Annotated in this window: 80 protein-coding genes and 1 riboswitch (1 of these 81 running past the window's edge); of the genes, 33 read left to right on the top strand and 47 right to left on the bottom strand. The window is 65.6% G+C overall.

What is annotated here, in order from left to right; translation table 11 throughout:
• Positions 1 to 464 precede the first annotated feature (464 nt).
• Genes ACUYV6_RS06880 through lhpI form a run of 6 tightly spaced genes read left to right on the top strand, consistent with a single transcriptional unit; the run spans position 465 to position 7,118 of the window.
• Positions 465 to 1,709, top strand: a complete 1,245-nt coding sequence (locus ACUYV6_RS06880; RefSeq protein ID WP_449277911.1) for an NAD(P)/FAD-dependent oxidoreductase — start codon at positions 465 to 467, stop codon at positions 1,707 to 1,709.
• Between the two features lie 57 nt (positions 1,710 to 1,766).
• Positions 1,767 to 2,669: a dihydrodipicolinate synthase family protein gene (locus tag ACUYV6_RS06875; protein WP_449277910.1), complete on the top strand. Its 903-nt coding sequence runs from the start codon at positions 1,767 to 1,769 to the stop codon at positions 2,667 to 2,669.
• Positions 2,666 to 3,757: a proline racemase family protein gene (locus ACUYV6_RS06870; RefSeq protein WP_449277909.1), complete on the top strand. Its 1,092-nt coding sequence runs from the start codon at positions 2,666 to 2,668 to the stop codon at positions 3,755 to 3,757. The genes ACUYV6_RS06875 and ACUYV6_RS06870 overlap by 4 nt, the downstream gene beginning before the upstream one ends.
• Before the next feature lie 13 nt (positions 3,758 to 3,770).
• Complete coding sequence (locus ACUYV6_RS06865) at positions 3,771 to 4,532, top strand: SDR family NAD(P)-dependent oxidoreductase (RefSeq protein WP_449277908.1); 762 nt, start codon at positions 3,771 to 3,773, stop codon at positions 4,530 to 4,532.
• Positions 4,529 to 5,341 carry an SDR family NAD(P)-dependent oxidoreductase gene (locus ACUYV6_RS06860; protein ID WP_449277907.1) on the top strand — a complete coding sequence of 271 codons (813 nt, stop codon included), beginning with the start codon at positions 4,529 to 4,531 and terminating at the stop codon, positions 5,339 to 5,341. The genes ACUYV6_RS06865 and ACUYV6_RS06860 overlap by 4 nt, the downstream gene beginning before the upstream one ends.
• A gap of 19 nt (positions 5,342 to 5,360) precedes the next feature.
• Complete coding sequence (gene lhpI, locus ACUYV6_RS06855; RefSeq protein WP_449277906.1) at positions 5,361 to 7,118, top strand: cis-3-hydroxy-L-proline dehydratase; 1,758 nt, start codon at positions 5,361 to 5,363, stop codon at positions 7,116 to 7,118.
• 4 nt (positions 7,119 to 7,122) lie between these two features.
• Here lhpI and ACUYV6_RS06850 read toward each other — a convergent pair whose 3' ends face one another.
• The gene (locus ACUYV6_RS06850; protein ID WP_449277905.1) at positions 7,123 to 7,599 is read right to left on the bottom strand and encodes an Lrp/AsnC family transcriptional regulator; all 477 of its coding nucleotides are present in this window, start codon (positions 7,597 to 7,599) and stop codon (positions 7,123 to 7,125) included.
• Positions 7,600 to 7,827: 228 nt separating this feature from the next.
• Between ACUYV6_RS06850 and ald the strand changes: the two genes are divergently transcribed.
• Together ald and ACUYV6_RS06840 are read left to right on the top strand one after the other, a co-directional pair.
• Positions 7,828 to 8,955: an alanine dehydrogenase gene (gene ald, locus ACUYV6_RS06845; protein WP_449277904.1), complete on the top strand. Its 1,128-nt coding sequence runs from the start codon at positions 7,828 to 7,830 to the stop codon at positions 8,953 to 8,955.
• Between the two features lie 87 nt (positions 8,956 to 9,042).
• The gene (locus tag ACUYV6_RS06840; RefSeq protein ID WP_449277903.1) at positions 9,043 to 10,098 is read left to right on the top strand and encodes an Ldh family oxidoreductase; all 1,056 of its coding nucleotides are present in this window, start codon (positions 9,043 to 9,045) and stop codon (positions 10,096 to 10,098) included.
• A 16-nt stretch (positions 10,099 to 10,114) separates the two neighbouring features.
• Here ACUYV6_RS06840 and ACUYV6_RS06835 read toward each other — a convergent pair whose 3' ends face one another.
• The 4 genes from ACUYV6_RS06835 to ACUYV6_RS06820 form a co-directional block, all read right to left on the bottom strand.
• Positions 10,115 to 11,236 (bottom strand): pyridoxal phosphate-dependent aminotransferase, encoded by a 1,122-nt coding sequence (locus ACUYV6_RS06835; protein WP_449277923.1) that lies wholly within the window; start codon positions 11,234 to 11,236, stop codon positions 10,115 to 10,117.
• A gap of 143 nt (positions 11,237 to 11,379) precedes the next feature.
• Positions 11,380 to 11,610, bottom strand: coding sequence for a tautomerase family protein (locus ACUYV6_RS06830; RefSeq protein ID WP_449277902.1), 231 nt, complete (start codon positions 11,608 to 11,610; stop codon positions 11,380 to 11,382).
• Between the two features lie 198 nt (positions 11,611 to 11,808).
• A complete protein-coding gene (locus tag ACUYV6_RS06825) occupies positions 11,809 to 15,480 on the bottom strand; it encodes a TM0106 family RecB-like putative nuclease (protein WP_449277901.1) in 3,672 nt (1,223 codons plus the stop codon).
• Between the two features lie 133 nt (positions 15,481 to 15,613).
• Positions 15,614 to 16,900, bottom strand: coding sequence for an ATP-binding protein (locus ACUYV6_RS06820; RefSeq protein ID WP_449277900.1), 1,287 nt, complete (start codon positions 16,898 to 16,900; stop codon positions 15,614 to 15,616).
• A gap of 305 nt (positions 16,901 to 17,205) precedes the next feature.
• Here ACUYV6_RS06820 and ACUYV6_RS06815 point away from each other — a divergent pair, with 305 nt between their 5' ends.
• On the top strand, positions 17,206 to 18,801 hold the full coding sequence (locus ACUYV6_RS06815; protein ID WP_449277899.1) for a DEAD/DEAH box helicase: 1,596 nt from the start codon (positions 17,206 to 17,208) through the stop codon (positions 18,799 to 18,801).
• A gap of 55 nt (positions 18,802 to 18,856) precedes the next feature.
• On the opposite strand, the gene ACUYV6_RS06810 is transcribed toward ACUYV6_RS06815, so the two are convergent.
• Positions 18,857 to 19,267, bottom strand: a complete 411-nt coding sequence (locus tag ACUYV6_RS06810) for a YchJ family protein (protein ID WP_449277898.1) — start codon at positions 19,265 to 19,267, stop codon at positions 18,857 to 18,859.
• Positions 19,268 to 19,272: 5 nt separating this feature from the next.
• Positions 19,273 to 20,775 (bottom strand): purine-cytosine permease family protein, encoded by a 1,503-nt coding sequence (locus ACUYV6_RS06805; protein ID WP_449277897.1) that lies wholly within the window; start codon positions 20,773 to 20,775, stop codon positions 19,273 to 19,275.
• A 71-nt stretch (positions 20,776 to 20,846) separates the two neighbouring features.
• On the opposite strand from ACUYV6_RS06805, the gene ACUYV6_RS06800 reads away from it, so the two are divergent.
• On the top strand, positions 20,847 to 21,080 hold the full coding sequence (locus ACUYV6_RS06800; RefSeq protein WP_449277896.1) for a hypothetical protein: 234 nt from the start codon (positions 20,847 to 20,849) through the stop codon (positions 21,078 to 21,080).
• Positions 21,081 to 21,212: 132 nt separating this feature from the next.
• On the opposite strand, the gene ACUYV6_RS06795 is transcribed toward ACUYV6_RS06800, so the two are convergent.
• From ACUYV6_RS06795 to pdxR, 9 genes are all read right to left on the bottom strand, one after another.
• Entirely contained in the window at positions 21,213 to 22,673 is a 1,461-nt protein-coding gene (locus tag ACUYV6_RS06795) for a DHA2 family efflux MFS transporter permease subunit (protein WP_449277895.1), read from the bottom strand.
• A gap of 114 nt (positions 22,674 to 22,787) precedes the next feature.
• Positions 22,788 to 23,408: a hypothetical protein gene (locus ACUYV6_RS06790; RefSeq protein ID WP_449277894.1), complete on the bottom strand. Its 621-nt coding sequence runs from the start codon at positions 23,406 to 23,408 to the stop codon at positions 22,788 to 22,790.
• The gene (locus ACUYV6_RS06785) at positions 23,405 to 24,739 is read right to left on the bottom strand and encodes an MFS transporter (RefSeq protein WP_449277893.1); all 1,335 of its coding nucleotides are present in this window, start codon (positions 24,737 to 24,739) and stop codon (positions 23,405 to 23,407) included. Before ACUYV6_RS06785 ends, ACUYV6_RS06790 begins: the two co-directional genes overlap by 4 nt.
• On the bottom strand, positions 24,732 to 25,373 hold the full coding sequence (locus tag ACUYV6_RS06780; protein WP_449277892.1) for an asparagine synthase: 642 nt from the start codon (positions 25,371 to 25,373) through the stop codon (positions 24,732 to 24,734). The genes ACUYV6_RS06785 and ACUYV6_RS06780 overlap by 8 nt, the downstream gene beginning before the upstream one ends.
• Before the next feature lie 212 nt (positions 25,374 to 25,585).
• Complete coding sequence (locus ACUYV6_RS06775; RefSeq protein ID WP_449277891.1) at positions 25,586 to 26,278, bottom strand: metal-dependent transcriptional regulator; 693 nt, start codon at positions 26,276 to 26,278, stop codon at positions 25,586 to 25,588.
• Between the two features lie 9 nt (positions 26,279 to 26,287).
• Positions 26,288 to 27,700, bottom strand: coding sequence for an L-lactate permease (locus tag ACUYV6_RS06770; RefSeq protein WP_449277890.1), 1,413 nt, complete (start codon positions 27,698 to 27,700; stop codon positions 26,288 to 26,290).
• A gap of 210 nt (positions 27,701 to 27,910) precedes the next feature.
• Entirely contained in the window at positions 27,911 to 28,540 is a 630-nt protein-coding gene (locus ACUYV6_RS06765; RefSeq protein ID WP_449277889.1) for an MBL fold metallo-hydrolase, read from the bottom strand.
• 5 nt (positions 28,541 to 28,545) lie between these two features.
• Positions 28,546 to 29,631 (bottom strand): S-(hydroxymethyl)mycothiol dehydrogenase, encoded by a 1,086-nt coding sequence (locus ACUYV6_RS06760; RefSeq protein WP_449277888.1) that lies wholly within the window; start codon positions 29,629 to 29,631, stop codon positions 28,546 to 28,548.
• A 153-nt stretch (positions 29,632 to 29,784) separates the two neighbouring features.
• Entirely contained in the window at positions 29,785 to 31,284 is a 1,500-nt protein-coding gene (pdxR, locus tag ACUYV6_RS06755; protein ID WP_449277887.1) for a MocR-like pyridoxine biosynthesis transcription factor PdxR, read from the bottom strand.
• A 97-nt stretch (positions 31,285 to 31,381) separates the two neighbouring features.
• On the opposite strand from pdxR, the gene pdxS reads away from it, so the two are divergent.
• Positions 31,382 to 32,260 carry a pyridoxal 5'-phosphate synthase lyase subunit PdxS gene (gene pdxS, locus ACUYV6_RS06750; RefSeq protein WP_449277886.1) on the top strand — a complete coding sequence of 293 codons (879 nt, stop codon included), beginning with the start codon at positions 31,382 to 31,384 and terminating at the stop codon, positions 32,258 to 32,260.
• A 13-nt stretch (positions 32,261 to 32,273) separates the two neighbouring features.
• Here the strand turns inward: pdxS and ACUYV6_RS06745 are convergent, their stop codons facing one another.
• The 4 genes from ACUYV6_RS06745 to ACUYV6_RS06730 all read right to left on the bottom strand — a co-directional run bounded on the left by ACUYV6_RS06745 (position 32,274) and on the right by ACUYV6_RS06730 (position 37,128).
• A complete protein-coding gene (locus tag ACUYV6_RS06745) occupies positions 32,274 to 33,218 on the bottom strand; it encodes a DNA-methyltransferase (protein ID WP_449277885.1) in 945 nt (314 codons plus the stop codon).
• Between the two features lie 28 nt (positions 33,219 to 33,246).
• Entirely contained in the window at positions 33,247 to 34,404 is a 1,158-nt protein-coding gene (locus ACUYV6_RS06740) for a peroxidase-related enzyme (RefSeq protein WP_449277884.1), read from the bottom strand.
• A 204-nt stretch (positions 34,405 to 34,608) separates the two neighbouring features.
• Complete coding sequence (locus ACUYV6_RS06735) at positions 34,609 to 35,739, bottom strand: enoyl-CoA hydratase/isomerase family protein (RefSeq protein ID WP_449277883.1); 1,131 nt, start codon at positions 35,737 to 35,739, stop codon at positions 34,609 to 34,611.
• Positions 35,740 to 35,802: 63 nt separating this feature from the next.
• Positions 35,803 to 37,128: an MFS transporter gene (locus ACUYV6_RS06730; protein WP_449277882.1), complete on the bottom strand. Its 1,326-nt coding sequence runs from the start codon at positions 37,126 to 37,128 to the stop codon at positions 35,803 to 35,805.
• A 100-nt stretch (positions 37,129 to 37,228) separates the two neighbouring features.
• Between ACUYV6_RS06730 and ACUYV6_RS06725 the strand changes: the two genes are divergently transcribed.
• The 4 genes from ACUYV6_RS06725 to ACUYV6_RS06710 all read left to right on the top strand — a co-directional run bounded on the left by ACUYV6_RS06725 (position 37,229) and on the right by ACUYV6_RS06710 (position 39,866).
• A complete protein-coding gene (locus ACUYV6_RS06725) occupies positions 37,229 to 38,005 on the top strand; it encodes a DUF3097 family protein (protein WP_449277881.1) in 777 nt (258 codons plus the stop codon).
• Between the two features lie 78 nt (positions 38,006 to 38,083).
• The gene (locus ACUYV6_RS06720) at positions 38,084 to 38,512 is read left to right on the top strand and encodes a hypothetical protein (RefSeq protein ID WP_449277880.1); all 429 of its coding nucleotides are present in this window, start codon (positions 38,084 to 38,086) and stop codon (positions 38,510 to 38,512) included.
• 71 nt (positions 38,513 to 38,583) lie between these two features.
• The gene (locus ACUYV6_RS06715) at positions 38,584 to 39,465 is read left to right on the top strand and encodes an arginase family protein (protein WP_449277879.1); all 882 of its coding nucleotides are present in this window, start codon (positions 38,584 to 38,586) and stop codon (positions 39,463 to 39,465) included.
• Positions 39,465 to 39,866 carry a Fe-S oxidoreductase gene (locus tag ACUYV6_RS06710; protein WP_449277878.1) on the top strand — a complete coding sequence of 134 codons (402 nt, stop codon included), beginning with the start codon at positions 39,465 to 39,467 and terminating at the stop codon, positions 39,864 to 39,866. Before ACUYV6_RS06715 ends, ACUYV6_RS06710 begins: the two co-directional genes overlap by 1 nt.
• On the opposite strand, the gene ACUYV6_RS06705 is transcribed toward ACUYV6_RS06710, so the two are convergent.
• On the bottom strand, positions 39,823 to 40,083 hold the full coding sequence (locus ACUYV6_RS06705) for a zf-HC2 domain-containing protein (RefSeq protein ID WP_449277877.1): 261 nt from the start codon (positions 40,081 to 40,083) through the stop codon (positions 39,823 to 39,825). The two genes, ACUYV6_RS06710 and ACUYV6_RS06705, sit on opposite strands and share 44 nt — an antisense overlap.
• A complete protein-coding gene (locus ACUYV6_RS06700; RefSeq protein WP_449277876.1) occupies positions 40,080 to 40,727 on the bottom strand; it encodes a sigma-70 family RNA polymerase sigma factor in 648 nt (215 codons plus the stop codon). Before ACUYV6_RS06700 ends, ACUYV6_RS06705 begins: the two co-directional genes overlap by 4 nt.
• Positions 40,728 to 40,799: 72 nt before the next feature.
• Here ACUYV6_RS06700 and aroA point away from each other — a divergent pair, with 72 nt between their 5' ends.
• The 3 genes from aroA (at position 40,800) to ACUYV6_RS06685 (ending at position 44,511) form a co-directional block, all read left to right on the top strand.
• Positions 40,800 to 42,251 carry a 3-phosphoshikimate 1-carboxyvinyltransferase gene (aroA, locus tag ACUYV6_RS06695; RefSeq protein ID WP_449277922.1) on the top strand — a complete coding sequence of 484 codons (1,452 nt, stop codon included), beginning with the start codon at positions 40,800 to 40,802 and terminating at the stop codon, positions 42,249 to 42,251.
• Positions 42,248 to 43,306, top strand: a complete 1,059-nt coding sequence (rsgA, locus tag ACUYV6_RS06690; RefSeq protein ID WP_449277875.1) for a ribosome small subunit-dependent GTPase A — start codon at positions 42,248 to 42,250, stop codon at positions 43,304 to 43,306. The genes aroA and rsgA overlap by 4 nt, the downstream gene beginning before the upstream one ends.
• A 224-nt stretch (positions 43,307 to 43,530) precedes the next feature.
• Entirely contained in the window at positions 43,531 to 44,511 is a 981-nt protein-coding gene (locus tag ACUYV6_RS06685; protein ID WP_449277874.1) for a hypothetical protein, read from the top strand.
• A gap of 151 nt (positions 44,512 to 44,662) precedes the next feature.
• Here the strand turns inward: ACUYV6_RS06685 and ACUYV6_RS06680 are convergent, their stop codons facing one another.
• From ACUYV6_RS06680 to aceB, 3 genes are all read right to left on the bottom strand, one after another.
• Positions 44,663 to 46,879: an NADP-dependent isocitrate dehydrogenase gene (locus ACUYV6_RS06680; RefSeq protein ID WP_449277873.1), complete on the bottom strand. Its 2,217-nt coding sequence runs from the start codon at positions 46,877 to 46,879 to the stop codon at positions 44,663 to 44,665.
• 194 nt (positions 46,880 to 47,073) lie between these two features.
• Entirely contained in the window at positions 47,074 to 48,669 is a 1,596-nt protein-coding gene (locus tag ACUYV6_RS06675) for an isocitrate lyase (protein ID WP_449277872.1), read from the bottom strand.
• Positions 48,670 to 48,810: 141 nt separating this feature from the next.
• On the bottom strand, positions 48,811 to 50,451 hold the full coding sequence (aceB, locus tag ACUYV6_RS06670) for a malate synthase A (protein ID WP_449277921.1): 1,641 nt from the start codon (positions 50,449 to 50,451) through the stop codon (positions 48,811 to 48,813).
• A 246-nt stretch (positions 50,452 to 50,697) separates the two neighbouring features.
• Between aceB and ACUYV6_RS06665 the strand changes: the two genes are divergently transcribed.
• Positions 50,698 to 52,182, top strand: a complete 1,485-nt coding sequence (locus ACUYV6_RS06665; RefSeq protein ID WP_449277871.1) for a helix-turn-helix domain-containing protein — start codon at positions 50,698 to 50,700, stop codon at positions 52,180 to 52,182.
• Between the two features lie 69 nt (positions 52,183 to 52,251).
• Positions 52,252 to 52,725: a thioredoxin-dependent thiol peroxidase gene (gene bcp / locus ACUYV6_RS06660; protein ID WP_449277870.1), complete on the top strand. Its 474-nt coding sequence runs from the start codon at positions 52,252 to 52,254 to the stop codon at positions 52,723 to 52,725.
• A gap of 38 nt (positions 52,726 to 52,763) precedes the next feature.
• On the opposite strand, the gene ACUYV6_RS06655 is transcribed toward bcp, so the two are convergent.
• A complete protein-coding gene (locus tag ACUYV6_RS06655; RefSeq protein WP_449277869.1) occupies positions 52,764 to 53,234 on the bottom strand; it encodes a hypothetical protein in 471 nt (156 codons plus the stop codon).
• Positions 53,235 to 53,451: 217 nt separating this feature from the next.
• On the opposite strand from ACUYV6_RS06655, the gene ACUYV6_RS06650 reads away from it, so the two are divergent.
• Positions 53,452 to 53,700, top strand: coding sequence for a WhiB family transcriptional regulator (locus tag ACUYV6_RS06650; RefSeq protein WP_208239240.1), 249 nt, complete (start codon positions 53,452 to 53,454; stop codon positions 53,698 to 53,700).
• 66 nt (positions 53,701 to 53,766) lie between these two features.
• Here ACUYV6_RS06650 and argG read toward each other — a convergent pair whose 3' ends face one another.
• From argG to ACUYV6_RS06635, 3 genes are all read right to left on the bottom strand, one after another.
• A complete protein-coding gene (argG, locus tag ACUYV6_RS06645; protein ID WP_449277868.1) occupies positions 53,767 to 55,188 on the bottom strand; it encodes an argininosuccinate synthase in 1,422 nt (473 codons plus the stop codon).
• A gap of 125 nt (positions 55,189 to 55,313) precedes the next feature.
• The gene (locus ACUYV6_RS06640) at positions 55,314 to 56,297 is read right to left on the bottom strand and encodes a malate dehydrogenase (RefSeq protein ID WP_449277867.1); all 984 of its coding nucleotides are present in this window, start codon (positions 56,295 to 56,297) and stop codon (positions 55,314 to 55,316) included.
• A gap of 49 nt (positions 56,298 to 56,346) precedes the next feature.
• Complete coding sequence (locus ACUYV6_RS06635) at positions 56,347 to 57,183, bottom strand: aldo/keto reductase (protein WP_449277866.1); 837 nt, start codon at positions 57,181 to 57,183, stop codon at positions 56,347 to 56,349.
• Positions 57,184 to 57,342: 159 nt separating this feature from the next.
• On the opposite strand from ACUYV6_RS06635, the gene ACUYV6_RS06630 reads away from it, so the two are divergent.
• From ACUYV6_RS06630 to ACUYV6_RS06620, 3 genes are all read left to right on the top strand, one after another.
• Positions 57,343 to 61,395 carry a DUF3418 domain-containing protein gene (locus ACUYV6_RS06630; RefSeq protein WP_449277865.1) on the top strand — a complete coding sequence of 1,351 codons (4,053 nt, stop codon included), beginning with the start codon at positions 57,343 to 57,345 and terminating at the stop codon, positions 61,393 to 61,395.
• A 104-nt stretch (positions 61,396 to 61,499) separates the two neighbouring features.
• The gene (locus ACUYV6_RS06625) at positions 61,500 to 62,708 is read left to right on the top strand and encodes an MFS transporter (RefSeq protein ID WP_449277864.1); all 1,209 of its coding nucleotides are present in this window, start codon (positions 61,500 to 61,502) and stop codon (positions 62,706 to 62,708) included.
• Between the two features lie 260 nt (positions 62,709 to 62,968).
• Positions 62,969 to 64,327 carry an NAD-dependent succinate-semialdehyde dehydrogenase gene (locus ACUYV6_RS06620; RefSeq protein ID WP_449277863.1) on the top strand — a complete coding sequence of 453 codons (1,359 nt, stop codon included), beginning with the start codon at positions 62,969 to 62,971 and terminating at the stop codon, positions 64,325 to 64,327.
• A 109-nt stretch (positions 64,328 to 64,436) separates the two neighbouring features.
• Here the strand turns inward: ACUYV6_RS06620 and ACUYV6_RS06615 are convergent, their stop codons facing one another.
• Positions 64,437 to 66,779, bottom strand: a complete 2,343-nt coding sequence (locus ACUYV6_RS06615) for a DEAD/DEAH box helicase (RefSeq protein ID WP_449277862.1) — start codon at positions 66,777 to 66,779, stop codon at positions 64,437 to 64,439.
• A gap of 175 nt (positions 66,780 to 66,954) precedes the next feature.
• Between ACUYV6_RS06615 and ACUYV6_RS06610 the strand changes: the two genes are divergently transcribed.
• Positions 66,955 to 67,905, top strand: a complete 951-nt coding sequence (locus tag ACUYV6_RS06610; protein WP_449277861.1) for an agmatinase family protein — start codon at positions 66,955 to 66,957, stop codon at positions 67,903 to 67,905.
• Between the two features lie 35 nt (positions 67,906 to 67,940).
• Here ACUYV6_RS06610 and ACUYV6_RS06605 read toward each other — a convergent pair whose 3' ends face one another.
• A complete protein-coding gene (locus ACUYV6_RS06605) occupies positions 67,941 to 68,636 on the bottom strand; it encodes a uracil-DNA glycosylase (RefSeq protein WP_449277860.1) in 696 nt (231 codons plus the stop codon).
• 127 nt (positions 68,637 to 68,763) lie between these two features.
• Here ACUYV6_RS06605 and ACUYV6_RS06600 point away from each other — a divergent pair, with 127 nt between their 5' ends.
• The 3 genes from ACUYV6_RS06600 (at position 68,764) to ACUYV6_RS06590 (ending at position 72,181) form a co-directional block, all read left to right on the top strand.
• Positions 68,764 to 70,086 carry a bifunctional o-acetylhomoserine/o-acetylserine sulfhydrylase gene (locus ACUYV6_RS06600; protein WP_449277859.1) on the top strand — a complete coding sequence of 441 codons (1,323 nt, stop codon included), beginning with the start codon at positions 68,764 to 68,766 and terminating at the stop codon, positions 70,084 to 70,086.
• Between the two features lie 82 nt (positions 70,087 to 70,168).
• Positions 70,169 to 71,374 (top strand): homoserine O-acetyltransferase MetX, encoded by a 1,206-nt coding sequence (gene metX / locus ACUYV6_RS06595; RefSeq protein ID WP_449277858.1) that lies wholly within the window; start codon positions 70,169 to 70,171, stop codon positions 71,372 to 71,374.
• A 156-nt stretch (positions 71,375 to 71,530) separates the two neighbouring features.
• Positions 71,531 to 72,181: a hypothetical protein gene (locus tag ACUYV6_RS06590; RefSeq protein ID WP_449277857.1), complete on the top strand. Its 651-nt coding sequence runs from the start codon at positions 71,531 to 71,533 to the stop codon at positions 72,179 to 72,181.
• Positions 72,182 to 72,287: 106 nt separating this feature from the next.
• On the opposite strand, the gene ACUYV6_RS06585 is transcribed toward ACUYV6_RS06590, so the two are convergent.
• A complete protein-coding gene (locus tag ACUYV6_RS06585) occupies positions 72,288 to 73,334 on the bottom strand; it encodes a hemolysin family protein (RefSeq protein WP_449277856.1) in 1,047 nt (348 codons plus the stop codon).
• The gene (locus tag ACUYV6_RS06580; protein ID WP_449277855.1) at positions 73,331 to 74,659 is read right to left on the bottom strand and encodes a hemolysin family protein; all 1,329 of its coding nucleotides are present in this window, start codon (positions 74,657 to 74,659) and stop codon (positions 73,331 to 73,333) included. The genes ACUYV6_RS06585 and ACUYV6_RS06580 overlap by 4 nt, the downstream gene beginning before the upstream one ends.
• Positions 74,660 to 74,946: 287 nt before the next feature.
• Here ACUYV6_RS06580 and ACUYV6_RS06575 point away from each other — a divergent pair, with 287 nt between their 5' ends.
• Both ACUYV6_RS06575 and ACUYV6_RS06570 read left to right on the top strand, forming a co-directional pair.
• Positions 74,947 to 78,729, top strand: a complete 3,783-nt coding sequence (locus tag ACUYV6_RS06575; protein WP_449277854.1) for a multifunctional oxoglutarate decarboxylase/oxoglutarate dehydrogenase thiamine pyrophosphate-binding subunit/dihydrolipoyllysine-residue succinyltransferase subunit — start codon at positions 74,947 to 74,949, stop codon at positions 78,727 to 78,729.
• Between the two features lie 302 nt (positions 78,730 to 79,031).
• A complete protein-coding gene (locus tag ACUYV6_RS06570) occupies positions 79,032 to 80,558 on the top strand; it encodes an aldehyde dehydrogenase (NADP(+)) (RefSeq protein WP_449277853.1) in 1,527 nt (508 codons plus the stop codon).
• Positions 80,559 to 80,688: 130 nt separating this feature from the next.
• Here the strand turns inward: ACUYV6_RS06570 and ACUYV6_RS06565 are convergent, their stop codons facing one another.
• On the bottom strand, positions 80,689 to 81,039 hold the full coding sequence (locus ACUYV6_RS06565; protein ID WP_449277852.1) for a hypothetical protein: 351 nt from the start codon (positions 81,037 to 81,039) through the stop codon (positions 80,689 to 80,691).
• Between the two features lie 67 nt (positions 81,040 to 81,106).
• Entirely contained in the window at positions 81,107 to 82,465 is a 1,359-nt protein-coding gene (locus tag ACUYV6_RS06560) for a DUF418 domain-containing protein (RefSeq protein WP_449277851.1), read from the bottom strand.
• Positions 82,466 to 82,512: 47 nt separating this feature from the next.
• Here ACUYV6_RS06560 and ACUYV6_RS06555 point away from each other — a divergent pair, with 47 nt between their 5' ends.
• Positions 82,513 to 82,974 carry a tRNA (cytidine(34)-2'-O)-methyltransferase gene (locus ACUYV6_RS06555; protein ID WP_449277850.1) on the top strand — a complete coding sequence of 154 codons (462 nt, stop codon included), beginning with the start codon at positions 82,513 to 82,515 and terminating at the stop codon, positions 82,972 to 82,974.
• A 34-nt stretch (positions 82,975 to 83,008) separates the two neighbouring features.
• Here the strand turns inward: ACUYV6_RS06555 and purH are convergent, their stop codons facing one another.
• The 8 genes from purH to ACUYV6_RS06515 all read right to left on the bottom strand — a co-directional run bounded on the left by purH (position 83,009) and on the right by ACUYV6_RS06515 (position 92,760).
• Positions 83,009 to 84,688 carry a bifunctional phosphoribosylaminoimidazolecarboxamide formyltransferase/IMP cyclohydrolase gene (gene purH / locus ACUYV6_RS06550; RefSeq protein ID WP_449277849.1) on the bottom strand — a complete coding sequence of 560 codons (1,680 nt, stop codon included), beginning with the start codon at positions 84,686 to 84,688 and terminating at the stop codon, positions 83,009 to 83,011.
• 98 nt (positions 84,689 to 84,786) lie between these two features.
• The gene (gene purN / locus ACUYV6_RS06545; protein ID WP_449277848.1) at positions 84,787 to 85,404 is read right to left on the bottom strand and encodes a phosphoribosylglycinamide formyltransferase; all 618 of its coding nucleotides are present in this window, start codon (positions 85,402 to 85,404) and stop codon (positions 84,787 to 84,789) included.
• Positions 85,405 to 85,413: 9 nt separating this feature from the next.
• Entirely contained in the window at positions 85,414 to 86,031 is a 618-nt protein-coding gene (locus ACUYV6_RS06540; RefSeq protein WP_449277847.1) for an AAA family ATPase, read from the bottom strand.
• Positions 86,028 to 86,852, bottom strand: coding sequence for an ABC transporter ATP-binding protein (locus tag ACUYV6_RS06535; protein ID WP_449277846.1), 825 nt, complete (start codon positions 86,850 to 86,852; stop codon positions 86,028 to 86,030). The genes ACUYV6_RS06540 and ACUYV6_RS06535 overlap by 4 nt, the downstream gene beginning before the upstream one ends.
• A gap of 43 nt (positions 86,853 to 86,895) precedes the next feature.
• Positions 86,896 to 88,599 (bottom strand): ABC transporter permease, encoded by a 1,704-nt coding sequence (locus ACUYV6_RS06530; RefSeq protein ID WP_449277845.1) that lies wholly within the window; start codon positions 88,597 to 88,599, stop codon positions 86,896 to 86,898.
• Positions 88,599 to 89,657 carry a thiamine ABC transporter substrate-binding protein gene (locus tag ACUYV6_RS06525; protein WP_449277844.1) on the bottom strand — a complete coding sequence of 353 codons (1,059 nt, stop codon included), beginning with the start codon at positions 89,655 to 89,657 and terminating at the stop codon, positions 88,599 to 88,601. The genes ACUYV6_RS06530 and ACUYV6_RS06525 overlap by 1 nt, the downstream gene beginning before the upstream one ends.
• Positions 89,652 to 89,762: riboswitch (TPP riboswitch) on the bottom strand. It overlaps the preceding gene by 6 nt.
• A 112-nt stretch (positions 89,763 to 89,874) precedes the next feature.
• Positions 89,875 to 91,593 carry a cell division protein PerM gene (locus ACUYV6_RS06520; protein WP_449277843.1) on the bottom strand — a complete coding sequence of 573 codons (1,719 nt, stop codon included), beginning with the start codon at positions 91,591 to 91,593 and terminating at the stop codon, positions 89,875 to 89,877.
• Positions 91,594 to 91,647: 54 nt separating this feature from the next.
• A complete protein-coding gene (locus tag ACUYV6_RS06515) occupies positions 91,648 to 92,760 on the bottom strand; it encodes an EamA family transporter (protein ID WP_449277842.1) in 1,113 nt (370 codons plus the stop codon).
• A gap of 202 nt (positions 92,761 to 92,962) precedes the next feature.
• On the opposite strand from ACUYV6_RS06515, the gene ACUYV6_RS06510 reads away from it, so the two are divergent.
• Entirely contained in the window at positions 92,963 to 93,427 is a 465-nt protein-coding gene (locus tag ACUYV6_RS06510; RefSeq protein WP_449277841.1) for a helix-turn-helix transcriptional regulator, read from the top strand.
• A gap of 10 nt (positions 93,428 to 93,437) precedes the next feature.
• Entirely contained in the window at positions 93,438 to 93,845 is a 408-nt protein-coding gene (locus ACUYV6_RS06505) for a VOC family protein (protein ID WP_449277840.1), read from the top strand.
• Positions 93,846 to 93,982: 137 nt separating this feature from the next.
• Here ACUYV6_RS06505 and sucD read toward each other — a convergent pair whose 3' ends face one another.
• The 4 genes from sucD to ACUYV6_RS06485 all read right to left on the bottom strand — a co-directional run.
• Positions 93,983 to 94,885 carry a succinate--CoA ligase subunit alpha gene (sucD, locus tag ACUYV6_RS06500; RefSeq protein ID WP_449277839.1) on the bottom strand — a complete coding sequence of 301 codons (903 nt, stop codon included), beginning with the start codon at positions 94,883 to 94,885 and terminating at the stop codon, positions 93,983 to 93,985.
• Between the two features lie 24 nt (positions 94,886 to 94,909).
• Complete coding sequence (sucC, locus tag ACUYV6_RS06495) at positions 94,910 to 96,076, bottom strand: ADP-forming succinate--CoA ligase subunit beta (RefSeq protein ID WP_449277838.1); 1,167 nt, start codon at positions 96,074 to 96,076, stop codon at positions 94,910 to 94,912.
• Positions 96,077 to 96,210: 134 nt separating this feature from the next.
• Positions 96,211 to 97,785 carry a CoF synthetase gene (locus tag ACUYV6_RS06490; protein WP_449277837.1) on the bottom strand — a complete coding sequence of 525 codons (1,575 nt, stop codon included), beginning with the start codon at positions 97,783 to 97,785 and terminating at the stop codon, positions 96,211 to 96,213.
• A protein-coding gene (locus tag ACUYV6_RS06485) for a hypothetical protein (protein ID WP_449277836.1) crosses the window boundary here: on the bottom strand, positions 97,782 to 97,865 show its 3' end. Its footprint extends 987 nt past the window's final position; 84 of the gene's 1,071 nt are visible here — the last part of the coding sequence; the start codon falls outside the window, past its right edge; the stop codon is at positions 97,782 to 97,784. The genes ACUYV6_RS06490 and ACUYV6_RS06485 overlap by 4 nt, the downstream gene beginning before the upstream one ends.

The following is a 97,865-nucleotide window of genomic DNA, read 5'->3' as shown; positions in this document are numbered from 1 at the left end:
AAGCCGCGGATCGTCTCGTGTTCTTCCACGAGGGCGAGATCGCGGTCAACGCGACTCCTGACGAAGCGTTCAACCGGTCGGAGAACCCGCACCTGAAGAAATTCGTCGACGCCGTCCGCTTCTAGACTGCAACAACGACAAAGGGGCTGGTTCTGCACGCGCTACGCGTGGAGAACCAGCCCCTTTGTCGTTGTCCAGAAGCACCACCTTCGGCCTTTCGGAAACAGCCGAAGGATCTCCCCGTGCGGGGACTTGCGAGAATCTCAATACACAAAGTAGTGTCTGATTGTAAGACACATCGGGTGTTTCGGAGCAGTGCGGCGACGAGGCCACAAGCAGTTCCCAAGTGCACAGCTTTCACCAAGCTGAGAAATGCCCGAGAGGCTTACTGTTGGAATCAACGACACAGATCCTCCCCAGGCGGCAGGGCATCGCCCCTCCCCTTCTCTTCGAAAGGCACTGCTTTGCACACAGTTGTGATCGGCGGCGGCGTTATCGGTCTGACGAGCGCCTACCATCTCGCCCGGGCCGGCGAGACCGTCACCCTCGTCGATGCGCGCGCCACGGGCCTCGGCGCTAGCGATGTCAATGCCGGCTGGGTAGTTCCGGCTGAATCCGCCCCCGTTCCCGGCCCCGGCGCGGTGCTCTCCGCTCTGAAGTGGATGACTCAACCCGATAGCCCGCTCTACATCAAACCCTCGCTCAAGCCTGACTTCGTGTCGTACATGATCGGCATGTTCCGTGCCTCGAACGCGAAGGCGCAGCGCACGGGCTTCGCAGCGATGCTGGCGCTCGCCGAGAACTCGGTACACATGTTTGACGAGTACGTCGCCGACGGCATCGACTACGAACTGCACCACGAAGGCCTGCTCATGGCATTCAAGGACAAGGAGCTGATGCAGCACCACCTCGGCTACGTCGACCTGGTGAAGCGCTACGGCCTCGAGCCGACAGCGCTCATCGGCGATGAGGTCCGCAACCACGAGCCTCTGCTGAACGACTCGGTCGAGGGCGGCCTGTACTTCCCGAAGGAGCTGCATCTTGATCCCGGCGCATTCGTCGGCGCGCTGCACCGCAAGCTCGTCGATATGGGTGTCGAGGTGATCGAGAACGCACCGATCGACTCGGCCCAGCTGAACGGCGGGCGTATCGAAAGCGTCTCCTCGAAAGGCCGTGTTTTCCAAGGCGATCGCTTCCTGTTGGCCGCTGGCGCATGGAGCGGTCAGCTGTCGAAGCTCTTCGGCGCGAACCTGCCTCTCCGGCCCGGCAAGGGATACTGCATCGAAATGGCCCCCTTCGGGCTGCGCAGCGCCACCAATCTGCACGACGCGAAGGTGGCGGTGACGCCTTTCAACAACCGCCTGCGGCTCGCCGGCACGATGGAGTTCGGTGGCCTTGACGAGAACGTCAATCAGGTACGCGTCGAAGCGATCCTGCGCGCGCCCGGCCAGTACTTCCGCGACTGGGAGCCGCCGAAGCGCTCAGAGATCCAGCCACGCGCCGGTATGCGCCCGATGTCACCCGATGGGCTCCCGATCATGGGCCGCCTGCCTCGACTGAGCAACGGGTTCGTCTCGACAGGTCACGCGATGATGGGCGTCGGCTTCTCGCCGGCCTCCGCGACCGTGCTCGTCGATCTCATCCGCAGCGGTAAAGAATCACCGCTGCTCGCCCCCTTCTCCCCCGCACGCTTCCGCGGCGGGCGCTGACCCACAGCTCCCCCGCGAAGACACACACCAGCCAGCCCATCTGAGAGGACCACAACTATGGCACGCCCCGACGCGAACCTCACTGGCATCTTTGCCGCAATCCCCACTCCCTTCACCGCCGACGGATCGGCACTCGACGAGGCCGCGCTGCGCGACCAGATCGAGCGCATGGTCGAGAGCGGAATCTCCGGCGTGGTGCCGACCGGCACAACCGGCGAGTTCTTCAGCCTGAGCGACGCCGAGTACCGCGAGGCCCTCCGCCTGAACGTCGAAGCCGCAGCAGGCCGCATCAAGGTGATCGCCGGAGTCGGCAGCACCTCGACCGCTGGCGCCGTCGAGTATGTGAAGTACTCCGAAGAGATCGGCGCCGACGCCGTCATGGTCGTGCCGCCGTTCTACGATCCGCTCTCCTTCGATGCACTGAAGACCTTCCTGCAGCGCATCTCCGAGGCAACGTCGCTGAACATCATGTACTACAACGTTCCCGGCGCAACCGGCATACACCTGAACGCCGCGCAGCTCGCTGAGATCGGCGCAATCGATGGCGTCAACTACTTCAAGGACACCTCGGGCGATGCCCCGACCTTCACCGAAGTGCTCGTGAACCACTCCGAGAGCATCACCGCGTTCAACGGGTGGGACACGCTCACCTTCTTGGGCCTCGCGCTCGGCGCCAAGGGATCGGTGTGGGGCGTCGCCTCGATCGCTCCGAAGCACGCGGCCGAGCTGTGGCAGGCACTCGCTGTTGAGAAGGATCTGGATCGCGGCCGCGAGCTCTGGGCACCGCTGTGGAAGCTCAGCGCCGTACTCGAGTCGATCAACTACCCCGCCGGCATCAAGGCTGCGATCGAGCTGACCGGCCACCCGGTCGGCCCCGTACGTGAGCCCCTGCTGCCCCTCAGCGATGAGGAGCGCGCACTCGTCGCGGATGCGCTCGATGGCCTGGGACTCCTCGCATGACGACTGAGAAGTTCACCTCTGAGAAACTCACGACCGAGAAGTTCTCAGTCGAGACGATCGAGGTCCACGCCGAAGGCGAGCCCGGTCGCGTCATCCCGAATGCGGAGCGCTTCGTCAAGGGTGACACGATGGCCGAGCGCTTCGACTACTGCACGCAGCACCTCGAGGGGTTGCGCAAGCTTCTGCTGCGCGAGCCCCGCGGATATCCCGCGACGTGCGGCGCATTCCTGCTGCCACCGGTGAACGAGGGCTCGCACCTCGGCATCGTGATCCTGGAGCAGGCGAACTTCACGCCGATGTCTGGTAGCAATACGATCTGCGCGGTGACCGCGGCGATCGAGACCGGCATCGTCCCCGCGGTCGAACCGGTGACGGAGGTCGTCATCGACACCGCGATCGGCACCGTCACCGCCACCGCACAGGTCGAGAACGGCAAGGTGCGCTCGGTCACCCTCGCGAACGTCCCCTCCTTCGCGGTCGCGATCGACCGGCCGCTCATGGTGCCCGGCTTCGGTGAGGTGAAGGTCGACGTCGTGTTCGGCGGTCAGTTCTTCGTACAGCTCGATGTCGCGCAACTCGGGATCGAGCTCACCAGCTCGAACGGCAAGCGGCTCACGCAAGCTGGGGCAGCTGTGAAGGTCGCTGCGCTCCAGCAGATCGAGGTGCAGCACCCGACGAACCCGTCGATCAACGCCGTGAACCTGATCATGCTGCATAACGGTGAGCTCGCTCCGGGCAAGCAGGCCAAGAATGCGACGATCCTCACGAACGGCGATCTTGATCCCGCCCGCCCCGAGACCTGGAACGGTACGCTCGATCGTTCGCCATGCGGCACCGGAACGAGCGCTCGACTCGCAGCTCTGCACGCTCGCGGCGAACTGAAAGCCGGCGAGGAGTTCGCTCACCACAGCATCATCGACAGCATGTTCATCGGCCGTATCGCCGGTGAGACCGAGTTCGAGGGCATCCCCTCGATCCTGCCGACTATCACCGGACGTGGTTGGGTGACCGGCCGCGCGACCTGGGAACTCGACCCGACCGACCCGTATCGCGAGGGATTCACCGTCGGCGATATCTGGGCCGAGTAGGAAGGGCAGAAACATGACCAGCAAGCGATTCCAGGGCAAGGTCGCGCTCGTCACCGGCGGCGGGGGCGGCATCGGCTCGGCCGCGTGCGAGCGCCTCGCCTCCGAGGGTGCAACCGTCATCGTCGCCGACGCCGTCGAGGCCACCGCGAACGCCACGGTTGCGACGCTCCGCGAGGCCGGCGCCACTGCGCGCGCAATCGTCTTCGACCTCACTTCGGGCGAAGCCTGCCGCGAGGCGGTCGCAGAGGTGGTGGCCGAGTTCGGCCGTATCGATGTGCTCGTGAACAACGCGGGTGCGATGCGCCGCGGCGCGCTGCTCGACACCAGCGAGGCCGACTGGAACCTCAGCATGGCGGTGAACGTGAACGCACTGTTCCACATGTGCCAGGCGGTGCTCCCCACCATGATCGAGCAGGGCGGTGGATCCATCGTGAACACGGCATCGCAGTGGGGTCTCACCCCGGCGCCCGGACATATCGCGTACAACGTCTCGAAGGCCGCCGTCGTGTCGTTCACGAAGAGTCTCGCCCGCGACTACGCACCCGACAAGGTACGGGTCAACGCGGTGTGCCCCGGTGAGATCCACACGCCCATGCTCGAACGCGGCATCGCTGAGAAGGGCAAGACCGTCGCCGATCTCGATGCTCTGGTACCGTTCGGCCGCATCGGCAAGCCCCAGGAAGTGGCAGCACTCATCGCGTTCCTCGCCTCTGACGAAGCCGAGTTCGTGTGCGGTGCGTGCGTCGAGATCACAGGAGCACAGGCTGTCGCATGAGCATCACAGCGAACAAGAGCGGCCTGCTGGCCGATGAGCTTGCGGGTACGACGGTGCTCGTCACGGGGAGTTCGCGTGGGATCGGCCGCGCGACTGCCGAGCTCCTCCACGCACGTGGAGCGAACATCATCGTCCATGCCCGCTCCACGACGCCGGCGACTGAGGAGCTGCTGACCCGACTCGGTGGCCGGTCGGCGCTCGTGCTCGGTGATCTCGCATCCCCGGGTGGGGCAAACGAGGTGTGGCAGCGCTCAGTCGATGCCTTCGGTGGAGTTGACGTGCTCGTCAACAATGCAGGCGCTTGGATTGCGTCCGAGCTTTCCCCGGGCGATGCCTGGCGGGAGGGGTGGGACGCGAATCTGCAGCTCAATCTCACCGCCCCGGCAGACCTCTGCCGTTCCGCGCTCCTGCACTTCGGCGAACGCGCCAGGCTCGCATCCGGTGAAGGCGCAGCTCCGGGAACCACCAGGGGGATCATCATCAACCTTGCGTCACGTTCCTCGCACCGTGGCGACGATGCCGAGCATCTCGCTTATGGCGCGGCAAAGGGTGGCCTGCTCGCACTCACTCGAGGAATCGCTCGTGGGTACGCGCAGGCCGGCGTGCTCGCCTATGCCGTTGCACCGGGCTGGGTCGCGACGGACCTCGCGGATGGAGCGATCGAGGACTCGGTGCTTGCCGCGCTGCCGCTCGGAGAAGTCACTCCACCGCAGGACGTCGCCGAGACGATCGCGTGGCTCGCGACCGGTCGGGCCAGGCACGCGACAGGCACGACTATCGACATCACCGGCGCCGACTACGTGCGGTAAGCAAACCAGAGGAGCAGCCATGCGCGAGAGCTCGGCCGTGACAGAAATTCCGTCTGCGACGACGATCATCCCCGGCCGAGCCTCGGGCAGGGTACTCTACACCGACACTCCCATCAGCATGATGGGAGGCGTCGACCCGCTCACCGGCTGCGTGATCGACACGCACCATCCCCTGCTCGGGCAGTCGGTGTCTGGCAAGATCTTGGTGATCCCGAATGGGAGAGGCTCCTGCGCGGGCAGCGGTGCTCTGTTCGAGATGCTGCTCGCGGGTACCGCACCGGCCGCACTGGTCTTCTGTCGAGAAGAGACGATCCTACCGCTCGGGGCGATCATCGCCGAGGAGTTCTTCGGACGTTCGCTGCCGATCGTGCGCGTCTCTCCGGACGAGCATCGCAGGCTCGCCGACGTCGAGTCGCTCACTGTCGGTGAGGCAGTTGCTGACGGGAGCGACTTACTCCGCGATGCTGCACTCGAAACCATCGCACTGAGCGCTGAGGATCGCCGCATGCTCGACGGCGACCGCGGCCCTGCTGCTCGAGCCGCCATGCGTGTCGTGCTTCGCGCCGCCGCACTCGAAGGTGCCACCGAGCTCATCGACGTGGAACTCGCACATATCGATGGCAACTTCTATCAGGGGCCCGCAAGCCTGGCGTTTGCCGAGCGTCTGGTCGAACTGGGTGGGCGAGTCTGCATTCCCTCCACGATGAACTCGGTGAAGGTCGACCTCGAGCAATGGCGCGCACAGGGCGTCGATCCCGCTCTCGGGGAACCCTCCGAAGTCCTCGCTCAGGCGTACATCGACCTGGGCGTCGAGCCCACCTACACCTGTGCTCCGTACTGGCTGGGCGACAAGCCGGCGTTCGGGCAGCAGATCGTGTGGGCGGAATCGAACGCCGTCGTCTTCGCGAACTCGGTGCTCGGCGCGCGCACACTGAAGTATCCGGACTACCTGGACATCCTCGTCGCGATCACCGGCCGTGCCCCGGCCGCCGGAACTCACCTGCCGCTCCCCCGCCGTGCGACGATCCGTTTCGACGTGCCCGCACACGAGTTCGGAGCAGGCTTCGACGACTCCCTCTTCCCGATGCTCGGTTACTTCGCCGGGCAGATCACGGGCAGCGAGGTGCCCGTGATCACCGGGCTCGAGCGCTCCGGCGCGAACCACGATGACCTGCGCGCCCTAGGCGCTGCCCTTGCGACGACCTCGGCAGCACCGATGTTCCACATGGTCGGAGTGACGCCGGAGGCCGGCACCCTCGCCGAGGCGTGCGGCCTGGACATCGAAGCCGCCGGAGACGCCGAGAAGCTCCACACCGTCTCGGTGACGCGGGAAGATCTGCTCGCCATCCGGTCAGAACTCACCTCGGCGACGACTCCCGAGGTCGGACTCGTGGCCTTCGGCAACCCTCACTTCTCGCTCACCGAGATCGAACGGCTCGCCGGTCTCTGCGATGGTGTCGACGGACTCGCTCCGGGCACCTCGCTGATGGTCACCTGCGGTCGGGCCGTGCACCGGCAGGCCGTCAAGCGGGGCTTCGCCCAGCGCATTGAGCGGATCGGCGGAACTTTCATCACCGACACCTGCTGGTGCCTGATCCAGGAGCCGGTGATCCCGCATAACGCCCCCACTGTGATGACCAACTCAGCGAAGTACGCCCATTACGGCCCCGCACAGGTTGAACGCGGAATGCACTTCGGCAGCTTCGAAGAGTGCCTCCGGGCGGCTGTCACCGGCCGAGCGCCGGATGCACCGCCCGCCTGGTTGCGCGCGAGCTGAAACGTCAGGCCTGACGTACCGGATTCTGGTGATGGCTGAATACGATGTGGGTCTGCGTCGAAGCGACTGCGGGGTGCGCCGACAAGTGTTCGATGACGAAGTCACGCACATGGTCTGCGTCTCGAACGGCGAGGTGAATGATGAAATCCTCGGCACCACCCAGGAAGAAGAGCTGCAGTACCTCGGGAAGCTCGCTGAGCTCGTCACTGAGCGCCATGATGTGCTGACGAGCTCCGGCTCGCACCGTCACGCTGACGAGTACCTGTAGGCCCAGCCCCATCGCTCTCGGGTCGACGCTCGCGGTGAAGCCCGTGATGATGCGGCGAGAGACCAGGCTGCGGACGCGCGCGATACAGGTTGATGCGGCGACACCGACCCGCTCCGCAAGCTCGGCGTTCGTGATGCGGCCGTTGCTCTGCAGCTCATCGATAATCTTGCGGTCGATCTGATCGAGCTCCGCTTCCTGCTGCAGATTCTTCATCGCTTCAGCCACAATGTCCCCGCTTCCATCCACCGTCAACCAAAATACTGCAGATCAGCCGAATATTCATCACAAATATATCTTGAATATCGAACATACTGCATAATTGGTAGGAAACAACCGAAGTCGTTGATCTGCACACCGTGAGGCATCGAAACCCTCTGAGCTGAGCAGTCTGCGCCACTGAAACCATTCCATCACACACGACCGAATTCAACGGAGCATCCCATGCGCGTCGGCATCCCCACCGAGATCAAGAACAACGAGAACCGCGTCGCGATCACTCAGGCAGGGGTCCACGAACTCGCGAAGCGCGGTCACGAGGTACTCGTACAGGCAGGCGCCGGCCTCGGATCCTCCATCACCGATGACGAATACATCGCCGCGGGTGCCACGATCGTGGGCGATGCTGAAGGGGTCTGGGAAGCATCCGACATGATCTTGAAGGTCAAGGAGCCGATCGAGGCCGAGTACGGCCTCATGCGAAACGGGCAGGTGCTCTTCACGTATCTGCACCTGGCCGCTTCGCGTCCCTGCACTGACGCCGTCATCGCCTCCGGCACGACCGCGATCGCCTACGAGACCGTGCAGCTGCCGAACCGGGCGCTGCCGCTCCTCGCCCCGATGTCCGAAGTCGCCGGCCGCCTCTCGGCGCAGGTCGGCGCCCACTCGCTCATGAAAGCGAACGGCGGACGAGGCATCCTGCTCGGCGGCGTCACCGCGACTCGCCGCGGCAAAGTCGTCGTCATCGGCGGCGGCGCGGCAGGAGAACAGGCTGCGCGCATCGCATTCGGCATGGGGGCCGAGGTCACGATCATCGACATCTCGATTCCCCGCCTCAAGCAGCTCGAAGACGAGTTCGACGGCCGCATCCAGACCCGCACCTCCAACTCCCACAACATTGCGGAAGCGCTCAAGGACGCCGACCTCGTCATCGGCTCCGTACTGATCCCGGGAGAGAAGGCCCCCAAGCTCGTGACCGACGAAATGGTCGCGCAGATGAAGCCCGGCTCGGTACTCGTAGACATCGCGATCGATCAGGGCGGCTGCTTCGAGAACTCCCGCCCGACCACGCACGACGATCCCACCTTCCAGGTACACGACACGATCTACTACTGCGTGGCGAACATGCCGGGCGCAGTACCGGAGACCTCGACTGCCGCGCTCACCAACGCGACACTCCCCTACGTGGTCGCCCTCGCTGACAAGGGGTGGGCAGAAGCGCTCCGGGCCGATCCTTCCCTTGCACTCGGCCTCAACGCCCACGCCGGAGTCATCACCAACCACGGTGTGGCGCAGGCATTCCCTGACCTCGCCAGCGCGACGGTTGAGGAGACGCTCGCCGCAGCGCAGTAGGCGGCGGAGCCGCCTCGAGCATTAGGATGTGATCGCATCATGTAGTGAGGCAGGATCCTGTCGCACCGCGAGTTCGAAGGAGCACCTGTGACCGCAGCCAGTAACGTCGGGATCTCCGCGCAGAAGCAGAGCAAGGAGCTGAACTCGGAGAAACTGAACTCGGAGAAACTGAACTCGGAGCAGCTGAGTTGGTCGCAGATCGAGCGGTTGTGCTCAGACGCACTGCGCGCCGCCGGTGCCGATGAGGCATCGTCGGCCTCGCTTGCGAGAGCCACTGTCGAGGCCGAGCGCCGAGGCCGCCCCGCCGTCGGTGTTGCGCACCTCTTCGACTACATCGATTCGCTGCGTGCCGGTCGCATCAACGGTACGCCATCCCCCCAGGTGCAGTCCCGCCGATCCTCGGTCGTCACCGTTGACGGTGATCGAGGTGTCGCGCAGCTGCCCTTCGACCTCGTACGTGATGAGTTCATCGACGCCGTCGGCACGACCGGAATCGGCTTGCTCGGAATCGGGCGGACCTTCCCCGTCGGCGAGCTCGGCTTCTACACCGCAGAACTCGCCGAAGCCGGCTTCATCGCGTTAGCGGGCACGAACTCGCCCGTGCTGATGTCCGTGTTCAACGCACCCATCCCGGTTACCGGAACCAATCCGTTCTCGTTCGCCGTGCCGAGCGCAGATGGCATCCGCCTCATCGACCAGGCTTCGAGCGAGGTCGCCTGGGTGAGCATCCGCGATGCGGCGCTCCGCGGCGAGAGCATCCCCGCCGGCTGGGCCATCGATTCCGACGGCAACCCGACGACCGACGCCGCTGCCGCAATCGAGGGTGCCCTGCTGCCCTTCGGCGGACACAAGGGCGCGAATATCACGGTCATGATCGAGCTGCTGGCGGCACTCGCCGGTGGTCGCTTCTCGCTCGATGCCGCGAGCTTCACCGAGGGCGAAGACTGCCCTGAGGTCGGACTGTGGATCATCGCTATCGACCCAGAAGCATTCGACCCCGGGTTCGTCGCCCGCGCCGACGCTCACTTCGCGCGGCTCAGCGAGTTCATCGGACACGAGTTCGGGCGCCGCCGCGAACCGCTCGCCGAGCCGAGCATTCCAAACGAGCTCCTCACCCGACTGACCGAGGCAGCAGGAGACTGAGCCGCAGCCGGGCGGGTCACGCGTGCTGGAAGCGAATGATCCGTTCGAGAGCCTCCGCGACGGCCGCCTCGCCGGCAGCGTATGAGAGACGCACTGCACGATGCCCGGCAACCCGGTCGAAGTCTCCACCCGGCACGACCGCGACATCAGCGCCTTCGAGCAGGGCGCTCGCGTAGGCTGATGAGTCCTCGAAGCGTTCGAGCTGCGGTCCGAGTTCCGAGTAGTAGTAGAACGCCCCATCCGATGGAGCGGCGACCCCCCAGTCAAGCTGGGGCGCCGCATCAAGAATGAGTGACCTGGCGCTCCCGAAGCCCGCAACAATGGCGTCTCGTTCGGCGTACGTTTCTTCAGTGAATGCCGTGAGCGCGAGCTCCTGCGCGGGGGCTGGAGGCGAGAGTGCGAAATTGGAGGCGAGCGCTTCCACCGGGGCGACGAGATCCTCAGGGAGGATTGCCCACCCGAGCCGCCAACCGGTCATTCCCCAGTACTTGGAGAAGGAGTTGATCACGACCGATTCCGGATCGAGCTCCGCTGCGGTCGTGCCGCGGCGATCGGCGGCGGTCTCATCTTCCGAGAATGTGATGCCGTGGTAGATCTCGTCACTGATCAGTCGCACGGAGCGTGCCTGGCACCATTTGACGAGTGCACCCAGGTCGGCGCGGGAGAGCATCGTTCCCGTGGGATTCGCGGGCGACGCGATGATCAGGCCGGCTAATGGGCCGCGTTCGGCATCGGCGTCATCGAGCAGTTCGGGAGTCGGCTGGTAGCGCGTGGCGGGACCCGTCGCGATCTCGACGACCTCGACTCCGAGCGCCGTGAGGATGTTCCGGTAGGCGGGGTACCCGGGGCTCGCGAGCGCGACCTTGTCCCCCGGGTTGAACGCTGCAAGGAAGACGAGCTGGAAGGCGCCCGAGGAACCGGTCGTCACGGCGATACGCGCAGGATCAACCTCGACGCCGTACCAGCCCCGGTAGTGTCCGGCGATCGCCTCTCGCAGCGGCGCGGTGCCGAGCGGACCGGTGTACCCGGCAGCCCGCAGTGTGCCGGGTACGGGTCGGGCGCTCGGCTCGCCGGCGCAGAGGGAGACCACGTCGTGCCCGCGTGCCCGCCGCTTCGCGATCTCGTCGGTGATGCGCATCACCTCGAAGGCCGGGATCCGCGACCGCTCTGAGGCGGCGTACCCTCCACTCCTGCCAGGGACGGGCAGGCCGGTCGGCGGGGTCTTGAACGACTGTCCCGGTATCACGTGCTCTCCTCTGCGCCGGTCAACGAACTCAGGTGCTAGGCCTGACCGCCGATGAACTTCGACGGAATAACAAGCTGCTCCTGTTCCGTGAAGCGGCCCTCGACGGCAGCCGAGTACTCTTCAGGGGCCGAGTCGATGATCGAAACCGATACCTCGTTCTCGCCGAATCCGAAGGTCTCGCGGTAGAAGGTCTCAATCTTCTGAGCGATATCGCGCTTCGTCTCTTCGTCGCGACCCTGGTACATGGTGAGTGCAATATGCGGCATATCCGCCCTTTCTCTCAAGCGCAGCGTTGCTGCGCTCACCACGCTAGCGACTTTCACACCGTTCGGCACATTATCGATGCGTGCGCAGCAGTATTCAATGCGTGCCCGGCAGTATTCAATGCGTGCCCGGCAGTATTCAATGCGTGCCCGGCAGTATTCAATGCGTGCCGGCAGCATTCGATGGGTGCCCGGCAGATCTCATGACACACTCGACTGCTCATCTGCGATGCCGACGCTCCGTTCGGTCAGACGCAGATAGCCGCTGAGCGCGGCGAGCCCTTCGGCAGAGCCTGGCAGCCCGGTTCCGAGGTGCTTCGACGACACGAGATGGGCGGACCATTGCGCCCGGCTGATCGCGACGTTCAATCGGTTGCGCATGAGCAAGAAGTCGAGACCACGCGGCACGTCTTCCGGACTCGAGGCAGCAAGCGTGACGATCGCAATGACGGCCTCCTGCCCTTGGAACTTGTCGACGGTTCCGACGCGTACAGCGCCAAGACCGACGGCGCGCAAGGCCTCAGCGACGCACTCGACCTGGGCGTTGTAAGCGGCGACCACGATGAGATCGTCCGGTGTGAGACGCCGGTGCGTGCTGTGCTCGCTGTGCTTGCTGTGTTCGAGCAGGCTTCCCGCAAGCACCCGCTGTGCGATGCGCACGACTTCTGCAGCTTCCTCGATCGAATGCGTCGAGTTGCCGGTGTGGTCAACCGGATGCCAGACCAGCCCGGCTGGCCCGGCGTCCGACACCACACGGGCTCCGGCGCTCTCATGCGCCTGCAGGCGCCCCTCGTACGAGAGCTCTGACACGACGTCGGCGAGCTCCGTGCGCATCCGCCTGGTTTCCGAAAGGAAGTAGCCGAGTTCGGGCGGCATCGTCTCGAGATCACCGAGCAGCCAGCCGAGGGCCGAGGTGTCGACGGGTTCCGGGTGGTTGCCCTGCGATACCTGCGGCAGCTGCTGCGGGTCGCCGAGCAGCAGTAATCGCTGCGCGGAGACCGAGGCCGCGATCGTCGGTGCGAGCGAGAACTGCCCGGCCTCGTCCACGACAAGCAAATCGAGGGCTTCGCGCTCGACCCTCGTGACGTTACTGAAGTCCCACGCGGTTCCCCCGATCACACAACCGCGCCCGGCCTGCCGATGCTCATCGAGAAATCGGGAGTGGCCGTTCTTCGGCAGCACCGCATAAGGAGGAGCGGGTTCTCCTTCAGGGAGGGTACCGCCCTGCGGCACCTTTCCGACGAGCGCGCTCGACACCCCTGCCTCCACGACACCTGCGAGCACGTTCTCGACGACACGATGGGACTGCGCGACGACACCGATTCGCCACCCGTGCTGTTCGACCAGTCGCTTGATGACATGAGCTGCAAGATACGTCTTTCCGGTACCGGGCGGCCCCTGCACCGCGAGGTAGCTGCGGTCCAAACGCAGCAGGCTGGCCGCCACTGCATCGATGACATCGTGCCCCTGCTGAAGCTCTGCAGATTCGGGGCCGACCAGCCGCGGGGGTCGGCGGCGGATGAGATCGACTACGGGGTCGCTCGGAAATGACCCTGCTTCGAGCGCGGTGAGCAACCGGGCACCCCACTCCTCGATCGCGCCTTTCTGCGCGCCGGGCGGAGGCGGGGGCCCCGGGACCAGCGCGACCGGCAGCACCGCGTACTCATCGGCATCGCCGAGTAGCTCTTGCACGAGGACGCCATCGTCGAGTCGTTCGAGGAGGCGCGCCCTCCGCACACCCCGTGAGCCGGGTGCGCCTCCGTGCTGCGGAAACGGCGCCGGATGATCGTAGAGCACGAACACATCGCCGCCAGGGCGGAGCGAGCTTCCAGGTGCGAGTTCACCGCGCAACAGGAGGTGCCGTCTCCTGGCGCGGGCCCGGGGAGGCAGATGCCAGTCTTCGGAGACCGGGCTGCTCGTCGGGTCAACGACGAGCACATCTCGAGTATCGGCCCAATCCTCGATGGGATCGACGAGCCTCGCGAAGTGCGCCCACCAAAATGATTTCTGCTCGCGCTGGTGATAGTCGATCGCGCTCGCCGCGAGCGCAGCGGCTGCTCGATCCCCCGGTGGCGCTGAGTCGGCCTGCGCGAGCAGCGCGGTAGCGATCGGGCTGAGCTCGATCTCATGGCTGTCGTCGTCCGCCGATGTCTGCGGAACAATCGGGGCAATGCCCTGCTCGGCGGCGATGCCGAGCAGCCAATCGCGCAACCGCAGAGTGGAGACGCAGTCGTAGCGGTTGTAATCGGCGATGGCTTCGAGACGCTGCCGCCCCTCCCGTTGCTGCTCGGGATCCTCCGCGGCGAGCTGCGCACACGCCTCCGCGTACTCGGTGACGGACTGCGCGCCGCTCGTCACTCCATCATCATCACGCAGTTCGTCACCCATGTAGAGCGGTTCGAGCTTCTTGATCGAATACGAGCGCGAGCCGATGCGCAGCGCACGGCGGACGAGCGGATACAGGTCGACCAGCACGTGATCGCGCAACAGCCCATCGACTTCGGCTTCGCCGACGCCGTGCCGCGCAGCGATGCTCAGCAGGTGTGTGCGCTCGTACGGTGCGTAATGGTAGACGTGCATATCGGGGAATCGATCTCGTCGGTCAGCGACGAGCCTGAGGAAATCGAGCAGCGCACGTTTCTCTGCTTCGAGGTCGTGCGCCCAGATCGGTGTGAACTGCTCGGAGACGTCGACCATGCCGAACAGGTAATCGAGGCCCCAGCGCGTGCTCCCCTGGTTGCCGGAGCCGTCGTCCGGCTCTCGGTACATCGGGTCACCCTCGAAATCGAAGAAGAGATCGCCCGGGCTCGGCTCCGGAATCGCGGCGAGTGCGCCGGGATCGATGACCCTCACCGCAGGCATGTGCTGCCCCTCCGACGCGATCTGCACCGCGGCCTGTGCGGCAAGTCGTCTGCGCACGGCGTCGGGAAGTCCGGGAACGGCGGATTCATCGCTGAGCCGGGCTACCGCATCGATCGTGGTCACGCCAGCAGCAAGGAGCGCGTCGCGTTGCGTGCGTCGGAGGCCCGCGATGAGCAACGGGTCCCGATGCTGCAGTACCTCGGGCTCGCACACCTCGCAGCGCCCGCAGGCGACGATGCCGGGAGCGCCCCATTGGATCGGCTCGGCACTGTCACGGGACCCGTCGGAGCCCGTCGCGCGTACCCGATCCAGCAGTATGCGGTGCAGGCGCGCACGACGGGCTCGGAACACCGGAGCAATATCCGAGATGCGATGGCGCGACCGTGCACCGTCGCCGAGGATCAGCACGGCCTCCGGAGCGACCGGAACTTTGATCCGCTCCAACTGCTCGGCATATGCCGCGAGCTGCATAAGTGCCGTGACCTTCGCGCGACGTGCGAGCTTCGAGTCCTGCACTTCGAACGCCCCGTCGGGCTGCCGTTCGAGAAAGTCTGCGAATCCGACGAAGCCGATCTCGAGGTCGCCCGTTGCAGGATCTGCCGGTCGCTGCGCAGGCTCGAAGAAGGTCGCTTGGAACACCACCGCAGCGCCTCCGTTCAGGGCCGCACGCGTCTGCTCGGCGACGATCTCGAGTGCACTGGGCCTCATCGACTCGGGGCGAGGGATCTCGATAACGCCCCCCGACTCGCTGATGGCCCCGCCTGGTTCACCGACGATGCCAACCCCGTACTGGTCTCGCAATGCTGCAAGCACCCGTTCCTCGTGGGCATCGCCGAGCCGGGCGGCGCGTGCGAGCATCGGATCATTATCAGGAGGCACCTCAACACTGCGACCCAGCTTCGCGTCGACCCGTCGCAAGAAGGCGAACTCGCAGGCGCTCGCAGCGGTCAGATCGCTCGCGCTCGTGACGATGCGCTGGCCGACTCCATCGTCGAGGTGCTGCATGAACATGGGCGTCGTCCTTCGCTCGGAACCGCTACGCCGACGACGTTACCGCCTGCCTCCGACATACAGGGTGCGGCCGGTGCACGGTGTCTATCGACACGGCCTTCTCCCGAGGCTGTGTCGAGGTTCGCGGTGCCTGCTACAGGCGGGCGAGACGGTCGATATCTTCGAGGAACGCCGACTGCTCGGCGTCCGACACAGTGGCCCGCGTGACCGAGAGCGCAGCGAGGTAGTCGTCCGTTGCGAGCTCTGCCGGCGCCTCGCTGTCGATTTCTTCTGCGCCGCGCAACACACGCGCGAGAGCCTCCTGGGAGGCGCGTCGAGCCGCGTACTCGATATCGGCTGGCGTGAGGCCTTCGCTTCGCTCAACCAGCGCCGCGAAGTCAACTTCGACCGAGATCTCTTCGGGTACGTACCGCCGCCAAATCGCCTCGCGCGCTTCAGCGTCTGGCAAACCGATCGGCAGCACGTAGTCGAAGCGTCCGTGTCTCAGGAATGCGGAATCCAGCCCGCGCACAAAGTTCGTGGCGCACACGAGCAGAAGCCCCTCACGACTGCGGAAGTCGGCAACGATCTTGAGGAGTTCGTTCGTCACTCCCTGCGTGGGCGTCGGCGGGTCGCTGCGTTGCGAGGCGATCTCCTCCACCTCGTCGATGAAGACGACGCCGTGCTCGAGCTCTCCGATGCGTTCGAAGACACCTCGGAGCGAAGCCGCCATCGAGTTCGTGCCGTCTCCGAGGCGAGACGGGAATACCTCGACGAAGGGCCAGTCGAGGCGTGACGCCACGGCCTTCGCGAATGTCGTCTTGCCGGTACCTGGAGGGCCGAAAAGCATGACGGCACGCGGCGGCACCACACCATACCGATCGGCCAGGTCGGGCTGCGCGAGCGGGGTGACGAGCCGCTCTTCGAGCAGCCGCTTCTCGTGCCGCATGCCCGCAACGTTGCCCCAGAGATGGCGGGGAAGAATCCTGCCCCCGACGTCCTTCAGCAGGTCGAGCTCACGCCGCTGCACCGGCATCTGCCGTTCCAGGTAGCGCAGGTTGTGACGCAGTTCGAAGCTGTTGGAGGTCAGCATGTCGAGACGGCTGCCCTCCGGCATCAACACGGAGAGCGCACCCAACCCGAGGGGCGTCATCTTGCGCTCCAGGGCATCGAGCAGCGCACCTGACACGTTCTCGCTGCGAGCCTCCTCGGAGATGCCGAAGAACACCACCCAGCCCTGCGCGTGCGCGGCGCGGGCGACCGCCGCAGCAACCACACGCTCCCCGAGCACGGCGACGACCGCGTGATCCTCGGTGCACGAAGCCGTGACCTCCGCGAGGGAGTACACGGGCAGCTCTTGCGAGTTGCTGGCCTCCCACCAGAGGCGCACGATGGCGTCGAGATCGTCGTCGTGGAAGTCGCGAATGTGAATGCGTGCCATGGAGGAATCATGCCAGAACACCGGAGCCGGAACCCGTATGTTACGGATGGATTCCTTCGGAACACGGCAAGAGCAGGTAGAGTAGTCCGCGGTGGGCACTGCGGAGTGCCCGACCAGCGTCGCAGGCCCAGAGCACACCCGCCCCCGGAATTCCGGCGGATCGCGCGGTGCCGCTGAAGCGCTCCGCGGCGAACGGATGCGCGATCCTGCGCACTCGCCGACCAGGCCCCGATGCGGCTGCACCTCGCACACACGCGATCCGGTGCGCAGCTCCTGCGGTGCCGCAGAACACACGAAAGGTCCATGTGACCCCCGATACTCCCGCCACGCCCTCGTTCCTCGAACTGGGAGTGCCCGCCCCCATCGCCGATGCGCTCGCCAAGAACGGCAAGTCGGCCCCGTTCCCGATTCAGCGCGACACGCTGCCGGACACGCTCGCAGGGCGCGACGTGCTCGGCCGTGGACGCACCGGCTCGGGCAAGACCATCGCCTTCGGCATCCCGCTCGTCGCGAATCTCGCGAACGATGTCGAATCGAAGCGCCGTCCAGGACGCCCCCGCGCAATCGTGCTCGCTCCCACTCGCGAGCTCGTCACCCAGATCGCCGAGACCATCAAGATGCTCGCCGACCCCCTCAAGGTACGGGTCACCACCATCTTCGGCGGCGTCTCGCAGCGCCGACAAGAGGAAGTGCTCGAGCGCGGAGTGGATATTGTCGTCGCAGCCCCCGGTCGCCTCGACGACCTCATGGGACAGGGACTCGTGGACCTCTCAGGCGTCGAGATCACCGTGCTCGACGAGGCCGACCACATGGCCGACATGGGCTTCCTCCCGGTCGTCACACGCATCCTGAACAAGACCCCGAAGGTGGGCCAGCGTCTGCTCTTCAGCGCCACCCTCGACAACGGGGTCGATCGGATCGTCGGCAAGTACCTGCACGACCCGATCCTGCACTCCGTGGACTCGGCTGAGAGCCCCGTGCCGCAACTCACACACCACGTCTTCGAGGTCGACGGCAAGGATCAGAAGGACGCGCTTATCGAGGCACTCGCCTCGGGCACCGCGCGTCGCATCTTCTTCACTCGAATGAAGCACCAGGCCAAACGTCTCGCGAAGACGCTGACCGCACGAGGCATCCCGGCGGTCGAATTGCAGGGCAACCTCTCGCAGAACGCACGCGACCGAAACCTCGCAGAGTTCGTCTCGGGCGACGCCAAGGTGCTCGTCGCGACCGATGTCGCCGCGCGCGGCGTGCACGTCGACGGCGTCGACCTCGTCGTGCACATCGATCCCCCGGTCGAGCACAAGGCATACCTGCACCGCTCCGGCCGCACAGCCCGTGCCGGCAACGAAGGCGACGTGGTCACCCTCGTCTTGCCCGAGCAGCGCGGCGAGATGAAGCAGATCATGCGCGCAGCCAAGATTCGCGTCACACCGAAGCGCGTCGATCCGATGTCCAAGAACGTCGACCCCGAGGTCCTCGCGCTCATCGGGGAGGTCGCGCCCCGCGTCGACCCGCGCGAGACCGAACGGCGCCGTGCCGAGGCACAGGCCGCACAGCAGCGCGCAGCGGGACAGGCTCCGGCTGGTCAGGGCGCCTCGCAGGGTGCGAACGCCAAGCGGAAGCGGTCTCGCCGCGGACGCGGCGGCGGCAGTGGCCAAGGAGGCCAGGGCGGTCAAGGTGGCCAGCGTAGCCAGGGAGGCCAGGGAGGCCAGGGAGGCCAGGGATCGGGCGCGCGCGCCGGTGGGCAGAGTCGTAACGGCCAGAGCCGCGGTGCGTCAGGGCAGGGCCGCGGTGACCAGAACCGCGGCGGCTCAGGTCAGAACCGCAATGCATCAGGGCCGAACCGCGGCGGGTCGAGCCGAGGTCCGCGTCGCGCGCAGCGGCCGAGCGGCGACTGAGGCTTCGAAGCGCCTGATCGCGCGCCGCAGCCCCTGAATGGTGAATCGCTCGAGGTCACCCCTCGAGCGATTCACCGTCGATGTAGTACCAGTGCCGGGCTGCGGTGTCGGCTCCGCTCTCGCGCACGAATCGGCTGCGCTCGCGCTGACGAATCCTCCCTGCGGGCGTCTGCCCCACCGCCGTGAACGTCACGTACCCCTGGCTGTCGAAGGGGCCGCCGCCTTCGACCTGCTCGACGGCCAACCGCAGCCAGCGAGTCTCGGGGTCCAGCAGCGTCTCTGCGGCCGAGGGGCGCGTCGATGGGTGCCACGAGGCTCGCAGGTACTCCTCGAGTCCCAGCGCGAATGCGCTGTATCGCGACCGCATGAGTCTCTCCGCGGTGGGTGCGGGAGCGCCGTCATGGATCGGCCCGCAACAGCGCTCGTATGCGTCGCCGCGTCCGCACGGGCAGGCGCTGCCGTTCACGTCCGTCAGCCCTCCTGTCGACGGATCTTCTCGGCGCGCGCGAACCAGGCCACGGCGAACGAGAGCACGAGCGAGAAGAAGACGCCGAGGTTCGCCCAGGCCCAGTCGCCTTCGCGCCCACCGATCAGGAACAGGAGGTACCCCTGCCAGTTGTTCCAGGGCGCGTCCGCGGCGAAGCCGTTCACGACGAATCCCCAGCCGATGATCGATGCGATGACCATCGTGCCGATGGAGATCCAATCCCAGGATCCGTACCGGCCGCTCGCATCGAAGAGCGCATGCTCGTCGTAATCCTTGCGTCGACGCAGAATGTCGGCGATCAGGATCCCGGCCCAGGATGCGAGCGGTACACCAAGCGTGATGAGGAAGCTCTGAAACGGACCCAAGAAGTCGGTCGCAAAGAAGACCACCCAAACCGTGCCTGCGGTCAGGATCAGTCCGTCGATCGCAGCCGCAGAGGGACGCGGGATCCGGATCCCGAGACTCAACAGCGTGAGTCCCGAGCTGTAGATGCCGAGCACAGCACCCGAGACGAGCGCGAGCACGGCGGTGAGCAGGAACGGGATCAGCACCCAGATGGGCAGCAGCGCAGCGAGCGCGCCGATCGGGTCAGCGGCGATCGCGTCAGCGAGAGCGGGATCTGACCCTCCGAGCAGCAGACCGAAAACGACAAGCAGAGCGGGTGCCACTGATCCACCGATGGTGTTCCAGAGCACGATCGCGCCGTCGGACGCGGTGCGCTTCTGGTACCTGGACCAGTCGGCAGCAATATTGATCCACCCGAGTCCGAATCCGGTCATCACCATAACGAGGGCGCCCACGACCTGCCCGATACTGCCGTTCTCTATCGCGAGGACCGCACCGAGGTCGATGTGCGGGATCGCGAGCACGATGTAGAGCACGGTCACCGCGCCCGTTACCCACGTCAATACCGATTGCAGCTTCATGATCGTGTGATAGCCGAGCACCGATGCGACCACGATCAGCGCGGCGACGATCACGGTCGCCGCGACCCGCAGCGCAACGCTGCTGCCGTCTCCCCCGAGCTGGGTGATGACCGTCGCGGTGGCGAGAACCGCCATGATCGCAAGAAAGGTCTCCCAACCGATCGACGTGAGCCAGGAGACGATGCCGGGCACCTTCTGTCCGTGCACGCCGAAGGCTGCGCGTGACAGCACCATAGTCGGTGCCGAACCGCGTTTGCCAGCGATCGCGATGAGCCCGCAGAGCAGGAACGAAACCACGACTCCGATGACCGACACGACGGTCGCCTGCCAGAAGGAGATCCCGAAGCCGAGCACGAATGATCCGTAGCTCATACCGAACACGGATACGTTGGCCGCAAACCACGGCCAGAAGAGGTCACGCGGCTTCGCCGTACGCGCCGCTTCCGCAACGATCTCGATGCCAGTCCTCTCGACGAGGGCGGGCGGCTGCACTGCTGCCTCAGACACGATGTCCTCCCAATGACGGGTGATGGCGGGTGACTTCCCGATCGGCTCAATCATGGCAGAATACTGGGAGTGCGCGGCGAATTTCTCAGCCGCACCCCACTCGACTATCACGAGGAGCCTCAACCGTGAAGATCCGCACCCGTATCACCACCGCCGTGACCGTTGCTCTCGCATCGATCTTCCTCGCGGCGCCGGCATTCGCCTCTGAAGAGGTCGAGAAGTACGACCCCTCCGACGCGTTCTCGGCTGCCGGCGAACCGGTTCAGGTCGTTCCGATCCTCATCGTCGGCCTCGTACTGCTGGCGATCGTGCTGTTGCTGTCGAGCCTGATCGGCCGACTCTTCGACCAGGCGAAGTAGGCGCGCGAAGCATTTTTGCGAAGGGCCGGGGTGTCACCGAGGTGATCCCCGGCCCTTCGCCGTGCCAGTACTGAAAACGCGTCAGTGCCGAGTACGACTCAGTGCTGAGAAGGTGTCAGTGCTGAGAACGTGTCAGTGCTGAGCAGGCTCGCCGACCTCGAAGCGCCGCCCTTCCTCCCGGATGAAGAACGCGATGACCGCAGTGGCCGTCGCAGCAGCACCGCCGATGAGGAACGACACACGGGTGCCCATTGCGAGTGCGTGCGGATCAACGGCCTCGGGCGATCCCGCAAGATTCGTCGAGACCAGCGTCATCACTGTCACGAACAGAGCCGTGCCGGCGGCGCCCGCGACCTGTTGCACCGTCGAGATCGTGGCACTTCCGTGCGAGGCAAGCAACGGCGGCAGGGAGCCGAGCGCGACCGAGAAGAGCGGCGTGAACGTACCCGCAAGCCCGAGGCTCAGCACCAGGTGAGTCGCGAGCACCTGCCAGATCGACGTCGTATCAGTGAAGAAGCCCATGCTCCACAGTCCGATTGCCGTGACCACGGTGCCTGGCACGAGCACGAAGCGTGCGCCCCGCGCATCGACCAGACGCCCCACCCACGGGCCCAGCAGCCCCATGAGCAGACCGCCAGGGAGCAGCAGCAAACCGGTTCGCAGGGTGTCGAAGCCGAGCACGTTCTGCACATAGATCGGCAGCAAGATCAGCGTTCCGAAGAGTGCCATCGAGCAGAAGGTAAACAGCACGACCGAAAGCGAGAACGGTCGCACCGTGAACGTACGCAGATCGAGCAAGGCGCGATCCTCCCGCTGCAGCCGCAACTGCCGCAGCACGAACAACAACAGCGCAATCGCACCCACTGCGAGCGGCAGCCACGGCGCGACGGCCGCCTCCCCGTGCGCCGCCTCGCCAAAGGCGCTGAGCCCGTAGACGATGCCACCAAATGCGACGACCGACAGCAGCACCGACAGCAGATCTACGCCGACCTTCCGCTGCACGCCGACGTTCGGCATCTTCATCGCACCGATGATGAGCGCCGCGGCCGCAATCGGCAGCATGACGATGAAGAGCCAGCGCCACACCAGCCATTGCAGAATCAGACCGGAGAGTGTCGGGCCGAGTGCCGGGGCCACCGACATGACGATCGCGATCCTGCCCATGACCTGCCCACGGCGTCGATCTGGCACCACAGTGACCACAGTGGTCATGAGCAACGGCATCATGATGGCGGTACCGCTCGCCTGCACCACTCGCCCGACCAGCAGCAGCGCGAAGCCGGGTGACACCGCAGCAATGAGCGTGCCGAGGGTGAACAAGCTCATGGCGATGATGAACAGTGTGCGGGTGCGCAGGCGCTGAATGAGCATGCCTGTGATCGGGATAACAATGCTCATCGTGAGCAGAAAGGCAGTCGTCAGCCACTGCCCCGCGGCCGCCGAAATGTCGAGCGCATCCATGAGCTGAGGCAGTGCAACACCCATGACCGTCTCGTTCAAGATCACGGTGAACGCAGATGCGAGTAACAGCCACACCGCGAGCTGCTCGCGGGGACCAAAGTTCTGCTCACGTAGATCCGCAGCGGTTGACATGGGACTCCTTCAGGATCCGAGGAGCGACAGACTCACGAGGTGCGCGCTCCGAGCACCGGCCCGGGTCGGGCGCAGCGGATGCTCGCATCACGCGGTGCAAAAGACTAGATCGTATCACTCAGACGGGGCGTTCGGCGACGGTTCGTCCGCTGATGAATCGTCCGCCGACGGTTCGTGCCCCGACGATCTCTCCGAATCCTCGGAACCGTGCTTCGCCCACTGCGCGCAGGCTTCGATGGCGTCATCAGGCAGCCCGAGCACTGAGCGCGCCGCAGCCCCGGCCTCGGGAGCGTCTCCTGGATCCCAGGCATAGCTCGCCGCCTCATCGGCCGGGAGCTTCTCGAACTCTTCAAGTTGTTCAGCGTCGGCCTGCAGCGCATCGCGCACATCCTCGACTTCGTCTTGTGTGCCGGTCGGCCACGTGTGCTCATCTTTTCCAAGCATCTTGATGGCTGAGGTCATCGCGCCCTGAAGATGCTCCACCGCATCGTCGAGCAGCGTGTCGAGCGACGCGGAATCCGTGTCTCCTCGACCCACGGCGATGCGCAGCTTATCGACCGCCAGATCCATCTCGCCCCACGCATCATTGACCGGGCACACGGCATCGAGATACGTGCCTCCGGCTTGCGTCGCGGTCAGCACCTCCGGTGTCGGCTCCGGTTCTGACGCGCACCCGACAAGCGTCAGTACTGCAACGGCACCGACAACCCCGGCCCGCATCTTCGACCGCGTCACGCAACCACCGGACTCGTCCGCAGCATACGGTTCGCGAGGGCGCCGCCGATCGCGGTCGCACCCCCGAACAGGGCGAAGAGCGCTGCAGGCCCGAAGGAGGACCCATCAGCCCACACGAGCGACGCCTGCGCCGCCAAGGGAAGAAATCCACCGACGACCGCTGCAAGGTTGTAGCCGAGGCTCACTCCTGAGTAGCGCAGTTCCGTGGGAAACAGCAGGGCGAGTGTCGGCCCGGCAACCGCAAACGCGAGAATCACCGCAGAGAGTCCGAGACTCACCGCAATCATTGCGGCTGCAGGTTCACGCGAATCGATCAGCCAGAAGACCGGGAACGCAACGACGACCGTCGCGAGACCGCCCCACATGGTCACGCGGCCAGGCCCGAATCGTTCGCCGAGGCGCCCCGCGAGCAGGGTCACCCCAGCTTGCACGACCGCGGCGACGAGCGTCGCGTTCACCATGAACCCTCGCTCGAAACCGCGCTCGCCGGAACCGAAATTCACGATGAAGGTATTCATGAAGTAGAACCCGCCCACACCGAGCATCGATACCAGAATCGCGACGCCCAGACGCTGCGGAACTCGTCGCACAAGCTCCCAGAGCGGGACTCTCGTACGATTCCCTCGCTCCAGAATTCGAGTGAATTCCGGCGACTCTTCGATACGGCGACGCAGCATGACCGCAACAAGCAGCATGGGAATCGCGGCGAGGAACGGGAGGCGCCATCCCCACGCATCGAATGTCTGCGGAGGCAGCAACAGCACAACGGCAAACGCACCGCTCGAGAGCAGCGTCGCAATCGGAGACGACAGCTGCACGAAGGCCGCCAGCCGGTTCCGATGCGTGGGCGGCGCGTGTTCCACCGCGATCGTCATCGCCCCGCTCCATTCACCGCCGACCGCGACGCCTTGGATCAGACGCAGCAGAACGAGCAGCATCGGAGCCGCGATGCCGATGGCGACGAAATCCGGGAGCATGCCGATGAGCGCCGTCGCCACCCCAATGAGCACGACGCTGAAGATGAGCGCTGGTCGACGCCCCCAGCGATCGCCAATCGTGCCGAACAGCATGGCACCGAGTGGGCGCGCGACGAAGCCGACGCCGAAGGTGGCGAACGCCGCAAGCGAGGCCGCACGCGGATCAAGCTCAGTGAAGAACAATCGATTGAACACGAGCGCCGCAGCGAGGCCGAAAAGGTAGTAGTCGTACCATTCCATCGCCGTTCCTACGAGCGCCGCCACCGCAACCTTGCGCGCCTGCCTCGCCGAGATGGTCGTCGTGGGTGCTGCGGAACTCCGTTGAGCTGAGGCTGCGGTACCCGCGTCAGTCATCGGCTTTCCTTCGGATCTTCTTCAGCAACGGCGTCTTCGGCCCGTGCTCCCGCACGAGATCGGTCAGATCCTTTTCGATCAGCTGCTGGATGCGCTCGTCTCGCGCCTCGCGGTACTCCTCGTTGTCCCCGCCCGCGTAGTAGGGGTGCGTCGCTCGATTCGCGAGGGAATCGCCGATCTCCGACCATGCTGCTTCGCGAGCCCGCTCGGCTGTGGAGGTGACATAGTTCTCGTCCGATGCATGCTCGCGCAGCTTCTCAGCGACCCCCTCGTACACCTGTTGGCGGTGCTTCAGCGTCCGATTGTCTCCGCCGCGGAAGGTTGCCTCGCTCCAGGCACTGTTGCCCTTCTCACTGATCTCGTCGCGCACCTGTTGGATGTGCGCGGCGTCGCGATCCCGCTCATCGGCGAGCTCAATGGTCGCCTCACGCACCATGTCGGCGATCTGCGCGGCATCGTAGTTCTCGCCACGCTTGAGCGCGTTCATGATGATCTCGTTCTTCACGTTCATGCGCACCGCGACATCTGCGACGAGCAGACCCTGCTCGACGATCTCTTCGACCGGCGCGAGCTCTCGACGCGGCAGGAACTCGGGCCCGCGCGGGCGTCTGCGCCGCTTCGACCACCAGCTCACGAGGCTCCTTTCGCCGCAATTGCCACCGGTATCAATTATCTCCTACGATCTCGGTTCCCGATCAACTCCGTGACGAAACGTGTTCAGCGCGCTGTGACCCACTCGCGGGCGCCTCGCTGATCCGGGGTGCTCTTCCTCGCCGACACCGTAGGCTGCGTCATCGGCTTGAAGTTCACCCTGCACCTGCCGCGCACCCAGCGCAGCAGGTGCGCTCAGACCGCCGAGGCCCAGATCGCACTCGCAGCGGCAGCCCCCAGGCTCACGATCTCGGCGTGCTCCTCGACATCGTCGCGGTCGCCGATCCGCACCGTCACCGTCTCGGCATAGGGTTCACCGGGCAGCACCTCGAGGAGCGCATCGACGACCAGGCCACGGCTTGCGAAATACTGCAGCATCTCGTTGTCAGAGTCCGAAATGCGTTCGATGCGCACGCGCGACCCCACAAGCGCGTCCAACAACACGACCGCGTCGGGGCGGTGCACACGACCATCGGAGCGCGGGATGGGGTCGCCGTGCGGGTCGCGCGTCGGGTACCCGAGCATCCGGTCGATACGGTCCATGAGCTCGTCAGAGACCGCATGCTCGAGACGGTCGGCCTCCTCGTGCACCTCGTCCCATTCGTACCCGAGCTGCTGTACGAGAAAAGTCTCGAGCAGGCGGTGCCGGCGGATCATGGCTACCGCATTCTCGCGCCCCGTTTCCGTCAGCGTCACGCTGCCGTAGCGGACGTGGTCGATGAGGCCTTGGCTGTGGAGCTTACGCAACGCATCCGACACCGTGGAGAGGCGCACACCTGCGGCCTCCGCGATCGCGGAGTTCGAGACGGGGTCGTCCGACCACTCCTGCAGGCCCCAGATCACCTTGAGGTAATTCTGGGTGCTCGGGGAGAGATCATCGACGCTCACCCTCCCAGGCTACCGGGTCGCGATGAGCGCATAGGTCGCGGCAAGCACGATGAGGATCGCGATATCGGTGAGCGCGATGTCGCGCTGTACGGTGCGCCGGGTCGCCCGCTTCGGCTCCCCTGCGAGACGCACGGCCAGCTCAACTCTCGCGGGCGACGCCATCATCGTCGCCGCTGCGGCCACGTTGTGCACCGCCATCGCGAGGGGCAGCGATGCGCCGAGTGCGAGTGCCGCCTCAGCCTGTGGAGCAGCGAGCATGGCGTTTGCCCCACTCGTCGAACCGGTCAAGAAGCCACCGATGCCGGCCACGAAGGGCAGCAGAGCCAGGTACGGTTCGCCGATGCCCGCCACGCCCGCTGCGAGTGTCGCGGACATGCCAGACACCGCCATGCACGCGCCGAGCACGATGAAGAGCCCTGTCGCCGGGGCAGACCCGAGCCAAATACCCCATGCACTGCGGAACGCCTCGACGGGAGCCCCGCCGGCGATGAGAGCTGCCACAGCGGTTGCGATGAGGAGCCAGAGCGCGGGCGATGCGACGTATCGAAGACCTGTCTCCTGCACCCCGAGCATCCGGACCACCGTCGCGGCTACCACAACGCCGAGCAGCAGCACCGCGTACCCGGTGAGGTGTCTCCGCAACGGTGCAAGATGCGGAGCGCGCCTGCCTCGCATCCGCGCGACGAGCAAATGCCCGAGCAGGGTCAGGAGACCGCCTACCGCGCCCGCGGGCGCCGTGCCGACGAGCATATTCGTAGCGAGGACTGCGCCCCAGAGCACGGCACCAGATGCTCCAGCGCCGAGCAGGCCACGCATCCGCTCGCCCCGCGGCGCGGTGAGCACCACGGCGGCGATCCCGACTCCGAGCAGCACGGGCAGGTTCATCACCGCGGTCAGCACCCCGAGCTCATCGAACCCGACATCGCTCAGCTCGGCAGCGATCAGCGTGCCCGGCCCCATCGATCCCCACGGCACTGCGCAGAGCCCGAGCAGTCCCACGCCGGCCGCCCGGCGACCGGAAAGCCCAAGCGCGACGAGCAGAGGAATGGCAAGCACCGTGCCGATCCCGAATCCCGTCAACGACTCCGCGAGAGGCGTCACCCCGTGCACGATCGCGAGCACGGGTGCGACCCCAGTGCCGAGCGCGCCACGGAGCCAATCAGAGACGGCCCGCTGCGACCCGCTGTGCTTCCCGACCTCGGCAAACGCGACACCGCCCGCAATGATCAGCAGCACCTCGAGCACGACCGGCGTCCAGATGCCGGCCATCCCGAGCAGCTCCCCGGGCGCAACCGGAAAATACAGGGGTATCAGCACTGCCACCGCAGCGACACCCAGGATCGCCGCTCGAATCGACGACTGTCCGAGCACGAGTGCGCCCAGCACGACGACCACCGGGATGGCTGCGATCAGGCTGAGCATATCGCCTCCCTATAGACATCCCTCGCCGGCCTCGAATGCGCAAAAGAATCGGCGCCCGTCTCGGAAACACTGAGGTGTGTTCCGAGACGCGCGCCGATCTCTGGGCTCCCCAGAGGAGTGCTTCCGGCCTAGTGGCCCACCCCTCGCTTCGCTCCGTAGGATCCCGCCGTGGGCGGCACGGGCCATGAGGCCGAAAGCTTCGCTTCCGGCCTAGTGGCCCCGGTCGATCCACTCCTGAAGGTGCGGCTTCTCGTCGCCGATCTTCGTCGTGTCGCCGTGACCGGTGTGCACGGTCGTCTCCTCGGGCAGCGTCAGCAGGCGCTCCCGGATCGACTCGACGATGGTCGGGAAGTCGCTGTACGAGCGACCGGTCGCACCCGGGCCGCCGTTGAACAGCGTGTCACCCGAGAACAGCGCGCCGAGAGAGGAGGCGTAGAAGCACGTCGACCCGGGCGAGTGGCCCGGCGTGTGCAGCGCGACGAGCTCAACACCGGCGACATTGAACGTGTCGCCATCCTTGATCTCGAAGTCCGGCGCGGTGTCGTGGACCATGTCCCACAGCACGCGGTCTTCGGGGTTCAGGTAGAGCTCGGCGTCGAGCAGCTTCGCCGTCTCGACTGCCGCACGCACGTGGTCGTCGTGCCCGTGCGTGAGGAGAATGCCGCTGACGTTGCGCTCGCCTACGGCTTCGGCAATGGCCTCCGGGTTGTGGGCGGGGTCGATGACAATGACCTCGGAATCGTCGCCGACGATCCAGACGTTGTTGTCGACCTCCCAGGTGCCCCCGTCGAGGGAGAACGTACCGGTCGTGATCAGGCGCTCGATCTTTGCTGCGCTCATGACGCTCAGAGCTCCACAACCGAGCGGAGCACGTTGCCGCCAGCCATCTTGCCGAACGCCTCTTCGACGTCGCCGAGACCGATGCGCTCGGTGACGAAGCCGTCGAGGTCGAGGCGACCCAGCTTGTACTGATCGATGAGCATCTGGAAGTCGCGGCTCGGCAGGCAATCGCCGTACCACGAAGACTTCAGCGATCCTCCACGACCGAAGACGTCGAGCAGCGGGAGCTCGAGCTGCATCTCCGGCGTCGGCACGCCGACGAGCACGACGCGGCCAGCGAGATCGCGGGCGTAGAACGCCTGCTTGTAGGTCTCAGGGCGGCCGACGGCGTCGATGACGACGTCTGCACCGTTGCCGCCGGTGAGCTCGCGGATCGCCTCGACCGCATCGTTCTCACGCGAGTTCACGGTGTGGGTCGCGCCGAACTGCTTGGCCTTCGCAAGCTTGTTGTCGTCGATGTCGACCGCGATGATCGTGGTCGCACCGGCGAGCTGTGCGCCCGCGATCGCTGCCATGCCGACACCACCGCAGCCGATGACGGCAGCGGACTCGCCGCGCTTGATCTCACCAGTGTTGATCGCCGCACCGATACCGGCCATGATGCCGCAGCCGAGCAGGCCGACAGCTGCCGCGTCGGAGTCCTCGTCGATCTTGGTGCACTGGCCCGCAGCGACCAGCGTCTTCTCCGCGAACGAACCAATGCCGAGCGCCGCCGAGAGCTCGGTGCCGTCTTGCAGCGTCATCTTCTGCTTGGCGTTGTGCGTGGCGAAGCAGTACTGAGCCTGCCCCTTCTGGCACGCGCGGCACTGACCGCAAACGGCGCGCCAGTTCAGGATCACACGGTCGCCGACAGCAACCTCGGTGACACCCTCACCCACGACTGCGACACGGGCGGTCGACTCGTGGCCGAGCAGGAAGGGGAACTCGTCGCTGATTCCGCCCTGCTGGTAGTGGTAGTCGGTGTGGCAGACACCGCACGAGATAACGTCGACGACGACCTCGCCCGGGCCCGGGTCGGGCACGACGATGGTCTCAATGGTTGCCGGTGCGCCCTTCTCGCGCACAACGACACCCTGCACTTCGTAGGGCATGGGGCTCCTCTCAAACGTGGTGAGACGGCCGCTCCAGATGACCGCGCCGTCCACGCACCAGACTATCGGCGCAGCGCGCCCGGCGCGAACTGATGTGATCACATATGTGCCTCGCGCGTGTCTGCGCGAGGCACGCGCGTGAGCTCAGGCAGCTCAGGTCTCGCTGAGGATCCCCCGAAGTCGCTCCACCGCACGCTCAAAGGCGTCTGCGTCGGGTCCCCCCATGCCGATCACAATGCCGGTACCGGCCGCCCCTGAACGCCGTCCCTGCCAGTAGCGGCCGAGCGGAGCGGCTCCCAGCCCCGCACGTTCGCACTGGGCGACGACGCATCGCTCCTGCACGGCGTCGTCGAGTTCGATGACGGCGTGGAGGCCTCCGCTCATCGGGCGCAGCCGCACGCCCGGCAGTCCGGCGAGCCGATCCGACAATCGGTCGCGTCTGGCCGTGTAGAGCCGACGCATTCGGGCGATATTGCGTCGCAGCTCGCCACTCGCGAGATACTCCCGAAGGGCGATCTGCACCACACCGGATACCGGCGAGCCGAGGTCGCGCCGCACCGGTTCGATCAGTGCGCGAAGCCCGGCAGGAGCAACCAGGAACCCTGCGGCGAGCGCCGGGGTCACGGTGCTGGAGAATGTCCCGAGCGTCACCACGACCCCGTGCTCCGGATCATCGAGCGCTGCCAGCGCGGGCAGTGGACTCCCCGCGTGGCGCAATTCGGAGTCGTAGTCGTCCTCGACGATCACGACCCCGGTGCCTCGCGCCCACTGCAGCAGCTCTCGTCTGCGCGAGAGCGGAAGCGATCCTCCGAGCGGATACTGGTGACTCGGTGTGACAATGACTGCGTCGAGCACACCGCGCGGAAGCAATTCCGTGCGCAGTCCGTCGAGGTCGACCGGAAGGGCCACGATACTTGCCCCGTGTCTTGCTGCGACGCCGCGGAGGGACGGATACCCGGGATCCTCCACACCGACGACGAGCTGCCTGCCGCGCGTCGATCCGAGAGCGGTCAAGAGAAGGCCGAGTCCCTCCCGGGCGCCGGCGGTCACGATGACATCGGCAGCAGACCGCCGTGCCCCGCGCATGCGTCGGAGATGATCGGCGATCTCATCGCGCAACCCCGGTTCCCCGAGGTAGGGCGCCCGGCTATCGGCACGGGTGGCCGCTGCACGCCAGGCCGCGCGCCAGCCCGACCGTTCGGATGCATCGGTCAGCGGCGCGCCCGGAGCGAGCGTGCCCCGATCCACCGGGGCGGAACGAGTCGGGGTCGCGCTGGTTTCACCGTGCTTCTCCCCTTCGGCCCCGCTCGCAGGTGTGAGCGCGGCCGTGGGCAGAGGTTCGGCGGGGCGCACAGTTTCTGCTGGCTGCACAGACACAGCCGAAAGCGCCGGGTTGACCGTGGTACCGCGCCCCTGCCCGGCACTCAGGTACCCCTCGGCTGCCAACTGTTCGTATGCCGCGACGACGACGCCGCGAGCGACACCCAGTCTTCGCGCCAATTCGCGCGTCGCAGGCACCCCTTCGCCTGGGCGGAGCGTATCCGCATCGATTGCCTCACGCAACGCCGCGGCCAGCTGTACCGGAAGCGGTGCATCGGCTGACCGGTCGAGATGCAATGGAATCTCTGCCGCACCGCGGTTGCCTGAACTCATACGTTCTAGTCTGGCATCAGATCACGATATTGGTCTATTGCAACACGTCAGAAGTGGAGCTTGTCGGAGACCATTGCGATTCGCCACAGTGGAGGCCATGTCGAATATCACTACTCCTACCGCGGATCCCGCCCTGAAGCTGCGAGGCGGCGTCATCATGGACGTCGTCACCCCTGAACAGGCGCGCATCGCCGAAGATGCCGGAGCCGTCGCGGTCATGGCGCTTGAACGCGTTCCCGCCGATATCCGAGCCCAGGGCGGAATCGCTCGAATGAGTGATCCTGATCTCATCGATGGCATCCGTGCCGCGGTATCCGTTCCCGTCATGGCGAAAGCCCGGATCGGCCACTTCGTCGAGGCGCAAGTGCTTGAAGCGCTCGGTATCGACTGGGTCGACGAGAGCGAGGTGCTCTCCCCCGCCGACTACGCGAACCATATCGACAAGCACCAGTTCTCAATCCCCTTCGTCTGTGGCGCGACCAACCTGGGCGAGGCCCTGCGCCGCATCGTCGAGGGTGCAGCCATGATCCGGTCGAAGGGCGAGGCCGGCACCGGCGATGTCTCGGAGGCCACGAAGCACATCCGCACGATCCGCGGTGAGATCGCACGCCTCACCGCGCTCGACGCGGATGAGCTGTACGTCGTAGCGAAGGAACTGCAGGCCCCATACGACCTCGTCCGGCAGGTTGCCGAAACCGGGACTCTCCCGGTCCCGTTGTTCACCGCCGGCGGCGTCGCGACACCCGCGGACGCCGCGCTCATGATGCGACTGGGCGCCCACGGTGTCTTCGTCGGATCCGGCATCTTCAAATCCGGCGACCCCGTCGCACGCGCAGCCGCCGTCGTACGTGCCACTGCGCAGTTCGAAGATCCGCTCGCAATCGCCGAGGCCTCACGTGGTCTTAGCGAGGCCATGGTCGGCATCACCGTCGCCGAGCTGCCGGCAGCCCATCGCCTCGCCGAACGCGGCTGGTGAGCATCGGCTCGTGTCACTCGATCCCGGTTGGCTCGATCCCCGCTGACTCAGCCTCCGCCGTCTCAACCTCCGCGAAAAGTGCCGCGGACCCAGCGAGCCGCCCCCGCATCACCTCGAGCGCGGCCGGATTATCATCGATGAGCAGGAACCTTCGCCCGAGCTCGGCGGCGGCGGCACCGGCCGTACCGCTGCCGGCGAAGGGGTCGAGCACCCAGTCCCCTGGGCGCGACGAGGCCTGCAGCATACGTCGCACGATGCCTACGGGCTTCTGCGTCGGGTAGTCGGTGCGTTCCCGGCCGGTCGGCGAGACGATCGTGTGCCACCAGGTGTCGGTCGGAAGCTTGCCGAGCTCGGCCTTCTCGGCCGTGACCAGGCCGGGTGCCATGTACGGCTCGCGATCCACCCCGTCTGCCTCGAAGAGATAGTGATCGGGATCCTTCGCGTACACCAGGATGTTCTGATGCTTCGCGGGCCACTTGCGCCGCGTTCGACCGCCGAAGTCGTAGGCCCAGATGATCTCGTTGATGAAGCATTCGGGGCCGAAGAGCGCGTCGAGCAGCACTTTGGCGTAGTGCACCTCGCGATAGTCGAGGTGCAGATACAGCGTTCCGTCGCGAGCGAGGAGTCGCCAGACCTCTTCGAGACGGGGCTCGAGAAACGCCCAATAGTCGCCGAAGCGATCATCGTAGGCAAGCGTCATCGTTCGCGTCACGGCGTAGCCGCGACCTCGAAACCCCAGACGATTGCCGCCCTCCGCGAGCGGAATACCGCGGACGCGCTCGGCCTGTCGGCTGCGACCCGTGTTGAACGGCGGATCCAGGTAGGCCACGCGAAAGGATTCCGCCGGAAGCCCGCGCAGGATCGGCAGATTGTCGCCACCGAGCACCGTGCTCGGTCCGTCCGTCCGCCACAGTACGCGTGACGGGCGGGCCTCGACCGGGGATCCTGCTGTGTCCACTCCTCGATGGTACGGGGACTTCGCCCGCTCAGCGCAACGGAGCGGTGCCGGGAATCGCCGCCTCGCCCAGGCTCAGCATGAGCCGGTTCGCCCACGAGAAGAAGGCAGTCGCGAGTGCCGCATCCGCGATCTCCTCGAGCCGCAATCCCTGCTCGACGAGCCGCTTGACGTCGAACTCATCGGCGGTCGGCACCAACTCGGAAAGGTGCGCCGCGAAACGAATCAGCGCCGTCCAACGGTCGTCCTGTCCGTCGGCGAGCCGTTCGACATCGCGGGCGACCCAGTCCGCATCGCGCTGCAGGGTCACGGCGAGCACGCGGTCGATATCGTCGGTGCGCTTCGTCTGGAACTCGGCCTTACTCGCATGCACCGAGGCGCAGTACACGCAGTCGTTCACCTTGCTCGTCACGGTCGCCGCGAGCTCGCGCTCGCCGCGCGGAAGCCCTCCGCGCCCTCGGAACACGGCGTCGTCGAGCGCTGAGCGGGCCTGGAGGATCGCTGGGACGCGTGCGAGCAGGCGCGAATACTCCGCGCTCGCCTTCGAGCCGAGGGTCTCACGCTGCTCGACCGTCAGCTCCTCCTCGCTCGGCACGGGCACCCAGGGCTCCCAGTCCAGTGGTTCACGCGAGAACCGCTCCGGATGCCGGCTGCCGCGCACCGTGCGTGCCTGGAGATCGCGCGCACGGCCGTGCGCGACGGTGCGCCGCACGAAGGGGTCGACCCGGCGCGGGGTACGCCCACCGATGAGCGCGAACGCGTGCTGCACACGTACCGCAGTGCTCGTGAACGCCACAACCTGGCTCGCGAGAACGATCTCGTCGGGCGTGACCCCCGCGACATCAAGCGCTGCTTGGTCCTCATGGGTCACCAGGGCCGGCGACAGAGTGATGAGGTCGACGTGCTGAAGGAGTGCGCGCAGCTTCGGATCGCTCGGCAGATCCTCGCCGATGAGGGACGCATCTGCGAGCGCGGAATGATGCTGCATGAGCGCGGCATTACGCTGATGGCGCGCAACGATTGCGGCGATCGCGTGGAGCACCGGAGTGGGCAGCACCTGCTCCGTGAGATACAGCGCCTGGTACGCCTCATCGAGGTGGGCAACGACCTCGGGGCGAGAGGAGCGGACACGTTCCGCATCTGCTGGCAACGCCAGGACTTCGGTCAGGTTGGCGGCTTCCGTCGACATGATGCACTCCTCCGCTGTAGCTGCTCAAGAAGCGGGCCGTCGCTGCCCCGCTTACTTCGAACGTATGGGAGAAAGCTCCGAAGCAACAGGGGGCGTGCCGGGAATATGAGACGAATGCGCTGATCGTGATCTTTCACGCCACGGTTTCGTGCGTCAGGCCGGCGTCAGGCCAGTTCTCGCGCGTCAGGCCACCGTCTCGCTTGCTTACCGAGCCAGCAGGGCCGCGACGTCCTCGGCCACCAGGTCCTCAACCCGCTGCGGCTGCCACACAGGCTTGCCATCCTTATCGATGACCTGCGCCCGGACGCCTTCGATGAAATCAGGCCTCGCCACCAGGCGCCCGACCACGCGGAGGTCGTCGTCGAGTACTGCAGCGAGGTCGAGCCCTTCCCGCCGCGTCCGATCGATCTGAGCCAGTGTCACAGCCACCGAGGTCGGGCAGACGGCGCGCAGCGTCGCGGCAACCTCGACGACGCGCGGGGACGCTCCAGGCTGACGGGACGCAGCTTCGACCGCGCCGACCAGACGCTGAGCCGCGCCGACCGGGTCTGCGTAAGCAGAGGGATGCGGATCCCCCAGCGCCCCTTCGGCAATCGCGTCGAACCATTCCCGGTCAGCGAGCAGCTCCGGCTCGGGAGGCGTTTCAGAGAGCTCCTCCGCAACCTCCTGCGCGGGGCGCCCTGCGGCGAGCGCTGCAGCAAGCTGCGGGAGCCGTTCCGACGGGATGAAGTGGTCTGCGAAACCGAGCGCGACTGCGTCGCCCGCCAGCATGCTGCCAGACGTGACAGCCAGGAGCTCACCCAAGCGGCCGGAGGCTCGGGCGAGCAGCAGGTGTCCGCCGACGTCGGGCACGATGCCGATGCGCGTTTCCGGCATCGCGAGGCGGCTGCGCTCAGTGACGACGCGAACCGACGCGTGCCCGGTGAGGCCGATCCCACCGCCCATCGTGATGCCGTCCATGATGCCGACAACCGGCACCGGCGCGGTGGCGACGCGGTAATCCGCAGCGTACTCCTGACGCAGAAACCCGACTGCGTCCTCGACCGATCCGGCGGCCATCGCCTTGATGTCGCCACCACCGCAGAAACCGCGCTCCCCAGCCCCGTCGAGCAGAATCGCCGAGCACTCTGCAGGGTCCACACCTGCGACGACCCGGTCGACGATCTCGGCCATCTCCCGGTTGAATGCGTTGATCGCCCGGGGCCGGTTCAGGGTGATGCGCAGTATCGAACCGTCGCGTCGCACCAGCACACTCGGCTCGGTACCGCCTGCGACGCTCTGCGCGCCGCTCCGCTCAGCGCCCTCCACGACGAGGCCCGGGGTCGGTTCGGTCACAGCTCCTCCTCGAATCAGTTCGCACAGCGTCCGCTGCTCTTGACGCATCTCACCCGCAACGACTCAGGGCTCCGGGTGCAGCGCATCGTAACGCTGGAATCCACGGTACACGCGCAGCATCATCAGCATGATCGCAACGATCAGCACTCCGCCGACGAGCGCGGGGGCCCAGATCGCGATCACGGTTGCCAGCGCACCGGCGACGAGATCGCCGATACGCGGTCCGCCCGCGACGACGACGTAGAAGATGCCCTGCATGCGCCCTCTCACGTCGTCAGGGGCTGCAGCCTGCAGAATCGTGGTGCGGAACACCGCGCTCACGTTGTCACTCGCTCCGCAGCCGGCGAGCGCGACGCAGGCGAGAAATAGAGCAGGCAACACGACCGTTCGGGGGGCCTCGCCCCCCTGCAGCACCTCGGTCATGAGGAGCACAACTCCAAAGCACACGGTGAAGGCTCCGAATGCCGCGATGGCGAAGGTGACTGCACGGCCTTGCCGCCGGACTGCGCCGAGCGGTCCGGAGAACAACCCGCTGAGCAGTGCTCCGATCGCGAAGGAGGAGGTGAGGACTCCAACCGTCGTCGCGCCGCCGCCGAGCACGAGCGCGCCGGCCGCAGGGTACACGACCCGCGGTGTGCCGAAGGTCATCGCGACGAGATCAAAGATGAATGTGGCGCGCACGTTCGGGGCACGGCGCAGGAAGCGCAAGCTGTCGACGAAGGAACCGAGAGGAGATGGGCGAGGAGCGTTCTCAGCGCGTTCGGGACGCATGGGCGGCAAGGAGAGTATCCCGAGAAACGCTCCGGAGAAGAGAACGGCGTCGAGCAGATACGTCCAGGCGAAGCCGGCGCTTGCGACCAGCACACCGGCGATTGCGGGCCCGACGGTCACTGCGATTCCCATCGTGATGCCGTTGAGGGCCGCTGCGGCCGGCAGCAGTCGCGGCGGCAACAAGCGCGGCACGATGGCTCCGCGTGCGGCGCCGATAATCGTCGCGGAGGCGGCGATCACCGCGGCGAGTGCGGAATAGGCCCAGGCCGTCTCGATGCCGAGCGCCGCGATCGCCGTCATCGTCACGATTCCCGCCCAAGAGACCGATGCAGTAATGAGCGCGACGACGCGTCGATCGAAGAGGTCGGCCAACGCGCCGCCGACGATGCCCGCGATGATCATCGGACCGAGTGCCCACAGCGCCACCAGCGCCACGGCGAACGTCGAGCGGGTGATCTCGTAGACGTGCAGCCCCACGGCGACCACCGTGACCTGAGCTCCGATCTGCGCGACGGATGTGCCGATCCACAACTTCGCGAACTCGGGACTCGCGCGCAGCGGGCTGATATCGAGAAATAACGAAGCGGCCCGTTTCCGTCTGCCCCGTGCTTCGCTCACTCGTGCACGCTATCATCGTCGATCCCCTAAGCTCTTCTCCGTGTTCGATGAGCGGTATGACTCCGACCCCGTTGCGCGTATGCGGCCCCGACGAGGGCCCATGCGACGGCGCACGCTCGTACTGCGACGCGGTCTGGTGCTCGAACACACCGAGACCGAATACTGCGGGGCCGTCGTCGGCGCCGGGCAGGGTGTCGTGAAGCTTGAAGACTTCGGCGGTCAGGTACGCGCCTTCCCGATGACCGATGGATTCCTCGATGAGGGCGAGCCCGTGGTGCTCGCGATGCCGAAGAAGGAAACCGCGGGCCGCCGACGCACGGCCTCGGGTTCCTTCGCCGTAGAGCAGCAGCGAGCACGCGTGGCCATGCCGAGTCGTATCTTCGTCGAGGGACGTCACGACGCTGAGCTCGTCGAGCAGGTCTGGGGAGCGGACCTGCGTGTGGAGGGCGTCGTCGTCGAACTGCTGGAAGGCGCCGATAATCTGGAAGAAGTACTCACGGAGTTTGCGCCCGGGCCCGGCCGACGCGCCGGAGTGCTGCTCGACCATCTGGTGCGGGGCAGCAAGGAGACGAGGATCGCCGAGCGGATCGCATCGGGCCCGCACCGCGACCATGTCTTGATCGTGGGGCACCCCTTCGTGGATATCTGGCAGGCGGTGAAGCCTGAGCGCGTCGGACTTTCCGCCTGGCCGGAGATTCCCCGCAGCATCGAGTGGAAGACGGGAATCTGTCGGGTGCTGGGGTGGCCTGCAGAAAGCCCAGCAGATATCGGAGAGGCCTGGTCACGGATTCGTGGCAGGGTACGCAGCTTCCGCGATCTTGAGCCAGAACTCGTTGGCAGGGTCGAGCATCTCATCGATTTCGTGACCGTCGATTGATTCCGCAAAGAATCCGCGAAGGATTTTCGTCCATCGCTCTTCTCTTGTAAGGCCAGCCTCAGCTAAACTGAAGTCATCATGACCATCTCATCCCGACGCCTTCGCCGCGCAGTTACGCGAGCTATTCCGGCGTACCTCGTCGTCGCGACGAGTCGGGATCTCGATGACGTGCGCCTGACCCTGCAGATGTTGCCGATTTGTGCGCACGGCCGCGTGTTCATCCTGGCGGCACCAGGCGACGACGTGCCGACCCTCGAACTGCCTCCGCGGCTCAGTGCAACGGTGCTCCGCACGCCACTCGGCGCGCACCCGCATGAGGCAGCCCAGGTGGCAGTCGAGGCGTGGGCGAGTGAGATGCTGTGCGAGTCAGACAGCTCCGTACCGACACCACAGGTCTGGTTCGCCGGCGATGCCGAGCAGTGGGGTCCGCTCACCGATCGCCTCACTCGTGTGCACGGCCTACCTGCTTCCGCACTGCGGTGCGGTTCCGGTCTCGGCGCACCGTAAGGTCAGATCCGCGTAAGATCGGAGCAGCCTAAGATCGGTGCCGCCAGAGGTCACCCGACGGGGAGGATGACGTGACTGATCTCGCATTCCTGTTCATGCCACTCTGGCAGGGCTCGCCCTCCTCACGAGCGATGCAGCTGGTCGAAGGCGCAGAGGTGCTGCGTGAAGATCTTCCCTCCGCCGCAACGCGATTCATCGAAGTCCCGCTCGAAGCCGGAGACACGCTCGGCACCCCGGTCGCGCGTCTGAGCAGCATCATCAGCGCGCGAGAGGCCGCTCGAGAAGTCATCGAAGGGCTGCCTGCGAACACCGCCCCGGTCACCGTCGGAGGTGACTGCTCATCAGCACTCGCGGGCCTCGAGGCCGCGCTGCACCGTCACGGCACGGAACAGGTCTCGGTGCTGTGGTTTGACGCTCACGCAGATATGGAGCATCCCAGCACCTCGCCGTCCGGAGCCGCCTCGGGCATGGTGCTCCGCCACGCACTCGGGGACGGGTGCGAAGACCTTCGATTCAGTTCCCCGCTTCCTCCTGAGCGAGTCTCCCTCATCGGGGCGCGGTCCCTCGGTGGAGAAGAGGCTTCCGAGACCGAACGCCTCCGAATGAGGATGCTCTCCGGATCCCTCGGCGCTCCGGAAACTCCCGCCGCTGAGGCTGCCCAGCTCGTCGACGAAGTCCGCGCGGCGCTGAACTCTGACGGCACCACGCATCTGTACGTGCATGTGGACCTGGATGTCTTGGATCCCGCGGAGTTCAGCGCGGTCGCAGCCCCGATGCCGTTCGGCCTCGGGCTTGCGGAACTTACCGGCGCAATCCGCGCGGCAACGGCCGAACTTCCGCTCGCCGGCGCGTCGATCAGCGGATTCCAGCCAGCGAACCGTGCCCACGCCACCGAGCACATCCCGACAGTGCTCCGGGTACTCGGAGCACTCTCCTCAGGACGGCGACGATGATGAGCGAGGCCGGACATCGGCGCCCCTGGCCTTTGGCGAATGCCGGCTATCTCTTCGCGACCGCGGTCGGTTTTGCCTGGGGCGGATTGCTCAGCACCGGACCGGTGAAACGGGTCGACGGCCTCTGGGTGTTCCGCGGACTCCCCCGTTGGGCATTCCGCCGCGGCGGGGTCTGCGTGGGCGGCTGCTATCTCACCCGCGACAATGCTGGGCCGCGCGTACTCCGGCACGAGCGAGTGCATCAGCAGCAGTGGCGCCGATACGGTTTCGCCATGCCGCTCCTCTATTTCCTCGCCGGCAATGACCCGTTGAAGAACCGCTTCGAAATCGAAGCTGGTCTCGCCGATGGTGGCTACGTCAAGAAGTCCGGGGCGCGTCCTCGCGCAGCGCGCTCAGAATAGCGTCCCTGAGCTCCTCGGGCGGGCAGTTGCCATCCCGTTCCTCGGCGCAGGCTCGACGCAGCACCTCCGTGAGGTTGATGCAGACGGCTTGCTCGTCTCGACAGTCCGGGCAGGCTTCCAGGTGTTCACGGATCGGCGCCGACTCCTCTGCGCACAACTCGCCCCGCAGCAACTCGTAGAGCTTCGCCTTCGCTGTGGTGCATCCGCAGTCGCTCACTGCCCCGATCCCTTCTGTTCCCGTTCGCTCGTATCATCGTCCGTACTGAGTCCAACGCCCTGCTCCCTGGCGTATTCCCCAAGCGTCTTCCGCAGTCGGCTGCGCCCGCGGTGGAGGCGACTCATCACCGTGCCCATCGGCACTCCGACGATCTCCGCGACTTCGCGGTAGCTGAAGCCTTCGACATCCGCGAGATAGACGGCAAGCCTGAAATCTTCGGGCAACGCGTTCAACGCCTCCGAGACGACTGAGGCCGGCGTCCGATCGATCGCCTCGGCCTCGGCCGAACGCGCGGAGGTGGCCGTAGTCGATTCGGCTCCGCCGAGTTGCCAATCCTCCAGCTCATCGACCGCCCCCAGGTAGGGCTCCCGCTGGCGCTTCCGGTAGCCGTTGATGTAGGTATTGGTCATGATGCGGTAGAGCCAGGCTCGAAGGTTCGTGCCCTCCTCGAAGCGGTCGAAAGCTGCATAAGCCTTGAGATATGTTTCTTGCACCAGATCCTGAGCATCCTGCGGATTCCGCGTCATCTTCATCGCAGCACCGTACAGCTGGTCGAGCAGCGGCAGCGCATCACGAGAGAAGCGCTCCTCTGCTCGAGAACCCGCTTCTCGCTCGACCGTATCCCTCGCATCCCTGACACTCACGTGGTCCACACTACTGGCACCGCCCGCGACTGCGGTGAGCGAAGTAGACTCGGAATCGTGTTTGAAGCGAAGATGAACTCCCGGAAGGACGACGACGGGGTACGCGGAGGCGAGGCCCTCGACGAGGCCGCAGCCCACTGGCCGGCCCCCGTTGCGCTGGAGTCGCTCGACGCGCGGGTGCACCTGCCTGGTTCGAAATCACTCACCGGCCGGGAGCTCGTACTCGCGGCTCTCGCAGATGGCCCCGGTGTGCTGCGGGCACCGCTGCATTCACGAGACTCCGCACTGATGATCGATGCTTTGCAAAACCTCGGAGTCGACATCGAGCGAATCCCCGGCGGCGATCCGGCAGTCCCCGACCTGCGCATCACCCCCGCTGAGGAACTGACCGGGTCCACCTCGATCGCCTGCGGTCTCGCGGGAACAGTCATGCGCTTTGTTCCTCCAGTCGCGGCCCTTGCACTCGGACCGGTCGCATTCGACGGCGATCCGCATGCGAGGAAGCGTCCGATGCGCCCCGTATTGGACGCATTGCGCTCGCTCGGCGCCGACATCGCCGATGAAGGCCGCGGAGCACTGCCGTTCACCGTGCACGGGCGTGGCTCGCTGCGCGGCGGACGAGTCGAAGTCGACGCGTCGCTCTCCAGCCAGTTCGTATCCGCACTGCTACTTTCGGCTCCGCGCTTCGACGAAGGCGCACATGTCGTGCATATCGGCGACCGTCTGCCGAGCGTGCCGCACATCGAGATGACGCTCGAGACGCTTCGCGCTCGCGGCGCCATCGCCGATTCACCGACCCCCGGCGAATGGCGCGTGCAGCCCGGTCCGATCCGAGCCCGCGATCTCGTGATCGAACCGGATCTTTCGAACGCAGCACCGTTCCTCGCCTCCGCACTCGTGGCCGGAGGGAGCGTGAGCGTGCCGAACTGGCCCGACACCACGACGCAGGTCGGCGACCGGCTCCGGCAGATACTGCCGGAGTTCGGCGCGGACGTCGCCCTCGACGATGGGGTCCTCACAGCGACCGGAAACGGAACCATCCGGGGGGTGCATCTGCACGTTCCCGAGGCAGGCGAACTTGCTCCGACCCTCGTCGGCCTCGCAGCCTTGGCCGACGAACCCAGCGAGATCACCGGCATCGGTCACATTCGCCACCATGAGACCGACCGCATTGCCGCCCTCGTGGCTGAGATTCGCGGACTCGGCGGCGATGTCGACGAGTTGGAGGACGGCATCGCGATTCGCCCCGCCCCCCTGCACGGAGGCGTCTGGCACAGCTATGCCGACCACCGCATGGCGACCACCGGCGCCCTGATCGGGCTGCGCGTCGACGGAGTCGAAGTCGAAGACATCGCCAGCACGTCGAAGACACTCCCCGACTTTCCAGAATTGTGGGCCCGAATGCTCGGACAGGACTCTGCAGCAGTATCTGGCCCGCAGCACGAGCTGAATGGCGGCGCTACATCTGCGGATCCGCTTCTCTTCGATCTGCCCGAACCCGAGGCAGGGCCGTACTGGGGATGAGTTGGCTGAGCCTCGACGATGATCCGGACGACCCCTATGCCGAGTACGCCGACCATGCGGTGCGAGAGCGTCCGAATCCGAAGGCGAACCGCCCTCGCACCAAGCGTCGCCCTGAACACTCGGACGCCGTCATCGGCATGGTGACCGGGGTCGACCGGGGCCGGTACACCGTGCTCGTGAGTGCTGGCGCCGATCAGTCGGATTCGCGCGAGCGCACGGTACTCGCGGCACGCGCACGGGAGCTGCGACGCACTCCGATCGTCATCGGCGACCGAGTCCAGCTCGTGGGCGACACGAGCGGTGACGAAGGATCCCTGTCGCGCGTGGTCGGGTTGGAGGACCGTCGCACGATGCTGCGTCGCAGCGCCGACGACAGTGACACTGTCGAGCGGGTCATGGTCGCGAACGTCGACCAGATGCTCATCGTCGTCGCCGCGACGAACCCCGAACCCCGTGTGCGCCTCGTCGACCGGTACCTGGTCGCCGCCTATGACGCCGGCATCGAGCCCATCCTCTGTATGACAAAGGTCGACCAGGCCGATCCGGCACCGTTCCTCGATCACTTCCACGCACTCGAAGTGCCGGTGCTGCAGTCGGCCCCCGGTCGGGAACCGGCCGCGAAGATCCGCGAGATGCTTGCCGGAAAGACCACGGTGTTCGTCGGTCACTCCGGAGTCGGCAAGTCGACACTCATCAACGTGCTCGTTCCTGAGGCGCAGCGAGCAACAGGGCATGTCAACGAGGTGACCGGACGCGGACGACACACCTCGTCGTCGTCGATCGCGTACCGTGCCAAGACTCCGGGCAGTCCCAACGGTGAGACCGGCTGGGTCATCGATACTCCGGGGGTACGCTCCTTCGGGCTCGGCCATGTCACCGGCGATGCCGTGCTGCGTGGGTTCACAGACCTCGCTGAGCTCATTGAACTCTGCCCGCGCGGGTGCACGCACCAGGAAGATGCTCCCGACTGCGAACTCGACGCCGCCATCACCGATGGGCGACTTGACGAGGCGGGCGCGCTGCGGGTCGACTCGCTCCGCCGACTTCTGAAGTAGGTCTTGCTCAGGCGGTCTTCACGCCGAGCAGTTGCTCGCCCGCGCCTGCCGCTTGCATTCTCCTCTACCGTGGGAGATGCGGCACGAATTTACGGCGGGAATGCGGCACGAATCGCTCCTTGACCCGCTCCACAAGCACCATTTGCGCCCCATTAGATTGCAGCGACCAGTTCACGCTGTGCACAGACACTCAGACTCCATCGCCGGGTCCCAGGGTGGATGCCATGCCCCGCTCATCACAGCCACTCCCTCAGCGTCTCGGAACCACATTCTCCGTCGCCGAAGCACGCGCCTCCGGTGTTTCTCAGGGCCGCCTCCGGAACCGCAACCTCGAGAAGCCCTTCCACGGCGTGCGCGCGAAACACTCGTCCTCCACACCCGGCACCAGTCATAGCGGGGACTGCTTTGCCCGTGCGAAGCATCTTGAGCTCGAACTCATCGACGCGTTGTCGAAGCGTCTGGTTCCAGGACAGTTTTTCAGTCACCGGAGCGCCGCGTTCCTCTGGCAGATCCCGCAGCCTCACCTGTGCACGCCAGAACTCCACCTGAGCACGCTCAGGCCCCAGAGCGCACCACGCATCCGCGCCGGCACAGTGCCAGTCTTCGGTCACGCACTGAACGCGTCGCGCACCCAAGTCACCGTCGTACACGGGTTCCCGGTCACCGACCCTGCGTCCACGTTTGCGATGCTGGGCAACCTGTGCCTCACGGATCTAGTCGCAGCTGGAGACGCGCTTGTCCGAAAGTACCGCGGAGGGCACGGCCGCCGACACGTGGGCAGAGCCCCGGTCGCAACAGTCGAAGAGCTGAAACAAGCTGTCAGCCTTGGGCAATGGAAAGGCATGACTCGTCTGCGTGAGGCACTGTCCCTGATACGTGAAGACTCCTGGTCGCCCAAGGAATCCAGTACCAGGGTCATCCTCGTCACTGCGGGACTCCCCGATCCAGAATTGAATGTCGACATCTACGACAGGGAGGGGTTCTTCATCGCCTGCGCTGACATGGTCTTTAAGAAGTATCGGGTCATCACCGAGTATCACGGCCTCATGCACGAGAGCAGCTACGCGCAGGACATCGAACGAGTGGAAGCTCTACGCAACGCCGGCTGGGAGGTCATCCAAGTCACACGTGCGCTGGAACGTTACCCGACCCGTTTAGTCGCTCGCGTCGCGGCTGCGCTGCGTCGAGGAGGCTGGGCCGGATGAAGCAACGCCCGCCGCATCACTTCAGACACAAAGTAATGCGGCACGAATTGCTGCTACCCATAGGTTAGGAGAGCAATTCGTGCCGCATTGCGGAATGCGTCGGTTCAGCTGGACCCCGACAGCTCGATCCCGGGAGCTGAACCGGCGTAAGTTAGATTCCGTCGATGATGCCGTTCAACGTCGACGACGGGCGCATCACCTGGGCCACACGCTCAGGGTCCGGACGGTAATAGCCGCCAATGTCCGCGAGCGATCCCTGCACCGCATTCAGCTCCGAGACGATCTGCGTTTCGTGCTCAGCAAGCTGTTCGGCCACCGGACCGAAGGCCGCTGCCAGCTCCGCATGATCCGACTGCTGAGCAAGCTCCTGCGCCCAATACAGGGCCAGATAGAAGTGGCTCCCCCGGTTATCGATCGTGCCGAGCTTGCGACCGGGCGAGCGATCCTGCTCAAGGAAGGTTCCTGTCGCCCGGTCGAGCGCCGCAGCCAGGACCCGAGCCCCGTCGTTCCCGGCGAAATCGGCGAAGTGCTCGAGCGAAGCCGCAAGGGCGAAGAACTCGCCGAGCGAATCCCAGCGCAGGTAGTCCTCCTCGAGCAGCTGCTGCACGTGCTTCGGGGCGGAACCACCGGCACCGGTCTCAAACAGGCCTCCGCCCGCGAGCAACGGGACGATCGACAGCATCTTCGCGCTCGTACCCACTTCGAGAATCGGAAAGAGGTCGGTGAGGTAGTCGCGCAGAACGTTGCCGGTCACCGAGATGGTGTCTTCCCCGCGGCGCAGACGGCTCAGCGTATAGCGAGTCGCCTCCTGCGGTGCGAGAATCGCGATCTGAGCGCCCGTCGCATCGAGCGTCGCGAGCGCCTGGTGCACCTTCGCAATGAGCTGCGCATCATGCGCCCGATTCACATCGAGCCAGAACACGGCCGGCACGCCGGTGATGCGTGCTCGGTTCACAGCGAGCTTGACCCAGTCGATCACCGCGATGTGCTTGGTCTGCGTCGCACGCCAGATGTCTCCCGCGCCGACCTCGTGCTCGATGACGACGTCGCCGTCGCCGTTGACAACCTGCACCGTGCCTGGAGCGGCGATCTCGAAGGTTTTGTCGTGGCTGCCGTATTCTTCGGCGGCCTGCGCCATGAGGCCGACATTCGGCACGGTGCCGATGGTTGCGGGATCGAGCGGACCGTGCTCGATAACGTCATCGATAACCGCCTGGTAGACACCCGCATACGAGGAATCCGGGATCACCGCGATCGTGTCGGCCTCATCGCCATCTGCGCCCCAGAGCTTGCCACCATTGCGGATGAGTGCGGGCATCGAGGCATCGACGATGACGTCGGACGGCACGTGCAGATTGGTGATGCCCTTATCGCTATTGACGTAAGACAGGCGCGGGCCCTGTTCGATCGCCGCTGCGAACTCAGCGGCGATCTCCTGGCCGCCGGCAATATCTGCCAGCCCTGCAAGGATGGATCCGAGACCGTCGTTCGGGGTCAGACCAGCTGCTTCGAGTGCCGCGCCATGCTGCTCGAAGACGCGCTGGAAGAAGACCTTGACGACATGGCCGAAGATGATGGGGTCGCTGACCTTCATCATGGTCGCCTTGAGGTGCACCGAGTAGAGCACGTCATCGGCCTGGGCAGCGGCGAGGGTCTCGCTCAAGAACTCGTCAAGCGCCTGGGCCGAGAGGAAAGTAGCGTCGACCACCTCACGAGGAAGCACCTTGAGATCGTCTTTGAGTACGGTCTGCGTGCCATCCTCAGCGATGTGCTGAATCGTCAACACGTCGTCATGCGCGGCAACCCACGACTTCTCATTCGCTTTGAAGTCGTCGTGCCCCATCGTGGCAACGCGCGTCTTGGATCCCTCGGCGAAGGGCTTGTTGACGTGCGGGTGATTGCGAGCGTAGTTCTTGACCGAGGCGGGAGCACGACGGTCGCTGTTGCCCTCGCGCAGCACCGGGTTCACGGCCGAGCCCTTGATGCGGTCGTAACGCGCACGGACGTCCTTCTGCTCGAGCGACTCGGGCTCATCGGGATAATCAGGGATGTCGAACCCCTGCGCCTGCAGCTCCCCGATCGCAGCCTTGAGCTGCGGAATCGAGGCAGAGATGTTCGGCAGCTTGATGATATTGGCCTCGGGCAGAGTCGCGAGTCCGCCGAGCTCGGCGAGGGCATCGCCCACCTGCTGTTCCGGGGTCAACCGCTCGGGGAAGGCCGCGAGGATTCGCCCCGACAGCGAGATGTCGCGGGTCTCGAAGGCGATGTCCGCAGAACGCGTGAATGCCTGGACGATCGGCAAGAAGGAGGCCGTAGCCAGCGCCGGTGCCTCATCGGTGTGGGTGTAAATGATGGCGGAGTCGGTCAAGTCTCGTAATCCTCCAGGTCTTTGCTGCGCGATTTTCCACCTCTAATGCTAGCGCACTCGGCCCAAAAATATCTTGACATCAAGAGACTTGGCCTCGGGAAAACACTCCCCGAGGCCACGCCGATTACTTCATCATTGTTGCGATGGTGTCGCGTCAGTGACACGACGCTGACCCGATGATCTTCGCCTCTCGATCACGCGAACTGATGCATCGTGTTTCCTGTACCACCGGCCTTGAGCGCCGCCTCCCCGGCGAAGTACTCCTTGTGGTTGTCGCCAATGTCGCTGCCAGCCATGTTCTGATGCTTCACGGTGGGGTTCCCCTGCCGGATCTCCTGCCGTTGCACGTCGCGAACGTAGGCGAGCATGCCCTCGGCCCCGAAGTACCCTTGCGCGAGGTTATCCGTCGAGAGTGCCGCGGTGTGGTAGGTCGGAAGGGTGATGAGGTGATGGAAGATTCCGGCACGAGCGGAACCATCGCTCTGGAATGTGCGGATCTTCTCATCGGCGATCCGGGCGAGTTCGGTTCCGTCGTAGTCCGCACTCATGAGATCGTCTCGATCGTAGGCGGAGAGATCCTGGCCCTGTTCCGAGAGCAGATCATACACCTGTTGACGGAAGTTGAGCGTCCAATTGAACGACGGGCTGTTGTTGTAGACGAGTTTCGCGTTCGGCTCCGCCTCACGAATACGGTCGACCATCCCTGCGATCTGCTCGACATGAGGCTTCTCGGTCTCGATCCAGAGCAGGTCCGCCCCATGACGCAGGGAGGTGATGCAGTCCAGCACCACACGATCCTCGCCAGTTCCAGGGCGGAACCGGAAGAGGTTGCTCACGAGTCGCTTCGGACGCAACAGCTTGCCATCTCGCTTGATGACCACGTCTCCGTTGCCGAGATGCTGCTCACTGATCTCTTCGACATCCAAGAAGGAGTTGTAGCGGTCACCGAGATCTCCCGGCTGCTGCGTGACCGCCAGCTTCTGGGTGAGTCCCGCCCCCAGCGAATCCGTGCGGGCGACGATGACACCGTTCTCGATACCGAGTTCGAGGAAGGCGTAGCGCACCGCATTGATCTTCGCGATGAAGTCCTCATGCGGAACGGTGACTTTCCCGTCTTGGTGGCCGCATTGCTTTTCGTCGGATACCTGGTTCTCGATCTGGATGGCGCACGCACCCGCCTCGATCATCTTCTTCGCGAGCAGATAGGTGGCCTCCGGGTTCCCGAAGCCCGCATCGATGTCGGCGATGATCGGCACGATATGGGTCTCGAAGTTCTCGATCTGAGTCTGAATGAACTCGGCCGAAGTGTCGTCACCGGCCGACCGGGCTTCATCGAGCTGCGAGAAGAGGAGGTCGAGTTCCCGCGCGTCGGCCTGCCGCAGGAACGTGAACAGCTCCTCGATGAGCGCGGGCACTGCGGTCTTCTCGTGCATCGACTGATCGGGCAGCGGACCGAACTCGGAACGAAGAGCTGCAACCATCCACCCGGAGAGATAGAGATAGCGCTTATTGGTGCTCTTGAGGTGCTTCTTGATCGAGATCAGCTTCTGCTGGCCGATGAACCCGTGCCACACACCGAGCGACTGCGTGTATACGGAAGAGTCGGCGTCATACTCCGCCATGTCCCGTCGCATGATGTCTGCCGTGTACTGCGCGATCTCCAGACCGGTGCGGAACCGGTTCTGAGCTCGCATGCGCGCGACGGACTCGGGGTCGATCGCATCCCACGGCGACCCGTGCTGCGCCTTCAGCGCCCGCACGGCGTCGATGTCGTCTTGGAACCTGCTCATGGTGCATGCCTTTCACCTGGTTGATGCTGTGATGTAGTTCCACTATTCGGAGCGACATCGCCCGATCGGACTACTTTTCTTTGCAAACTTTCGTGCTATTTCTACTGGGCGGAAGCCCAACGCCTCACCGGGCGGCGCGGATCAGCTGTCGAGGAGATACCGCTCGCATCCCGGAACCGTGAGGAACGGCGGGAAGTCGATTCCGAGCGCCACCTCCGCAAACAGCTCGGCTGCCGCATCGAAACGATCACCCGGGAATCGCTCGAGTTCGGCGAGGGTCTCGGTAACGATCCGGCGCACGCCGTCTCGCGTGATCAGCGAACCTTCCTCCGTTCGCTGATCCTGGTGGATCCACTGCCAGATCTGCGAGCGGCTGATCTCGGCGGTCGCCGCATCCTCCATCAGGTTGTCGATCGCCACAGCGCCCTGACCGCGCAACCAGGCCTCGATGTACCGGATCGCCACCGAAACGTTCGAACGCACCCCCGCGTCGGTAACGCCTCGCCCGATACGCACATCGAGCAGCTCCTTCGCCGTGACCTGAACGTCGTCGCGCTGCCGGTCGACCTGGTGCGGGCGGTCGCCCAGTACCGCATCGAACTCGGCTCGAGCCACCGGGATCAGATCGGGGTGAGCCACCCAGGTGCCGTCGAAACCATCACCGGCTTCCCGTCGCTTATCGGCCCGTACCTTCTCCTCGGCGAGCTTCGTCGCCTCCGGGTCGCGGCGGTTCGGAATGCAGGCGCTCATACCGCCGATGGCATGTGCCCCGCGCTTGTGGCACGTCTGCACGAGCAATTCAGTGTAGGCGCGCATGAACGGCACCGTCATAGTGACCTCGTTGCGATCGGGAAGCACGAACCTGGCGCCGCGTCCGCGATAGTTCTTGATGATCGAGAAGATGTAGTCCCATCGCCCGGCGTTGAGTCCCGCAATGTGGTCCCGCATCACATACAGGATCTCCTCCATCTCGAAGGCTGCTGGGAGCGTCTCGATGAGCACAGTGGCACGGATCGTGCCGTGCTCCAAGCCGAGCGCGTGCTCGGTGTAGGTGAAGACATCGTCCCAGAGTCGCGCCTCTTCACTCGATTCCAGCTTCGCGATGTAGAAGTAGGGTCCGCGCCCACGGGCGACGAGCTCTTGCGCGTTATGGAACGCGTACAGACCGAAGTCGACCAAACTGCCTGACGCGGCCTGGCTGCGTCCGAGCGCATCGACGAAACGAAGATGGTTCTCGGCGAGGTGCCACCCGCGCGGTCGCATGACGATCGTGGGCGTCTCGGTTGCGGTGACACGGTATTGCTTGCCCGGTGTCGACCCACTGCCGAGGCCCGTGTACTCGAGCTGTCCGCGAATGGCGTCGAAGAGCGACAATTGACCTCCGATGACGTTGCGCCAGGTGGGGCTCGTCGCGTCCTCCTGATCGGCGAGCCACACGTTCGCACCGGAGTTCAGCGCATTGATCGTCATCTTCGGATCCGTCGGTCCGGTGATCTCAACGCGGCGATCGACGAGTCCGGGGCCAGGGCCGGCGACACGCCAGCTCATGTCCTCGCGAATGTGACGGGTGTCCTCCCTGAACGCCGGGTCGGCGCCGATGCCGATCTCGTACCGGCGGCGCTGACGGCCGGCGAGACGATCGAGTCGGCGGTTCGCGAAACGCAGATGGAGTTCAGCAAGGAAGCCGAGCGCCTCAGGGGTGAGGATCTCGTCTCCTCGCTCAATGCTGGGACCGATGTTTTCGATCCGCGCACTCGGGACGGCCTGCTTCGCGGTTGCCATGAATTCCGGTGCTTCAGCGCCGGCCGGAGTCGTGCCGCTGGCCTGGGTCGTGGTGCTTGTCGGGCGCTCGATGGTCGCGATCGGTGTATTCAACGTTCACTCCTTTGTGTTCGCCTCTCCCGGAGACGAGAGCGGACTGTTTCGGTTGTTTCCATCCTGAGCGGCACTGAAGCGCTTCCGTCAGAAATATTGAAGAGAAATTCACGACTTTTTCCGTTCGACCGAAGTTCATGGCAGCATGGGGCCATGAACTCGCACCTCGCACCTCCTCGTGCTCCCCAAACAGCCAGCGGTGTCGCTGACGAGCAGCCGGGTGATGCACTCACGCTCGGACGCCGGATCCGCGAGCGGCGCATTCGGCTGGGGCTCACTCTCGAGCAACTCGCGGGAGAGGTCGATCGTTCACCGTCACAGCTCTCCGCGATCGAGAACGGCAAACGCGAACCACGACTCCCGGTGCTGCGTGCAATTGCCGTTGCCCTGGACGTCACTGTCGATGATCTGCTCGCCGAAGAGGCGCCGAGCGAGCGAGCCGCTCTCGAGATCGCGGTCGAGCGCGCGCAGCGCGGCCCTGTGTTCGCCTCCCTCGGGCTGCCACCGGTGCGTGTGTCGAAGACGACGAGCGACGAGACGCTGCGCACGATCCTCGGTCTGCACCAAGAGGTCGAGCGTCTGAATCGTGAACGCGCCGCCACACCCGAGGAGGCCCGACGCGCGAACACCGAGTTGCGCGCCGAGATGCGTGTAGCCGGCAACTACTTCGCGGATCTCGAACGCGCCGCAGCCGACTTGCTCGAGCGTGCGGGCCACACCACCGGTCCCGTCTCCCAGCAGACCGTTTCACGCATCGCCGAGCAGCTCGGCTTCAGCCTGCACTATGTGCCGGATCTGCCGCACTCGACGCGATCCGTCATCGACCGGCGCAATGGCCGCATCTACCTCGGTGGCAATCGTGTTCCGCGCGACCCGCGCACCCCGGTGCTGCGAGCCCTGGCGAGCCTCGTATGCGAGCATCATGAGCCCAGCAATTACGGCGAGTTCCTCCGCCAGCGGGTCGAAGCGAACTATCTCGCCGGCGCCGTGCTCCTGCCTGAGCGGTCTTCGGTCGAACTGCTCTCCGACGCGAAGAAGCGTAAGGAGATTTCGATGGAGGATCTGCGCGATGCGTTCGGCGTCTCCTACGAGATGGCGGCGCACCGTTTCACGAACCTTGCGACGAGGCACCTCGGCATGCCCGTGCACTTCATGAAGGCGCACGAGTCGGGCACCCTCATCAAGGCCTACGAGAACGACGGCGTGCAGTTCCCATCAGACGCCCTCGGCAACCTGGAAGGTGCGACCGTGTGCCGCAATTGGACCGCGCGAACAGTATTCGCCCAACCTGACCGCTTCAATCCCTGGTACCAGTACACCGATATGGCTTCGGGCGGAACGTACTGGTGCACGTCGCGCATCGAGAAGGCGCGCGAGGGCCTCTACTCGGTCAGTGTTGGCGTGCGATTCGCCGATGTGAAGTGGTTCCGCGGGCGGGAGACGACTTCGCGGACTCGGTCGTTCTGCCCTGACGAGCAGTGTTGCCGACGTGCGTCCGACCACCTCACCGAGAAGTGGGAGTCGTCGTCTTGGCCGGAGGTCGCTTCTCCGACCAGTCTGCTGGCCGCCCTGCCGACCGGCACGTTCCCCGGCGTCGATGCCCACGAGGTCTACGACTTTCTCGAAGCCAACGAGTGAGCCCAGCGTGTTCCTCTGCACGGAGCCGCTCGGCTGACTGAGGCCTTTCGGCTCCGCTACGCTGGTCGCATGAACGAACGCGTGATTCTCGAGCCCGGTCAGACCGCCCCCGAATTCTCGCTGAGCGATCAGCACGGCAACACGGTGTCACTCGCCGATCTGCGCGGAGAGCACGTCATCCTCTTCGTCTACCCTGCTGCGATGACGCCGGGCTGCACCAAGGAAGCCTGCGACTTCCGGGACTCCATCGAGCCGCTTCGCGCTGCCGGATACCGCGTGCTCGGAATCTCGCCGGACGAGACTGAGAAGCAGCTTCGCTTCGCCGAGCGCGATGGCCTCGACTACCCGTTGCTCAGCGACCCCTCACGCGCGACTCTCGTCGCTTACGGCGCATTCGGCGAGAAGAAGAACTACGGCAGGATCGTGCAGGGAGTCATCCGCTCGACCTTCGTGATCGACCCCGCGGGCAAGATCGAGCATGCGCTCTACAACGTACGCGCGACCGGACACGTCGAGCGGGTGCGGAAGCTGCTCGGCATCTGAACTTCTGTATGCCGGCTTCGGTATCTCAGCTTCGGCGCCTAACCTTCGGCCGAGTTCAGGCCGTTACCCCGCTCGCTGCCTCGCACGTCGGGCCTAGCCAGCACCGCGGCGAAGAAGCCGAGCAATGACAGCACGACCAGCACCCAACCGAGCAACGGGGTACCCACGATGCCCTGCAGCACACCGGTACCCGCCGCAAAGATGAGCACGTGGATCGTGATCGCAGAACCGCGCGCCCAACCGGCCCGACGCGCCGCAGCCCCATACAGCGTCGCCGCGATCCAGATGAACGCGAACACCGCAGCAAGCAGGATGCTCAGCCGCTGGGCGAAGGGATCCTCCGTTGCCGCGAACGAACTGCTGAGCACACTCCAGAGCAGCACCGCTCCCCCGATGACCTCGATGAGCAGCACCATCGAAAGTACCCGCCACGCACCGCGTGCACGCGTCGCCGCCCGCCGTTCTTCTTCGCTCACATCGACGTCGAAGCCCCGCTCTGGCACTCCCATGGAAACTCCTCCGCACTCAGGGATGACGGGCAAATGACCCGTCGGTAACAAATTGACTATTGATTTGCCACTACATACATGGAACTATATATTCCGTCGAGTTTCGCGCACACCGACGTGAGCAATCTCATTCACGTAACGGTACGGCGCGAGATCAGGCTGCATGCCTCTAGGTCCCGTGTGCGTACTACCGCACATTACTAGGAGGACACACACCATGGATTGGCGTGAACAGGCTGCTTGCCTCACCGTAGACCCCGAACTCTTCTTCCCGGTCGGGAACACCGGCCCGGCGGTCGACCAGATCGAGCGTGCGAAGTCGGTCTGCGCTCGCTGCACCGTCACCGAAATGTGCCTGCAGTATGCGATGGACACCGGCCAGGATTCCGGCGTCTGGGGCGGCCTCAGCGAAGACGAGCGTCGCGCCCTCAAGCGCCGCGCCGCACGCGCCCGCCGCGCATCCTAAGCCGCGAATGAGAAAGGCCCCGGGGAAACCCGGGGCCTTTCTCATTGCCTGAGAGCCGATTGCGACTCAGTCGGTGCCGGCGTCGAACGCGGCCGACAAGCCGAGCTCGTCCGCGTCTTCGTCGATGCCGGGCACAGCATCGGCGATCTGCTCCGCACCGCCTGCCTCGAGCTCGCCCACGACATCCGCAGTCGAGCTACCGACGAGGCCCATCGTTGCGTACTGCTCGAGGCGCGAACGCGAGTCGGCGATATCGAGATTGCGCATCGTGAGCTGACCGATGCGATCTTCGGGTCCGAACGCAGCTCCCACAGTGCGCTCCATCGAGAGCTTCTCCGGGTGGTAGCTGAGGTTCGGCCCCTCGGTGTTGAGGATCGTGTAGTCGTCGCCGCGACGCAGGCGCAGAGTGACCTCGCCCGTGATCGCGGTGCCGACCCAGCGCTGCAGCGACTCGCTCAGCATGAGCGCCTGCGGGTCGAACCAGCGGCCTTCGTACATCAGCCGGCCGAGCTTACGCCCCTCGGTGTGGTAGCTCGTGAGCGTATCTTCATTGTGGATAGCGTTCACGAGCCGCTCGTACGCGATGTGCAAGAGGGCCATGCCGGGCGCCTCGTAGATACCACGCGACTTCGCCTCGATGATGCGGTTCTCGATCTGGTCGGAGACGCCGAGACCGTGACGACCACCGATCGCGTTCGCCTCGTAGACCAGAGCCACCGGATCGTCGAACTCCACGCCGTTAATCGCGACGGGACGGCCTGCCTCGAAGCGCACCGACACCTCTTCTGTGGCGACCTCGACGTCCTCACGCCAAGCCGGGACCCCCATGATGGGCTCGACGATGTCGAGGCCCGTGTCGAGGAACTCAAGTCGCTTCGCCTCGTGGGTCGCCCCCCAGATGTTGGCGTCCGTCGAGTATGCCTTCTCCGCCGAGTCACGGTAGGGGTAGCCATGTGCGACGAGCCACTCGCTCATCTCCTGGCGACCGCCGAGTTCTTCCACGAACTGCTTGTCGAGCCACGGCTTGTAGATGCGCAGTGCCGGGTTCGCCATGAGGCCGTAGCGGTAGAAGCGCTCGATGTCGTTGCCCTTGTAGGTGGAGCCATCGCCCCAGATATCGACGCCGTCCTCCTTCATCGCCCGAACGAGCAGCGTGCCCGTGACCGCGCGACCGAGAGGAGTGGTGTTGAAGTACGTCTTCCCACCCGAGCGCACATTGAACGCGCCGGTCTGCAACGCGAGGAAGCCCTGCTCGACCAGCGGACGCTTCGCGTCGACGAACCGTGCGATCTCGGCACCGTACTCCTTCGCCCGACTGGCGACACCGTCGATGTCGGGCTCGTCGTACTGGCCGATATCGGCAGTGTAGGTGCAGGGAACAGCACCCTTGTCGCGCATCCACGCGACTGCGCACGAGGTATCGAGACCGCCGGAGAAGGCGATGCCGACGCGCTCGCCCACGGGAAGAGAAGAAAGAACCTTGGACATAGGTTCCATTCTAGGGTCTGCACGGCACTCGGAACGCCGCGCCCTGTTACTACGCCAGTCGATGGAACTGGGTGGCGCCGGCAGCGCTAGGTGCCGGCGCCGCACAGCGTCAACTCCACTGAGCGTCAGAGGAGGCCGAGTTCGGCTACCGCCTCGCGTTCCGCCACGAGCTCCTCGACGGAGGCGTCGATCCTGGCCTGCGAGAACTCATCGACCGTGAGTCCACCGACGATCTGCCAGGCTCCGCCCTCAGATACGACGGGGAACGACGAGACGAGCCCTTCGGGCACGCCGTACTCACCGTGCGAGACCACAGCGGCACTCGTACGACGTCCGCCTGTGCCGAGCACCCAGTCACGCACGTGAGCGATCGCAGCGTTCGCCGCAGACGCCACCGACGAGCCACCACGTACATCGATGATCTCGGCCCCCCGCTTGGCGACCCGATCGATGTAGGCGCCCCGAGCCCACCCGGCAGAGACCGCATCCAGCGCCGGTCGACCCGACACTGTCGCGTGACTGAGGTCCGGGTACTGCGTCGCGGAATGGTTGCCCCAGATCGCCACACCCTCGACCTCGCTCACGGGCACGGAAAGCTCCTCAGCCAGTAGCCCGACCGCGCGATTGTGATCGAGGCGGCTGAGCGCACTGAAACGATCGTCGCCCACATCGGGCGCATGCTGCCGAGCGATGTACGCATTGGTATTCGCGGGGTTGCCGACGACAGTGACCCGCACGTCGTCAGCCGCGTTGTCGTTGATCGCGCGCCCCTGCGGCCCGAAGATCGCCCCATTGGCCGAAAGCAGATCGCTGCGTTCCATCCCCGCGGTGCGGGGCCGGGACCCGATCAGCAGCGCGAGGTTCGCCCCGCTAAAGGCGACATTCGGGTCATCGGTGATCTCGACGTCGGCGAGCAAAGGAAACGCACAATCGACCAGCTCGAGCGCCGCACCCTCCGCACCGCGCATACCCTGAGGAATCTCGAGCAACCGCAGTCGCACCGGCTGATCTGCGCCGAGCATGTCGCCGGCCGCGATCCTGAACATCACGGCGTAGCCGATCTGTCCGCCGGCTCCGGTAAGGGTGATCGTCAGAGGAGTGTTCGTCATTGAACGCCTTTCGTTAGTACGCCGACAGTACGACGTCACGCCCGTAGAGTCAACGGGCGTCGAAGGTATCGGGATCCGGCCCGAAATTGGTACCGACCTCAAGACTGTCAATCGCACTCATCTGCGCGTCGCTCAAGGTGAAGTCGAACAGATCAGCATTCTCGATCATGCGCTCGCGATGCGTCGTCTTCGGAAACACGATGCGATCTTGCTGGAGGTGCCACCTGAGCACCACCTGAGCAGCAGTTTTGGCATGAGCCTGGGCGGCAGAGATGACCTCGGGTCGCTCCAGCAGATCGGACTTGCCCTGGGCGAGCGGCCCCCACGCCTCGATCGCGATGTCGCGCTCACGGCAGAACTCGACGAGTTCGCGCCTCTGGTGCATCGGGTGCAGCTCGATCTGGTTCACTGACGGAACGACTCCCGTCTCGCCGATCAGCTCGCGCAAGTGATCGATCTCGAAGTTCGAAACACCGATAGACGTCGCCTTGCCCGACCCCAAGATCTCGACGAGTCCGCGCCAAGCTCCGAGTGCTTCACCGAACATCGGCTGCGGCCAGTGGATGAGATACAGGTCGACATGATCGAGTCCCAGCCGCTCAAGACTGGCCTCGAAGGCGGCGTGAGGTTCGGCCTGGTCCGAGTTCCACAGCTTCGTGGTGACGAAGAGCTCGTCACGGTCAAGACCACTCGCCGCGATCGCACGGCCCACGGCCGCTTCGTTCTCGTAGATCATTGCGGTGTCAATGTGCCGGTACCCGACCTCGAGGGCGTCAGAAACGACTCGCTCGGTCTCGTCGGCCTCGACCTTGAACACGCCGAAACCGAGCTGTGGGATGCGGTTGCCGTCGTTCAGCGTCACCGCTGGAACCTGAATAGCGTCCATGTGCCTTCGAACCCCCGAATGCCGTGTCTCTTGGTCGGACATCCCAATGCTATGTCCGCAGATACACATTTCTCCATGTAGTCACCAGGCGCGCCGCATTCGGCAATCAAGCCAGATCGCCGCACGCGCGGCCACTCGAACCGCGATAATGGGACGGTCATGACGAACCTTCCGCCACGCATCTCCTTCCCTGAAGACCTGCCCGTCTCACAGATGCGAGATGAGATCGAGGCGGCCATCCGCGACCATCAAGTCGTGATCGTGGCCGGTGAGACCGGCTCGGGGAAGACGACCCAGCTCCCGAAGATCGCGCTTTCACTGGGGCGCGAACGCATCGCCCACACACAGCCTCGCCGCATCGCTGCCCGCACGATTGCCGAACGCATCGCTGACGAGTTGGGTTCTGATCTCGGCGATCTCGTCGGGTACCAGGTGCGCTTCACAGACCGAGTCTCGGAGCACACTCGGATTCGCCTGATGACCGACGGAATCCTCCTCAACGCGATCCACCGTGATCGCGATCTCACCGCGTACGACACGATCATCATCGATGAGGCGCACGAACGCAGCCTCAACATCGACTTTCTGCTCGGGTACCTGAAGACGCTGCTTCCCCGGCGCCCCGATCTCAAGGTCATCATCACCTCCGCGACGATCGACCCCGAGTCCTTCGCGAAGCACTTCGCGCTCCCTGATCCGGCCGACCCCCAGACTGAGATCCCAGCCCCGGTCATCGAAGTCTCCGGTCGCACGTATCCGGTGGAGCTGCGCTACCGACCGCTCGTGGCAGAAGAGCCCCAGAAGATCGAGCGAGACCTCTTCGACGCCATCGGCGACGCCGTCGAGGAGCTGGGACGCGAAGCCCCGGGCGACGTACTCGTGTTCCTCAGCGGTGAGGCCGAGATCCGCGACGCAGCCGACGCACTGCGCGGCCGGCTCGGAGCGAACCGTGCTCGACCGATCGAGATCCTTCCGCTCTACGGTCGTTTGAGCGCTGCCGAGCAGCACCGTGTCTTCGAACGACCGACAGGGGCGAACGCCGCGGCCCGCCGCATCGTACTCGCCACGAACGTGGCAGAGACGTCATTGACCGTCCCGGGCATCCGATACGTGGTCGACGCGGGAACCGCCCGGGTCTCACGCTATAGCGCCCGCAGCAAGGTCCAGCGTCTGCCGATCGAGGCGGTGTCGCAGGCGAGCGCCAACCAGCGATCGGGCCGCTCCGGCCGCACCAGTCCCGGCATTGCGATCCGGCTCTACAGTGAGGAAGATTTCGAGAGCCGCCCCGAGTTCACCGAGCCCGAGATTCGTCGCACCGGTCTCGGGAGCGTGATCCTGCAGATGCTTTCATTGGGGCTCGGCGACATCGCCAGGTTCCCCTTCCTCACTCCCCCAGATCAGCGCGGCATCTCCGACGGGCTCGGGCTCCTCACCGAACTCGGTGCGGTGGAAGCCCCCGCAGGTTCGGGATCGCGCGGTGCAGGATCGCGCGGCCATGGTTCGCAGTCGCGCAATTCGCGGCGCCGCGGCGCCAGCCACAAGAGCGCAGGTAGCCACCGGATCACGAAGATCGGCCGTGAACTCGCACGACTGCCGATCGAGCCGCGCTTCGCTCGCATGGTCATCGAAGCACGGCGCCATGACGCGGTTCCTGAAGTGCTCGCCATCGTCGCCGGCCTGACCATCCAAGACGTGAGGGAGCGCCCGCAAGCAGAGCGTGGCCGAGCCGACGAGCTCCACGCCCGCTTCGCGGATCCTCAAGGCGACCTCATGACCCTGCTGAACCTCTGGAATCACCTGCAGGAGCAGCAACGGGAGCTGTCATCGAGCGCATTCAGACGGCTCTGCAAGGCCGAGTATCTGAACTTCCTGCGCGTACGCGAATGGATGGACCTGTTCCGTCAGCTCTCGCGAATCGCGAAACCGGAGCGCCGGCAGACTCGCGAGGGAGGCCCGAGCGAGGCGATCCACCGCTCCATCCTCGCCGGTCTCCTGTCTCAGCTCGGCGTGCGCGATGATCGGCAGGATCGCAGCGTCCCGTCACGCGGGCGTTCCGCCGCAGGGGCCGTCAAGCGGCGGCCCGCCCAGGAGTACGTCGGATCGCGCGGCACCCGCTTCGTCCTCTACCCGGGCTCGGTGCTTGCGAAGAAGCCCCCGGAAGTGGTCATGAGCATCGAACTCGTGGAGACGAGTCGACTCTTCGCACGGTCGAATGCGGTCGTTGACCCTGCCTGGGCTGAAGAGCTCGCCGGCCCCCTCGCGAAGCGGCAGATCTCTGAGCCGCACTGGGAGAAGAAGCAGGGAGCAGCCGTCGCCTACGAACGAGTCACCCTCTTCGGCGTGCCGATCGTCGACCGGCGGCGGGTTCAGCTCTCCCGCTTCGACCTCCCTCAGGCGAGGGAGCTGTTCATCCGCCACGCACTGGTCGAGGGCGACTGGTACGGCGGCGAGCGCGACTCGCCGCACGCCTTCGACCGCGCAAATCGGCAGCTGCGTCGCGAGCTCGAACAGCTCGAGGAGCGCACCCGTCGCCGAGACATCGTCGGCGACGACGAGACGGTCTTCGAGTTCTACGACGACCGCATTCCCGCGGAAGTCGCTTCAACCCGGGACTTTGAGGGCTGGTGGCGAGGCAAACAGCAGACGCACCCTGACTTCCTGCGGCTGCGTCGCAGCGATCTGCTCGAGGACGATGCCGCGGAGGTCGATGAGAGCGAGTTCCCGCGGCAGTGGCGGCACGGCGATCAGACGCTGAAGCTCCGCTATCGCTTCGACCCGACCGCGGAAGACGACGGTGTCACGGTCACCGTACCGCTGCCCCTGCTCCCCAGGCTCGAAGGATCAGCGTTCGATCAGTTGGTGCCCGGCATGCACGAGGAACTCGTGACGGGGTTGATCAAGACGCTCCCGAAGTCGATCCGCAAGCATGTCGTTCCGGCGGCGGACTGGGCGCGCACGTTGCTCGAGGCTGTCGGACCAAGGCTTGCCGCGAACGCAGCGGGCGGATCCGAAGCTTCTGCGCTGACGAAGTTGCTCGCCGATGAGATTCGGCGCCGCACGAGCGTGATCGTCTCTCCCGATGATTTCGACCCGGCACGACTGCCCGCGCACCTGACCCCGACGTTCCGGGTGGTCGACGCGCGTGGGCGCACGCTGGGAACGGGCAAGGATCTCACGAGTCTGCAGCGCGCGCACAAGCGGCAGGCGACGGCCGGTGTCGCCCGGGTCGCCGCGGCCGCGCTGCCGAAGAGCGATCTGGAACGCAGCGGTGCCACGGATTGGTCGTTCGGTGATCTGCCCCGCCACGTCGACAGCGCATACGCACGTGGGCGTTCGGGCAGTGCCGGAGTCGTGCGCGCGTACCCCGCCCTCGTCGATCGGCGCACCAGTGTCGACCTCGTACTCGTCGCCGATGCTGCCGAGCAGGCGAGGCTTTCCCGGCGCGGCGTGCGCCGGCTCATCGCTTTGAGCTCCCCCTCACCGGCAAGCTATGTGCGCGACCACCTGTCCAATCATGAGAAGCTCCTGCTCGCGGCAGGCCCCTACCGCACAGTCGACCTGGCGATCGCCGATGTGTGCCTCGCAGTCGCTGATCGCGTCATCGCGAGACACGCTGCCGACGGACTCATCTGGCGCGAGGATGTCTTCCGTGCCGCAGCGGACGACTACGCGCGATCACTCATCGACGAGATCTACGGCGCCATCGACCTCACGGTGCGCACACTCGACGCGAACCGCACCGCCCGCAAAGCCATCGATGCTGCGAAGTCGATGCAAGTGCTCGGCCAGGTCGCCGACGCGTCACAACAGGTCGACGGGCTCGTGTGGGCAGGATCACGCGGAGCCGGGGCAGCGGGCGCTGGCACCGGCGCCGGTGCGAACGGCGGCGGCAGCTCCGACGGTTTCGTCTCTCGCACCGGTCTCGCCCGCCTCGAACGGGTTCCCGTCTACCTTGCAGCGGTGACCGCGAGGATGGCGGCGCTGTCGCAGAACTCCGGCCGCGACCGCGCCTGGCAGAACGAAGTGGATCGTGCCCGGGCGCTCTTCGCAGATGCGGGCGGGTCGATCCCACTGCCCCAGGATGCCCCCGAACCGCTCGTGCGCGCTCGGTGGTTGCTCGAGGAGCTTCGAGTCAGCCTCTTCGCGCAGCAGCTGCGCACCGCGGAGCCGGTGTCGCTGCAGCGCATTCAGAGAGTGCTGCGGGAGCTCTGATCCGCACGGAGCAGCTCGTCCGGTGACCCGGAATCTACCCACCGCGTATCAACCGAGCTGCATCGTGATCCGATCCACCGGCGCTCCGGCCGTATACTCCGGTGATGGGCATCTACCGCGATCTCGGACGCCACGAAGGGGTCCTTCGCGTTGTCGCCGGTCAGGTACTCGCCCGGCTGCCCTTCGGCATGCTGTCGATCATCATGTTGCTGCACATGTCCGCGGCGTACGGCGACTACACGTCCGCAGGAATCGTGCTTGCCGCGCAGAGCATCGGCCAGGCGGTCTCGGGCCCGCTCGCCGGACGCTTGATGGGGCACCTCGGCATGCGCCCCGTCCTCACCGCGACGTCGATCATCTGCTCGGGACTGCTGGTGCTGATCGCGGTGGTGCACCTCCCTCTGCTCGTGGTCGGAGTGATCGCCGCCTGCATCGGAATCACGACGCCGCCCATCTCGCCTGCCGTGCGTACGGCTTACCCCAGGCTCGTTCCGGGTAACCAGCTCTCGGCCCTGTTCTCGCTCGATGCCGCAGCGCAGGAGATCATCTGGGTGCTCGGCCCGGTCATCGCAGTATTCGTTTCGGCCCAGGCGAGCACGACAGCGGCACTCATCGTCGCAGCAGTCTTCATGCTGGGCGGAGGCATCTGGTTCGTGCTCACCCCGGCGATCGGACGGATCCGAGTTCCGAGACCACGACGCGGCTTCGGCGCGGTTCTGAAACGCCCGACCGTCGTTACCGGCACCGTCGCCAGCTTCCTCTTTGTCGCGTCCTTCGCCGCGATCGAGGCCGGCATCGTGGCCGCATTCGGCGAAGGCAGTCTCGTCTCGGGACTGGTGCTCGCGGTGTTTGCCGGCGGATCCCTCATCGGAGGGCTCTTGATCGGGACCCGACAGATGCGCCCGTGGTCGATGCTGCTGCGCGTGCTGGTCGTGCTCCTCGGCACTGCGCTCTGCCTCGTTTCGCTGAATCCCTGGTGGCTGTCGACCGTGCTGTTCATCGCCGGCTTGGGCACGGCACCGGTGTTCGCCGGCGTTTCCACGCTCGTCAGTGCGACCGTGAAGTTCTCCGAGACCGCGGAGGCATACGGGTGGATCGGTACTGGGCAGCTCGTCGGAGTCGCAGTCGGATCCGCGGTCGCCGGAATCACCATCGACCAGTTGGGTGCGCACGGCGCAGTGCTCGCCTCAACCGCATTCCTCGCAGTGACGGCGATCTATGTGGCGGCCTCGATCCCGCTGATGCCCGACCTCAAGGGCCGAGACATCGCACCTCCTCCCGACACGGAGCCGAATGCTCTCCCCCTCAACTGACACCGGTCAACCGACACCGGGTCAATACTCGCCGGACCCTCTGGCGTCAGGCGAATGGGCCCCGAGTGAACGGGCACTGAATCAGATTCCCAAAATTCAACTGATTCCGAAGGCACTCATTTACTATGGACTTGAAAACGAACTGAACCCTCGATCAGAACCACGATTTTCGCATGCGGACGCGCTGGAGTATCAATCGCCCGTATGCCAGACTGGCAGCACCGACCAACGACGACATCGGATCTAAGGAGTCATGCCTCATGGGTAACTACGCCGTCACCAACCCAGCCACCGGAGAGATCGTCAAGGAGTACCCGACCGCGACCGCCGCGGATGTCGAGCAGGCCCTCGCCTCGGCTCAGGCCGCCTACTCCGATTGGGCCCGCAATACGACACTCGCAGAGCGCGCCGCACTCGCGCAAAGGGCCGGCGAGCTCTTCATCGAGCGCAAGGACGAACTCGGCGCGATCATCAACCGCGAGATGGGAAAGCCTCTCGACCAGTCCATCGGAGAGGCCGAGTTCTCCGGGCAGATCACACAGGTCTTCGGGAAGAACGCCGAGACCTGGCTCGCTGACGAGATCCTCGACGTCGAAGACGGGCTGCGTACTTTCATCCGCAAGCAGGGCATCGGAGTGATCCTCGGCATCATGCCCTGGAACTACCCCTACTATCAGGTCGCCCGATTCGCGTCCCCCAACCTCGTGCTCGGCAACACTGTCGTGCTCAAGCACGCCGAGATCTGCCCCGAGTCCGCCCTCGCGATCGAGCAGATCTATCGCGACGCGGGCTTCCCCGAAGGCGCCTACGTCAACCTGTTCGCCACCCACGACCAGATCTCCGACATCATCGCCGACGATCGAATCAAAGGTGTATCCCTCACCGGCTCCGAACGTGCCGGCGCGATTGTCGCCGAGCAGGCCGGTCGCCACCTCAAGAAATGCGTGCTCGAACTCGGCGGATCCGACCCCTTCCTCGTGCTCGACACCGACGATCTCGACCACGCGGTCGAGCACGCCGTCGCCGGACGCATGGAGAATTCGGGGCAGGCCTGCAACGCGTCGAAGCGCATCATCGTCCTCGACAAGTACTTCGACGAGTTCGCGGAGAAGTTCAAGGCCGCGATCCAGGGCCAGTCGTATGAGCAGGGCGACTTCGGCCCGCTCTCCTCGGCCAGCGCGACGAAGGGGCTCACCGCGCAGGTGCAGTCCGCAGTCGATGCCGGCGCCGCACTCGTCGTCGGCGACGCCACCCCCGAGGGCAACGTCTTCACGCCCGGCGTGCTCACCGGCATCACCTCAGAGATGGACGTCTACAGCCAGGAGCTGTTCGGTCCAGTCGCGCAGTTGTACCGCGTCTCGAGCGATGAGGAGGCCATCGAGCTGGCCAACTCCTCGCCCTACGGGCTCGGATCGATCGTGATCTGCGACGACCTCGAGCGCGCTGAGCGCGTCGGTGATCGCCTCGATGTCGGCATGGTCTTCATCGGTGGCGCCGGCCTCGAGGGCGCCGATGTGCCGTTCGGCGGAGTGAAGCGGTCCGGTTACGGGCGCGAGCTCGGCAAGGGCGGCATGGAAGAGTTCGCGAACAAGAAGCTCTTCCGCTTCGCGGAGAAGTAAGCGGGTGCGCCCGACCGGTAGGGCGCCTCTCGAGAAGCAATGCGGCTCAATCTGTTGCTATTCGGCGCGAATAGCAACAGATTGAGCCGCATTGCTGGCTGTGCAGAAACTACCAGCGGGGCTTACGGCCGCCCTTGCCGCCGTGACCACGGTCGTCACGCCCACCACGGTCGTAGCCGCGGCCGCCACGATCGTCCCGGTCGTTGCGGGATCCGCGGTAGCCGCCGCGGTCATCGCGATCGTATCCGCGCCCGCCGTGCTGATCACGGTCGCCTCGGCGTCCGTCGTAGCCGCCACGATCGTATCCACCGCGATCATTCCGATCTCGGCTGTCACGGCCGCCACGGGCTCCTCGATCATCGCGGGAGTACCCGCCGCGATCCTCACGACCGTAGCCACCACGATCACCGCGGTCGCCGCGTGAGCCGCGATCGTCACGCCCACCGCGGTCGTACCCTCCACGGTCGCCACGCGAGCCGCGCTCATCGCGCGAGTATCCCCCGCGCTGCGGCCCGGAATCCGGTCGCAGCTCGATCAGCTTTCCGCTGATACGAGTCTGCGACAGCGCCTGGCGGGTGTCGTCCGACAGATCGGCAGGAAGCTCGACGAGCGAGAAGTCGTCGCGCAGGGTGATGCGGCCGAAGTCGTCTCGCGTGAGGTTGCCCTCGTTCGCGATCGCTCCGATGATGTGCCCCGGGTTGATCCGCTGACGGCGTCCGACCTCGATGCGGTAGGTCTGGAGATCGGAGCGTTCGCGCCGCTCTCCGCGTTCAGCACGGTCTCCGCGACCCGGCCGATCCCCCTTGCGCCCGTGATCGCCGCGTTCGCCGCGATCACGCTCTTCGAGGAAGCGCGCGGCCTGCGCCCGGTCGCGTTCGAATTTGCGGTCGTCGGCCTCGGTCAGCAGAAGCGGCGTATCTCCCTGCGCCACGACCGCAAGCGCTGCGGCGACGTCTCCCTCAGGCACATCGTGGTGTCGCACGTAGTGGTCGATGATGTCTCGGAAGGCTTCGATACGCTTGGTGTCATCGAGTGCTGCGGTGATGGCGTCGTCGAAGCGCGAGAGACGTGTCGCATTGACCTCGTCGACGCGCGGCAGCGGCATCTGAGTAAGGGGCTGCTTGGTGGCCTTCTCGATGGCGCCGAGGAGGCGGCGCTCCCTCGGAGTGACGAAGCTGATCGCATCGCCCGAGCGTCCGGCACGACCGGTGCGGCCGATGCGATGCACGTACGACTCGGTGTCGATCGGGAGGTCGTAGTTGATGACGTGGCTGATGCGCTCGACGTCGAGCCCGCGCGCGGCAACGTCGGTCGCCACGAGGATGTCCAGCTTCCCGTCCTTCAGAGACTGAACCGTCTTCTCTCGCACGTTCTGCGGAACGTCGCCGTTGATCGCGGCTGCCGAATGACCACGTGCCCGCAGCTTCTCGGCAACTTGCTCGGAGTCGCCGCGCGTACGCGTGAACACGATCATGCCGTCGAACTCTTCCACCTCGAGGATGCGAGTCAGTGCGTCGAGCTTCTGCGTGTACGACACAACGTTGTAACGCTGCGTGATGCTCGAGCTCGTCTGCGTCTTGCCCGCGATCTTGATCTCTTGGGGATCATTGAGGTACTGCTGCGAGATGCGTCGGATCTGTGCGGGCATCGTCGCCGAGAAGAGCGCGACCTGCTTCGTGGCCGGGGTATCGGCGAGGATCGTCTCGACGTCTTCAGCGAAGCCCATCTTCAGCATCTCATCGGCCTCATCGAGCACGAGGTACTCGATCTCGGTGAGATCGAGGCTGCCCTTGTTGAGGTGGTCCATGATGCGGCCCGGAGTGCCCACGACAATATCGACGCCACGGCGCAGAGCCGAGAGCTGCGGCCCATACCCCTGACCGCCATAGATCGGAAGCAGGTGCACCTCGGGGAGCTCCGAGGCGTAGCTCTCGAACGCTTCGCAGACCTGCAGTGCAAGCTCACGGGTCGGGGCGAGCACGAGCGCTTTGGGAGTGCGTCCGCCGGGCTGGAGGCGGGAGAGAATCGGCAGCGCGAAGGCCGCGGTCTTGCCGGTGCCGGTCTGCGCGAGACCGACGACGTCGCGACCTTCCAGAAGCACAGGAATGGTCGCGGCTTGGATCGCGGAGGGCTTCTCGTAGCCGACGCCCTTGATCGCGCGCAGCACGGCGGCATCGAGGCCGAGGTCATCGAAGGTGATGGTGGCGGGTTCCGAGCTTTCGGACGCGGTGGTTTTTGACGCTGTGGCTTCCGGCGCGGCGGCTTCGGACTCTGCGGTCTCGGAACCAGCGGCCTCCGACGAAGCGCTGTCAGATTCAGCGTCGTCAGACTGAGTATTAGGAGTGTTGCGTTCTGGGCTGTCGAGCTCCGGGGTGTCGAGCTCGGACTCAGGATCGCCGAGGTCGGTCGACTGGACCGTCTCCTCCGGCGCGGGTGTTTCAGAATTGGGCATCCTACTAGGATACACCGATTCTCGCGCAACACGCGCAAGACAGCTGACCGCTCGCAATCGATCACGCGCGTTTGCATCCGGCCCTCCAAACAGCAGAAATTCCGACGGGTTCCGCTCACCGCAGATTTCACCCAGACTCGAGAGAAACAGCAGAGCAACGCCCAAGGAGCGCACCATGAGCACGCAACCGTTCCACGATCCTTCCTGGCCTCGCACCGGTGGCTGGCCGACCCATTCTGACAATGCGCAGGTTGATATCGCGCTTATCGGCGTGCCCACCAGCCGCACTTCCCTCTCCCCCACGAACGCGCATGAGACCCCGGCCGCGATCCGGAAGGCTCTGCGGCTCTACTCGAGCCATGTCGTGTCCGCAGGAACACCCGGCGCCCGCGGCGTCGAACTCGAGAGGGTGCTCGACGAGACGCTCACCATCGTCGACGCGGGCGATGTCTCGGATCCCGACACCGAGGAGGGCGAGCGAACCGCCGCAACCCGGATCGCCGAGCTCGCGGCGGGCGCACGCCTCGTGATTGCGCTCGGTGGCGACAACGCACTGACTGTTCCCGCAACCCTCGGCGTGGCGCAGGGTTCGCTTGAGAGTGCTGGCCTCGTCACCCTCGACGCCCATCACGATCTGCGCGACGGACGCTCGAACGGCTCGCCCGTGCGCCGCCTCGTCGAAGCCGGCCTGAACCCGAAGCGTATTGTGCAGATCGGCATCGCCGACTTCGCGAATTCGCAGGCCTACCGGGCACGCGCGAGGGAGTGGGGCATCACGGTGATTCACCGCGACGAACTGCACGATCGGCCCCTGACCGAGATCGCCAGCGAAGCTCTCGATATCGCGGGCTCCGCCGGCGGGCCGGTGCACGTCGATCTCGACGTCGACGTCTGCGACCGCGCGGTCGCGCCAGGGTGCCCGGCCTCGATCCCCGGAGGCCTCTCCGCACACGAGTTACGGCGCATCACCCGCCTCCTGGCGACTGATCCACGCGTTGCCGGCTTCGATATCGCGGAGGTCGATTCGAGTGCCGATGCGGCTGATGGGCGCACCGTGCAGCTCGCAGCGCTGCTCGTACTCGAGGCCGCGGCGGGGCTCGCAGAGCGCGACTCGGACAGAAGCTGATCACGCTGCCATGACGCCTGCCGAGATCCGGGGCCTCAGTCGCCGGCGACTCGCCAATCGATTGCATCCGCACCCTGAGCCTGAAGCGCCTCGTTCGTCCGACTGAATGGCCGCGACCCGAAGAACCCTCGCGAGGCCGAGAGCGGTGAAGGATGCGCGCTCTCGATGACCGGCGTGCTTCCGAGCATGGGCTTCAACGAGCGGGCGGCATTGCCCCAGAGGATCGCAACCAATGGCTCATCCCTCGCGACGAGGGCCCGAATCGCGTGCTCCGTGAACGCCTCCCACCCCTTGCCCCGGTGGGAGGCGGGGGCGCCGGCACGCACCGTCAGCACTCGGTTGAGCAGCATCACTCCTGCGTCGGCCCATGCGCTGAGATCTCCGTGCTCGGCCGGCGGGATGCCGAGGTCGTCGTTCAGTTCCCGATAGATGTTCTGCAGGCTGCGCGGGAGCGGCCGCACATCCGGCGCCGTGGCGAAGGAGAGCCCGATGGGGTGTCCCGGCGTCGGGTAGGGATCCTGCCCGACGATGAGCACGCGCACGTCGGCGAGCGGCCGGGCGAACGCAGTGAGGATCCGACTGCCGGCCGGCAGCACTATCTGTCCAGCGTTCCGCTCTTCAGTGAGGAATCGTCCCATCTCGACGAGACGCTCCCCCATGGGAGCGAGCGCTTCAGCCCAGTCCGCAGAGATGTAACCGTGGTCCGCGAGCTCGGGGAGTGACATAGCCATATCCGACAGATTACCGATCGTGTCTTCTCAACATTGCGCAGACCGGTCCGCGTTACGTAGTCTCGGCTGCGGAGCCGCGGCCGCAGGTGCAGCGCCCAACACCTTCCGACTCATCGAGGAGCACTCAATGTCCGACCAGTCCGCCTGGGGTTTCGAGACCAAGCAGATCCATAGCGGCCAGCAGGCCGACCCGTCGACGGGTTCGCGCGCGCTGCCGATCCACCAGACGACCGCCTTCGTCTTCGACAGCACCGAACAGGCCGCGAACCGCTTCGCACTCGCGGAATTCGGTCCGATCTACACGCGCATCACGAACCCGACGCAGGCTGTCGCCGAGGAGCGCGTCGCGGCGCTCGAGGGCGGCACCGCCGCTCTGCTGCTCGCGAGCGGCCAAGCAGCCTCGACGTTCGCCGTGCTGAACATCGCGAATGCCGGCGATCACATCGTGTCGTCCGCATCGATCTACGGCGGCACCTACAACCTCTTCAAGTACTCGCTCGCGAAGCTCGGCATCGAGGTCACCTTCATCGAGGATCAGGACGATCCGGCGGAGTGGCAGCGCGCAGTGCGCCCGAACACGAAGCTCTTCTTCGCCGAGTCGATCGCGAACCCGCGCACGAAGGTCCTCGACATCCGCGCGATCGCCGATGTCGCACATGAGAACGGCCTGCCGCTGATCGTCGATAACACGGTCGCGAGCCCGTTCCTGATCCGTCCCTTCGAGCACGGCGCCGACGTCGTACTGCACTCCGCCACCAAATTCCTCGGTGGTCACGGCACCACCCTCGGCGGCGTGATCGTCGATGGCGGCACGTTCCCCTGGTCGGAGCACGCCGACAAGTTCCCGGGGCTGACCGAGCCGGATCCCTCGTACAACGGGGTCAGCTACACCGGCGCCGTCGGTGATGGCATCGCCTACGTCATCAAGGCGCGCGTGCAGCTGCTGCGCGACCTCGGCTCCGCGATCGCTCCGATCAGCGCCTGGCAACTGCTGCAGGGCATCGAGACCCTGTCGCTCCGCATGGAGCGCCACGTGCAGAACGCCCAGCACATCGCCGAGTGGCTCGATTCGCACGAAGATGTCGCCACCGTCTACTACTCGGGGCTGCCCACGGATCCGGGCTACGCGTCGGCCAACACCTACGCGCCGAAGGGCGTCGGCGCGGTGCTGTCGTTCGAGCTCAAGGGCGGCGTCGATGCGGGCAAGGCTTTTGTGGATGCCCTCGAGCTGTTCAGCCACGTGGCGAACATCGGCGACGTGCGCTCGCTGGTCATCCACCCTGCGTCGACGACGCATTCGCAGCTCACCCCGGAGCAGCAGCTGACGGGCGGCGTGACCCCCGGGCTCGTGCGCCTGTCTGTCGGGCTCGAGAGCCTCGACGACATCAAGGCCGACCTCGAGCAGGGCTTCGCTGCTGCTCGCGGGGTTCGCGCACAGGCGGACGCGTAGCGTTCGCTGCGGAAATCTGTGGTGGCCCCGCCCCGTGTAACACGGCGGCGGGGCTTCCGCATTCCGGGCACAATGGAGAACTATGGACTGGCAGACTCCCGAGGATTCGTTCCCGACGGATTTCATCACCGACGCTCAGCTGCGTGCTTTGTACGGGCGCCCCCCGGTTTCTGGCGGGTGGCGCGATGGCGATCCTGTGGGCGACCGCCGCTTCCTGTCGATCGGCGCAGTGCAGACCGAGGCCGGGGAGGAGATCCCGTCGGTCCGTTTCGCGTACGAGATGTTCGGCGAGTTGAACGAGAAGCGCGACAACGCGATCCTCGTCTTCCATGCGCTCACGGGCGATAGCCACCTGGTGGGCCCGGCGGGTGCCGGTCACCCGAACGACGGCTGGTGGGCCGAGGTTGTGGGCCCTGGGCGCGCGCTCGACACAGACCGGTTCTGCATCATCGCTCCCAATGTGCTCGGCGGGTGCCAGGGCACGACCGGTCCCGGATCCCTCGCCCCTGACAACCATGAGTGGGGCGGACGCTTTCCCTACCTGACGATCCGCGATCAGGTGCACGCGACCGCGAGATTCGCCGATGAGCTCGGCGTCGAGAGCTTCCGCGCGGTCATCGGGGGCTCAATGGGGGGCATGCACGCGCTCGAGTGGGCGTGCGCGTATCAGGATCGGCTCGACAGGCTCGCGGTGATCGCCGCACCGCCGGTAACCACTGCGGACCAGATCGGGCTCAACCTCGTACAGCTGGAGGCGATCCGATCCGACCCGTTCTACCGCGAGGGCAATTACTACGATGCTCCGGATGGCATCGGCCCGCATCACGGTCTGGCCACGGCGCGGCGTCTCGCACTGCTCAACTACCGCAGCAACACAGAACTCGACGACCGATTCGGCCGGGCGTGGCAGTCGGCCGTGAGTCCGCTCGGCAAGGGCGGGCGCTTCGCGGTCGAGTCGTACCTCGACTTTCACGGCAACAAGTTCACCCGCCGTTTCGACGCGAACAGCTATGTGACACTCGTGCAGTCGATGAACTCGCACGATGTGGGGCGCGGACGCGGTGGCGTGCGTGCGGCACTCTCGACCATTGAGACACCGACGTTGGTGCTCGGCATCCCGAGTGACCGTCTCTTCACCGTCGAGGGGCAGGACGAGATTGCCATGCATCTGCCGAACGCGCTCGACGGCCGTTCCGCCACACGCCTCGACTCTCCGTTCGGGCACGACTCCTTCCTCATCGAGTACGAGCGGGTCAGCGCGCAACTTGCCCGCCTGCTCGAGATCTGAGCGCGCGCTGCGAGACTGTGTCGGCTCTCATCCGACTCCCATGTTCTGAGACGTAGGGTCGGTGGGGAACGGCCGTCGAACGACGGCCCGTTCCGGTGTTTTCCGCAGCGGAACCGCGCTGCGGTTCGCCGGACCATGAGAGGAGCAGGCGTGCGCATGTCCCCCCGAATGCTCGGTCGGTCGCGCACCCTTCGCGCGGCATGCGCTGCCATCACAGCAGTGGCTGCCGTCGTCGCCTTTGCAGCATGCACCGGCGACCGCACGGTCGATGCTCCGGGCAGCATTGGGGAGCTGCGGGCTGCAACCGATGACGATGTGTTCGCGGAACCCGCGGAGCAGCACTATCGCATCGTGTCTGTCGACGTTGCCTCCCCCGATCTCGGTGTGCTCGGTGCTTCGGGTGCGATCCGACCCGAGGGTTCGCTCACGCTCAGCGATGGCGAGATCACCGAGGCCGACATGACCATCGCCTCCGGCTTGCACGGCAAGAGCGTTTCGTTCTCGCTCACGGAACCTCTCGTGCTGCGGCGCGACAATGAATCCGCCGAACCTGTGGACGCCGTCGGCACATTGCGGATCGGCGGAATCGAGCATCACCGCACCACGGTCGAAGTGATCCCGTCATTCGAAGGCGACGGAACGGCAACTCTCGACCTCGAGATTCCGGTTCCGGCGAGCCTCTCCGCCGCTCCCCTGTTCAGCGACGGCGCCATCGATTCCGTGCGCGCAACGGTTCGCCTCGCAGCCGATAGTCCCCCCTCTGGCGAGGATGGGCCCGCAGACCCCGACGAGAGCGCTGAAGAGTAACCACCGGAGTATCCACCGGGTCGAGGCGCTCGGCGCCCTGTCTGCACGGTCTCCGCTCGAAGCCGGCCCCACTCGAAGCGACGGGCCCTACTCGAAGCGACAGGTCCTATTCGAAGCGACGGCGTCGCGTGGCGTCGTGCACCTCTCCGACGAGTTCCTCGATGATGTCCTCGAGGAAGACCACGCCGAGCTCTCCCCCTTCACTGTCGACCACGCGCGCCAGGTGGATTCCACGTGCCTGCATGTTCGCGAGCACGTCTTCGATCTCCGCATTCGCATGCACGGAGATCATTTCGCGGATGCGCTTCGGCGGGATCGGTTCACCGATCCGGTCTTCGCCGAGACGCAGGAGGTCCTTGATGTGGACGTAACCGGCAAGATCACCGCGCTTGCTGCGCATCGGGTAGCGCGAGAACCCGTGCCGAGCGACGGCCGCCTCGACATCGACCGGACTCGCACCCGGGTCGAGCGTCACGAGTCGGTCAGAGGCCACGAGCAGGTCGGACGCGCGCTTCGCAGTGAACTCGAAGGCCGCAGTCAGTGCACCGCTACGGTCTTCGAGAACGCCCTCACGCGTCGAGTGCGTCACGATGTTCGCGACTTCCTCGAGCGTGAAGGTACTGGCCGACTCCGACTTCGGCTCGACCCGGCACAAGCGCAATACGCCGTTCGCGATGGCGTTCAGCGCTCCGATGACGTGACGGAGCAGCTTCGAGATCGCGACCAGCGGGGGTGCCAGCAGCAGAACCGCCTGATCCGGCATCGAGAACGCCGCGTTCTTCGGCACCATCTCGCCGAAGACCACGTGCAGGTACGAGACGCCGATGAGGGTCAGCACAAACGCCGTGATGCTCACCGCTTCGACGGGCAAGCCGGTCCAGGCAAGCGGCCCCTCAAGCAGGTGGTGGATGGCAGGCTCCGACACGTTCAGGATCACGAGCGAGCAGACGGTGATACCGAGCTGACAGGTCGCCAGCATGAGTGTCACATGCTCCATGGCGTAGAGCGCGGTTCGGGCACGCTTGGAGCCCGCCTCGGCGCGAGGCTCGATCTGCGAGCGACGTGCCGAGATCACGGCGAACTCCGCACCGACGAAGAAGGCGTTCGCCACGAGCAGCACGACGAGCCACACGATTCCAGCCCAGTCGCTCATGACTCCTCCTCGTTCGTCGCACCCGCGGGCAACGGCGCACCGGTGTATCGCACACGGGCGATGCGTCGGCCATCCATCCGTTCGACACGCAAGGTGCCGCCTTCCGGCAGGCCTACTTCGTCGCCGACCTCGGGGATGCGGCCGAGCTCGCGCAGGATGAAGCCCGCAACGGTGTCGTAGTCGTCGCTGTCGGGCACTTCGATGCCGGCCTGGTCGCGCACCTCATCGGGGCGGAGATCGGCGGGCAAGGTCATCTCTTCGGCGGTGCCGACGACTCCGGCGCTGGCACGATCGTGCTCGTCAGCGACCTCACCGACGAGTTCCTCGACCAGGTCCTCGAGGGTGACGATACCGGCCGTGCCACCGTATTCATCCACCACGATGGCCAGCTGGAACCCGGTGGTGCGGAGCTCCTCGAGCAGCAAGTCGAGGCGCATGGTGTCGGGCACCCTGACCACTTCTTCCGAGAGTGCTGCGACAGGTACGTCAGCGCGTTTGGCACGGGGTACCGCTACCGCCTGCTTGACATGCACGACGCCGACGACATCGTCGCGATCCTCGTCGATCACCGGGAAGCGGGAGAAACCTGTGCGTCCCGCGAGTTCCAACACGGCCTGGGCCGGTTCGAGTTTCTGCACGCTCTCGACGCGCAGACGCGGCGTCATGACGTCGCCCGCCGTGTGCTCGGAGAACCGCAGGGTGCGGTCGAGCAGCGTCGCGGTGTCTGCCTCGAGCATGCCCGCGTTCGCGGAGTGCCGCACGAGCGAGGAGAGTTCCTCGGCGGATCGCGCCCCCGACAGCTCCTCCTTCGGCTCGATGCCCATCGCTCTCAGGAGGCCGTTGGCGCTTCCGTTGAGCAGCGCAACCGCCGGCTTGAAGGTCGCCGTGAACGCGGCCTGGAGCGGCATGACGATGCGGGCGGTGCGCAGCGGCAACGAGAGTGCGAAGTTCTTCGGCACGAGTTCACCGATGATCATCGAGAGCACGGTGGCCACCGCGACCGCGACCGGTGCGCTGATCGCGCGACGCAGCTCCGCGGGCACGCCGAGCCACCCCAACGGCGCGTCAAGGAACCCGCTGATGGCCGGTTCGAGCGTGTACCCCGCGAGCAGAGTCGTGAGCGTGATACCGAGCTGCGCGCTCGACAAGTGGGTCGAGGTGCGCGTCAGGCCACGGATCACACGGTCGAGTCCGCGCTCACCTCGCTCTCGACGGCGTTCGAGCTCGTGCCGGTCGAGTGCCACGAGCGAGAACTCGGCCGCGACGAAGACTCCGGTGCCCACAGTGAGCACCATCCCGATGACGAAGAGGAGCCAGTCGCTCATGCGCGGGCCCGCGCATCAACGCCGACCGGACGCGACTCCGGCAGTGTGCTCGATTGCAGTGCTCTCGGATCTCGTGTCGCTCTCGATTGCCGCGCCTGGGCGCGGCAGGTACTCGGAGGTTCTGACGGTCTGTCGGAAGGTGCGTCCATGATTGCGCATAACTGTAGCAGCAGGAACTGTGGAATCCCACAGTTCAAGATGCGCGAACGAGAGGTTTTCGGCGTAGGCTTGTGGCGGCTGCGAGCTGATACGCCCAGCCGGTTCAAGACGAGCGAGAGGACATCGGATTGGCTGAGCCGACGAGTACACAGACGAATAGTGGCTCTGCAGGAGATTTTGGCGCCAATGAGTGGCTCGTGGACGAGCTCTCAAAGCAATACCTCGTCGACAAGAACTCGGTCGACCGATCGTGGTGGCCCGTGCTCGAGAAGTACGTGGCAGGCACCGCCTCCGAGCAGCCCTCCACCGCTGCTCCCTCGCAGAGCAACACTTCCGGCAGCACGACCGCGGCTGCTCCTCAGACTTCCCAGCAGGGTGCCTCGGCCTCGAAGCCCGAGCAGGCATCAACGTCGGGCTCCTCCGCGGCCTCGTCAACAGCAGCACCGGCAACGACGCCGATCACCACGCCTGCCCGCACGACGAACGCGGCCCCGCGCACCACCCCGATCCCGGCGGATGCTCCGCGGACTGCTCCGCAGGCCACCACCCCGGTCGAGGAGAACGCGGTCACGCCGTTGCGCGGCATGGCTCGGACGCTCTCGAAGAACATGGATCAGAGCCTCACGGTTCCGACCGCCACGAGCGTGCGCACGATCCCGGCAAAGCTGCTCATCGACCAGCGCATCGTGATCAACAGCCATCTGCGCCGCACCCGCGGCGGCAAGGTGTCGTTCACCCACCTCATCGGCTGGGCCCTGATCCAGTCGCTCAAGGAGTTCCCGAGCCAGAACGTGGCCTATGCGGAGGTCGACGGCAAGCCCTCGATCGTCGTGCCGCCGCACATCGGTCTCGGCATCGCCATCGATGTTCCGAAGCCCGACGGTTCCCGCTCGCTACTGGTCCCCGCCATCAAGCGCGCGGAGACGCTCGACTTCAACGAGTTCCTCGCCGCATATGAGGATCTGGTGAAGCGCGCGCGTACGAATAAGCTCGGCGCGGCAGACTTCCAGGGCACGACCATTTCGCTCACGAACCCCGGTGGTATCGGCACGGTTCACTCGGTTCCCCGCCTCATGCAGGGCCAGGGTTCGATTATCGGCGCGGGGGCGCTCGACTACCCCGCCGAGTTCCAGGGAGCATCGCAGGAGACCCTGACCAAGCTCGGCATCTCGAAGACGATCACGTTGACGAGCACCTACGATCACCGTGTCATCCAGGGTGCCGGCTCCGGCGAATTCCTCAAGCTCGTGCACGAGCGCCTCACTGGCGGGCACAACTTCTACGAAGAGATCTTCGCGGCGCTGCGCATCCCGTACAAGCCGATCCAGTGGGCCCCCGATATCCACATCGACATCTCCGGAGCCGTCGACAAGACCGCCCGCGTGCAAGAGCTCATCAACTCCTTCCGAGTGCGCGGGCACCTCATGGCCGATGTCGACCCGCTCGAGTACGTTCAGCGCACGCACCCCGACCTCGAGATCGAGAACCACGGCTTGACCTTCTGGGACCTCGATCGCGAATTCGTGACGGGTGGAATCGGCGGGCAGCGGACGATGAAGCTGCGCGACATCCTCGGTGTGCTCCGTGATTCGTACTGCCGGAAGATCGGCGTCGAATACATGCACATTCAGGATCCGGCTGAGCGCGCCTGGCTGCGCTCGCAGCTCGAGGTGCCGTACGCCAAGCCGAGTCGCGATGAGCAGATGCGCATCCTCGAGAAGCTCAACGAGGCCGAGGCCTTCGAGACCTTCCTGCAGACCAAGTACGTCGGCCAGAAGCGCTTCAGCCTCGAGGGCGGCGAGTCGGTGATTCCGCTGCTCGATGCGATGCTGATCGATGCAGCCGAAGACGGTGTCGACAGCGTCGACATCGGTATGGCGCACCGTGGCCGCCTCAATGTGCTCTCGAACATCGCGGGCAAGACCTACGGTCAGATCTTCCGCGAGTTCGAGGGCCAGCAGTCCGCGAGCTCGGGCTCCGGCGACGTCAAGTACCACCTCGGCACTTCGGGCGTCTTCACCGCCCCGAACGGCACCCAGGTACCGATCCACCTCGCTGCGAACCCGTCTCACCTTGAGACCGTCGACGGAGTGCTCGAGGGCATCGTGCGCGCCAAGCAGGATCTGAAGCCGATCGGCTCGTTCACGACCCTGCCCGTGCTCGTGCACGGAGATGCCGCCTTCGCCGGCCAGGGCGTCGTCTACGAGACGCTGCAGATGTCTCAGCTGCGCGGTTACCGCACCGGCGGTACGATCCACGTCGTCATCAACAACCAGGTCGGTTTCACGACTCTCCCCGAAGATTCGCGCTCGTCGGTCTACTCGACCGATGTCGGCAAGGTGATTCAGTCTCCGATCTTCCACGTGAACGGCGACGACCCCGAGTCCGTCGTCCGCGTCGCCCGCATCGCCTACGAGTTCCGCCAGCGCTTCCACAAAGACGTCATCATCGACCTCGTCTGCTACCGCCGGCGCGGCCACAACGAGGGCGATGATCCGTCGATGACCCAGCCGCTGATGACGGATCTCATCGAGGCCAAGCGTTCCACCCGTCGCCTCTACACGGGTGCGCTCGTCGGTCGTGGCGATCTCACCGAGGAGGAGTACGAGCGGGCCAAGCAGGACTTCCAGGACCGTCTCGAGCGGGCGTTCCAGGAGACGCACGCCGCGCAGACCGGTTCGGTCCCCGTGATCGAGCAGGGCGGCATCGGCAACAGCGCTCCTGAGGAACCGGCGCCGACGCCTCGCATCGCCACGGCAGTCGACCAGGCCGTGATCGAGCGCATCGGCGACGCGCACGCGAACAAGCCGGATGGATTCACAATCCACCAGAAGCTCCAGCAGCTCCTGAACAAGCGTCATACGATGAGCCGCGACGGCGACATCGACTGGGGCTTCGGAGAGCTGCTCGCACTCGGCTCGCTGCTCATGGAGGGCACCATGGTGCGCTTCGCGGGTCAGGATGCGCGTCGTGGCACGTTCGCCCAGCGTCACGCCGTTTTCCACGACCGCGCGAACGGGCAGCAGTGGCTGCCGCTGATGAACCTCTCCGACGATCAGGCCCGGTTCTACATCTACGACTCGCTGCTCTCCGAGTACGCGGCACTCGCATTCGAGTACGGCTACTCGTTGCAGCGCGAGGACGCACTCGTCGTGTGGGAGGCTCAGTTCGGCGATTTCGCGAACACCGCGCAGGCACTCGTCGACGAGTACGTGGCTGCGGCCGAGCAGAAGTGGGGCCAGCGCTCCTCCGTCGTGATGCTGCTCCCCCACGGCTACGAGGGTCAGGGCCCCGATCATTCGTCGGCCCGCATCGAGCGCTTCTTGCAGCTCTGCGCCGAGAACAACATGACGGTGGCTCGTCCCTCCACTCCGGCGAACTACTTCCACCTGCTGCGTCGGCAGGCATACGCCCGGCCGCGCCGACCGCTCGTCGTGTTCACGCCGAAGTCGATGCTGCGCCTGCGCGGGGCGACCTCGAGCGTCGAGGACTTCACCTCGGGCGAGTTCCAGCCGGTGATCGACGACCCGCAGGTCGAGGATCGCCAGCAGGTCAAGCGGGTCATTCTCACTGCCGGCAAGGTCTATTACGATCTGCGTAACGCTCTTGAGAAGGACCCTGACCCGCGCGTCGCGATCGTGCGCGTCGAGCAGTTCTACCCGGTGCCGTCTTCCGAGCTCGCGCGCACGCTCGTTCACTACAAGAACGCTGAGATGGTGTGGGTGCAAGACGAACCGGAGAACCAGGGTGCTTGGCCATTCATCGCCCTCACCCTGCCGAAGCATCTGGCGAACGGCAAGATCCGGGTCGTGTCGCGCGCCTCCTCGGCGGCGCCCTCGACGGGCTCGGCCAAGGTGCACGCGATCGAGCAGGAAGCGCTGATCGCGGAGGCGCTGCGCTTCTCCGAGTAATACTCGCCTCTGAGGCATTGTGTGGGGGCCGGATCCGCTTGCGGATCCGGCCCCCACACTTTCACCGCCGTGCCTCGGCAGACCAGTACCATTCCGAATAGCTGGCTCATCCATACACATGCGCCCGCTTGTGCGCCCGCCACCGCGTTCGCCCCTCCGACCGCTCCTCCACCCGTTCCCGTGCAAGAGATGAGTGCCACATGAGAATCCAGTGCCATGTCACATAATTCCTGTTTCTCATGAGAGAATGGTCGGGTGCCCCGGAGCGGGGCACCCGAGCACAACGAAGGAGTCCCTCTCGTATGGCCAATGACACTCTCACCCCCGAACTCGAGACCCTCGTCGCGAAGGCCGCTGCCGCGGCTCCGGTATACGCCGCAAAGAGCCCCGAGGATCGCGCCCGTGCGCTCGTCGCCGTCGCTGACGCTCTGAACGCCAACAAGGAGCGCCTCGTCGAGATCGCGATGCGCGAGACCGGCCTCACCGCTCCCCGTTTGAACGGCGAGCTCAACCGCACCGCGGTGCAGCTGCGCATGTTCGCCGATACCGTGGTCGACGGCTCCTACCTCGACGCCCGTCTCGACGCAGCGGATGGCGACTTCGCCCTCGGAGCCCCGCGCCCCGACGTCCGCCGCGTGCACATTCCTCTCGGGCCGATCATCAACTTCTCGGCTTCCAACTTCCCCTTCGCCTTCTCCGTGGCGGGCGGCGACTCGGCTGCGGCCCTCGCAGCAGGCTGCCCCGTGATCCTCAAGGCTCACTCCGGTCACCCGGGCCTCTCCGACGCCACCGGTGAAGTCGTCGCTGACGCACTCGCCAAGGCTGGTATGCCCGATGGCGTCTTCGCCGTCATCCACGGCCGCGACGCCGGCGTCGCCATTCTCAAGGACCCGCGCATCAAGGCAGGCTCCTTCACCGGTTCGATCGGCGTCGGTCGTCTGCTCGCCGACATCGCCGCTTCGCGCCCCGCGCCCATCCCCTTCTTCGGAGAGCTCGGCAGCGTCAACCCCGTGTTCATCACGGCCGACGCTCTCGCCGAGCGTCGCGATGACATCGCCTCGGGCTTCGTCACGAGCGTCTCGGGTTCGGCCGGTCAGCTCTGCACCAAGCCCGGCTTCGTCTTCGTTCCCGAGGGCCACGGCCTTGACGAGGGAATCGCGAGCGCGGCCGAAGGCGTGGCGGAGCACCGTCTGCTCGATCCGCGGATCGCGAAGAGCTTCCAGGAGCGCCGCGAAACCATCCTCGGCACCGCCGGCGTTCGTGTCATCACCGACGGCGGAGTACGCTTCGACGACGACAACCAGGGGTGGGCGAAGGCCACCGTGGTCGCCGTCTCACTCGCTGATTTCCGCGCCGGCCACGAAGCCCTGATCGAAGAGGCCTTCGGTCCGCTCTCGATCATCGTCGAGGTGCCTGAGGGTACCGACCTCGCTGCGCTCCTTCCGGAGTTCTTCGAGGGCAACCTCACCGGCACAGTGCACCTCAGCACGGACGAGGCCGCCGGCGAGACCGCGAACCGCGAAGAGCTCGCGGCGCTCGTCGCAGCGCTCAGCCAGCAGGTTGGTCGCGTTCTCTTCAACGGCTGGCCCACCGGCGTCGCAGTCACCCCTGCGATGCAGCACGGCGGCCCGTGGCCCGCGACCACCAACGACTCGAGCACCTCGGTTGGTTCGGCTGCGATCCAGCGCTTCCAGCGCCCCGTCGCCTACCAGAGCGCACCGGCTGCGTTCCTTCCGGAGTCGCTGCGTGACGACAACCCGCTCGACATCCCGCAGGCGATCGCACCCGCGGGCGAGTCGAAGCAGTGGGGTTCACGCTTCTCGGCATAACGCTGCAGGGGACTTCCCCTGACAGACTTCGGCCCCGGCCACCACTGAATGCGGTGACCGGGGCCGAAGTCTGCGGTCGGCTTCGCGCCGAAGGGTGCAGGGAGTCAGCTGCGAGCCGACTGCATCTGCGCTACCAGATGATCGCGAGTGCGACGTTCACTGCGGAAAGCCCCGCGATCGCGCCCAAGACACCGCCCGAGACCCGCTCCTTCTTCCGATTCACGATCACCAGCACGATGATGGCGAGCAGCACGAGAGTCTTCGCCCCGATCTTGGCGTTGTCCGGCGCCAGGTCACGCGCATACATCATGCCCACAAGTGCGAGACCTGTCACGAGCAGCAGCAGTGAACCGTGCAGGATTCCCTTGCTGATCTGCGCGGTGCCCTTCTTGACATTCGGCAGTTGCGCGAGCGTGCCGCCCAGAACAACTCCGAAGCCGACGATGTGCAGAATAACGAGAATATCCCTGACCAGATCCATGCTTCCCATGGTATGGCGGCCGGGCCAAGAATTCCGCCCAGGATAGCCTTACCTTGGCAGGCGTCGATCATCTCCCGGAGTCGCGCGCAATCGGTTCAGCGTTTGTCGCCGTCGGCCCAGTGCCTGTCGCCGTCGGATCGGATCCGGGCCCTGCCGATCCCGACGCCGGCGTGACTACCGGGGACGGTCGATCCAGGTTCCCATAGGTCAAGCGACGCAGGAGCACTTCCGCCGGGCCTCGCGCCCCGCGCTGCTCGAGCACACCGGCAATGATGAGTGATAGGACCCAGACACCGACAGCGATCGCGAAGGCCGCAGTGGTCCCGATCCACCCCCCGAGCCCGAAGCCCCAGGCCGAGAGCAGCGGCGCGAAGACCAGTGATTGCAGCAGGTAGAAGCTCAAGGAGCGCTTACCGACTGCGGCCACCGCGCCCCAGAGGCCCCTCGGCGGCACGGAGATGCGGCGCGCGAGCAGCGCGAAGAGCGCTGCATATCCCACTCCTCCGAACATGCCGGTGAACTGCGAGAAGACGAGCAGCGTCATATCCCAACTCGTATCAATCGTGAGGACGTCGAGATACTGCAACGCGGACGGCACTCCGCCGAGCGCTCCGATCAGGATCCCCCAGCCCGCGACCGATGCGAGACGTATCCGCGTGACAGCCCCCTCGAGCCACCCGTGCCGCCCTGCCAGCATGCCGAGGAGCATGCAGGCAGGCACGGTCAGAGCGATCACGGTACCCGGGGTGGCGAAGATCCACACCCCGACCCGCACGAGCATCGCGAGCCAGAAGTTCTCGACGCCCGCCATCATGTCGGCGGTGCCGAAGGATCCGAAGGGCGAACTTCCGAATGGATCATCTGCGGAGCCATCCATCCCCTCGAGTCCGATCGTGAGCCCATCGCTGAAGAGGAAGTTCAGCAGCAGGGAGACTCCGGCCATCGCGAGCACGCCGAGCGCGAGCAGCCCTCCGAGCACCCAGAGTACGATCCGTATCGCCCGGTCGGTGCTAGTGCCGAGAAGCAGCACGAGAAGGAGCCCGGCGAGCCCGTACGCACCCAGGATGTCGCCGGCAAAGAGCAGCAGAGCGTGCACGAACCCGAAGGCAACGAGCCACAGGTGCCGCCGCAGGAGCATCCGAGACACGGAGCGCGCAGGTACTCCGCGCGCCGCGCGAGATCTCATGAACTGCACGATCCCATACCCGAAGAGGAATGCGAACATCGGGTAGATGCGCGCATCGACAAGCACGATCGCAGCCGCCGAAAGTGCCCGATCAAGGGCCGTGCCGTCGGTCGGATGCACGGTCAGATCAGTGTCTCCGCGTCCCCAGAGATAGACGGAGACGTTTGCAACGGCGATCATGAGCAGCATGAAGCCACGGGCGATATCGGGTGCGAGCGCGCGCGTCGGTGCCTGAGTCATGCTTCGAGGCTAACGTCTCCCGGCTGCTGATCCGATAGGCTGCCGGGGTGCTGCGCATCCTCTTCTTCGAACCCCGCATCGCCGGCAACACCGGCAACACCATCCGCCTCGCCGCAGGCACGGGCGCGGAGCTGCACGTCGTGAACCCGCTGTTCGATTTCGAGGATTCCAAACTCCGACGCGCGGGCCTCGACTACCATGACCTCGCCGTCGTCCACCGCCATGACACCTTCGAAGCGGCGCTCGAGACGCTGCTTCCAACCCGCGTGTTCGCTTTCACCGCGCAGACCGATCGTCGCTACACCGATGTGGAGTACCGGGCGGACGATGTGCTGCTCTTCGGCCCGGAACCGACCGGTCTGCCGGAGGAGGTCTTGCACCACGCTGCGATCACTGATCACCTGCGCATTCCGATGCTGCCCTCCAGACGCTCGATGAATCTCGCGAACTGCGCCTCGATCGCTGTCTACGAGGCCTGGCGACAGCACGGCTTCCCCGGGGCGGTCTGAACGACGCAGAGTCGTCGCCGCTTATCTCCATCTCCTAATGGAAGAAGTGGCGCTCCCCGGTGAAGTACATGGTCACACCGGCTGCCTTGGCCGCAGCCACGACCTCCTCATCGCGAACCGATCCGCCGGGCTGCACCACGGCGCGCACGCCCGCATCGAGCAGCACCTGCAGGCCATCGGCGAAGGGGAAGAACGCGTCTGAGGCCGCGACCGAACCGGCAGCTCGATCCCCTGCACGCTCGACTGCGAGTCGGCAGGAATCCACGCGGTTGACCTGCCCCATGCCAACACCGACGGAAGCGCCGCCGGTCGTCAGGATGATCGCGTTCGACTTCACCGCACGGCACGAACGCCATGCGAACTCGAGCTCGACGAGCGTCGCTTCGTCTGCGGCCTCGCCACTTGCGAGCTGCCACTCAGATGCCGGCACAAACGAGCGATCGGCATCCTGCAGCAGGAAGCCGCCCGACACCTGACGCAGCTCGAGCGGGTTCGGTGTGAAGTCGACCGGCAGTACGAGCAGACGCACGTTCTTCTTCTGCGTGAGGATCGCGAGCGCTTCCGGCTCGAAGCTCGGGGCCACGATGACTTCGGTGAAGATCCCGGAGACCGTCTCCGCCATCTTCGCGGTCACCTCGCGGTTCGCGGCGATGACCCCGCCGAACGCCGAGACCGGATCGCAGGCGTGCGCCAGCTCGTGCGCTGCGGCGATCGGATCGTCGACACCTTCGGGAGCCACCGCGATGCCACAGGGGTTCGCATGCTTGATGATCGCCACGGCAGGACGCTCATGGTCGAACGCGGCGCGCAGTGCCGCATCGGCGTCGACATAGTTGTTGTACGACATCTCCTTGCCGTGCAACTGCGTTGCCTGAGCGATGCCCGTGCCGTCGGTCTCGGAGAAGAGCGCCCCGCGCTGGTGGCTGTTCTCGCCGTAGCGCAACACGGCGTCGCGCAGACCGAAGATCTCGAAGCCGAGGGTGCTCGCACTGAGTGACGCTCCCGCCTCTGGCGCCTCGAAGATCGCGTCGACGGAGGGCTCCGTGACTGTGCCGTCCTCGCGCGGAGCCTCCGACCAGTCTGCGTCTTCCTGCTCGAGGAACCAGTTTGCCACTGCGGCGTCATACTGCGCAGTGTGCACGAAAGCGTCAGTCGCGAGCGAACGGCGCAGGGCGAGCGTAGTGCCCCCGGCACGTACGGCCTCGACGACCTCGTCGTAGCGAGCCGGCGAGACGACGATCGCGGCATTCGGGTGGTTCTTCGCCGTCGCACGCACCATGGCAGGGCCGCCGATATCGACGTTCTCGATGACATCGGCGGCAGGCTTTCCCGCGGCGACCGTCTGCTCGAACGGGTAGAGGTTCACGACGACGAGCTCGAACGGTGCGAAGCCCAGCTGGTCGAGCTGCGCACGGTGATCGGCAAGCCGGAGGTCGGCGAGCAGCCCGGAGTGCACGGCGGGGTGCAGGGTCTTCACACGGCCATCCAGGGCCTCAGCGAACCCGGTCACCTCGGAGACATCGGTGACCGAGTACCCGGCCTCGCGAATGGTCGAAGCGGTCGAGCCCGTCGAGACGAGCTCGACTCCCTCGGTGGCGAGCGCCTCGGCCAGTTCGATCAGGCCGCTCTTATCGCTCACCGAGATCAGCGCTCGCCTGACGGGTACGAGATCACGATGCTCGTATTGGCTCGGGTCGTGGCTCTGGACTGCCATTGGGCTCCTTCTGATGTCTTCCTGCTCAGAGTCGCAGGATCTCGCTCGGGTCTGGGATGCTGCGACCGTCGTCACGGTTGCAGGGTGACGGACGGTGGTCAGGTCGGTACGGGAAGCTCGAGTTCTCCGGCGGCGATCTGCCGCACGGTTTCTACGAGCAGCGGGCGCTCGATCTGCTTGATGCGCTCGTGCAGTTCAGCTTCGCTCTCGATCCCGTGCTCCGTACGGCGGATCTCAATGCGCTCCTGCCGCAGCACGGGCCCGGTGTCGACCCCCTCGTCGATGACGTGCACGGTCACACCGGTCTCCGCGTCCCCCGCCGCGAGCGCGTCTCGCACAGCGTGGGCCCCGGGGTGGAGCGGTAGGAGCGCCGGGTGGGTGTTGATGAGACGGGGCGAAAATTCGCGTACGAAGCCCGGAGGGAGGATCCGCATGAGTCCCGCACTCACCACGAGGCCCGCGTCCGGCCCGGTCCCGACTCCGTGCTCTTGGATCGCGGCGGCGATCATCTGCCCCCACTCCTCGCGGGAGGCATAGTCACGAGGTCTGATGACGAAGGTGGGAACGCCGGCGGCTTCGGCATGAGCGAGCCCTGGCGCATCGGTATCGGATCCGACACAGACGATACGTGCGGGGAAATCGGGTTCCGCTACCGCCTCGAGCAGCGCCTTGAGATTGCTGCCGCTGCCGGAGATGAGAACCGCGATTCTGAGCACTGCACTAGTCTACCGCCCTTGAGAAGCGGCCCCACTCGCGCAGTCGAGTCGGAAGTGTGCGAGTTCCCAGGGCCGATGCCTGCCGAAGAACTCATCTTCCTGCGCTGCCCAGTCGTCCCAGTGCGGGGCGTAGGTGTCGCCGTCTCTGGCGAGCGCACGCTCTCGTCGGAGTTCCGTCGGGCAATCGAGCCAGACGCTGCAGGTCGCGTTGCGCGAGTCCACGCTCGGCCTGACGCTCCCGCCATATGCTGCCGCAGCTTCGAGACTGGCTGCGGTGATCGCGCCGCAACCTTCGATGACGAGCCGCACCCCGGAAAGACGCTCGCGATCCTCTAAGAAGCATCCTCTGTACCAGTCATAGCGACGGTACTCGCGAGTACGCAGCACCTCGGGGAGCTGTTCCGCCCCCGCGGCGAGACCGTTCCAACCCGGGTAGAGATCCTCGACCCGCAGCAGTTCGGCAGTCTCGCCGCCCGCGCGCAGATCGGCGACGAGCTGCTCGGCGAGTGCGGTCTTGCCGGATCCTGAACGACCATCGATGAGGATCACCGGAGCTTGCACTGCCTGCTCCTCAACCTGTCGCCCCAGAGCCAGCAACGAAGTGCGGCCACCATCCCCGTCACTCATGGGAGGAGTCGTCCGTTCGCCATGCGGAGCACCCGGTCGGCGACCGTCGCGGCCTCTCCCGGATCATGCGTGACGAGGATCGCGGTCGTACCGGTCTCCCGCAGCAAACGCCCGAGATCCACTGCGAGGCGCTCGCGCAACTCATGATCGAGCGCCGAGAGCGGTTCGTCGAGCAGCAGTAGCCTGGGCTCCGGGGCGAGCGATCTGGCCAGGGCCACGCGCTGACGCTGCCCACCGGAGAGCGAGGTCACCGGGCGCGATCCGATATCGGGCAGTCCAACCAGTTCGAGCAGTCGGGCGACACGGGTTTCCTGCTCCGCCCGGGGAATTCGCTGCGCCGCGAGGCCGTAGGCGACATTCTTCGCCACCGACAGGTGCGCGAAGAGCTGCCCATCTTGGAACATGAGACCGAAGCCACGTCGATGCGGCGGAGTGGTGGCGAGGTCGACGCCATCCCAGCTGATGGTTCCCGCTGCGAGTGGCTCGAGACCGGCGATCGCACGGAGCAACGTAGATTTGCCGCAGCCGCTCGGTCCTGTGAGCGCCACGATCTCACCGCGGTCCACGTCAAGGGTGAGATCTCGCACTGCCGCGGAATCGCCGGCCGACTCGCTCGCGGCCTCCTGCCGCACCGAGTTACTCACCCGCGCCGGCTTCCCGTATCGCGCTGACGTTCCGTACCGCACCGTGATGCCGCGCACGTCGAGACCAGGCTTTTCGAGATCAGGCTTGTCGAGACCACGCTTGTCGAAACCACGCTCGTCATGATCAAGCTCGTCGTCCGTATTCGGGCCCGACAGAGAAGCTTCCTGCGCGGTCATCTGTTCACCCCTCGAGTTCCTGTCGCTCATAAGACTTCCCCGCTCATATCTCTCCTGCGCTGCTCCCACGCCAACGCTCCGCGATCAGCATGACGGCTGCGGTGACGACGCCGAGCACGACTGCCGCGGCAAGCGCCATACCGTAATTGTCTGCCCCCTGTCTGCCGATGAGGTGCGCGAGCATGACCGGTAGAGTCTGCTCCCCCGGGCGCACGAGAAAGGCGGTCGCGCCGAACTCACCCAATGACGTCGCGAATGCGAAGCCGGTTGCGAGCCCGAGCGGCCGACCCAGCACGCGCAGGTCGACCGTGCGCAGCACGCGCGCCGGCGCAGCGCCGAGCATTGCCGCGGCTTCACGCTGTTTCGGGTCGATACCCCGCAGCACCGGGAGCAGCGCCCGCACCACCAGTGGCAGAGCGACGAGCGCCTGGGCGATCGGAATGAGCACGACCGAGGTCCGCAAGTCGAAGCCGATGCCGAGCGGGCGGTGCATCGTCAGCAGTAGACCGAATCCGACGGTCACCGCTGACACCCCGAGCGGCAGCATCACGAGTCCGTCGAGCGTTTCAATGCCACGTCGCAGCAGGCCGCTCCGGGGTCGCCGGGACGCGACAAGGGCGACCAGCAAGCCGAGCACCAGGGCGATCGCTGTTGCGGCCACTGCGAAACGAAGCGATAGTCCGATCGCATCGAGCACGGTGCCGCCGAGACGCGCCTGGTCGGGTGGGGCGGCCAGGTGCGCATAGTTGACGATCGAGAACCGCCCCTCCGCATCGCGCAGCGAACGAAGCACGAGCGTCAAGATCGGCAAGACGTGCAGCAGCAGTGTCGTCACAGCAAAAATGAGGATCGCCGGGAGGTTCGATCGGCTCGGTCGCACCGGCCGACTCGCCTCGAACCGCATCTCGACGGCGCGTTCCCGACGCCTGCGCAGTCGGGTCGAGACCACGAGCACCAGCAGCACGAGCACCACCTGCACGATCGACAGCGCTGCGGCCGAGCGCAGGTCGAGGTACTGCACCGTCAAGCGGTAGATCTCGGTCTCGACGTTCGAGAAGGTGCGCCCGCCGAGCACCAAGACGATGCCGAACGAGGTTGCGCAGAAGAGAAAAGCCAATGAAGCGGCGGAGGCAATCGCCGGCGCCAGCGCCGGCAGCGTCACCGTGACGAACGCGCGAGTCGGTGAGGCGCCCAGCATGCGCGCGGCCTGTTCGGCACGAGGATCGAGCAACCCCCAGAATCCGCCGACGGTCCGTGCCACCAGGGTGACGTTGAAGAATGCGAGCGCGAGCACGATCGCGATGAAGCTCTGATCGAGCCCGAGGAACGCGAGCGGGGCTCCCGGGCCGAGCAGAGCTGTGAAGGCGATTCCCACGACGACCGTCGGCAGAACGAACGGTACCGTGGCGAGCCCGCGGAGCAGCATGCGGCCACGAAACTCGAGTCGGTACAACACGAATGCAGCGGGAACACCGAGTAGCACGGAGAGCAGGGCACCGCACACTGCCTGCGCCAACGTCTGAGCGATCACGCGCCAAGTGCGCGATTCCGCAAATATGGCCTGGAACCCGTCGAGCGAGAATGCGCCACCGCGGTCGGCCCCGATCCCTCCCCCGAAGCCGACCGCGAGCAGCGAAGCTACCGGCCAGAGGAAGAAGAGCGCGAGGAACGCGAGCGGCAGCGCGGCAGCGACCGCCCAGGCGGTGCGCCCGAGCCACCGCGACGTGCGCCGCTCCGCGTTGCGCATTACCAGCCGGTCGCCTCGCTCCAGGTCTTCAGCCAGCCGTCGCGGCCGGCACCGATCTCGGGAGCGGGCAGGTCGTTCGGCTCGCTCGGCAGCGGAGCGAATTCCTCCCACTCCTCCGGCAAGTATGCGCCGTCGTCGACTGGGTAGACGTACATGCTGTCGGCGATCGTGTCTTGGAACTCACGCGAGACCAGGTAGTCGACGACCGCCTGCGCCCCCTCGGGGTTGGCGGCACCGGCCAGCACTCCGGCATATTCGATCTGCGAGGAGCAGGTATCGAGGAGCGCCTTCGTCGTGGTTTCGGATCCGTCCTCGGTGACCGTCCAGGCGGGCGACGAACTGTACGACAGGACGATCGGCGACTCGCCGCCCTCGCCGCCTTGCGTGAACTGACCGTTGTAGGCCTCCGTCCAACCCTGCTCGATCCGTGCGTCGTTGGCCGCCAGATCGGCCCAGTAGTCGGCGAAGCCGTCTTCGCCGAACTTCGCGACCGTGCCGACGAGGAAGGACGCTCCTGTCGACGACGATGCGGGGTCGAGGAGCACGGTCAGGCCCCGGTACTGCTCATCGGTGAGATCATCGTAGCTCGTGGGCTCTGGCAGGTCGTGATCTTCAAACCACGCAGGATCGATGTTGATGCAAGTGGCTCCCTGGGTGACAGGAGTGAGCGAGCCTTCTTCGTCGTAGAGCAGCTCCTCGGCCCCTTCGGGCAGGGTGTCGGGAACGTATGGAGTGCTCACTCCGTCGGCAATGCGCGAGGCGAACACGTTGTCGATACCGAAGAACGCGTCAGCGATCGGAGCGCCCTCGGTGAGTACGAGCTGGCTCGAGAGCTCTCCGCCATCACCTGCCGAGACCACTTCGACGTCGTAGCCGGTCGCGGCACTGGCTGCCGCAGCGAACTCCTCGTTCGGGAACGAGTCATGCACGACCAGCGTGACCTTCTCGTCACCGTCCCCGCTAGTCCCTTCGGACGAGCCTGAGGCGCACGATGTGAGCGCGAGGCCCAGGACTGCGGTCGCCGCGATCGATACGGTGAGTGAACGTGCAAGCGTCATTGAGGGCTTCCTTCCTCCGCTGGTATGAACCAGATCAGGTTGAACGGTCGAAGCTCGCGTAGCTTCCTCTCAGCCCGCCGCGTGCGGACCCCCGTGGATTGCCCCTCCACCTTAGCCGCTGCCCGACCGCCGCACCAATCGTGATGCCAGAGCATTCCGCGTTACCCGACTTCGAGAGCACTCTCTGCCCTCGGGTCGCTCGCTGCCTTCGGAAGCACTACTCCGACTTCGGAGGTGCGTCACCGTCCCAGGAGAACGCGCGCAGGAGGGCTTCCTCTTCTTCGGGAGTGAGCTGGCTGTCCGCCGAAACATCGAGCGGCGGCAGGTCGTTCGGAACAGTGTCCTCCGAAGTCGAGCCCTCCGGAGAGGTATGCGCATCAGCGCCATCGTCAGCCGCCTCAGTGCCGTCGTCGGTCGCCTCGGCGGCATCGGCGCGAACGGATGCATCGATCTCGACATGTTCCTCGTCGAGGCCCGATTGCTCGTCGTGGGCCGCCCGTTCGTGCTCCGCAGTGTCCTGGTTCACGACGACCGGGTAGCGCTCTTCCTCGGAGTCGGGTTCCGGTGCGCGGCCTCGCGCACCGCTCCGGGATTCGCGCACACGGCGCGCGAGTGCTTCCATCCCGGCGCCGGATGCGGCGATCCCGGTCGAGACTCGATCTCGGCTGGCATCGCGCACTCGAGTGGCGACGGCGGGAACCGTGCTGCGGATCCGTTCCGCATCGATCCGCCCGACAACGGCGCCCACCAGCAGCCCGACGCCGAGCTCCGCGGCGATCAGCCCTCCGACCTTCCACGCATCAGCACCGGCGACCGAAAGCCGATCCGGTCCCAGCGATCCGGAAGCCAGCATCACCGCACCGGCGATCACGAGCCCGATGAGCAGCGACGCGATCACCGGAACCGCGATCACAACCGACCACGGTGCGCCGCGTAACCCGCTCAAGCGGGAAGAGAGCACGCCGATCCCGATTCCAAGTACGACGACGAGCATCGGGGCGAGGAGCGCCGCCGGACCCCATCCCTGCGGTAGGGCTCCCAGTATCGGCACCGCAGGCAGCGGCCCGACGAGCGTATCGAACGGCGAGACCAAGGTGCCCTCTCCGAGCGAGAAGCCCGCGCCGCTGAACCATGACACACCCCAGATCAGGAGCACTGGCAGGTACATGAGCTGCACCAGGAACATGACGACTGCGCCGGCAAGATCGAGCTGCAACCCCTGTGTCAGTGCGGTGACTTCGACGTACCCCGCGGTGATTGAGACCACGATGCCCAACGAACTCAGCACGATCAACCCGGCGAGGCCGGCGAGAGCCAACCGGAGTACTTCCACCCCCCGTTCGGGTATGGCGTCAGAGCCCGGGATCCCGATACGTGCTATGCCCTGCTGCGCTGCACGTAAAGCGCGCATCCACCAGGGTTGCGGAGTCGCTATCGCCCGCACGAGGAAGGCCACGAGTGCACTCGCCCCGTAGAGCGCGCCCGGCACGACCACAATGACCCAGAAGGGTACCTGCTCGACGCCGAATGCGACGCCGCCGAGCGCTGCGGATACCGCGGCGAAGCCCAGAGCGCCGCCGACCACTCCTGCGACACCAGTGCCGCCCTCACGAGCGAACCTCAGGCCGGCTCTCACTGCGAGCAGCACAGTGAGAGCCGTGAGCCCGAGCGGAGCGAGCGAGACCGGAATCGTCAGCGGTTCCGCCGCCAGCCCCATGCTGAGCGCCGACTCAGCCCCGATGCCGAACTCGAGCGGCACAAGATGCGCGAGGAGCCACACCGACACGGTGCCGCCGAGCACTACGGAGGGGTCAGTTCCCAGCCCGAATTCGACGAGCCATAACAGCAGCGCAGGAAGTCCGACCGCGACGATGCCCGCCAGCGCCACGGCACCGGCTTCGATTGCGGCGATTACCGCCGTCAGCATGGGTCTCATCGCATCAAGCGTACCGACCTCGCGCTGAGGCCGCGCACGGAACACCGCACGGGTTCAGAGCCCATCGGACGGCTGGGTGCGCTCATCCGTTGCGCTGTCCTCCATGTTCGCACCACGCTCATCCGTTGCATCGGGTCCGTCCGTTGCATCAGGCCCGTCCGCTGCCTCATGGTCGACCGGCGGAGGGATCACGGCGATCGGCGCGGTCACAGGCCCGACCTCGAGGGGGTCGGCCGCGCCGACGTGGGATCGATCCGGGGCGAGCCGCACCGCGACCACACCCGCGATCAGTACCGCAGACCCGCAGAGCTGCACCAGCGTCGGCACCTCTCCGAGCAGCAAGGCAGCAATCAGCACCACTGCGACGACCTCGATCATGCCCAGGAATGACGCGAGACGAGAACCCAGCCTGATCGCGGCAAGCAGGCCGAGCAGGTAGGCGATCACAGTACCGAACAGCACCACCATGCCGAGCGGCACCCACCACGGAACCGTTGCGCCGAAGAACGGCACCGCATCGGAGAAGACGAACTCCATCGCCAAGACCCCGGTCGCACCCAAAGCACCGAGCGCGCAAGAGGCGATCAACAGTCCCCCACCGATGAGCGCCAGCGGAGGGAGGTCTGCTGGCGTGTTGGCGGCAAGCAGAAAATAGAACACCAGGCTCACGGCCGCGATGCCAGCCCAGAGTAATCCCAACGGGTCCAGCGGTCCGTCGTTCGACGGCCTCAGCACGAGAGCAAGACCCAGAACCGCGAGCACCGCTCCGATCAGTGCGAGCCAGGCCGGTCGAATCCGTGTGCGTACCCACATCGCGAAGAGGAGCAAAACCGGGGCCAGATACTCAATGAGCAGCGCGATACCTACCGGTAGGCGCTCAACCGCGAGGTAATAGAACAGCTGAACCGAGGTGATCGAAACGAGTCCGTACGCAAGGATCCAACGCCAGCGGCGCAGCAGCACACGGGAATCATGTCGGACCGACCAGGCCGTGAGCGGCAAGAGCAACAGCGAGGACACCGTCACCCGCAAGAGAACCACACCGCCGGGCGACCAATCGGCTTCAATCAGCAGCTTTGCAAAGGGGCCTGAGGCAGCAAACGCAACGGCGGAAAGTACCGCAATCGGGATACCAAGACCAGTCCCGCGCGCGTGCATCTGCGTCATCGTGCTCCTTCGCGCCTCATTGCGCACACCAGCGCGGCCCGAGATGTACTGCCACGCTACCAGTCGAACCACCGCAACTCAGACGCATTCCGAGAGGCCGGCCGGCCGCCACGCCTCAGCAGTGGGATCCAGGGATTCCGCTCGTCGTCATCCGCTCCAGAGTCACCATCGGCGGTACTCTTCACGGCTTAGAATGAACGGCATGGGATCAGGATCGCGCGACGCCGCCGATTCCGAGGCTGCCGACGCGCGACGCCTACGCGAGCTTGTGCTGCTACGCCGAGTACGCGATCGCATCGACCGTGACTACGCGCAGCCGCTCGACGTCGAGACCCTGGCCCGCGGCGTCGGCCTCTCGGCGGGGCACCTCAGCCGAGAGTTCCGCGCCGCGTACGGTGAATCTCCCTACAGCTATCTCATGACTCGCCGAATCGAGCGCGCCATGGTGCTGCTGCGTCGAGGGGATCTGAGCGCAACCGAGGTGTGCTTCGCGGTCGGCTACGGCTCTCTCGGCACGTTCACGACGCGTTTCACCGAACTCGTCGGAGTATCGCCCGGCCGTTACCGCCGTGATGGCGCTCCCCTGTCAGGGCTCCCCGGCATCATTACGATGCGTGCCACCAAGCCGATCAGGAATCGAGAAGTTCCCGCCGAGCCCCCGGAGTAGCGTGAGTGACATGAAGATCAATATTCACGTCACATTCCTCCCGCACACCGACCCCGAGGCATCACTCGCGTTCTACCGAGACGTACTCGGCTTCGAAGTTCGCAACGATGTCGGTTACGAAAACATGCGTTGGCTCACCGTCGGCCCGCCCAACCAGCCCGACACCCAGATCGTCCTGACTCCGCCCGCAATCGACCCCGGCCTCACCGAAGATGAGAAGCGTGTGATTCACGAGCTCATCGCCAAGGGCGCTTACGCCTCGGTCGTGTTCGCGACCGACGAGCTCGATGCGCTCTTCGAGAAGGTCGAGGCTTCGGGTGCCGAGATCTTGCAGGAACCGATGGAGCAGGACTGGGGTGCACGCGATTTCGCGTTCCGCGATCCTGCCGGGAACACGGCGCGCGTGCAGCAGCTCTGACTCGTCTCCGAGGCCCGGTGTCTTCGCCGATAAGGGTCTCGCTCAGATCGAGCCGTGGCATGCATGAAACGAGGGGCCGGATCCTCACGGATCCGGCCCCTCGTCGTCACGGCTTCACGCCGCATCCGCGCAGTCGATTACAGCGCGTTGTATGCCTCTCGCAGCAAGTTCGCAGCCTCGGTCGGAGTCTTGCCGACCTTCACGCCTGCGGCCTCGAGCGCTTCCTTCTTCGCCTGAGCGGTACCAGCCGAGCCGGAGACGATCGCGCCGGCGTGGCCCATCGTCTTGCCCTCAGGAGCGGTGAAGCCCGCAACGTAGCCGACGACGGGCTTCGTCACGTTCGCCTTGATGAACTCTGCCGCACGCTCCTCCGCGTCTCCACCGATCTCGCCGATCATGACGATCGCCTTCGTCTCGGGGTCGGCCTCGAACGCAGCGAGCGCGTCGATGTGCGTGGTGCCGATGACGGGGTCGCCGCCGATGCCGATCGCGGTCGAGAAGCCCAGATCGCGCAGCTCGTACATCATCTGATAGGTCAGGGTGCCCGACTTCGACACGAGGCCGATCGGGCCCTTACCGGTGATGGTCGCCGGGGTGATACCAGCGAGCGCCTCGTCAGGGGTGATGATACCGGGGCAGTTCGGCCCGATGATGCGGGTCTTGTTGCCGGTTGCCTGCGCGTGCGCCCACAGTTCAGCGGAGTCCTTGACCGGGACACCCTCCGTGATGATCACGAGGAGGCCGATGCCGGCGTCAATCGCTTCGATGGCCGCATCCTTCGTGAAGGCGGGCGGCACGAAGGCGACCGACACATCAGCACCGGTCTTCTCGATGGCCTCGTCGACCGAAGCGAAGACGGGCAGTTCGACGGTCTCGCCTGCAGCATCGACGTGCGACACCGTGGTGCCGGCCTTGCGCGCATTCACGCCGCCGACGATGTTCGTACCGGCCGCGAGCATGCGTGCGGTGTGCTTCGTGCCCTCGCCACCGGTGATGCCCTGGACGATGACCTTGGAATCCTTGTTCAGGAAGATAGACATTCTCTGAGTTCCTTTACCTGCGGGCTATCGTGCGTTGGCGAGTTCGGCGGCCTTGTCGGCGCCCTCGTCCATCGTTGCGGCCAGAGTGACGAGCGGGTGGCTCGCCTCCTCGAGAATGCGGCGACCCTCCTCAACGTTGTTCCCGTCGAGTCGAACGACGAGCGGCTTGTTCGCTGTGTCGCCGAGCTTCTGAAGCGCCCCGACGATACCGTTCGCGACTGCGTCGCACGCGGTGATGCCGCCGAAGACGTTCACGAAGACCGACTTGACCTGCTCATCGCCGAGGATGACGTCGAGCCCGGCGGCCATGACCTCAGCCGAGGCTCCGCCACCGATATCGAGGAAGTTGGCGGGCTTCACGTTGCCGTGGTTCTCGCCTGCGTAGGCGACGACGTCGAGCGTCGACATGACGAGACCCGCACCGTTGCCGATGACGCCGACCTCTCCGTCGAGCTTCACGTAGTTGAGATCCTGCGCCTTGGCCTTTGCCTCGAGCGGGTCCTCAGCCGACTTGTCGGCGAGCGCTTCGTGCTCGGGCTGGCGGAAGTCGGCGTTCTCATCGAGCGAGACCTTGCCGTCGAGCGCGATGATCTCGCCTTCGCCGGTGAGCACCAGCGGGTTGACTTCGACGAGCGTCGCGTCCTCACCCGAGTAGACCTCGTAAAGCTTCTGGAACACGGGAACTACCTTGCCGACGAGCTCTTCCGGGAACCTCGCTGCGCGGGCGATCTCTTCTGCCTTGGCTGCGTCGATGCCGGTGATCGGGTCGACCTCGATGCGGGCGAGCGCCTCCGGCTTCTCAACCGCGAGCTGCTCGATCTCCATGCCACCCTCGACGCTGCAGAGCGAGAGGTAGGAGCGGTTGGCACGGTCGAGCAGCACGGAGAAGTAGAACTCCTCCTTGATATCTGCGCCCGCAGCCACCATGACACGCTTCACAACGTGTCCCTTGATATCGAGGCCGAGGATGGCCTGGGCGGCCTCGTACGCCTCGTCGGGGTTCTTCGCGACCTTGACGCCGCCGGCCTTGCCGCGGCCTCCGGTCTTCACCTGAGCCTTGACGACGACCACGCCGCCGAGCTTCTCAGCCGCTGCACGCACCTCCTCCGGCGTGTCAGCGACGATGCCGGCGAGCACCGGCACTCCGTATCGTTCGAATAGGTCTCGTGCCTGGTACTCGTACAGATCCATGTACAGTCCTCCACCGGAGAAATCGTATGCAATCCGAGGCGAAATGCGTCTCGACGTCGTGATTAGCGACCAATATCCGAGCTTAGCACTGCCTGTGTCAGTACTCCCTCAGTGCCATGGCACTGGATCGGCCTCTACTTCTGCGCCCGAATCCCGAGGTTTAGAGCGGCCCCCGCAGCTTCCTCCGCCGTCAGGTGGGCGACGTACTCGTTCTTGAGCTTTGCCCCATCGTCGGCGAACGGGCCTTCTCTGAAGGCGTAGATCGCGAACGTCGGCAGCATCGCGTCGTCGGAAGTGAGAATCGCGTTATGGAAGTCACCGTTCGCACGGCGAAGCTCTGCGAACACCTCTGCGGCGAGCGCTGCGGTATCAAGTGCATCAGGATCGCGGCCTTCGACGAGCTGCAACGCCAAGTGCAGCTGCCGATCCCCCTGTTCGTCTTCATACGAGACCAATCGATGATTCTCGACCGATTCGAGCAGCTGTTCGTGGGCGTTGATCACATCGCGCAGCGAGTCCGGGCCTACGACAGCGCCGTTGAAGTCCACGGAGAGGTCGCTGCGCCCGTAATGGAAGAGCAACGGCAGATCGAGCTGCTTCGCGCGCAGGATCTTGCTGAGCCCGAACTCGCGCAGCACTGGTTCGAGATCAGTCATGCGCAGCACATGGCCTCTGTCGTGAATGTTGTATCGAATTCGGGGGTTCAGGTTCTCGGATCGCGCGATGGTGACGAGCAGCTCCCCGCGCTCGTTGGTTTCGATGAGATAGTTGAACGGGTTGAACTGGAAGATCATCGGCAGCACGCCGTAGTCGGCACGCTTGCTGATGCGCTCGGCAAGCGTGGGGTTCGCAGCGATCGCACGGCGCAGCTCGACTGTGAAGTCGGTTTCGAGCGCGAGATTGATCTCGAGGTCGCTCGCTCCGTAACTGCCGTAGGCCGAATGGGCGGTCTTCAGGATGTGGTCTCGCATACTCTCGCTGATCCCCTCACCACCGAACGCGGCGACGATGTCGTACTTCGACCAGTCGAGGCGGTCGTCATCGAAGAGGGCTTTCAAGAATGGCGGATAGCTGAGGATCACGTAGGTGTGATTCGGCCCGAACTCCGAGATGGTCTGGATGATCTTGGTCTTGTCGGGGCCGATCGACTTGATCATGCTGACATCGGTCAGGGAGGTCGTCACGTTCATGCCGGTTGCCCACGCGCCGAGCGAGAACGCATTGATGACGAACGGCGGATGCTGCATCGACTTGGCCGTGTTGGTGTACCCGAGTTGCAGAATCTGCCGTGTCGCCTGCCGCTCCCGCGGCCCACGGATCCAACTGGTGGGAGTGCCGGAGCTGCCGCTTGACTCGTCGACGATGACGCCGCGGCGCGGGATCCTGCCGCCCTGGCAGCGCTCGGGGATCGACCAGCGCCGGATGTAGGAGTCCTTGTCCATTTCCGGGATCGTACGGATCGCAGCCTGCACGCCGTTCGATACGTCAAGGCGTCGAGGGAAGCCTCGCTCCGCAAGGAATTCACGGTATGCCGGTACTCGTCGCGCGGTCTGCTCGAAGGTGCGCCAGCTCCGGAGTCGCGCGAGCTTCCAGCGCAACGGCTCGATTCCAGGAGCGAGCAGGATCCGGTGCGTGCCCACCCGCGGCATGAGCAGACGGACAATCTGTTCCAGCACTGCCAGCATGGCGAACGTGATCAGGCGCTTCATGGTCGTGCCTCTCCGTAGTCGGGGATGTCTTCGAGCAGCATTGCCGACGCCGGTCGGCGGTACGCGAGCGGTGGGTACTT

Source organism: Leucobacter sp. GX24907 (assembly GCF_053567335.1).
This window is presented reverse-complemented; position numbering and strand designations above follow the sequence as displayed.

Coding starts and splice junctions, on each gene's coding strand:
- ACUYV6_RS06530 (WP_449277845.1), bottom strand. CDS start 88,599: ATGCGCAACGCGGAGCGGCGCACGTCGCGGTGGCTCGGGCGCACCGCC.
- ACUYV6_RS06505 (WP_449277840.1), top strand. CDS start 93,438: ATGAAGATCAATATTCACGTCACATTCCTCCCGCACACCGACCCCGAG.
- ACUYV6_RS06525 (WP_449277844.1), bottom strand. CDS start 89,657: ATGACGCTTGCACGTTCACTCACCGTATCGATCGCGGCGACCGCAGTC.
- ACUYV6_RS06765 (WP_449277889.1), bottom strand. CDS start 28,540: ATGAGCGCAGCAAAGATCGAGCGCCTGATCACGACCGGTACGTTCTCC.
- ACUYV6_RS06615 (WP_449277862.1), bottom strand. CDS start 66,779: ATGCCCAATTCTGAAACACCCGCGCCGGAGGAGACGGTCCAGTCGACC.
- ACUYV6_RS06805 (WP_449277897.1), bottom strand. CDS start 20,775: ATGATTGAGCCGATCGGGAAGTCACCCGCCATCACCCGTCATTGGGAG.
- ACUYV6_RS06630 (WP_449277865.1), top strand. CDS start 57,343: ATGACGAACCTTCCGCCACGCATCTCCTTCCCTGAAGACCTGCCCGTC.
- sucD (WP_449277839.1), bottom strand. CDS start 94,885: ATGTCTATCTTCCTGAACAAGGATTCCAAGGTCATCGTCCAGGGCATC.
- ACUYV6_RS06740 (WP_449277884.1), bottom strand. CDS start 34,404: ATGTCGACGGAAGCCGCCAACCTGACCGAAGTCCTGGCGTTGCCAGCA.
- ACUYV6_RS06725 (WP_449277881.1), top strand. CDS start 37,229: ATGCGACGGCGCACGCTCGTACTGCGACGCGGTCTGGTGCTCGAACAC.
- ACUYV6_RS06655 (WP_449277869.1), bottom strand. CDS start 53,234: ATGGGAGTGCCAGAGCGGGGCTTCGACGTCGATGTGAGCGAAGAAGAA.
- ACUYV6_RS06665 (WP_449277871.1), top strand. CDS start 50,698: ATGAACTCGCACCTCGCACCTCCTCGTGCTCCCCAAACAGCCAGCGGT.
- bcp (WP_449277870.1), top strand. CDS start 52,252: ATGAACGAACGCGTGATTCTCGAGCCCGGTCAGACCGCCCCCGAATTC.
- pdxS (WP_449277886.1), top strand. CDS start 31,382: ATGTCGAATATCACTACTCCTACCGCGGATCCCGCCCTGAAGCTGCGA.
- ACUYV6_RS06820 (WP_449277900.1), bottom strand. CDS start 16,900: ATGGCACGCATTCACATTCGCGACTTCCACGACGACGATCTCGACGCC.
- pdxR (WP_449277887.1), bottom strand. CDS start 31,284: ATGAGTTCAGGCAACCGCGGTGCGGCAGAGATTCCATTGCATCTCGAC.
- ACUYV6_RS06795 (WP_449277895.1), bottom strand. CDS start 22,673: ATGTCAACCGCTGCGGATCTACGTGAGCAGAACTTTGGTCCCCGCGAG.
- ACUYV6_RS06515 (WP_449277842.1), bottom strand. CDS start 92,760: ATGACGCAGATGCACGCGCGCGGGACTGGTCTTGGTATCCCGATTGCG.
- ACUYV6_RS06720 (WP_449277880.1), top strand. CDS start 38,084: ATGACCATCTCATCCCGACGCCTTCGCCGCGCAGTTACGCGAGCTATT.
- ACUYV6_RS06520 (WP_449277843.1), bottom strand. CDS start 91,593: ATGAGACCCATGCTGACGGCGGTAATCGCCGCAATCGAAGCCGGTGCC.
- aceB (WP_449277921.1), bottom strand. CDS start 50,451: ATGGCAACCGCGAAGCAGGCCGTCCCGAGTGCGCGGATCGAAAACATC.
- ACUYV6_RS06535 (WP_449277846.1), bottom strand. CDS start 86,852: ATGACCGCGCAGGAAGCTTCTCTGTCGGGCCCGAATACGGACGACGAG.
- ACUYV6_RS06490 (WP_449277837.1), bottom strand. CDS start 97,785: ATGAAGCGCCTGATCACGTTCGCCATGCTGGCAGTGCTGGAACAGATT.
- ACUYV6_RS06770 (WP_449277890.1), bottom strand. CDS start 27,700: ATGCTCAGCCTGATCGCAGCCATCCCGGTGGTCGTCGTGCTGGGCGCA.
- lhpI (WP_449277906.1), top strand. CDS start 5,361: ATGCGCGAGAGCTCGGCCGTGACAGAAATTCCGTCTGCGACGACGATC.
- ACUYV6_RS06560 (WP_449277851.1), bottom strand. CDS start 82,465: ATGACTCAGGCACCGACGCGCGCGCTCGCACCCGATATCGCCCGTGGC.
- ACUYV6_RS06580 (WP_449277855.1), bottom strand. CDS start 74,659: ATGAGCGACTGGCTCCTCTTCGTCATCGGGATGGTGCTCACTGTGGGC.
- ACUYV6_RS06565 (WP_449277852.1), bottom strand. CDS start 81,039: ATGGATCTGGTCAGGGATATTCTCGTTATTCTGCACATCGTCGGCTTC.
- ACUYV6_RS06870 (WP_449277909.1), top strand. CDS start 2,666: ATGACGACTGAGAAGTTCACCTCTGAGAAACTCACGACCGAGAAGTTC.
- ACUYV6_RS06600 (WP_449277859.1), top strand. CDS start 68,764: ATGTCCGACCAGTCCGCCTGGGGTTTCGAGACCAAGCAGATCCATAGC.
- purH (WP_449277849.1), bottom strand. CDS start 84,688: ATGGCAGTCCAGAGCCACGACCCGAGCCAATACGAGCATCGTGATCTC.
- ACUYV6_RS06830 (WP_449277902.1), bottom strand. CDS start 11,610: ATGCCGCATATTGCACTCACCATGTACCAGGGTCGCGACGAAGAGACG.
- sucC (WP_449277838.1), bottom strand. CDS start 96,076: ATGGATCTGTACGAGTACCAGGCACGAGACCTATTCGAACGATACGGA.
- ACUYV6_RS06875 (WP_449277910.1), top strand. CDS start 1,767: ATGGCACGCCCCGACGCGAACCTCACTGGCATCTTTGCCGCAATCCCC.
- ACUYV6_RS06610 (WP_449277861.1), top strand. CDS start 66,955: ATGAGCACGCAACCGTTCCACGATCCTTCCTGGCCTCGCACCGGTGGC.
- ACUYV6_RS06650 (WP_208239240.1), top strand. CDS start 53,452: ATGGATTGGCGTGAACAGGCTGCTTGCCTCACCGTAGACCCCGAACTC.
- ACUYV6_RS06860 (WP_449277907.1), top strand. CDS start 4,529: ATGAGCATCACAGCGAACAAGAGCGGCCTGCTGGCCGATGAGCTTGCG.
- ACUYV6_RS06760 (WP_449277888.1), bottom strand. CDS start 29,631: ATGCCCTACGAAGTGCAGGGTGTCGTTGTGCGCGAGAAGGGCGCACCG.
- ACUYV6_RS06635 (WP_449277866.1), bottom strand. CDS start 57,183: ATGGACGCTATTCAGGTTCCAGCGGTGACGCTGAACGACGGCAACCGC.
- ACUYV6_RS06590 (WP_449277857.1), top strand. CDS start 71,531: ATGTCCCCCCGAATGCTCGGTCGGTCGCGCACCCTTCGCGCGGCATGC.
- ACUYV6_RS06510 (WP_449277841.1), top strand. CDS start 92,963: ATGGGATCAGGATCGCGCGACGCCGCCGATTCCGAGGCTGCCGACGCG.
- ACUYV6_RS06640 (WP_449277867.1), bottom strand. CDS start 56,297: ATGACGAACACTCCTCTGACGATCACCCTTACCGGAGCCGGCGGACAG.
- ald (WP_449277904.1), top strand. CDS start 7,828: ATGCGCGTCGGCATCCCCACCGAGATCAAGAACAACGAGAACCGCGTC.
- ACUYV6_RS06825 (WP_449277901.1), bottom strand. CDS start 15,480: ATGTTCATGCAGCACCTCGACGATGGAGTCGGCCAGCGCATCGTCACG.
- ACUYV6_RS06865 (WP_449277908.1), top strand. CDS start 3,771: ATGACCAGCAAGCGATTCCAGGGCAAGGTCGCGCTCGTCACCGGCGGC.
- ACUYV6_RS06675 (WP_449277872.1), bottom strand. CDS start 48,669: ATGAGCAGGTTCCAAGACGACATCGACGCCGTGCGGGCGCTGAAGGCG.
- ACUYV6_RS06570 (WP_449277853.1), top strand. CDS start 79,032: ATGGCCAATGACACTCTCACCCCCGAACTCGAGACCCTCGTCGCGAAG.
- ACUYV6_RS06785 (WP_449277893.1), bottom strand. CDS start 24,739: ATGACTGACGCGGGTACCGCAGCCTCAGCTCAACGGAGTTCCGCAGCA.
- ACUYV6_RS06710 (WP_449277878.1), top strand. CDS start 39,465: ATGAGCGAGGCCGGACATCGGCGCCCCTGGCCTTTGGCGAATGCCGGC.
- ACUYV6_RS06685 (WP_449277874.1), top strand. CDS start 43,531: ATGCCCCGCTCATCACAGCCACTCCCTCAGCGTCTCGGAACCACATTC.
- ACUYV6_RS06620 (WP_449277863.1), top strand. CDS start 62,969: ATGGGTAACTACGCCGTCACCAACCCAGCCACCGGAGAGATCGTCAAG.
- ACUYV6_RS06625 (WP_449277864.1), top strand. CDS start 61,500: ATGGGCATCTACCGCGATCTCGGACGCCACGAAGGGGTCCTTCGCGTT.
- ACUYV6_RS06540 (WP_449277847.1), bottom strand. CDS start 86,031: ATGAGTGACGGGGATGGTGGCCGCACTTCGTTGCTGGCTCTGGGGCGA.
- metX (WP_449277858.1), top strand. CDS start 70,169: ATGGACTGGCAGACTCCCGAGGATTCGTTCCCGACGGATTTCATCACC.
- ACUYV6_RS06605 (WP_449277860.1), bottom strand. CDS start 68,636: ATGGCTATGTCACTCCCCGAGCTCGCGGACCACGGTTACATCTCTGCG.
- rsgA (WP_449277875.1), top strand. CDS start 42,248: ATGAGTTGGCTGAGCCTCGACGATGATCCGGACGACCCCTATGCCGAG.
- ACUYV6_RS06585 (WP_449277856.1), bottom strand. CDS start 73,334: ATGAGCGACTGGGCTGGAATCGTGTGGCTCGTCGTGCTGCTCGTGGCG.
- aroA (WP_449277922.1), top strand. CDS start 40,800: ATGAACTCCCGGAAGGACGACGACGGGGTACGCGGAGGCGAGGCCCTC.
- argG (WP_449277868.1), bottom strand. CDS start 55,188: ATGTCCAAGGTTCTTTCTTCTCTTCCCGTGGGCGAGCGCGTCGGCATC.
- ACUYV6_RS06835 (WP_449277923.1), bottom strand. CDS start 11,236: ATGCGCATCACCGACGAGATCGCGAAGCGGCGGGCACGCGGGCACGAC.
- ACUYV6_RS06850 (WP_449277905.1), bottom strand. CDS start 7,599: ATGAAGAATCTGCAGCAGGAAGCGGAGCTCGATCAGATCGACCGCAAG.